This window comes from Paraburkholderia fungorum (assembly GCF_046027605.1).
Lineage (GTDB): Bacteria > Pseudomonadota > Gammaproteobacteria > Burkholderiales > Burkholderiaceae > Paraburkholderia > Paraburkholderia fungorum_F.
Genome location: NZ_JAQQEF010000011.1, coordinates 1 through 113608 on the forward strand (window position 1 = coordinate 1; position 113608 = coordinate 113608).

General features: G+C 62.9%; 103 protein-coding genes (1 of these 103 cut by a window edge). 42 read left to right on the plus strand and 61 right to left on the minus strand.

What is annotated here, in order from left to right:
• Positions 1 to 196: 196 nt before the first annotated feature.
• Positions 197 to 1198: a LysR family transcriptional regulator gene (locus PQR53_RS19130; protein WP_408456950.1), complete on the minus strand. Its 1002-nt coding sequence runs from the start codon at positions 1196 to 1198 to the stop codon at positions 197 to 199.
• Positions 1199 to 1399: 201 nt separating this feature from the next.
• On the opposite strand from PQR53_RS19130, the gene PQR53_RS19135 reads away from it, so the two are divergent.
• The 3 genes from PQR53_RS19135 (at position 1400) to scpC (ending at position 5662) form a co-directional block, all read left to right on the plus strand.
• A complete protein-coding gene (locus PQR53_RS19135; RefSeq protein WP_408456953.1) occupies positions 1400 to 3571 on the plus strand; it encodes an FUSC family protein in 2172 nt (723 codons plus the stop codon).
• A 171-nt stretch (positions 3572 to 3742) separates the two neighbouring features.
• Complete coding sequence (locus PQR53_RS19140; protein ID WP_408456956.1) at positions 3743 to 3958, plus strand: hypothetical protein; 216 nt, start codon at positions 3743 to 3745, stop codon at positions 3956 to 3958.
• Between the two features lie 189 nt (positions 3959 to 4147).
• On the plus strand, positions 4148 to 5662 hold the full coding sequence (gene scpC / locus PQR53_RS19145; protein ID WP_408456959.1) for a succinyl-CoA:acetate CoA-transferase ScpC: 1515 nt from the start codon (positions 4148 to 4150) through the stop codon (positions 5660 to 5662).
• 64 nt (positions 5663 to 5726) lie between these two features.
• Here the strand turns inward: scpC and PQR53_RS19150 are convergent, their stop codons facing one another.
• Both PQR53_RS19150 and PQR53_RS19155 read right to left on the minus strand, forming a co-directional pair.
• Positions 5727 to 5981 carry a GlsB/YeaQ/YmgE family stress response membrane protein gene (locus PQR53_RS19150; RefSeq protein WP_028197420.1) on the minus strand — a complete coding sequence of 85 codons (255 nt, stop codon included), beginning with the start codon at positions 5979 to 5981 and terminating at the stop codon, positions 5727 to 5729.
• A gap of 163 nt (positions 5982 to 6144) precedes the next feature.
• Positions 6145 to 6852, minus strand: a complete 708-nt coding sequence (locus PQR53_RS19155; RefSeq protein ID WP_408456962.1) for an MgtC/SapB family protein — start codon at positions 6850 to 6852, stop codon at positions 6145 to 6147.
• 531 nt (positions 6853 to 7383) lie between these two features.
• Here PQR53_RS19155 and PQR53_RS19160 point away from each other — a divergent pair.
• Positions 7384 to 8037, plus strand: a complete 654-nt coding sequence (locus tag PQR53_RS19160) for a hypothetical protein (RefSeq protein WP_408456965.1) — start codon at positions 7384 to 7386, stop codon at positions 8035 to 8037.
• Between the two features lie 132 nt (positions 8038 to 8169).
• Here PQR53_RS19160 and PQR53_RS19165 read toward each other — a convergent pair whose 3' ends face one another.
• On the minus strand, positions 8170 to 9333 hold the full coding sequence (locus PQR53_RS19165) for a metallophosphoesterase (protein ID WP_408456968.1): 1164 nt from the start codon (positions 9331 to 9333) through the stop codon (positions 8170 to 8172).
• 378 nt (positions 9334 to 9711) lie between these two features.
• Between PQR53_RS19165 and PQR53_RS19170 the strand changes: the two genes are divergently transcribed.
• Positions 9712 to 10041, plus strand: a complete 330-nt coding sequence (locus tag PQR53_RS19170; protein WP_408456971.1) for a hypothetical protein — start codon at positions 9712 to 9714, stop codon at positions 10039 to 10041.
• A 24-nt stretch (positions 10042 to 10065) separates the two neighbouring features.
• Here the strand turns inward: PQR53_RS19170 and PQR53_RS19175 are convergent, their stop codons facing one another.
• Complete coding sequence (locus PQR53_RS19175; protein ID WP_408456974.1) at positions 10066 to 10650, minus strand: malonic semialdehyde reductase; 585 nt, start codon at positions 10648 to 10650, stop codon at positions 10066 to 10068.
• Between the two features lie 144 nt (positions 10651 to 10794).
• Between PQR53_RS19175 and PQR53_RS19180 the strand changes: the two genes are divergently transcribed.
• From PQR53_RS19180 to yjfF, 5 genes are all read left to right on the plus strand, one after another.
• Positions 10795 to 11418, plus strand: coding sequence for an alpha-ketoglutarate-dependent dioxygenase AlkB family protein (locus PQR53_RS19180; protein ID WP_408456977.1), 624 nt, complete (start codon positions 10795 to 10797; stop codon positions 11416 to 11418).
• A gap of 242 nt (positions 11419 to 11660) precedes the next feature.
• A complete protein-coding gene (locus PQR53_RS19185) occupies positions 11661 to 12647 on the plus strand; it encodes an ABC transporter substrate-binding protein (protein WP_408456980.1) in 987 nt (328 codons plus the stop codon).
• Between the two features lie 221 nt (positions 12648 to 12868).
• The gene (locus PQR53_RS19190; RefSeq protein WP_408456983.1) at positions 12869 to 14491 is read left to right on the plus strand and encodes a sugar ABC transporter ATP-binding protein; all 1623 of its coding nucleotides are present in this window, start codon (positions 12869 to 12871) and stop codon (positions 14489 to 14491) included.
• A complete protein-coding gene (locus tag PQR53_RS19195) occupies positions 14488 to 15519 on the plus strand; it encodes an ABC transporter permease (protein ID WP_408456986.1) in 1032 nt (343 codons plus the stop codon). The genes PQR53_RS19190 and PQR53_RS19195 overlap by 4 nt, the downstream gene beginning before the upstream one ends.
• Complete coding sequence (gene yjfF, locus PQR53_RS19200) at positions 15516 to 16616, plus strand: galactofuranose ABC transporter, permease protein YjfF (RefSeq protein ID WP_408456989.1); 1101 nt, start codon at positions 15516 to 15518, stop codon at positions 16614 to 16616. Before PQR53_RS19195 ends, yjfF begins: the two co-directional genes overlap by 4 nt.
• A gap of 22 nt (positions 16617 to 16638) precedes the next feature.
• Here yjfF and PQR53_RS19205 read toward each other — a convergent pair whose 3' ends face one another.
• Positions 16639 to 17940: an MFS transporter gene (locus PQR53_RS19205; RefSeq protein WP_408456992.1), complete on the minus strand. Its 1302-nt coding sequence runs from the start codon at positions 17938 to 17940 to the stop codon at positions 16639 to 16641.
• Positions 17941 to 18009: 69 nt separating this feature from the next.
• Entirely contained in the window at positions 18010 to 18789 is a 780-nt protein-coding gene (locus PQR53_RS19210) for a putative hydro-lyase (protein ID WP_408456994.1), read from the minus strand.
• Between the two features lie 174 nt (positions 18790 to 18963).
• On the opposite strand from PQR53_RS19210, the gene PQR53_RS19215 reads away from it, so the two are divergent.
• The 3 genes from PQR53_RS19215 (at position 18964) to PQR53_RS19225 (ending at position 20603) form a co-directional block, all read left to right on the plus strand.
• The gene (locus tag PQR53_RS19215; RefSeq protein ID WP_408456996.1) at positions 18964 to 19902 is read left to right on the plus strand and encodes a LysR family transcriptional regulator; all 939 of its coding nucleotides are present in this window, start codon (positions 18964 to 18966) and stop codon (positions 19900 to 19902) included.
• A gap of 138 nt (positions 19903 to 20040) precedes the next feature.
• Complete coding sequence (locus PQR53_RS19220; RefSeq protein ID WP_408456999.1) at positions 20041 to 20289, plus strand: AbrB/MazE/SpoVT family DNA-binding domain-containing protein; 249 nt, start codon at positions 20041 to 20043, stop codon at positions 20287 to 20289.
• Positions 20283 to 20603: a type II toxin-antitoxin system PemK/MazF family toxin gene (locus PQR53_RS19225; protein WP_408457002.1), complete on the plus strand. Its 321-nt coding sequence runs from the start codon at positions 20283 to 20285 to the stop codon at positions 20601 to 20603. Before PQR53_RS19220 ends, PQR53_RS19225 begins: the two co-directional genes overlap by 7 nt.
• A gap of 95 nt (positions 20604 to 20698) precedes the next feature.
• On the opposite strand, the gene mdcH is transcribed toward PQR53_RS19225, so the two are convergent.
• From mdcH to PQR53_RS19265, 8 genes are read right to left on the minus strand one after another with little or no spacing between them, the layout of a single operon-like run.
• On the minus strand, positions 20699 to 21631 hold the full coding sequence (mdcH, locus tag PQR53_RS19230) for a malonate decarboxylase subunit epsilon (protein WP_408457005.1): 933 nt from the start codon (positions 21629 to 21631) through the stop codon (positions 20699 to 20701).
• Complete coding sequence (locus tag PQR53_RS19235) at positions 21631 to 22323, minus strand: malonate decarboxylase holo-ACP synthase (RefSeq protein ID WP_408457008.1); 693 nt, start codon at positions 22321 to 22323, stop codon at positions 21631 to 21633. Before PQR53_RS19235 ends, mdcH begins: the two co-directional genes overlap by 1 nt.
• On the minus strand, positions 22323 to 23138 hold the full coding sequence (gene mdcE, locus PQR53_RS19240) for a biotin-independent malonate decarboxylase subunit gamma (RefSeq protein WP_408457011.1): 816 nt from the start codon (positions 23136 to 23138) through the stop codon (positions 22323 to 22325). The genes PQR53_RS19235 and mdcE overlap by 1 nt, the downstream gene beginning before the upstream one ends.
• On the minus strand, positions 23135 to 24034 hold the full coding sequence (locus PQR53_RS19245) for a biotin-independent malonate decarboxylase subunit beta (protein ID WP_408457014.1): 900 nt from the start codon (positions 24032 to 24034) through the stop codon (positions 23135 to 23137). The genes mdcE and PQR53_RS19245 overlap by 4 nt, the downstream gene beginning before the upstream one ends.
• On the minus strand, positions 24031 to 24345 hold the full coding sequence (locus PQR53_RS19250; RefSeq protein ID WP_408457017.1) for a malonate decarboxylase subunit delta: 315 nt from the start codon (positions 24343 to 24345) through the stop codon (positions 24031 to 24033). The genes PQR53_RS19245 and PQR53_RS19250 overlap by 4 nt, the downstream gene beginning before the upstream one ends.
• Complete coding sequence (locus PQR53_RS19255; RefSeq protein ID WP_408457020.1) at positions 24333 to 25322, minus strand: triphosphoribosyl-dephospho-CoA synthase; 990 nt, start codon at positions 25320 to 25322, stop codon at positions 24333 to 24335. Before PQR53_RS19255 ends, PQR53_RS19250 begins: the two co-directional genes overlap by 13 nt.
• Positions 25323 to 25324: 2 nt before the next feature.
• Positions 25325 to 26995 carry a malonate decarboxylase subunit alpha gene (mdcA, locus tag PQR53_RS19260; RefSeq protein ID WP_408457023.1) on the minus strand — a complete coding sequence of 557 codons (1671 nt, stop codon included), beginning with the start codon at positions 26993 to 26995 and terminating at the stop codon, positions 25325 to 25327.
• Positions 26996 to 27003: 8 nt separating this feature from the next.
• A complete protein-coding gene (locus PQR53_RS19265) occupies positions 27004 to 27777 on the minus strand; it encodes a GntR family transcriptional regulator (RefSeq protein ID WP_408457025.1) in 774 nt (257 codons plus the stop codon).
• A gap of 186 nt (positions 27778 to 27963) precedes the next feature.
• Between PQR53_RS19265 and PQR53_RS19270 the strand changes: the two genes are divergently transcribed.
• From PQR53_RS19270 to PQR53_RS19280, 3 genes are all read left to right on the plus strand, one after another.
• Entirely contained in the window at positions 27964 to 29262 is a 1299-nt protein-coding gene (locus PQR53_RS19270) for an MFS transporter (protein WP_408457508.1), read from the plus strand.
• A gap of 266 nt (positions 29263 to 29528) precedes the next feature.
• Positions 29529 to 29822 carry a type II toxin-antitoxin system Phd/YefM family antitoxin gene (locus tag PQR53_RS19275; protein ID WP_408457028.1) on the plus strand — a complete coding sequence of 98 codons (294 nt, stop codon included), beginning with the start codon at positions 29529 to 29531 and terminating at the stop codon, positions 29820 to 29822.
• A 10-nt stretch (positions 29823 to 29832) separates the two neighbouring features.
• Complete coding sequence (locus tag PQR53_RS19280) at positions 29833 to 30084, plus strand: Txe/YoeB family addiction module toxin (protein ID WP_408457031.1); 252 nt, start codon at positions 29833 to 29835, stop codon at positions 30082 to 30084.
• 66 nt (positions 30085 to 30150) lie between these two features.
• Here the strand turns inward: PQR53_RS19280 and PQR53_RS19285 are convergent, their stop codons facing one another.
• Positions 30151 to 31071 (minus strand): DMT family transporter, encoded by a 921-nt coding sequence (locus PQR53_RS19285; protein WP_408457034.1) that lies wholly within the window; start codon positions 31069 to 31071, stop codon positions 30151 to 30153.
• 113 nt (positions 31072 to 31184) lie between these two features.
• Here PQR53_RS19285 and PQR53_RS19290 point away from each other — a divergent pair, with 113 nt between their 5' ends.
• A complete protein-coding gene (locus tag PQR53_RS19290; protein WP_408457037.1) occupies positions 31185 to 32072 on the plus strand; it encodes a LysR substrate-binding domain-containing protein in 888 nt (295 codons plus the stop codon).
• A gap of 114 nt (positions 32073 to 32186) precedes the next feature.
• Here PQR53_RS19290 and PQR53_RS19295 read toward each other — a convergent pair whose 3' ends face one another.
• The 6 genes from PQR53_RS19295 to PQR53_RS19320 all read right to left on the minus strand — a co-directional run bounded on the left by PQR53_RS19295 (position 32187) and on the right by PQR53_RS19320 (position 40278).
• On the minus strand, positions 32187 to 33245 hold the full coding sequence (locus PQR53_RS19295; RefSeq protein WP_408457040.1) for an ABC transporter ATP-binding protein: 1059 nt from the start codon (positions 33243 to 33245) through the stop codon (positions 32187 to 32189).
• A gap of 41 nt (positions 33246 to 33286) precedes the next feature.
• The gene (locus PQR53_RS19300) at positions 33287 to 34891 is read right to left on the minus strand and encodes an ABC transporter permease (protein WP_408457043.1); all 1605 of its coding nucleotides are present in this window, start codon (positions 34889 to 34891) and stop codon (positions 33287 to 33289) included.
• A complete protein-coding gene (locus PQR53_RS19305) occupies positions 34892 to 35920 on the minus strand; it encodes an iron ABC transporter substrate-binding protein (RefSeq protein WP_408457045.1) in 1029 nt (342 codons plus the stop codon). It lies immediately after the preceding gene.
• Positions 35921 to 36026: 106 nt separating this feature from the next.
• A complete protein-coding gene (gene efeB, locus PQR53_RS19310) occupies positions 36027 to 37331 on the minus strand; it encodes an iron uptake transporter deferrochelatase/peroxidase subunit (RefSeq protein WP_408457048.1) in 1305 nt (434 codons plus the stop codon).
• A gap of 150 nt (positions 37332 to 37481) precedes the next feature.
• Entirely contained in the window at positions 37482 to 38633 is a 1152-nt protein-coding gene (locus PQR53_RS19315; RefSeq protein WP_408457050.1) for an NHL repeat-containing protein, read from the minus strand.
• A gap of 121 nt (positions 38634 to 38754) precedes the next feature.
• Positions 38755 to 40278 carry a carbohydrate porin gene (locus tag PQR53_RS19320; RefSeq protein ID WP_408457051.1) on the minus strand — a complete coding sequence of 508 codons (1524 nt, stop codon included), beginning with the start codon at positions 40276 to 40278 and terminating at the stop codon, positions 38755 to 38757.
• Between the two features lie 340 nt (positions 40279 to 40618).
• Between PQR53_RS19320 and PQR53_RS19325 the strand changes: the two genes are divergently transcribed.
• From PQR53_RS19325 to hutC (PQR53_RS19365), 9 genes are all read left to right on the plus strand, one after another.
• Positions 40619 to 41299 carry a hypothetical protein gene (locus PQR53_RS19325; RefSeq protein WP_408457053.1) on the plus strand — a complete coding sequence of 227 codons (681 nt, stop codon included), beginning with the start codon at positions 40619 to 40621 and terminating at the stop codon, positions 41297 to 41299.
• A gap of 192 nt (positions 41300 to 41491) precedes the next feature.
• Entirely contained in the window at positions 41492 to 42331 is an 840-nt protein-coding gene (locus PQR53_RS19330) for an arylamine N-acetyltransferase family protein (RefSeq protein ID WP_408457055.1), read from the plus strand.
• 76 nt (positions 42332 to 42407) lie between these two features.
• A complete protein-coding gene (locus PQR53_RS19335; protein ID WP_408457058.1) occupies positions 42408 to 43088 on the plus strand; it encodes a methyltransferase family protein in 681 nt (226 codons plus the stop codon).
• 319 nt (positions 43089 to 43407) lie between these two features.
• On the plus strand, positions 43408 to 44262 hold the full coding sequence (locus tag PQR53_RS19340) for a transporter substrate-binding domain-containing protein (RefSeq protein ID WP_408431702.1): 855 nt from the start codon (positions 43408 to 43410) through the stop codon (positions 44260 to 44262).
• A 93-nt stretch (positions 44263 to 44355) separates the two neighbouring features.
• On the plus strand, positions 44356 to 45078 hold the full coding sequence (locus PQR53_RS19345; protein WP_408457060.1) for an ABC transporter permease: 723 nt from the start codon (positions 44356 to 44358) through the stop codon (positions 45076 to 45078).
• A 15-nt stretch (positions 45079 to 45093) separates the two neighbouring features.
• Entirely contained in the window at positions 45094 to 45849 is a 756-nt protein-coding gene (locus PQR53_RS19350; protein WP_408457062.1) for an ABC transporter permease, read from the plus strand.
• 34 nt (positions 45850 to 45883) lie between these two features.
• Positions 45884 to 46675: an ABC transporter ATP-binding protein gene (locus PQR53_RS19355; protein ID WP_028197383.1), complete on the plus strand. Its 792-nt coding sequence runs from the start codon at positions 45884 to 45886 to the stop codon at positions 46673 to 46675.
• Positions 46676 to 46729: 54 nt separating this feature from the next.
• Complete coding sequence (locus PQR53_RS19360; RefSeq protein WP_408457064.1) at positions 46730 to 48373, plus strand: HAL/PAL/TAL family ammonia-lyase; 1644 nt, start codon at positions 46730 to 46732, stop codon at positions 48371 to 48373.
• 105 nt (positions 48374 to 48478) lie between these two features.
• On the plus strand, positions 48479 to 49162 hold the full coding sequence (gene hutC / locus PQR53_RS19365) for a histidine utilization transcriptional repressor HutC (protein ID WP_408457511.1): 684 nt from the start codon (positions 48479 to 48481) through the stop codon (positions 49160 to 49162).
• Between the two features lie 49 nt (positions 49163 to 49211).
• Here hutC (PQR53_RS19365) and hutC (PQR53_RS19370) read toward each other — a convergent pair whose 3' ends face one another.
• The 5 genes from hutC (PQR53_RS19370) to PQR53_RS19390 are packed head-to-tail and all read right to left on the minus strand — an operon-like array spanning position 49212 to position 53037.
• Entirely contained in the window at positions 49212 to 49982 is a 771-nt protein-coding gene (gene hutC / locus PQR53_RS19370) for a histidine utilization transcriptional repressor HutC (protein ID WP_408457067.1), read from the minus strand.
• The gene (locus PQR53_RS19375) at positions 49979 to 50848 is read right to left on the minus strand and encodes an amino acid ABC transporter ATP-binding protein (protein ID WP_408457069.1); all 870 of its coding nucleotides are present in this window, start codon (positions 50846 to 50848) and stop codon (positions 49979 to 49981) included. Before PQR53_RS19375 ends, hutC (PQR53_RS19370) begins: the two co-directional genes overlap by 4 nt.
• Positions 50849 to 50867: 19 nt before the next feature.
• A complete protein-coding gene (locus PQR53_RS19380) occupies positions 50868 to 51530 on the minus strand; it encodes an amino acid ABC transporter permease (protein WP_408457072.1) in 663 nt (220 codons plus the stop codon).
• Positions 51531 to 51559: 29 nt separating this feature from the next.
• Positions 51560 to 52210, minus strand: coding sequence for an amino acid ABC transporter permease (locus PQR53_RS19385; RefSeq protein WP_408457075.1), 651 nt, complete (start codon positions 52208 to 52210; stop codon positions 51560 to 51562).
• Positions 52210 to 53037: a transporter substrate-binding domain-containing protein gene (locus PQR53_RS19390; protein WP_408429037.1), complete on the minus strand. Its 828-nt coding sequence runs from the start codon at positions 53035 to 53037 to the stop codon at positions 52210 to 52212. Before PQR53_RS19390 ends, PQR53_RS19385 begins: the two co-directional genes overlap by 1 nt.
• 303 nt (positions 53038 to 53340) lie before the next feature.
• Here PQR53_RS19390 and PQR53_RS19395 point away from each other — a divergent pair, with 303 nt between their 5' ends.
• Both PQR53_RS19395 and PQR53_RS19400 read left to right on the plus strand, forming a co-directional pair.
• Positions 53341 to 54330, plus strand: a complete 990-nt coding sequence (locus tag PQR53_RS19395; protein ID WP_408457078.1) for an isopenicillin N synthase family dioxygenase — start codon at positions 53341 to 53343, stop codon at positions 54328 to 54330.
• On the plus strand, positions 54327 to 55835 hold the full coding sequence (locus PQR53_RS19400; protein WP_408457081.1) for an FAD-binding oxidoreductase: 1509 nt from the start codon (positions 54327 to 54329) through the stop codon (positions 55833 to 55835). The genes PQR53_RS19395 and PQR53_RS19400 overlap by 4 nt, the downstream gene beginning before the upstream one ends.
• Positions 55836 to 55863: 28 nt before the next feature.
• Here the strand turns inward: PQR53_RS19400 and PQR53_RS19405 are convergent, their stop codons facing one another.
• From PQR53_RS19405 to PQR53_RS19415, 3 genes are all read right to left on the minus strand, one after another.
• Positions 55864 to 56649 carry a hypothetical protein gene (locus PQR53_RS19405; protein ID WP_408457083.1) on the minus strand — a complete coding sequence of 262 codons (786 nt, stop codon included), beginning with the start codon at positions 56647 to 56649 and terminating at the stop codon, positions 55864 to 55866.
• A 244-nt stretch (positions 56650 to 56893) separates the two neighbouring features.
• Positions 56894 to 60304 (minus strand): alpha/beta fold hydrolase, encoded by a 3411-nt coding sequence (locus tag PQR53_RS19410; RefSeq protein WP_408457085.1) that lies wholly within the window; start codon positions 60302 to 60304, stop codon positions 56894 to 56896.
• Positions 60305 to 60554: 250 nt separating this feature from the next.
• Positions 60555 to 61346, minus strand: coding sequence for a hypothetical protein (locus PQR53_RS19415; RefSeq protein ID WP_408457088.1), 792 nt, complete (start codon positions 61344 to 61346; stop codon positions 60555 to 60557).
• A gap of 389 nt (positions 61347 to 61735) precedes the next feature.
• Here PQR53_RS19415 and PQR53_RS19420 point away from each other — a divergent pair, with 389 nt between their 5' ends.
• On the plus strand, positions 61736 to 63607 hold the full coding sequence (locus PQR53_RS19420) for an ATP-binding response regulator (protein ID WP_408457513.1): 1872 nt from the start codon (positions 61736 to 61738) through the stop codon (positions 63605 to 63607).
• A 127-nt stretch (positions 63608 to 63734) separates the two neighbouring features.
• Here PQR53_RS19420 and PQR53_RS19425 read toward each other — a convergent pair whose 3' ends face one another.
• From PQR53_RS19425 to PQR53_RS19440, 4 genes are all read right to left on the minus strand, one after another.
• Positions 63735 to 64493, minus strand: coding sequence for a response regulator (locus PQR53_RS19425; RefSeq protein WP_408457090.1), 759 nt, complete (start codon positions 64491 to 64493; stop codon positions 63735 to 63737).
• A 381-nt stretch (positions 64494 to 64874) separates the two neighbouring features.
• Positions 64875 to 65081 (minus strand): hypothetical protein, encoded by a 207-nt coding sequence (locus PQR53_RS19430; RefSeq protein ID WP_408457093.1) that lies wholly within the window; start codon positions 65079 to 65081, stop codon positions 64875 to 64877.
• Positions 65056 to 66060, minus strand: a complete 1005-nt coding sequence (gene cydB, locus PQR53_RS19435; protein WP_408457096.1) for a cytochrome d ubiquinol oxidase subunit II — start codon at positions 66058 to 66060, stop codon at positions 65056 to 65058. Before cydB ends, PQR53_RS19430 begins: the two co-directional genes overlap by 26 nt.
• A 23-nt stretch (positions 66061 to 66083) precedes the next feature.
• Positions 66084 to 67496 (minus strand): cytochrome ubiquinol oxidase subunit I, encoded by a 1413-nt coding sequence (locus PQR53_RS19440; RefSeq protein WP_408457098.1) that lies wholly within the window; start codon positions 67494 to 67496, stop codon positions 66084 to 66086.
• 801 nt (positions 67497 to 68297) lie between these two features.
• On the opposite strand from PQR53_RS19440, the gene PQR53_RS19445 reads away from it, so the two are divergent.
• From PQR53_RS19445 to PQR53_RS19455, 3 genes are all read left to right on the plus strand, one after another.
• Entirely contained in the window at positions 68298 to 69119 is an 822-nt protein-coding gene (locus tag PQR53_RS19445; RefSeq protein WP_408457101.1) for an alpha/beta fold hydrolase, read from the plus strand.
• A gap of 480 nt (positions 69120 to 69599) precedes the next feature.
• Positions 69600 to 70427: an NAD-dependent epimerase/dehydratase family protein gene (locus PQR53_RS19450; RefSeq protein ID WP_408457104.1), complete on the plus strand. Its 828-nt coding sequence runs from the start codon at positions 69600 to 69602 to the stop codon at positions 70425 to 70427.
• Between the two features lie 29 nt (positions 70428 to 70456).
• Positions 70457 to 71749, plus strand: coding sequence for an MFS transporter (locus PQR53_RS19455; protein WP_408457107.1), 1293 nt, complete (start codon positions 70457 to 70459; stop codon positions 71747 to 71749).
• Between the two features lie 124 nt (positions 71750 to 71873).
• On the opposite strand, the gene PQR53_RS19460 is transcribed toward PQR53_RS19455, so the two are convergent.
• The 3 genes from PQR53_RS19460 to garL all read right to left on the minus strand — a co-directional run bounded on the left by PQR53_RS19460 (position 71874) and on the right by garL (position 76133).
• Positions 71874 to 74066 (minus strand): glycoside hydrolase family 28 protein, encoded by a 2193-nt coding sequence (locus PQR53_RS19460; RefSeq protein WP_408457110.1) that lies wholly within the window; start codon positions 74064 to 74066, stop codon positions 71874 to 71876.
• Positions 74067 to 74406: 340 nt separating this feature from the next.
• The gene (locus PQR53_RS19465; protein WP_408457113.1) at positions 74407 to 75321 is read right to left on the minus strand and encodes a 2-hydroxy-3-oxopropionate reductase; all 915 of its coding nucleotides are present in this window, start codon (positions 75319 to 75321) and stop codon (positions 74407 to 74409) included.
• 11 nt (positions 75322 to 75332) lie between these two features.
• Positions 75333 to 76133, minus strand: a complete 801-nt coding sequence (garL, locus tag PQR53_RS19470) for a 2-dehydro-3-deoxyglucarate aldolase (protein ID WP_408457116.1) — start codon at positions 76131 to 76133, stop codon at positions 75333 to 75335.
• Between the two features lie 220 nt (positions 76134 to 76353).
• Between garL and PQR53_RS19475 the strand changes: the two genes are divergently transcribed.
• Positions 76354 to 77937: an aldehyde dehydrogenase (NADP(+)) gene (locus PQR53_RS19475; protein ID WP_408457119.1), complete on the plus strand. Its 1584-nt coding sequence runs from the start codon at positions 76354 to 76356 to the stop codon at positions 77935 to 77937.
• A 157-nt stretch (positions 77938 to 78094) separates the two neighbouring features.
• On the opposite strand, the gene PQR53_RS19480 is transcribed toward PQR53_RS19475, so the two are convergent.
• The 3 genes from PQR53_RS19480 to kdgD form a co-directional block, all read right to left on the minus strand.
• A complete protein-coding gene (locus PQR53_RS19480) occupies positions 78095 to 78838 on the minus strand; it encodes a FadR/GntR family transcriptional regulator (RefSeq protein ID WP_408457122.1) in 744 nt (247 codons plus the stop codon).
• Between the two features lie 223 nt (positions 78839 to 79061).
• Complete coding sequence (locus tag PQR53_RS19485) at positions 79062 to 80414, minus strand: MFS transporter (protein ID WP_408457125.1); 1353 nt, start codon at positions 80412 to 80414, stop codon at positions 79062 to 79064.
• Positions 80415 to 80558: 144 nt separating this feature from the next.
• A complete protein-coding gene (kdgD, locus tag PQR53_RS19490) occupies positions 80559 to 81476 on the minus strand; it encodes a 5-dehydro-4-deoxyglucarate dehydratase (protein ID WP_408457127.1) in 918 nt (305 codons plus the stop codon).
• A gap of 216 nt (positions 81477 to 81692) precedes the next feature.
• On the opposite strand from kdgD, the gene garD reads away from it, so the two are divergent.
• The 7 genes from garD (at position 81693) to PQR53_RS19525 (ending at position 89990) form a co-directional block, all read left to right on the plus strand.
• Positions 81693 to 83282 carry a galactarate dehydratase gene (garD, locus tag PQR53_RS19495; protein ID WP_408457130.1) on the plus strand — a complete coding sequence of 530 codons (1590 nt, stop codon included), beginning with the start codon at positions 81693 to 81695 and terminating at the stop codon, positions 83280 to 83282.
• An 85-nt stretch (positions 83283 to 83367) separates the two neighbouring features.
• Complete coding sequence (locus PQR53_RS19500) at positions 83368 to 84207, plus strand: NAD-dependent epimerase/dehydratase family protein (RefSeq protein ID WP_408457133.1); 840 nt, start codon at positions 83368 to 83370, stop codon at positions 84205 to 84207.
• Entirely contained in the window at positions 84204 to 85145 is a 942-nt protein-coding gene (locus tag PQR53_RS19505; protein ID WP_408457136.1) for an SMP-30/gluconolactonase/LRE family protein, read from the plus strand. Before PQR53_RS19500 ends, PQR53_RS19505 begins: the two co-directional genes overlap by 4 nt.
• Positions 85146 to 85744: 599 nt before the next feature.
• Complete coding sequence (locus tag PQR53_RS19510) at positions 85745 to 86737, plus strand: TRAP transporter substrate-binding protein (protein WP_408457139.1); 993 nt, start codon at positions 85745 to 85747, stop codon at positions 86735 to 86737.
• Between the two features lie 140 nt (positions 86738 to 86877).
• Positions 86878 to 87357, plus strand: a complete 480-nt coding sequence (locus PQR53_RS19515) for a TRAP transporter small permease (RefSeq protein ID WP_408457142.1) — start codon at positions 86878 to 86880, stop codon at positions 87355 to 87357.
• A gap of 7 nt (positions 87358 to 87364) precedes the next feature.
• Complete coding sequence (locus PQR53_RS19520; protein WP_408457145.1) at positions 87365 to 88717, plus strand: TRAP transporter large permease; 1353 nt, start codon at positions 87365 to 87367, stop codon at positions 88715 to 88717.
• Between the two features lie 73 nt (positions 88718 to 88790).
• Positions 88791 to 89990, plus strand: coding sequence for a porin (locus PQR53_RS19525; RefSeq protein WP_408457148.1), 1200 nt, complete (start codon positions 88791 to 88793; stop codon positions 89988 to 89990).
• A 212-nt stretch (positions 89991 to 90202) separates the two neighbouring features.
• Here the strand turns inward: PQR53_RS19525 and PQR53_RS19530 are convergent, their stop codons facing one another.
• The 3 genes from PQR53_RS19530 to PQR53_RS19540 form a co-directional block, all read right to left on the minus strand.
• A complete protein-coding gene (locus tag PQR53_RS19530; RefSeq protein WP_408457151.1) occupies positions 90203 to 90505 on the minus strand; it encodes a 4-oxalocrotonate tautomerase in 303 nt (100 codons plus the stop codon).
• Entirely contained in the window at positions 90451 to 91227 is a 777-nt protein-coding gene (locus PQR53_RS19535; RefSeq protein ID WP_408457154.1) for a class II aldolase/adducin family protein, read from the minus strand. Before PQR53_RS19535 ends, PQR53_RS19530 begins: the two co-directional genes overlap by 55 nt.
• 118 nt (positions 91228 to 91345) lie before the next feature.
• On the minus strand, positions 91346 to 92293 hold the full coding sequence (locus PQR53_RS19540; protein WP_408457157.1) for an urea transporter: 948 nt from the start codon (positions 92291 to 92293) through the stop codon (positions 91346 to 91348).
• Between the two features lie 253 nt (positions 92294 to 92546).
• Here PQR53_RS19540 and PQR53_RS19545 point away from each other — a divergent pair, with 253 nt between their 5' ends.
• Positions 92547 to 93101: a putative glycolipid-binding domain-containing protein gene (locus tag PQR53_RS19545; protein ID WP_408457159.1), complete on the plus strand. Its 555-nt coding sequence runs from the start codon at positions 92547 to 92549 to the stop codon at positions 93099 to 93101.
• Here PQR53_RS19545 and PQR53_RS19550 read toward each other — a convergent pair.
• From PQR53_RS19550 to PQR53_RS19620, 15 genes are all read right to left on the minus strand, one after another.
• The gene (locus PQR53_RS19550) at positions 93076 to 94095 is read right to left on the minus strand and encodes an alpha/beta fold hydrolase (protein WP_408457161.1); all 1020 of its coding nucleotides are present in this window, start codon (positions 94093 to 94095) and stop codon (positions 93076 to 93078) included. The genes PQR53_RS19545 and PQR53_RS19550 overlap by 26 nt on opposite strands.
• Positions 94092 to 94973: a metal-dependent hydrolase gene (locus PQR53_RS19555; RefSeq protein ID WP_408457164.1), complete on the minus strand. Its 882-nt coding sequence runs from the start codon at positions 94971 to 94973 to the stop codon at positions 94092 to 94094. The genes PQR53_RS19550 and PQR53_RS19555 overlap by 4 nt, the downstream gene beginning before the upstream one ends.
• A 94-nt stretch (positions 94974 to 95067) precedes the next feature.
• Entirely contained in the window at positions 95068 to 95976 is a 909-nt protein-coding gene (locus PQR53_RS19560) for an SDR family NAD(P)-dependent oxidoreductase (protein ID WP_408457167.1), read from the minus strand.
• Positions 95977 to 96025: 49 nt separating this feature from the next.
• Complete coding sequence (locus tag PQR53_RS19565) at positions 96026 to 97624, minus strand: flavin-containing monooxygenase (protein WP_408457170.1); 1599 nt, start codon at positions 97622 to 97624, stop codon at positions 96026 to 96028.
• Positions 97625 to 97881: 257 nt separating this feature from the next.
• A complete protein-coding gene (locus PQR53_RS19570; RefSeq protein WP_408457173.1) occupies positions 97882 to 98781 on the minus strand; it encodes a mechanosensitive ion channel family protein in 900 nt (299 codons plus the stop codon).
• A 317-nt stretch (positions 98782 to 99098) separates the two neighbouring features.
• The gene (locus PQR53_RS19575) at positions 99099 to 99965 is read right to left on the minus strand and encodes a MerR family transcriptional regulator (RefSeq protein WP_408457175.1); all 867 of its coding nucleotides are present in this window, start codon (positions 99963 to 99965) and stop codon (positions 99099 to 99101) included.
• Between the two features lie 113 nt (positions 99966 to 100078).
• Complete coding sequence (locus PQR53_RS19580) at positions 100079 to 100678, minus strand: GNAT family N-acetyltransferase (protein WP_408457178.1); 600 nt, start codon at positions 100676 to 100678, stop codon at positions 100079 to 100081.
• A 156-nt stretch (positions 100679 to 100834) separates the two neighbouring features.
• Positions 100835 to 101617: an ABC transporter ATP-binding protein gene (locus PQR53_RS19585; RefSeq protein ID WP_408457181.1), complete on the minus strand. Its 783-nt coding sequence runs from the start codon at positions 101615 to 101617 to the stop codon at positions 100835 to 100837.
• A complete protein-coding gene (locus tag PQR53_RS19590) occupies positions 101614 to 102492 on the minus strand; it encodes an ABC transporter ATP-binding protein (RefSeq protein WP_408457184.1) in 879 nt (292 codons plus the stop codon). The genes PQR53_RS19585 and PQR53_RS19590 overlap by 4 nt, the downstream gene beginning before the upstream one ends.
• 4 nt (positions 102493 to 102496) lie before the next feature.
• Positions 102497 to 103411 (minus strand): nickel transporter permease, encoded by a 915-nt coding sequence (nikC, locus tag PQR53_RS19595; RefSeq protein WP_408457187.1) that lies wholly within the window; start codon positions 103409 to 103411, stop codon positions 102497 to 102499.
• A 58-nt stretch (positions 103412 to 103469) separates the two neighbouring features.
• Complete coding sequence (locus PQR53_RS19600; protein ID WP_408457190.1) at positions 103470 to 104549, minus strand: ABC transporter permease; 1080 nt, start codon at positions 104547 to 104549, stop codon at positions 103470 to 103472.
• A 79-nt stretch (positions 104550 to 104628) separates the two neighbouring features.
• A complete protein-coding gene (locus tag PQR53_RS19605; RefSeq protein ID WP_408457192.1) occupies positions 104629 to 106233 on the minus strand; it encodes an ABC transporter substrate-binding protein in 1605 nt (534 codons plus the stop codon).
• 59 nt (positions 106234 to 106292) lie between these two features.
• A complete protein-coding gene (gene ddpX, locus PQR53_RS19610; RefSeq protein ID WP_408457195.1) occupies positions 106293 to 106856 on the minus strand; it encodes a D-alanyl-D-alanine dipeptidase in 564 nt (187 codons plus the stop codon).
• 16 nt (positions 106857 to 106872) lie between these two features.
• A complete protein-coding gene (sapR, locus tag PQR53_RS19615; protein WP_408457197.1) occupies positions 106873 to 107760 on the minus strand; it encodes a sap1 transcriptional regulator SapR in 888 nt (295 codons plus the stop codon).
• Positions 107761 to 107896: 136 nt separating this feature from the next.
• A complete protein-coding gene (locus PQR53_RS19620; RefSeq protein WP_408457200.1) occupies positions 107897 to 108796 on the minus strand; it encodes a DMT family transporter in 900 nt (299 codons plus the stop codon).
• Between the two features lie 115 nt (positions 108797 to 108911).
• On the opposite strand from PQR53_RS19620, the gene PQR53_RS19625 reads away from it, so the two are divergent.
• A complete protein-coding gene (locus PQR53_RS19625) occupies positions 108912 to 110348 on the plus strand; it encodes an aminotransferase-like domain-containing protein (RefSeq protein WP_408457203.1) in 1437 nt (478 codons plus the stop codon).
• Positions 110349 to 110395: 47 nt separating this feature from the next.
• Here the strand turns inward: PQR53_RS19625 and PQR53_RS19630 are convergent, their stop codons facing one another.
• From PQR53_RS19630 to PQR53_RS19640, 3 genes are all read right to left on the minus strand, one after another.
• Complete coding sequence (locus PQR53_RS19630; protein ID WP_408457206.1) at positions 110396 to 111469, minus strand: TAXI family TRAP transporter solute-binding subunit; 1074 nt, start codon at positions 111467 to 111469, stop codon at positions 110396 to 110398.
• 200 nt (positions 111470 to 111669) lie between these two features.
• Entirely contained in the window at positions 111670 to 112782 is a 1113-nt protein-coding gene (locus PQR53_RS19635) for a hypothetical protein (RefSeq protein ID WP_408457208.1), read from the minus strand.
• A gap of 468 nt (positions 112783 to 113250) precedes the next feature.
• Positions 113251 to 113608, minus strand: the end of a protein-coding gene (locus tag PQR53_RS19640) for an MDR family MFS transporter (RefSeq protein WP_408457211.1). Its footprint extends 1154 nt past the window's final position; 358 of the gene's 1512 nt are visible here — the last part of the coding sequence; its start codon lies off the right edge, out of view; its stop codon occupies positions 113251 to 113253.

A 113608-nucleotide genomic window follows, 5' to 3' on the forward strand; every position in this document is an offset into this window, starting at 1 on the left:
AAACATCGAATGACAGGATCAGGAAACATCGCCCGACGTTGCCCATACACCCCAGTCTTCCAGCGCTCACTCCTTTCCGACCAAAAAATTCCCACTCTCTGGCAGACCCTTGGCGCCACCACAGTGGCCTGCCACTCGCTAATCGCGTCGCTGCCTTACGCAGGCGCGGTCTCTGCACTTCGTCTTCAAATCTGCGTCAGTCCGCAGCGACGTCCCCGTCCTGAATGCCGCCGGCCTGTGTAGGCGCCAAGCCATCGGCTGCATACATCTGACCGACCTCGGCAAGCAACGCCTCGTCGCGCGCAATCATCTTCGGCACATGCGTGCGTAAGAACTCGACCCACGTCCGCGTCTTCGCATCGATAAACTTGCGTGACGGATATAGCGCGTAAACATTCGTCTTCTGCAGCGTATATTCGGGCAACACGCGGATTAACGTCCCCTCACGTAACCCGGCAATCGCCGCGTAGAGAGGCACCATACCAATGCCCATTCCTTCGTGAATTGCGACGATCAGCGATTCCGCGATATTCACGTGCACGGGGCCGTTCACTTCCATCACCTCGCTGCCGTGCGGACCGTCGAGCACCCATTCGTGAGGTGGAAATGCAGGCGTGTGCAGAATCAAACACTCGTGATGCGCCAGATCGCAGGGCTGTTGCGGTGTGCCATGAGCGTGCACGTACGTAGGCGATGCACACAAGATGCTGAACGTTGTACCGAGCGGGAGCGACACGAGATCCGAATTGGGCAAAGTCGAGGCGCTGATCACGGCGACGTCGGCACTCCCTTCGAATAGGTCAGGCATCCGCTGCGATAACGTCAGCTCGACGGTCACTTCAGGATAAAGCGCGCGATACCGGGAAATAGCCGGCAGCACGTAATGCTGGCCGATGCTGGCGAAGCTGTGCATGCGCAACGCGCCGCTGGGACGTTCGTGGGCACAGCTTGCTTCTTCTTCCGCGGTGTCGACATCTGCAAGGATTTGCTGAGATCGCTTCAGGTAACGCTCGCCCGCTGTGGTCAGCGCGAGTCGCCGCGTCGACCGGTTCAGCAGGCGCGTACGCAGATGAGCTTCGAGTTCTGAGACGGCGCGAGACATCGCGCCTGTCGTCGAGTTGAGCGACTGCGCGGCGGCGGTAAAACTACCAGCCTCGACCACGCGCACGAACACTCGCATATTTTGTAACGTATCCATCGATCCTTCTATTTCACGGCCGAAGCCGTATTGTCCGCCTGTCCCGCAAGCTCATTGTTGCTCGTTCTGGAAGGGACGTTCCGCGGCCGTCCTATTAATACACGCCGCACATGCTCCTACAATCGGCGCCTTGCCTGCCGGTGTGCGCAGCAGCGTTCACTGGTGCTTCTATCAGCGACAAACGGGGCGCGCAGCTTTCTGATGAAACGCCAACATGCGATCAAACCGACGGCGGATGCCCGCCGACAGTGGAGCGTCACGTTGCTGCCCCTCAATCCGGCCATTCGCGACTGGGCGAACAGCGACGGCCTGATCTGGCTGCATCTGCTGAAAACGGTTAGCGCGGGTCTGTTGGCGTTGGGTATTGCGATGTTGCTGGATCTCCAGCAGCCGCGCATCGCGATGACTACGGTGTTCGTGCTGATGCAGCCATTCAGCGGCATGGTGCTCGCCAAGAGTTTCTATCGGATTCTGGGCACCGCCGTTGGCACGGTCGCGGCCTTGGCCATTGGCGCGTTGTTTGTCCAGCAACCCGAGTTGTACATGCTCGGCATGATCGGCTGGGTAAGCGCCTGTATCGCAGCAGCGGTCCGATATCGGCATTTCAGATGGTACGGTTTTGTGCTGGCAGGTTATACGGCTGCCCTGATCGGCATTCCAAATGTCACGACGCCTCACGACCTGTTTCTGGCGGCGCTCACACGCGCGGCGGAAGTAGCGGTCGGCATCGTGTGCTCGAGCGCGGTGAGTGCGCTGGTTGTGCCGCAGCGTTCCAGCCTTGCATTGCGGCGCGCGCTCCACATTCGATATATCAATTTTACTGCGTTCGCTGCCGAGGTGCTGGGTCGTGGCATCGAGCGCGGCCAGTTTGAACGGCGCTTTGCGGATCTCGTCGACGAGATCGTCGGCTTTGAAGCGACGCGGACATTTGCTGCTTTCGAAGATCCGGCCATGCGTTCCCGCAGCCAGCATCTCGGCCGTCTGAACGGCGAATTCATGGACGCGTGCGCGCGGCTGCATGCGCTGCATCAGTTGCTCAAACGTCTGCGCGTGAACGGCCCGAGCCGAATAGTCGATGCCATTGCGCCGTACTTCCATGAGCTGTCGGTGTTGCTGGCATCAACGCAGGAAGCAAACGCAAACGCGGACGCTGCGCGCGTGGCCGCCGGTCTACGGCTCTTCCAGGCGAGCTTGCCACGGCGCGTGCGCGAAACGAGATGGCCGCTGGAAGCCGCACCCGCTGAATCGCTGGCGGATTTCGATACGGCTGCGGAGCTGCTATATCGTTTTGTCGACGAATGGATCCGTTACTCCGAGACTTACGCATCGTTGGCGCGGCGCAAGCCAGGCGCCGGGCAGCGCACGCCCGGCGGCTATGTGAGCAGGACGAACGGCTTTGTGGTCGCATTTACCTTTGCCAGGTCGGCAGTGGTCATGGCGATCGCCGGCTGGTTCTGGATCGCCACCGACTGGCCCAGCGGCGGTCTGGCGGTGATCGGCGCGGCGCTTGCCTGCGCGTTGACGTCGACCGCACCGAACGCATCGAAAATGGCCGTGCAGATGGCAGTCGGAGCGGTGCTGGCGACCATGACCGGCTACCTTTTCACGTGCTACGTCTATCCGAACATCGACGGTTTTCCGCTGCTTTGCGCCACGCTTACCCCGGTGCTTGCATTCGGCGCTTTCGTCGCATCGCGCAAGCTCACAGCAGGATATGGCATCGGCTTTTCGGTGTTCTTCTGCCTGCTCGCCGGCCCAGACAACGTCGTCACGTATGCGCCCGATCTGTTGATCAACAACGGCATAGCGATCACGGCCTCGCTCCTGCTCGCGGCGATCGCGTTTGCGGTGGTTTTTCCAGCGGATATGCCGTGGCTCACCGAGAGAATCAAGGGCGATTTACGCGCGCAAGTTGTGTCCGCATGCAAGGACGAACTGCCAGGCCTTAATCAGCGCTTTCAGTCGAGCACCCACGATCTGACGTCGCAGTTGCGCATGCTGCTGACGCGGCGCTCTCGCCGCCGCCGCGATGCCTTGCGCTGGATGCTCGTCACGCTCGAAGTAGGACACGCCGTGATCGACCTGCGCAATGAAGCGGCGCGTGCCAGCTACGCGCAAGCGCTTCATGCATGCTGGGCCAGCAGCCTCGCCCAGATCGAAGGCGACCTCGCGCGGCTCTTCACGCGTCCCAATTCGCATGCTCTCGAGCGGGCCCTCATTTCGGTGCGCTCGGCCACCTGGGTCGCTCAGGACGTCCTGAAAACCGTTCATGCCGACCGCGACAGGCGGCATGACCTGCAGCGCATCCTCAGTTGTCTGCACTTCATCCGCACGGCGTTGCTGGATAAAGACGCGCCTTTCAACGCGCGCTGACCCATGCGCGCTAGATCGGCCGCTCGCCCCGATCCTTCTGCCAGATGGAAAGATCACTTCCGTCCAGCCCGGTTTATCGATGTAGGTGGCAGTCATATAGTTTCACCACTGCCACGCAATTCCCTCAAAGGGAGTTCCTGCGGGACGGAATCGTAAGTATTGGAGAACGAAATGAATGTGTTGAAGATTGCCTTGATTGCCTGCTCTTTGTCCGTTGTTGTCGCTCATGCACAGACCGCACCGGCTGCCCCGGAACAACAGGTCGCGCAAGCGAATGCGCCGCGCGCCAACCATGTTGTCGAGCAAAATCGCGTCACTGTACCGAAGGCCAAGGCCGAAGAATGCGTCGGGCCCGTGAGCTTCTGCAATATCTACTTCGGCAGCTAAACAGCGCCACGAGCAACATCAGCAGTACCGCAAGATCTGTCGCGAGAATTTTTCACGCGACGAACCACCTGGCCGCGACGCCGTCCCATCGAGACGCCGCGGCTGGTGCGACAATCTGGCTACTGAGCGAAGCACACCGTAGACGTGCGCACCGGTAGACTGGACTGGTGACTATGGAGAGACTCAGTCATGTATCAAGACCGGATTCGTTGCTCCGCGCTATGCGGGAAAATCACGTCAGCCGCCGAGGCTGCGCTTCTGATTCAGGACGGCATGCACGTCGGCGCCAGCGGATTTACGCGCGCGGGCGACGCCAAGGCCGTCCCTGTCGCACTCGCCGAGCGGGTTCGTCAGGAAGGCAAGCCGCTGCAAATTACGTTGATGACCGGCGCATCGCTTGGCCATGACGTGGATCGCATGCTCACCGAGGCGCATGTGTTAGCGCGCCGCTTGCCGTTTCAGGTCGACAAGACTTTGCGCGATGCGATCAATCGCGGCGAAGTCATGTTCGTCGACCAGCATTTGTCCGAGACCGTCGAGATGCTGCGTGCAAATCAACTCGGCAAACTCGACATCGCCATTATCGAAGCCACCGCGATCACCGAAACCGGTGGCATCGTGCCGACAACCTCAGTCGGTAACTCGGCCAGTTTCGCGATCCTCGCCGACAAGGTCATCGTCGAAATCAATCTCGCACAGCCGCTCGCTCTCGAAGGGCTGCACGACATCTGGATTCCGGGCCGCAGGCCGAATCGCGAACCGCTGCCGATCGTGCGTCCGCAAGACCGTGTCGGCGCGCAGGCCATCGAGATTCCGCTCGACAAAATCGCGGCGATCGTGATTACCGACAAGGCGGATAGTCCGTCCACGGTGCTGCCCGCGGATCCGGAAACGGAACTGATCGCCGGCCATCTGATCGAGTTTTTCGAGCACGAAGTGTCGCGCGGGCGCATGCCCCGACACTTGCCGCCGTTGCAGGCGGGCATCGGCACGATTGCCAATGCGGTGCTGGCCGGCTTCGTCGATTCGCCCTTCGGCGCGTTCGAGATTTACTCAGAAGTACTGCAGGATTCGACCTTCGATCTGATGGACGCCGGCAAGGTGACGTTCGCCTCGGGTGCGTCGATCACGTTGTCGGCCGCGCGTCAGGCGCAGGTGTTCGGCGAACTCGAGCGCTATCGCGATCGTCTGGTGCTGCGTCCGCAGGAGGTCAGCAACCATCCTGAAGTGATTCGCCGGCTTGGTTTGATCGCGTTGAATACTGCATTGGAGTTCGACATCTACGGCAATGTGAATTCCACCCACGTGGGCGGCACGCACATGATGAACGGCATCGGCGGTTCGGGCGATTTTGCGCGCAATGCATCATGCGCGATCTTCGCGACAAAGTCGATGGCGAAGGGCGGCCGCATTTCAAGTGTCGTGCCGATGGTCCCGCACTGCGATCACAACGAACACGACGTGGACGTGGTCGTCACGGAGCAGGGTCTGGCCGACCTGCGCGGTCTCGCGCCACGAGAGCGCGCCATGTTGATCATCGAGAACTGCGCGCACCCGCTCTATCGCGATCTGCTTCGCGACTACTATCGGGACGCTTTGCAATGGGGTGGGCAAACGCCGCATCAGTTGGACCAGGCTTTCGCCTGGCATATGCGACTGCGTGACACCGGCTCGATGTTGCCGGCAGTGCAAGCGCTTTTCTAACTTCAGGTGAAACCGGCGTCAGGTGGTATTGACCCCCGACGCCGTAAGACATCAGGTGCTGCGCTCAGGTACCGCGCCGGACAAGCCGGATAAGAAACAGCAGAATGACGGCGCCGATCACAGCAGTGATGATCGAACCGATCCAGCCGCCGCCGAGCGAAATGTGCAGCACGCCGGCAAGCCAGCCGCCGATGAACGCACCGACAATCCCGACAATGATGTCGACGATCAGACCGAAGCCGCCGCCCTTGACAAGCACGCCAGCCAGCCAGCCGGCGATCGCGCCGATGATGAGCCATGCAATGATGCCGTGTTCCATAATCGAGACTCCATGGTTGAGTGTGAAAAATTCACGGTGACAGAGCTTAGTCGAAGGTTATGGGACAGTCCATATTCAGGACGCGGAATTAACATTGTCTAAATCTATTGCAAGCTAAGTGTAGACGATGCGCGCGAAGATGGGGGAGCTTGAGCGCGATGACTCACTCCGGCGTCGGCTCCGCTTCTCTTGCGGTCCAGCTGACGCTCGATACGCTCTTTTCCATGCTGATGCGGCTTGCCATCTGTTCCAGCTTCGGCTGATCTTTCGGATGCAGCTTCAAGGTTGCCGTAACGCGGATGCGTCCCGTATCACCTTCCACGTCTTCGCTCGTCAGGCTTTGGAACGACAGCGGTGTCGAATACATCGAGTTGGATACCGCGGTACGAATGTGGATCTCGTCAGCCTCGCGGCATACGATCGTCAGCACGTATTCACGCACGAGATCGGCGTTTGAAACGGGGGTCGCGTTGATCATCCGGCTCACTTCACGCAGCACCGTATTGGTCAACAGCACGACGGCGGTGCCGGCGAGTGCCGGTCCGTAATGGCCTGCACCGCACAGTACGCCGACCGCCGCCGAGCACCACAAGGTCGCGGCGGTGTTGATCCCCTGGATGGAGCCCTTGTCGCGCATGATCACGCCGCCGCCGAGAAAGCCGACGCCGGATACGACATACGCGGCAATCTGCGTGATGCCAGATGTGCCATTTCCGGTGAGCACGCCGAGCGTGACGAACAGACACGCGCCGCTCGCGACCAGCGTGATGGTGCGCAGGCCTGCGTTGCGCTGGCGCATCTGCCGTTCGAGGCCGATCGCGACGCCGCAGCTGAAGGCGGCAAAGAGCCGCCAGACGAATTCAATTGTCATCGATAAGAAAGGTTAAGGCGTGTGTTCGCACAGTGTGAACCCTGCGCGTGACAGCGCCACGTGTCCGAAGGTGGAGCGCGGGCGCGGTCGGGCGTGACGAGGCAAGCGAGCCGGGGCTCGCGCGCTGGAAGTCACTCAGCATCCGCAAGGCATCGAGCCATGCGGCACTTCACGGGTAGTACGAGGATATAAACGAGGTGCACCGTCGGGCCTGAAGGCAAGACGGCGACAGGCAAAGGCTGGCGCGGAAATCTTGCCGATCAGGCGATCGGGCGAATCGAAACTCGACGGGTGCGACTGCTACTGTCCAAGATCGTGATTCCGGTTAAATGAATTGGGCGAATTTTAGGCGGCTCTGCAAAGTTAAGTCAAGGCGGGGATGAAGCAGGGCGGCGGAAACCACAGGCCGATGCTTGCGGAATTTCCCACGGCAGGCTCAGTATTTTCCTCGCATAAATACGGACTCCGAATATTGACGATGTTCATCCCGGAAAACACACTGTTCGCACACTTTGAAACATGTTGTCCGGTTTGGCGCTCGATTCGCGTTTCACTTCTCACGGTTTCGTCTGGAAATCGTTCGGTTGTCCTGGCGCTCTTCCAGGCGCATCCGATCCGCACAACATCGTCTCTTTTCCGCTGTTCACCCCAATTGAGGAATGTATGAAAAATAAAGCCCTTGGCATCATTGCCGGTGCATTGATTGCTGCTGCTCCGCTCGCGTCGTTTGCCGCCGGTCTGCCCGCCCCGTTTGAAGGCAGCAGCACGCTGCAGGCAGAGGGTGTGGTGAAGTTTGTCGATCAGGCTAAACATTCGGTGACCGTGCTCGACGCACAGGGCGGCGAAGCTTCATTCAACATCACTGAGACGGGCAACCTGGCGCAGATCAAGCAGGGTGGCAAGGTCCACATCCGGATGATGCGCAACGCCATGGTCAGCGTTACGCGCGGTGCCGACGGCCACACGGGTGCTCAAGCGGTACAGCAGAACACCGTGCAGAACGTGAGCGCCGAAGTTCAGGCGATCGACCACGCTTCCGGAATCATGGCCCTGAAGAGCCCGAATGGCGCGGTGTTTCATATTCAGGGACGCGAGCCGGCAAAGGTCGCCGGTGTGACGCCGGGTATGCAAGTGTCGGTGGCGTACGCACCGCAAGTCAGCGTGGCCGTGGCGCCCGCGCAGTAATCACAGTAACGCTCATCAACTGAAGCGGCGCGTCAGCGCCGTAGCGCGAAGGTCCTTTATGAACCTTCGCCCTTTTTATTGCGCAATCCAATCTGACATCGGCGCGGCGCGATTGGGATCCGGTTCGACGCTTCAGTCGGGCTCGCCGGGCACGAGACGCAATCGCGTGATTTCCGAAGGAGCGCCCAGGCGCTTCGGCGGCCCCCAATAGCCCGTGCCGCGACTCGTGTAGACCCATAAGCCATTCAATCGCGCGAGACCTGCCGTGAACGGTTGCTGAAGGCGCACAAAGAAATTCCACGGGAAGAACTGGCCGCCATGCGTGTGGCCGGACAGTTGCAGCGTGAATCCCGCTGCGGCTGCTGCTTCCGCTGAGCGCGGCTGGTGCGCGAGCAGGACTTTGATCAGCACGTCGCCAGGCGCGCCGGCGAGGGCCGCGACGGGGTCGCTGCGATGCAACGGGTCATGATGGCCTGCCGAAAAATCGGTTACGCCGGCGATCACCGCGCGCGCGCCGTCATGTTCCACCACCACATGCTCGTTGAGCAGAACGGTCAACCCTAGGCGCCGGAACTCATCGATCCACGCGTTCGCGCCGGCGTAATACTCGTGGTTGCCGGTCACGAGAAATGCGCCGTGACGCGCGCTGAGCCGCGACAGCGGCTGCGTGTGCTTCGTCAGTTGCGGCACGCTGCCGTCCACCACATCGCCGGTGACAGCAATCAGATCCGGCTTCAGCCGATTCACCGCGTCGACGATTGCGTCCACATAACGGCCTTTGATAGTTGGGCCGACGTGGATATCGCTGATCTGGACGATGGTGAAGCCGTCGAGCGCCGCCGGCAAATCGTCGATTGGTATGTCGATCGTCACGACCTTGGCGCGGCGCCGTGCGTTGAACAGGCCGACGAGTGTCGAGAGCAGCGCAAGCAACGGTACCGCTGCCGCTGAGCCGGTGCGCCAGTGCGCGATGGCAATCGTGTTCGGCCAGATTGCATCGACGGTGAGCAGCGAAGCGAGCGCCAGATCGCGCGCGAAAGTCAGGACCAGCAGCGACGAGAAGAAACCCATCGCCAGCAGGCCGACCCACGCGAGCCTGTCGCTGAGCGGTTGCTGCTTGATGGTGCGCGCCAGCATGCCGAGCGGAATCAGAAAGATCGACAGCACCAGCCACAACGCACACGCCCATCGGGCGGCGTCACTAATCGGCATGTCGGGAAGCAGACGAAAGCCGACGTAGATATGCAGCAGGATGCCAATCAGGATGAAGCGAACAAGAAACGATGTGCGGCGCATAGAGAGGATAGAGGCGGGAAGGGGCCGGCTCGAGTGAAAAGACGGCGGCGGCTCGCCAACAGCAACCCTGAAATAGCCGACGAGCCGGACCATTCTACCGAGATGTGCAACCCCGTGCCGACGGCACCAAATTGGCTCACACCGGCTTGCCGAACACGTGCAGGTTTGGCGCGGCAGGCGGGTGTCGCATCGCAGCAATTCGCCCGTCGCCCGCAGCCCGGCGGAATTGCCGTGGCAGGCTAATTAAATGGGCTTTGAATTGTGTTCCGCGTGGACTATTCTCAAATAGAACCCGCTTGGCTGAAGGTCGTTGCGGCCTTGCGATGGTTCGCGAAGGTTCGTTTTGTCGCCGGTAAAGGGCGAGGCAGGAGACGCATCATGAAACTGCTTGGATCGGGCAATCACGTACGCCACCAACATCACGCGCATCACGTCGGACGAGAGGGCAGCCACGTGATGCTGCCGCTGGTGGGCATATCGCTGATGGCGCTCGCCTTGTACTTCGGCGTGCGCGACATCGACTTCTCCGAGCTGGGCAAAAACACGTTATTCGACGTGGTGATGGTATGCGTTGCGCTTGGCATCGCAGGGCTGTTCGGCGTCGTCGGCGCGTGGTTGCGTTCCAATGGCGATGACGCCGACGAAGGCTTCTGTTTTATCGGTGCGCTGATCGGCGCGGTGGTGTTCTACGTGGCGCTCTTCAGATAAACGCACCGGCGGCCGTTGGGCCTGTCAGACGATCTGGGCCGCTTCGTCGAAGGAGAAGCGCGGGCTGCGCGGGAATAGCTTCGACGGGTCACCGTAGCCCAGATTGATCAGGAAGTTGGACCTCACGCTCGTGCCGGCGAAGAAGGCCTCGTCGACCTTGGCGGCGTCGAAGCCCGACATCGCGCCAGTGTCCAGACCGAGCGCGCGGGCTGCGAGAATCAGATAGCCGCCTTGCAGCGTCGAGTTGCGAAAAGCCGTATCCGCGATCGCCTTGTCGTTACCGGCGAACCAGCTACGCGCGTCGGCATGCGGGAACAGTTTCGGCAGATGCTCGTAAAACGCCATGTCCATCCCCACGATCACGGTGACGGGCGCCGCCATCGTTTTCTCAAGATTACCCGCCGACAGGGCCGGACGCAGCTTCTCCTTGCCTTCGGGCGTTTTCACGTAAACGAAGCGGCCGGGGCTCGAATTGGCCGAGGTCGGCCCGAGCAGCACGAGCTGGGTGAGTTGCCTGAGTACAGCGTCGTCGACCGGTTTGGCCTGCCAGCCGTTATGTGTGCGCGCTTCGCGAAACAGCTGATCGAGCGCCTGATCGGAAAGAATCATGGTGGGGGTCCTTTGCAGTAGCAGAGAAAAAAAGCAGGATGAAAGCGCAAACCATTGGCGTGAGCGACATCGTCGTTGCCGCCATAATAGCCAGGGTTCTCAATCGCGCATGTATCGCGCGCGCAATCGCATTCAGGCAATCTCATGGCGGACCTTTTCGATGACCTTCCGGCGCCCGACGTGGACTGGTATCCCGAGTGGCTCGCGCCCGGGGCCGCAGCGCGTGCTTTAACGCAACTCATCGACGAAGTCGAATGGCGTCAGGACATGATGGGTACGCCTGCCGGCCGCGTGCCGCTGCCGCGGCTGACTGCCTGGCAGGGCGAGCCGGACGCGGTCTACGTCTACTCCGGAATTCGCAATCTGCCGCAATCGTGGACCCCGACTGTCGCCGAACTGCGTGCCGCTGCCGAGGCAGCTTGCCACGCGCGCTTCAATAGCGTGCTGATCAACCGCTATCGCAGTGGCACCGACAGCATGGGGTGGCATGCCGACCGCGAGCCCGAACTCGGCGCTCGGCCAGTGATTGCGTCGATCAGTCTGGGCGTGGCGCGCACCTTCGATTTGCGGCACAACAAGACCGGCGTCGTGCAGTCGTTTTCGCTGAAGGGCGGCAGCTTGCTGGTGATGAAGGGGGACACGCAGGCCGACTGGCGGCATCGCGTGCCGAAGGAGCCGCGGGTGGCCGGAGAGCGAATCAATCTGACGTTCCGGTGGGTGACGCCGCGAAGCCCCATCGAGCAAGCACATAAGCACGTAAGCACCTAAGAAGCGCGCCCAACGTCGCGCTCCAACGCCGTTCGTGCCCCGGCGAACCCCACCGCATTGCCCACGCCCACTGCACAGTCGATACCGCCCGCGATACCGAAATTGGTATCGCCGACGCGAATCATATGATTGGACGGTTAACGCCCCAGACACTACGCTACATCACGATCCACGCACCGTGAGGGCTGCAACGCTGGGCGGCTTCGATGGATCGCCTACACAACAACGATCAGGAGACAGTCATGGCGAATACACGACGCGCCGCATGTCGTGCGTTGGGCGCGCTCGCGCTTTGCTCGAGCATCGGCGCTCTGGCGCTGACAACGCCGGGTGCCTACGCGCAGGACAAACAGATCACGCTCGGCTTCGCCCAGGTCGGCGCCGAAAGTGCATGGCGAACCGCCAACACCGAGTCGGTGAAATCAGCGGCGGCGGACGCGAAGATCAAGCTCAAATTCTCCGACGCCCAGCAAAAGCAGGAAAACCAGATCAAGGCGATCCGCTCCTACATCGCGCAGAAAGTCGATGTGATCGCATTCTCTCCGGTCGTCGAATCCGGCTGGGAGCCGGTACTGCGCGAAGCTAAAGCCGCAAAGATTCCCGTGATCCTGACCGACCGTAACATCGACGTGAAAGACACGTCGTTGTACGTGACGATGATCGGCTCGGACTTCATGGAAGAGGGCCGGCGCGGAGGTCATTGGCTGGCAGATCACTACAAGAGCGATCCAGGTCCCATCAACATCGCGGAACTTCAGGGAACGGTCGGCTCGGCGCCTGCCAACGACCGGCATTCCGGCCTGATCGAAGTGATCAAAAACGATCCGAAATTCAAGATCATTGCGTCGCAAAGCGGCGACTTCACGCTTGCCGGCGGCAAGCAGGTGATGGAAGCGTTTATAAAAACTTATGGAAATAAAATAAATGTAGTTTATGCGCATAACGACGATATGGCGCTCGGCGCCATCCAGGCGATGGAAGAGGCCGGCATGCATCCGGGCAAGGACATCACCGTCGTTTCGTTCGACGCGACCAAGGGCGGCTTCCAGGCGATGGCCGCGGGCAAGATGAACGTCGACGTGGAATGCAGCCCGTTGCTGGGACCGCAACTGATGTCGGCGGTCAAGGACGTCGTGGCCGGCAAGCCGTTGCCCAAGCGCATCCTGACGGAAGAGACCGTCTTCCCGATGAGCGTCGCGGCGCAGACTCTGCCGACGCGCAAGTATTAAAGCGGACGGTATTGACGCCCAGTCTGGTGGCTAACTGATTAGCTATCCATACAATGGTCGCAGGATAAAAGCAGGACGGACAGATCGCAGGGTTTCTCCAGTGGTGCCTGACCGCCCGGCTGCTTCGGCAGCGGGCGGTCTCTTTTCCGCTGACTCAGGTCGCGCCCAACCTGGCCCGCCTGTGCCCACCCGACCAACGCACCGCCGATTGAGCGAGGTCTATGACGCATCCCGCTTCTGAACCGAATCCACCGGCCGCCGGCGCTCAGTCCAACGGCGCCATCACAGGCGACGCTCGCGCCGGCGCCTCGAGTGCCCTCGAGCCCATTCTGGCCACTGCCGGTGTCAGCAAGACGTTCCCGGGCGTGAAGGCGCTGCAGCGAGTCGACTTCCGCCTGTTTCCCGGTGAAATCCACACGCTGATGGGGCAGAACGGCGCAGGCAAATCCACCCTGATCAACGTGCTGACCGGCGTGGTCGCGCCCGACGCCGGCACGATCCGCCTGGCCGGCGAGATCGTGGCGTTCGCTTCGCCGCAGGAGGCGGAAGCGGCCGGCGTGCGCACGCTGTATCAGGAAGTGAACCTATGCCCGAACCTCTCGGTGGCGGAGAACATCTTCGCGGGGCGGCAGCCAAAGCGGTTTGGCGCGATCGATTGGCCCGACATCAAGCGCCGCGCGCAGGCCGCGCTTCTTCGTCTCGACGTGACACTCGACGTCACCCGTTCGCTCGACGCCTATCCGATCGCCGTGCAGCAGATGGTGGCGATCGCCAGAGCGTTGTCGGTGGACGCACGCGTACTGATCCTCGACGAGCCGACCTCGAGCCTCGACGACGGAGAGGTTGCCCAGCTTTTCAAAATACTTCGCCATCTTAAGCAATCGGGTATCGCCATTCTGTTTGTCACGCATTTTATCGAGCAGACGTATGCGATTTCCGATCGCATCACGGTGATGCGCAACGGCGAACGTGAGGGCGAATACCTCGCGCGCGATCTGCCGGCCGATCAACTGGTCGCGAAGATGGTCGGTCACGAGCGCATGAGCGCGCGCTTGCGCGAAGCGGCGCATGACGGGCACACCACGCACGAAGGACCGCAGAGCAAGCAGTCCGTTCAACCGTTCGTCGAACTGCGCGGCGTCGGACGGCGCGGCACGCTGCAGCCGATTGACCTCGACGTGCAGCCGGGCCAGATCCTGGGCCTTGCTGGCCTGCTGGGCTCGGGCCGCACGGAGACCGCGCGGTTGCTGTTCGGCGCGGACCGCGCCGACAGCGGCACCATCCTGGTCGAAGGCCGGCCTGTGCGGCTGCGTTCACCGCGGGATGCCGTGCGCCACGGCATCGGCTACTGCGCGGAGGACCGCAAGAAAGAGGGCATCGTCGCCGAACTGTCGATTCGCGAGAACATTCTGCTGGCGTTGCAGGCGCGGCGCGGCTGGTGGCGCAAGATCAAACGGCATCGCGCGCATGAAATCGCGGACATGTGGATCGAGCGCCTCGGCATCAAGGCGACGGACGCCGAACAGCCGATCGGGCTGCTCTCCGGCGGCAATCAGCAAAAGGCGTTGCTGGCGCGCTGGCTCGCCACCGATCCCAAACTGCTGATTCTCGACGAACCCACCCGCGGCATCGACGTCGCCGCCAAGTTCGACATCATGGACCGCCTGCTGGCGCTGTGTGCGAACGGTTTGAGCATCCTGTTCATTTCGTCCGAGATCAGTGAGGTGCTGCGCGTCAGTCATCGCGTGGCGGTGCTGCGCGACCGCCGCAAGATCGCTGAAGTGGCCGGCAAGGCTTCGAACGAAGACAACATCTATCGACTCATCGCGGGGAGCGGCGAATGAAGCTATCGAACTGGTTCGCGCGCGATGGCGCGGAGCGTCCGCTGATCTGGCCGTGCGTCACGCTGGTGCTGTTGTGCGTCCTGAACCTGTGGGTGAATCCGCATTTTCTTTCTTTAAGGATGCTCGATGGCCATCTGTTCGGCGCGCCGATCGACGTCCTGAATCGCGCGGCGCCGCTGGTACTGGTCGCCACCGGCATGACACTGGTGATCGCGACACGCGGCATCGATATTTCGGTTGGCGCGGTCGTGGCGATTGCCGGAGCCGCGGCAGCCACGATACTCGCGACGCAACCCGTGCCGAGCGCCGGATTGATCGCACAGGCGCTGATTGCGGCGCTGATCGTCGGCGTGTTGAGCGGCATGTGGAATGGGCTGCTGGTGTCGTTCGTCGGCATGCAGCCGATCATCGCGACGTTGATCCTGATGGTCGCCGGCCGGGGCATCGCGCAATTGTTGACGGCGGGGCAGATCATTCCAATCGGCGCAGCGGGCTATCTGTTCGTCGGCGGCGGCTATTGGCTTGGCGTGCCGTGCTCTGTGTGGATCGCGAGCGTGGCCGTGCTGGCCACCGCGGTGCTCGTCGAAGGCACGGCGCTCGGTCTCTTCATTCGCGCGATCGGTGTCAATCCGGTGGCGACGCGCCTCGTCGGCCTGCGCTCGAAAGCGCTGGTATTCGCGGTGTACGGCTTCTCGGGATTGACTGCCGCGATGGCGGGCATCCTTATCAGCTCGAACGTGCGCAGCGCGGATGGCAATAACGCGGGCCTGCTGCTCGAACTCGATGCGATTCTGGCGGTGACGCTCGGCGGCACGTCGCTGCTCGGCGGCCGTTTCAGTCTGACCGGCACCGTGCTGGGCGCGCTGATCATCCAGACGCTCACCTACACGACCTATTCGATCGGCGTACCGCCGGAAGCGACGCTGCTCGTCAAGGCGGCCGTGGTGCTTGCGGTGAGCGTGATCCAGTCGCCCTCGGCGCGCGCGCTCGCCATGTCGCTCTTCACGCAGCGCGGGGTGGCGCGATGAGACGACTCCTCGAAGCCTGGGCCCATATCGTCGATCCGCGCACGCTGCCGATCGCCGTCACCGTCCTGTTGTTTTGCGCGCTGTTCGGTTTCGGCTCGGTGATGTACACCGGTTTTTTCTCGTGGCAAGTGCTGCTCGATCTGCTGGTGGACAACGCCTTCCTGCTGATCGTCGCGATCGGTATGACGTTCGTGATCGTGTCCGGCGGGATCGATCTGTCGGTGGGCTCGGTGGTGGCGCTGACCACCATTGTCGAAGCGGTGCTGTCCGAACATCTGCATTGGCCGGTCTGGCTGATCCTGCCGATCGTGTTGCTGATGGGCACGGTGTTCGGCGCGGTACAGGGCGCGCTGATTCATTTCTTCCGTTTGCAGGCGTTCATCGTCACGCTGGCCGGCATGTTCTTCGCGCGTGGCTTGTGCTTTCTGATCACGACGCAGTCGATCACCATCAACGATCCGACGTTCCAGAAGATTTCCGCGTTCCGCCTCAACATTGGCGTCGGTTCGGTGACGGCCAATGTGTTGATCGCCCTCGTCACGCTTGTCGCGGCCATCTACGTGGCGCACTTCACCCGCTTTGGCCGCAATGTCTATGCGGTCGGCGGCAATCCGCGCTCGGCGTTGCTGATGGGCTTGCCGGTCGCGCGTACACGGATCGGCGTGTATGCGCTGAGCGGGTTCTGTTCGGCGCTCGGTGGCGCAGTGTTCACGTTCTATGTGCTATCGGGATATGGCTTGCAAGGGCAGGGCATGGAACTCGATGCGATCGCGGCGACCGTGATCGGCGGTACCTTGCTGACGGGCGGTGTCGGCTATGTGATCGGCTCGCTGTTCGGCGTCGGCATTCTCGGCACGATCCAGGCGTTGATTACTTTCGACGGCACGCTCAGTTCGTGGTGGACCCGCATCGTGATCGGCGCGTTGCTGTGCGCGTTCTGTCTGCTGCAACGGCTGATCGAGCGGCATGCGAAATCGGTGCGGCGTCCCGGTGGCCCAGGTGCTGTCGTGACGCCGGGCCGCGAGCGCGGGCGGGGCGACACGGCAGCGGCGCCCGATTCACATGTCATCGGACGCGCGCCGGAGCAGGCGCTGTAGCGCTTAGGAACGGTGACGCGGCTTAGGCGTCGAGTTCGCGTCCCTTGGTCTCCGGCAACGTCAGCGCGGCAAGGATCACGACACCATATGCCGCGGCGGCGAATACACCGATCGCGTGGCCGAGCGTCATGGTCTGCGAGACGTAGCCGATCAGGAACGGAAACGTCGCGCCGACTGCCCGCCCGATGTTGTAGCAGAAGCCCTGGCCGGAGCCGCGAATGCGGGTTGGAAACAGCTCGGTGAGGAACGCGCCCATCCCCGAGAAAATGCCGGACGCGCAGAAGCCGAGCGGGAAACCGAGCACGAGCATCGAGAAGTTATCCAGCGGCAGTTGCGTATAGATCAACGCGATCGCACACGAAGCCAGCGCGAACGCGATGAAGGCGCGCTTGCGGCCGATTTTGTCGCTGACATAAGCGCCCGTTAGATACCCGCAGTACGAGCCGACGATCACCACGCCCAGATAGCTGCCGGTGCCGATCACGCTCAGATGCCGCTCGGTTTTCAGATAGGTCGGCAGCCACGTGGTCACCGCGTAGTAGCCGCCTTGCACGCCGGTCGCGAGAATCGACGCGCGCAGCGTCGTCCAGAGGATATCGCCACGGAAGATGTCGAGCAGCGACGGGCGCGTGTGTGCGGCGGCCTGCGCTTGTTTCTGCTGCCGATGGACCGCCGGCTCGTCGACGAAGCGGCGGATCCAGATCACGAACGGCGCCGGCGCAATCCCGATGGCGAACAGCACGCGCCACGCGTAATCGGCCGGTACCCATGAAAACACGGCCATGAACAGCAGCGTCGAGACGCCCCAGCCGATCGCCCAGCCTGCCTGCACCAGACCGACCGCCTTGCCGCGGTCACGCGCACGGATGACTTCGCCGATCAGCACCGCGCCGGCCGTCCACTCGCCGCCGAAGCCGAGCCCCATCAGTCCGCGCGCCCACAGCAACTGCGAAAAGTTCTGCGCCAGCGCGCAAGCCAGCGTGAACACCGCGAACCAGAGGATCGTGATCTGCAAGGTCTTCACCCGGCCGATGCGATCGGACAGCACCCCGGCCGCCCAGCCACCGAGCGCCGAACTCAGCAGCGTGACCGTGCCGATCAGACCGGCGTCGCCGCGCGTGATGCCCCATGTCGCAATCAGCGTTGGAATCACGAAGCTCAGAAATTGCGTGTCCATTGCGTCGAGCACGTAGCCGATCTTGCAGCTCCAGAACGCACGCTTCTCGCCGGCGGAACTCTGCCGATACCACGCGAACGGTCCTTTCCCTGTGGCGGGCGCGTCGTAGCAGTCGGCGTCCGCGGTCAATTGCGCTTCGGTTTTCATGGTTGGCTCCGGTCGTAGTCGGCGGCCGCGTCTTGCCGCGCGGCTCGCTGGTTGGGAAAAATAACGCGGCTAGAGAACCGCCAGCGTGGTGTTGGGAATGTCGGTGACGAGCATGTGTCCGGGTTTGTGCGCGATCGCAAACGGCAAGCGCGCGCTTTCTATAGCGGCCTGCGGTGTGACGCCACAGGCCCAGAACACCGGCAACTCGTCGCTGCGCACTTCGACTGCGTCGCCGAAATCGGGCCGCGTGATGTCGCGAATGCCGATCAGCGAGGGGTCGCCGATATGAACCGGAGCGCCGTGTACCGCGGGAAAACGGCTGGTGATCTGGATGGCGCGGATTGCGTCGGCGGCTTTCATCGGCCGCATCGAGACCACACGGTTGCCGCCGAACACGCCGGCGCTCACGTTGCGTTCGCGCGTGCGATACATCGGCACATTGACCTGCTGTTCGATATGGCGCAGTGGAATGCCTTCGCGCCGTAACATCTCCTCGAATGAAAACGAGCAACCGATCGCGAACACCACGAGGTCGTCGCGCCACAGCTCGTCCAGACTGCGCACCTCCTCGGCGCGTTCGCCGTGGCGATAGACGTAAAAGGCGGGGACGTCATTGCGTATGTCGAGATCGGCACCGAGCGACGGCACGCGCCATGCGCCGGGTTCGCCGATGCCGAGCAACGGGCAAGCCTTCGGATTGAGCGTGCAGAAGCGCAGGAAGTCGTCGGCGTATTGCCTGGGCAGGATGGCGAGATTGGCTTGCGCATAGTCGCCGCAGTAGCCCGCCGTCGGCCCGGACAGGCGGCGGCTGCGAATCTGCTGACGAAACTCGGATGGCGTGTAGGACATGAAGGGCTTGACTCCAGCTAGGTCCGGATGACTGATGGAAGCCAGATTAGTAACGCCAAAAATATCCAGCCAGCGAGTTATTCTTGCGTTTCGTTAAATTAAACTTAACAGCGTCGTGATGATTTTCCGGTGATGATCGAATGCTTCGGGAATGCTGTTGGGAGAGTTGATGCAATGAATACCCGCTTTGTCGAAACGTTTCTGACGCTCGCTCGTCTCGGCAGTTTTCGAGCGACGGCTGCTGCCATGCACGCGACGCCCGCGGCGATTTCGCTGCGCATCAAAACGCTTGAAGCAGAGTTGGGCGTCGAGTTGATCGAGCGCGACGCCGCGGCGTTTCAACTTACCGCGCATGGCGAACGGCTGCTCGCGCATGCGCGATCGGTGGTGCAGGCCACGCGCTCGCTGCAACTGGCCGCGCAGGACGAAACCCAGGTGACCAAGCGGCTGCGGCTCGGTGTGATCGAAACAGTGGTGCATAGCTGGCTGCCCGACTACATCCGTATGCTGAACGCCGGGTACAACCGTATCGTCGTAGATCTGAGCGTCGACTCGAGCGCCGTGCTTGGGCCGCGGCTGCGCGCGGGGGATCTGGATCTCGTCATTCAGGTGGAGGAAACCGGCGAGCAGGAAGCGTCGATTGTTTCGACCTTGCTGGCGAGTTATCCGGTGCGCTGGATCGCGCGCGACGACCTGATTCCGGCGAGCCGCGCGAAACATGTGCAGACGGTATTGCAGAAACCGGTGCTGACGTTCGGCCGTGGCACCGCGCCACAACTCGCCGTGGAGGCGATCGTGGAGACGCTCGCGAAGCGCGCCGGTGTGCCGCTTGCGGATACTCAGGTGACCTGCATGCCGTCGGTGGCGGTGATCGTGAAACTGCTGCGCGATGGCTATGGGATCGCGGCAGTGCCGGCGCTGTTCGTCGAGCCGTTCCTGAGCAGCGGCGAGCTCGGGCAATTGCAGGTGCGTCCGCTGCCGCCGCCGATCGACGTTGCGATGTATTACCGCGACGACGCCGACGTCGGCGTGCTGGCGGCTTCACGCGTCGCGCGCAGCGCGTGCGATCAGTATGCGAAGGCGATGGGGCGGCAGTTGATTGAGAGGCGGTGAGGCGAGCGATCGAGAAAGCATGCAACTCCTCACGCAACCACACGTCATTCGTCTTATGCCATTTGCCGTGCTACACTGTAATAACATTGTGTTTACTTTTAAATGCCTACCCTTTAGCATTCCAGTCCAGGTGCTGCCATGAAAACGACCATCCGCAGAATGGGTAACTCCCATGGTGTACTGATTCCGAAACCTATCTTGACCCAACTTGGGCTGGAGGACGAAGTGGATATGCAAGTGGAAGGGAACGCCCTCGTGATACGGCGTCCCCAGAAAAAAGCGCGTACGGGGTGGGCTGACGCGAGCCGTTCGTTGGCGGCGTCCAAAGACGACGCGCTGGTGATGGGCGAGTTTTCCAATGCCGATGACGCGGGGCTCGAGTGGTAGCGCGCGGCGAAGTCTGGCTTGTCGCGATGGATCCAACCGTCGGCAGCGAGATTCAGAAAACGCGGCCATGCGTCGTTGTTTCGCCGGGTGAATTGCATGATCACCTGCGCACGGTGATCGTCGCGCCAATGACCACGGCCGGCCGGGCGGCGCCTTTTCGCATCCCGCTCACTTTCTTGCGCAAGAAAGGTTTGATCCTGCTCGATCAGATTCGCACGGTAGACAAGACGCGGCTTGTAAAGCGTGCGGGCTCCGTATCGGATACGGCGCTATCGAATGCGTTGTCGACGTTGCAGGAAATCTTCGTCGAGTGAAGGACGGCAGGGAGCGTAGGCCGAAGTGGTGGCGTAGTGGTGCTCAATCGCGGTGCTGAATCCGGACGCTCAATCTGCGCATTCAATCCGCGTACTCAAGCAGCGCCGAGGCGCCGCCGGGCAGTCGCCACGAGTTGGTCGAACGAGAAGGTACTCGCAGCAAGCGCGATCGTGTCCGGAAAATTATCACGCGTGAGGTCCGTCAACACCTGGCCCGGCGGCGCTTCGATCAGCACGTGGGCGCCCATTTCCTGCATGACGGTGAGCGCGTCGAACCAGCGCACGGTGTAGCGCATATTGGTCGTGAGATCGTCGCGAATCGCCTGAGCCGTGTACAAAGGCCGACCGCCGCGGTTGCCGATATAGGTGCTTTGAGGCACATGAAAAGGCACATCCTGTGCGTACACAACCAGCTCGTCTGTGGCATGTGAGAGCAGTTCGCAATGCGACGGCACGCTTACGGCGAGACGGGTGGCCCTGCGAGCGCCCGCTGCGAGCGCGCGCTCCATGAATGCGTCCAGCGCGGTGTTCGCACCCGCCATGACGACCTGACGTGGCGCATTCACATTGCCGATATACACACGTTGATTGTTCGCCTCCGCGTGCTTCCCGGCGAGTGTTTCCAGTTGGTGTTCGGTCAAACCCGATATGGCCGCAAGACCGTAGCCGGACGGATACGCTGTCTCCATCAACTCGGCGCGCTTACGAACCATCTTCAGCGCGTCGTCAAAGCGAACCGCGCCGCAACTGACCGCCGCCGCATACGCGCCTACGGACAAACCCGCGCTGACGCCCGGCGTGAGCTGTTCTTCTGCGAGTGCGCGCGCGATCGCCACGCCCGCGACCGTCAAGCCGATCTGAACGGCGACGGTCGAGCTCAGCGAATCTGGCGTGTCGAGTGTGAGTACGTCGGTGCCGAGAACCTGAGACGCTTCGTCGAGCGTTTCGCGCACAGCCTGGTGCTGCGGCAGACGGTGCAGGAATCCGTCCGACTGGGCGCCCTGGCCGGGAAACAGGAGGGCCAGCATCAGGTATTGCCGTGAAGAGGTGCCCACGGATCGACCATGAGCTGCGGGCCGCGAGCGTGGCGTACCATCACGCGTGCTTTGTCCGCGGCCCACTCGGCCAGCGCAACGCCGCCCGCGGGTGTTTCCAGTTGCGCATCCACGCGAATGCCGGCGCGTTGCGCGATTGTTTGCAGATAATCCAGCAATTGAACGGCGCTCGCGTGCGAGAGCTTTTCCGGCGTGCGGATCAGCAGATCGAGGTCACTCGCGCGCGTGACCGTGGGCGCCCGAGTGGCCAGTTCAAAGCCTGTGCTGCCGGTCGGTCCCCAGACGAATTCAACCAACGCGCCGGCCGTGTCGCTTTGCAATGTGGCGAGGGCCGTGAAAGCCGGCAACGCCTCGCGTTCCGCAAGCGGGTTGCGGAGCACCAACGCTTCCGGCGGCACGGCGGTTTCAATATCGTCCCGATGCGCCCACGTGCCGTAACGCTGCGAGCGCTCCACACCACGCAAGCCAATCGCCATGAAGCCGTCGGCGGCCAGCGCGCGTCTGACCACGGCATATGGCGCGCGCTCGAAAGACGCGCGAGCCCACGCCGGTTCGCCCTCAAATTGCCGCAGACAGCGCAGGCGCAACAGGTCATGCGGCTGCCAGCGCGTATCGCACGACAACGCGTGATCGGCTGCAAACGGCGGCGCTGCGCAGACCTGCATTACACGGCATCCCATTGTTCAGCGAGACGGCGTCGCACTTCGATCGACGCTGCGCGATTCTTTTGAGCCGCAGCCGATTCCAGACGATGCGACAGACCGGGTTTGCCATCGCGTGCGCTCTGAATCTGCTTGCTCAACACCTGACGCACGTGCTCGATTTGCGCGGCATCCGGCGCATCGGCGTCGACGCCTGTGATCAGTTGATCGAGCAGGCCGAGTTTGGCGAACGATGTCATCGAGTACGACATCGGCACAATGGTTTCGCCGAGCGCGTCGAGTGCTTCGACGGTGCGGCGCGTGACCCGTGCGGCCGCTTCCTTGCCCATGGCGTGGACCATCGTGCCGGGCGCGTCGAGCGCGACGATGCGGTTGGCCTGATAGCCGTGCGCGAGGAATGCGCCCGACATGGCGGGTCCGACGATCAGCGCGATGACCGGGTGGCCGGCGTCACGCGCCGACGCATAGGCGTCGACCGCGGCGGCGCAGGCGAGGTGAATGCCGAGCATTTCCTCGCGATAGCCGTACGCCTGACTTTTGACATCGACGATCGCGAGGATCGGGCGGCGCGTCTCGCTCTTCGCGTCCTGCGCAATGGTCTCGCGTACGGCGCGTGCGAGCTGCCAGCCCTGTTCGAGACCGACCACATTATCGGTCGCGCGCGGAAAGCGGTTGTCGGGATCGGGGACGACCGCAATGAAGCGCGCGGTCTCGCCGCCGAGCGTCGCATCGCCGCTCCATACGGGCGCGTTGCCGGATGGCTCGCCGGCGAGCGCGTGGAACCAGCGCGCGCCGCGGCTGAGAGTGATGTCGTTCATGCCTGCTCCTTGCCGGAGATTTGCGGGTTTTGCGCCGGGTTGTAAGCCGGGTTGAACACGTCACGCATTGTTTCCGGCGTGACGCTGGCCGGGTCGATTCGCGCGAGCCGGTCGAGGAACGTGTCGACCTGTTCGCTGCGATGCGCAGCCGGCACGCCTTGCGTGAATGCCGAGCGCACGGCGGCGCGCACCGCGTTGGCATCGTCGTCGACCAGTTGATCGGCGAGCGCGGTTGCCGCCCGTTGTTCGCCGCCGATCAATTGCCACACGCGGCGGCGATCGCTCGCGTCGAGTTCTTCGATACCGGCTTCCTGTTCGATCACCTCGGGGCCGTTCATGCCGAGCCGCCCTTGCTTCGTCACGACGAGATACGAGCACAGGGCCGCCGCCAGCGACATGCCGCCGAAGCAGCCGACCATCCCCGCAATCACGCCGACCACCGGCACATACCTGCGCAGCGCGACGATCGCGGCCTGCATCTCGGCGATTACCGCAAGGCCCAGATTGGCTTCCTGAAGCCTGACGCCGCCGGTTTCGAACAGCACGACCGGGCGGACGATCTTGCCGCGCTCGCAGTCCCGCAGCGCCATTTCGAGCGCGGCGGCGATCTTGCTGCCCGACACTTCGCCGATGCTGCCGCCCTGGAACGCGGACTCGATCGCGGCGACCACGGCCGGCTCGCCGTCAATGGTGCCGCGCGCGATCACGCAGCCGTCATCCGCCTGGCAGACGACACCTTGCAGCGGCAGCCACGGCGACTCGATCTTGTCGAACGGTCCGAGCAGTTCGCGGAACGTGCCCGCGTCGAGCAGCGAGCGGGCGCGTTCGCGCGCCGGCAGTTCGATGAAACTTTCGCGCAGCATTGGCGCGGGACGTGCGGCGTCGATGGTGTTCATGCGTCGTCTCCCTGTTCTGCCGCTTCGATGGCCTCCGCGAGCCGCAGCGCCACGACGCCGGGGGTCGCGCCGAAGTCGTTGATTTCGATTTGCGCCGCGCCGTCATAGCGCGTGAAGAAGCGGTCGAGCACGCTCTTCCAGATGTGGCTGTAGCCGTCGACGCTGGTGCGCACGACCACATGCGCGTTCAGCGCGCCGGCGTTAGCCGAAGGCGACAGCAGCACTTCCAGATCGCCCGAACCGACCACGCCGACATGCGCGCGGGTCGTGACAGCGCGTTGCGCCGGATAGTCGAAGGTCAGATGTTCCATGAGGCTGAACTCCCGCCGGCGTCGTGATGCGCCAGCATGTCGAGAAAGAGGGTGGCGGCGAGCAGATCGGCTGCGCCGCCGGGGGATGCGTTGAGCGACAGCAATTCGTGCTCGAGTGCGGCGAGTGCGGCGTGCCCGTCCCGCGTCGAGCTCCCGCCGTTTTCCAGCACGCGGCGCGCGCCATGTTGCGCAGCGTGCAAGCCAGGCAAACCCGCGCGATGCAGCAGGCAGGTATCGTCCAGCGAGGCCATGATCGACAGCAAGGCGTCGAGGCGCGCAGCGTTTTCGTCGACGCCGCTGGCTCGCGCCGCGAGCAACGCGGGCAAACCGATATCGATGACGTGCGGGAAACCATCTTGTGCCTCGCGGCGCGCTCCGCCTACCTGATAGCGCTGCCGCGCGCGCTCGCCGTGACTGTCGGCGGGCGCGGCGAAGCGATCCGGGAAGCAGGCAATTTGCGCGGCGAGCATGCACACGTGCGACGCGTTCGCATGCGCGGTAGCGCCTGGCATGGAGACGTCTCGCATCGAGGCACCGGCTAACAGCGAGGGGCCGCCTTGCACGGAGGCACCGCCTGGCATCGAGGCCCCCGCCACCAGCAGGCCGACGATCCAGATCGCGCCGCGATGTGCGTTGCTGCCGCCCGTGGCATGCAGCATGGCCTGCTCGCCGGCGCGGCCGATCTGCGCGAGTTCAGCGCGCAACAGCGCGGATGGCTCGCCACGGCGGCGCGCTGTGTGCGCGAGCGCCGCGAAGGTCGGTTCGAGCGCATGTGCCGAGCGCAGCATGATGGCGAGATCGAGGTCGCGATGCGCACCGCTGCCGCGCCGGTCGACCAGCGCGGGTTTCGGCGTGAGTTGCGCTTCTTCGATCAGCGCGGTGACCGCGTAACGGGCGGACTGGACATCGGACAGGGCTGGCTGTGCCGTGACCGCGGCGCCGACGGCACGCTCGAGCAAAGCTTCGCGCGAGCCCATCGTTACCAGCTCCTGAAGCGTGCCGGCGGCTCGTACAGTCCGCCCGACCACGTCACCAGGTCATCGATGCTGCGTGCCGCCAGCAGCGAGCGCTTGGCTTCGCCACGTCGAATGCCGAGATCTTCCGGATACGCGACAATGCCGCGCCGGCGCAACTCGGCCGTCTTCTCCGGCTTGGCGCGCAGCCCGATCGGCGTCACGCCGGCCACCGCGGCCACCGCCGCGCGGCGCTCGTCGATGCCTTCTGCTTTATGCAGATATGCAATGCCTTCCTCGGTGACGACATGGCTCACGTCGTCGCCGTAGATCATCACGGGCGCGATCGGCATGCCGCTCTTCGCACCGACGGCGACTGCATCGAGTTCATCGACGAAGGTCGGCTCGCCGCCTTTCTTGTAGGTCTCGGCCATCTGCACGACCAGCTTCTGCCCACGTGAGACCGGACCCTGATCCTTCAGCAGCTTGAGCCAGGCTTCGCTCGAATGACGCCGGCCGCGCGGATCGTGACCCATGTTCGGCGCACCGCCGAAACCGGCGAGGCGGCCGCGTGTAACCGTCGACGAATTCGCGTCCGCGTCGATCTGCAAGGTCGAGCCAATAAACAGGTCGACGCCGTATTGACCCGCTAGCTGGCACAGCACGCGGTTCGAGCGCAGGCTGCCGTCATTGCCCGTGAAAAATACGTCGGGGCGCGCCTCGATGTACGCCTCCATGCCGACTTCGCTGCCGAAGCAATGAATGCTGTCGACCCAGCCCGATTCGATCGCGGGGATCATGGTGGGGTGCGGATTGAGCGTCCAGTTGCGGCAGATTTTGCCCTTCAGGCCGAGCGATTCGCCGTACGTGGGCAGCAGCAATTCGATCGCCGCGGTATCGAAGCCGATTCCGTGATTCAGCGACGTGACACCATACGGCTCGTAGATGCCGCGAATCACCATCATCGCGGTGAGCACCTGCAAGTCGCCGATATGCCGTGGGTCGCGCGTGAACAAAGGCTCGACGGCAAAGGGCGTGTCCGCCTGCACGACGACGTCCACCCACGAGCCCGGGATATCGACGCGCGGCAGTTCATCGACGATCTCATTGACCTGCACGATCACGATGCCATGCCGGAACGCGGCGGCTTCGGCGATAGTGGGGGTGTCTTCGGTGTTCGCGCCGGTGTACAGATTGCCGTGACGGTCGGCTTTTTCCGCGCACAGCAGCGCGACGTGCGGCGTCAGATCGACGAACATCCGTGCGTACAACTCGACGTAGGTATAGATCGAGCCAATTTCCAGCTGGCCGTCTTCGAGCAGCTGCGCGACCCGCAAGCTCTGCGGCCCGGCAAACGAGAAATCGACCTTGTGCGCGATGCCGCGCTCGAACAGCGTCAAATGTTCAGGACGGCCGATGCTCGAAATCAGCAGATGGACGTCGTGAATCTTTTGCGGATCGACCTTGGCGAGGGAACGGGACAGAAAGTCGGCCTGTTTCTGATTGTCGCCTTCGAGTGCGACGCGGTCGCCCGGCTGGATCAGCGTTTCGAGCGCATCGACGATACGGTTTGTCGGCAGGATGCCGTCTTCCAGCCACGGGGCGATGGCCGCGAGGCGACGGTTCTTCTCGTCGCGACGCGTGGTCCAGGAGCGGGCGGTGGTGGAAGCCTGGGCGGCTTCGGCGGGTCGGTTCATCGGCGGATTCAGCTCCCAGTGGTGGTGCGCGTGCGTCTGGCGCGCGGCTTGGGTTGATTCGCAAGCGCGGCTTCCGCCTGCGCGCGTTCGGTCAGGAAACGATGGAGCAGGTCGCCGGTGCCGAGCAGATGCGTGACGACCAGCGACTGCGCAGCGGGGATATCACGGCGTTGTACGGCGTCGAGCAAGGCGGCGTGTTCATTGTCCGACTCACCCTTGTACGACGGCAAGCCGAACTTCAGGCGCAGATACCGTTCGCCGCGCCGATGCAGCGTGCCGATCATGTCCTCGAGCTGCGGGCGGGCGGCGGGTGCATACAGGCTCATATGAAATGCCACATTGCGCGCGACGTACAACGACGGATCCGACTCGCGCTCGGCGGCGCGGCAGAGGCTGGTGCATTCGCGCAGCGTGGCGGCGGTGTGATCCGGAATCGCGAGGCCGATGGCGAGACTCTCCAGCGCGGAGCGAATCTCGTAGATTTCGCGCGCTTCGTCCGCCGACAGCGGTGCGACAGTCGCACCTTTATGCACGGCGGCTCTCGCCCAGCCCTCGCTTTCGAGCTGGCGCAAGGCTTCGCGCACAGGAATTGCGCTGACCGAGAAATGCCGCGCGATTGCGTCCTGCCGCAGCGGCGCACCGGGCGCCAGCGTACCGTCGACAATCGCCGTGCGCAGCGCCTCTGCGATCACGCGGGACGTGCTCTCACGCGGCGCCGCAGCCGGTAAAAGCGGGCTGCGCGCCGGGGCGTCCAGGGGAAAACCATCTATTGCGTCGCTCATGATATCAAATATTATATATGAAAATGCGCGAGTTACAGCAAGGGTAAAGCGCGGAAAATTTTCAGCACTCGCGGCCTGCGGTGTCTTTCCAACCTCGTACGAGGCACATCGGTTCACCCAGAGGCGCGCTATCTCGTCGTCAGGCAAGTAAGCCAGATACATCAACCGTAGGGCCGGAGGAGCATGATGAATTCACTAACCGACCGCACGCCGGTCGCGCGGCGCCGCACGCCGCTCAATCGTTCGCAGATCGCAGGGTTTTGGGGAGCGTGGGCCGGCTGGACGCTCGACGGGATGGACTCGTTCATCTACGCACTCGTGTTGACGCCGGCGTTGACCGAGCTATTGCCGCGTTCGGGCTATGCGGCAACGCCCGCGAATGTCGGCCTCGCCGGTTCGATTCTGTTCGCGCTGTTTCTGGTCGGCTGGGGTCTGTCGTTCATCTGGGGGCCGCTGGCGGACCGCTTCGGCCGCACCAAGGTGTTGGCGGGCACCATTTTCACGTTCGCCATTTTCACGGGGCTTGCCGCGACCTCGCACAACGTGTGGGAGCTCGCCATCTATCGCTTCATTGCCGGTGTCGGCATTGGCGGCGAGTGGGCGCTGGCGGGGACGTACGTTGCGGAAGCGTGGCCGGAAGATCGCCGCAAAATGGGCGCCGGTTATCTGCAAACGGGCTACTACGCCGGCTTCTTTCTGGCTGCGGCGCTCAACTATACGATCGGCGTGCATTACGGCTGGCGCGCGATGTTCCTGACCGGCGCGGTGCCGGTGGTGGTCGCGATTCTGGTGCTGTTGCGGGTGAAGGAATCGGAAAAGTGGGAGAAGGCGGAAGCGAGCGCCGTGCGCGCCAAACCGCTGCGCGAAATCCTCGGGCCGATGTATCGGCGTCGTACCTGGGTCGCCTGCATTCTGCTGACGATCGCGATCATCGGTTTGTGGGCTGGCGCGGTGTACGAGCCATCGGCGGTGATCCAGCTGGCGACGAAGGCCGGCATGGCGAAGAACGACGCGATCAGGACGGCGTCGCTGGCCACCGGTTTGTTGTCGATTGCGACGATTCTTGGTTGTCTTGCGCTGCCGCCGCTGGCCGAACGCATCGGCCGCAAAAAGACGCTGGCGATTTATTTTATCGGCATGGCGGTGTCGATCGTGGGCAGTTTCGGCTGGGCGTTTTATTTACCGAACGGGCTCGCGCCGTTTATTGCGTGGCTCTTTGTGCTGGGCTTCTTCGGCGGCAATTTCGCGCTGTTCAGTTTGTGGCTGCCGGAGCAGTTCGAAACCCGCGTACGGGCGACGGCGTTTGCGTTCTGCACGTCGTTCGGGCGGTTTGTCGGCGCCGGTGTCAACTTTCTGCTGGGCGCGGCCGTGCTGCACATGCATACGCTCGGGCTGCCGGTGGCGTTGACGGCGCTCGCATTTATCGTCGGGTTGTTCGTGATTCCGTTTGCGCCGGAGACCAAGGGGGAGGTGTTGCCGCAGTGAGATTGGCCGTTTGGCTGAGTGGCGGGCGAGGGCGGCGGCAGGCATGCTTTCTATCGGTTAGACGACGTGTTCCTCCCTCGTTTTGGGCTTGGTTGATTTGTACGGTAACCTGTACAATGATCGCCGTGGTGCAGATGGGCTTTTTCGTCTGGACCACGGCCTTACCCTGACAGTCCCCGCAGTGCAGGAAGTCAATTCGGCGGTGGCATCGTCTCTAACTTTTGACAGGAGCGACTGGAGGGAAACCTCTCAGATCGATAAAACGAATGAACGTCCTTACTTACAGCGAGGCGCGTGCCGGCTTTAAGCAAGCGATGGACGACGTCTGCCGCGATCACGCGCCCATGCTGATAACCCGGCAGGGTGGCGAAAATGTGGTCATGGTTTCGCTCGAGGATTTCAATGCGATGCAGGAGACCTTGTATCTGTTGAGCTCGTCGAAGAATGCCCAGCGGCTCGCCAGATCTATCGCTCAATTGAACGCCGGCGGTGCGACTGCGCGCGAACTGCTGACCGATGAACAAAGAGAGAAGCCGCAACGAGGAGGCCGCAAAGGCTGATAGTGTTTTTATGTTCACCGACGACGCGTGGCGTGACTACTTGTATTGGCAGGAAACTGACAAAAAAGTCTTTCGCAAGATCAACACGTTGCTAGAGGAGTGTCGGCGCGATCCTTATCGCGGGACTGGAAAACCGGAGCCGTTGGTGGGGAGCTTGAGCGGGTTCTGGTCGCGACGTATCACGCTTGCTGATCGCCTGGTCTACTTGCCGAGAGACGGAAAGATCTACGTGATTACTTGCCGTTTCCACTACGACGACTGAAACAGAAAACCGGGTGGAGTCAGTTCCAGCCGCCGCTCCGCTCCGCGCGACCGGTACGCCGGATTCTCAATCAGCGTGATGCCGCGCGCGTCCGCCCGGACGCAGCATTGAAAGCAGCGGCCAGCCGAGATTGACCCCGAGGCTCGCGATCACGATCAATGCCATGCCCGCGAGCTGCGGCACCGACAGCGCCCGCCCATACACCACGGCATCGGCCACGATCGCCGTCAGCGGATAGACGAACAGCAAAACGGCGATGATCGGCGTGGTCAGTTTCGGCAGCGCGCCGTAGATCAGCACATACGACAGCCCCGTGTGCAGCACGCCCATGCCGACCAGCCAGAACCACTGCATCGGCCCGATATGCACGGCGGTGAGCGGCGCGATGAACGGCAGACACACCACGCCGACCGCGCATTGCGCGAGCGTCAGCAGATGCGGGCGCAAAGTGCCGAGTCCTTTGGCGATCAGGGTGACGCTCGCGTACAGCACCGAACCCGCCAATGCCTCGCCGATCCCGATCAGGTAGCTCGTATGCCCCTGCAGATTCTCGCTAGCCGCGACACCCGAGGCCAGAACGAGTCCGACAAATGCGGTTGCGATCCAACCGAGCCGGTCGATACCAAGGCGCTCATTGAACAGCGCCGCGCCCATCAGCACGACCCAGAACGGCTGCACGTGAAACACCACGGTCGCCACCGCAATGCTGGTGCGATGAATCGCATCGAAGAAGCCGACCCACTGCGTGACCATCAGCACGCCGGAGATCAGTGCCAGCGTCACCGTGCGCCGCGTGAAATGCGCGCGCGTGAAGAAGCCCTTCCACGCACAGTAGGCGGCGAGCGAGAGGAAGCCGAACAGGCAGCGAAAGAACACCAGCGTCAGCGCGCCAAGCCGCGCTTCCTCGACGAAGATGCCGAGCGTGCCCATCAGAAGCCCGCCGCTGGCCAGCGTGATGGCGCCTTGTTGACGTTGGGTGAGGGACATGCAAAGCGGCTCCGAAAATAGGTTGCATAAGGTGAGTCACGAGTATTGCGCGGCTTGCACGGCATCGACAAACGAATTAAATTGAGCAATTGCATAAGCTGGATTGATAAATCATGCACCCCGAATTCGACGTCGATTTGTTGCGCACTTTCGTCGCGGTGGTGGAAACGGGCAGCTTCACGAAGGCGTCGATCACCGTGCATCGTTCGCAGGCCGCGGTCAGCATGCAGATCAAGCGGCTCGAAACCATGCTCGGCACCACGCTGTTCGCCCGCAACACGCGCAATCTCTCGCTGACGCGGCCAGGCAATACCCTGCTCGAATACGCGCGGCGCGTGCTGGCGTTGCATGAGGAGGCCTGGTCGGCGATCGTGCGTCCCGAGGTGACCGGGCGGGTGGTGCTGGGCGCACCGGATGATTACGTGTCGTCGCTGCTGTCGCCGGTGTTGCGGCGTTTTTCGAACCTGTATCCGCACGTCGAAATCGAGATCGTCTGCGCGCAGAGCACCTCGCTCGCGCCCATGCTGGCCGATAACAAGATCGATCTCGCCTTCGTCACGCGGGACCGCAAATTGCGCGGTGAATTCGTGCGCAGCGAACCGATGGTGTGGGTTGGGGCGTCGGTGGATACGCCGGTGCTGGCGGCGTCGCCTTTACCGGTTGGACTTTACGAGCCGGGCTGTGTCGCGCGCCAGCATACGCTGGCGGCCCTCGACGGTGCGCGGTTGCGCTATCGGGCGGCCTTTAGCAGCGCCAGTCTGATGGGCCTGGTGGCGACGGTGGATGCAGGGCTTTCGGTGATCGCGCTCACGCGTTGCAGCGTGCCGCCGCGGCTCGCGATTCTGGGCGAAGCGCAAGGCTTGCCGAAGATCGCGCCGCTGGAAATCGTGGTGGCGCGCAGCGCCAAATCGGACCGTCCTACGTGCGATTATCTGGCCGCGCAGATGATGCAGGATTTGTCGCTGCGCACACCGGGGCGCGGGGCTGGGGCGGCGGCGTGATGATGCTGCGATGGGCATGCCCCAGAAGGGCGTTGCTCAGCCGCGCTGATTGGCTGCGTGGTTTAAACGCGCGGCATGAACGTGAAGCGCAATCTTGCAGCCTGACTACGCCGCTCAACCTCGCGGATAAGCCGTTACCTCGCCATCCACGGCAAGCCGCACATTTTCACCCGGCCGCGGCGACCGATACCCTGGCACGCGAGCGCGCACGACAGTCCGCGCGCCGGATTGCAATTGCAGCGCCACACCCGCGTCCTGCCCCTGAAAGATCACGTCCTGCACGACGGCATCATAAGACGCCACGCCGTTCGGCATGGTTTCTTCGGCACGCAACAGGCGGATCTGCTCAGGCCGCACCATCACATCGACCGCGCCGTTGCCCATCGGCTCGCACAGCGGCAAATCGCCGAGCTCGCAGTTCACGCGATCCTGCCTGACCACGCCCGGCAACAACACCGCTTCACCGACGAACGACGCAAGTTCGCGCGTCACCGGCCGGCGGTACAGCGTCTCCGGCGTCGCGGTCTGGATCAGCCGGCCGTTCCACAGCACCGCGACCTCGTGTCCGAGCGACAGCGCTTCCGATTGATCGTGCGTGACGAGGACGGCAGTCGCCCCCGTCGCGGCCAAAGCGCTTGCCACCGCTTGTCGCGTTTCGAGCCGCAAGGCGGCGTCAAGCGAGGAGAAGGGTTCATCGAGCATGACCAGAGTAGGCGACGGCGCGAGCGCACGCGCCAGTGCGACACGCTGCTGCTGACCACCCGATAACTGCTGCGGCGCGCGCTCGCCGAAGTTCGCCGGCAAGCCGACCAGCTCCAGCAATTCGGCCACCCGATGCCGCGCGCGGCGTTGCGTACGCGGCAAGCCGAACACGATGTTGTCCGCCACGGACAAGTGCGGAAACAGCGCGCCTTCCTGCGGCACGTAGCCGATGCGGCGCTGCTCGGACGGCATGTGCAGGTTGTCGCCGGCCACGCGGCGGCCGTCGATGTCGACGCTGCCGCTATCCGCGCGTTCGAAACCGCACAACAGCCGCAGCAAGGTGGTCTTGCCGCTGCCGGACGGGCCGAGCAGCGCGAGCAGCGTCCCGCGCTCGACGGAGAGATCGATGCCGTGCAGCACCGGATGGCCGTCGAACGATTTTTGCAGTCCGCGGATACGAAGTTCGCTCATGAAAATCCAAGGTCCAGGAACAGGGCGATAGGACGCAACGCTCAGCTGCGTTCGCCGAGTAAGGCCGATTTGCCGAGCAACGCGAACAGGAGGCCGGAGGCGAACAGCGAAATGCCGGTGAGCAGCGCCGCATAGGGCGCCGCGGCGGCGAACGCCATCGTCGAGGTGTCGGCCCAGACTTGTGTCGCGAGCGTTTGCGTGTCGATGGGGGAGAGCAGCAGCGTCGCATTCAGTTCGGTGACGACCGAGATGAACACCATCGCCGCCGCCGCGCCGAGTCCGGGGCCAGCCAGCGGCAACACCACCCGGAACAGCGTCTGCGACCAGCTCAGGCCGAGCGCGCGTGCTGTCTCTTCGAGACGCGGCTGCGCCTGCATGAAGGCGGCGCGCACGCTCACCAGCGCCACCGGCATGAACAGCATCGCGTAGGCGATCACCAGCAGTGTCGCGCTTTGATAAAGCGCTTGCAGCGCATGCACCGCAAGCGACACGATGGCCAGCGCGATCACCAGCCCCGGAATGCCTTGCGCCAGAAACACGGTGCGCTCGAACACGGTTGCGAAACGCGTCGGATAGCGCACCAGCAGGAACGCGAGCGGCACGACCAGCAGCGTGGTCAGCAGCGCGGCGGCGAGCCCGAAACCGAGCGACGAGAGCGTCGCGCTGAACAGCAGTTCGGGCGACACGTCGGCCGGTGTGACGGCAGCCGCGCCCGGTTGGGTGAGCCAGTAGCCGATCATGCCGAGTGGCACGCCGAGCGTCGCGATCGCCAGCGCCGCGAAGCCGGCGACGACGACCCAGCGCCATGCGCCGAGGTCGTAGCGCAACACCGCGCGACGTGTGCCACGATCCACGCGTTCATAGCGCGCCGCACCGCGTACGCGGAATTCGAACGCCAGCACGATCAGGCAAATCACGATCAACAGGCACGCAAGCAGCGAAGCGCCGCCGCCATCGAAACTGGTTCGGTATTCCGCGTAGATTTGCGTGGTGAAGGTGCGAAAACGCAGCAGCGTAAACGCGCCGAATTCGGACAGCACGCCGAGCGCGACCAGCAGCATGCCGCCGAGCAGCGCCGGGCGCAGTTGCGGCAGCACCACGCGAATAAACGTGGTCCAGCGATTGCAGCCGAGCGCGCGCGCACTTTCTTCGAGCGCCGGGTCCATGCTGCGCAACGCGGCGGCCACGGGCAGATAAACGAGCGGGAAATACGCGGAACTCAGCACCAGCAGCGCGCCGTTGAAGTCCTGCAGCTCCAGGCTCAGCGACACCCATGCATAGCTCGAGATGAAGGCCGGCATGGCAAGCGGCGCGGCAGCGAGGACGGCCCAGAGGCGACGTGCCGGCAAATGCGTGCGTTCGACAAACCATGCGGCCGCCGTGCCGACGACAGCGCAGACGAGCGTGGTCGATACGGTGATCAGCAGCGTGTTGACCAGCAGTTCGCCGACCAGCGGCCGGAAGATCAGATCGACCGCCTCGCTGATTCCGAAGCTCGCCGCACGCCAGAAGGTGAACGCAATCGGCAGCAACACCAGCAAAGCGCTGAGTGCGGCCGCCGCAAACAAACCGCGCGGCGCGCGCGCACGGGCGCGCGCCGTGGCGGGGATTACAGCCGGAGGCCCGGCTGACACGGCCTCGCTCATTTACAGCAAGCCAGCCTGGCGCAGCAGCTTGCCGGCCTGGCTGTCGTCGCCGAGTTGCTGGATCGTCAGTGCCGGCGGGGTCAGTTCGGTGAACGGCTTGAGGATCGGGTCCGGCGCAACGCCCGCATGCAGCGGATATTCGAACATGACGTGACTGTTCGCCATCAGCTTCTGCGCGCGTTCGCTCACCAGATACCCGAGAAACTTCTGCGCGCCGTCCGTGTTGTGCGCGGACTTCAGCACCGCTGCGCCCGACACGTTCACCAGCGCGCCGGCGTCGCCGTTGCCGAAGTGATAGATCGCGCTGCGGGTTTTCGCATCGCCGAGTTCGGCGTGCAGACGCGCCCAGTAGTAGTTGTTGATCAGACCCGTCGCGACGCCGCCGCGATTCACGGCGGCCACCACGCCTTCGTCGTCGTCGAAAATCTGCGCGTTGGCTTTCAGGCCCTTCAGCCATGCGACGGTTTGCGCTTCGCCCTTCAGCCCGAGCACGGCGCTTACGAGCGGCAGGAAGTCGCCGTCGCTCGGTGCAATGCCGACCTTGCCTTTCCATTCCGGCTTGGCCAGATCGAATAGCGACTGCGGCAATTGCGACGCCTGCACCTTGGTCGTGTTGTAAGCCAGCACGTTTTCACGCGCGGTCACGCCGACCCACACGCCGGTCGGCGAATTGAAGCGCGCCGGCACGGTGGCGAGGGTCGAGTCGTTCACTTTGCTCAGCAGGCCTTTCTCTTCGAGCAGTACCAGTTCGGGCGAGTTTTCCGTGAAGTAGACGTCGGCGGGCGTGGCGGCGCCTTCCGCGACGAGTTGCGCGGCCATGGCGGGGCCTTCGCCGCTGCGGATCTTCACCGAAATGCCCGATTCTTTTTCGAAGTCTTTTGCCAGCAGATTGACGACCTGCTCGTGTTGCGCGCTGTAGAGCGTGATCGACGCAGCGTGGGCCGCCGACGGCACCGTTGCTAATGCCGCCAGTGTGAGCGCTGCGCAGCTGAGCAGGCGCAGGCGAGTGCCAAACCAGGAATGAGCCATGATTCTAAAATCCGTTAGTGATGTGTTGTTGTCGATCTTTGATGAGTCGCATGCCGCTTCTGCTTGCCGCGCGCCTTGCGGCCCGCGGCTGACTTCCCGGCCTGCATTACGTCTCGAACAGCCCCGCGCCGATATACGAACCTGGCCTCGCGCCCGGCGGCACGGCGAACACCGCGCTGCCGACGTGCGTCGTGAACTGGTTCATCATGTCGAACTTCGCGAGCCTGTCGTTGATCGGAATGAAGCCGGTACGCGGGTCGCTCTGGTGAGCCACGAAAATCAGCCCCGCGTCGTATTCGGTTTCCTGGCGCCATGGCGGCCAGCGCTCGATGTAGAAGTTCGTGCCGTCGTTGTACGAATACGAGCGGCGCAGAATCTGCGCACCGTTGTTGCTCGCCTGATTCGACAGACGCACGTGCGAGTTTTCCGGAATCACCGGATTGCCGTCCTTGTCCTCTTCCTTCAGGTCCACGGCGTCGAATTCGTTCTTCTTGCCGATCGGCGCGCCGCTGTACTTGTGGCGCCCGAATACCTGCTCCTGGAAATCGAGTTCGGTGTTGTCCCAGTGTTCGAGCGTGATGCGGATGCGGCGCACCACCGTGTAGGTGCCGCCGTCCATCCACGGCGCGTCGGCGGTGGCCCCAGCCCAGACGAATTCATTCATCAACTGCGGCTTCGCGATCGACGGATTGTTGGTGCCGTCCTTGAAGCCCATCAGATTGCGCGGCGTCTGACCGCGCGGACCGGACAGGAAACCGGACTGGCCCCAGCGCATCGTCGCGACGCCGTACGCGAGGCGCGACAGCTGGCGCACCGCGTGAAACGCGACTTGCTGGTCGTTTGCGCAGGCCTGAATGAACAGGTCGCCGCCGGTTTTCTCAGCGATTAGCTGGTCGCCGTTGAAGCGCGGCAGATCGACGAGCGCGGCGGGGCGGCGCGAGGCCAGCCCGTAGCGGTCCTTGCCTTCATGCGTGAAGAGACCGGGGCCGAAACCGAAGGTGATGGTCAGGCCGCAGGGGCCGAGGCCGAGCACGTCGCCGGAATCGGGCGCGGCTTTGTTGTCGCCCGCCTCGCCGGTCGGCAGCGGCGCGGCCGTGGCGCCTTGCGTGAGGCGTGCGGCGGTGTCCGTCCAGGTGCGCAGCAGGGCGATGACGTCGTCGCGTTTGTCGGTCGTCAGATCGAGCGCGGCAACGTACGTGTGACTCTGCTGCGGCGTGATAATGCCGCCTTGATGCAAGCCGTAGAACGGCTCGAGCGCCATCTGCGGATCGGCGGTGTGCGCCGGCGTTCTGGCCTGGGCGGTCTGCGACGTCGCAAGGCCTGCACCGAGGCTCGCGCCGGCCGCTACCGCTGCGCCGCCCGCCTTGAGAAAGCCGCGCCGTGATGGCCGCGGGGGTTGATCGTTTGCCATGGTTACTTCACCTTCATTTGGCCGTGGGATATGCCGGGTTTGCGTCCGGCTCCGGGGCCGGTTTCGGTTCGCTGGTTCGCGTCACGCATTTGCGTCGCTGGTTTGCGGCGCGAATTCGCGTCACGGGTCTGCGTCACGGGCTTGCGTCGCTTACTTGGCCAGAACCAGCGTGTTCACGTCGTCTTGCACATAATAAAAACCGTCGCCTTCGGGGGTCATCGCGAGACCGAACAGGTCGCCGTTGCCGGGCGGCGATTGCGCCTTGTCGGTGTCGATCCAGCGTGCGTAGATCTGCTTGCCGCTGGCGGGATCGATTTCGACGATCTGGCCGTTTAGCGCGTTCGTGACGAGCAGGTGGCCGTTCGGCGCGGTGATCATGGCGAGCGGGCGATGCAGCAGGCCATCGGCGGTCAGTTGGCGGCCCACGCCTGCGCTGGTGTCGCGTGTCATCGGATCGTCGATTTCGGTGATGCGGTTGCCGATCGCGTCGGACACGTACAGCAGTTTCTGATCGTTCGAGAGCGCCAGTCCAGTCGGGCCGACGAGGAACACGCCCTTGTCGGCCTGCGCGCCAAAGCCGCTGCCCACCACGGTTTCCTTCTTCACGACAGGCGGTTTGCCGGCCGGCACGTCGAGGTCCAGACGCAGCACGGTGGCCTGCTTGAACACCGGCGGATTGCCTTGCGCACCACCCACGCCGAAGCCCGCGTTGCTGACGAACAGCGTCGCGCTGGTGCCGTTGTCGACGACCGCCATGTTGCCCCACGGGTCGTTGATATTCGGGCTGCTGATGGTCGACGCGACCTTGCCGTTCGGATCGAGCACGATCAGGCAGCCGGCGCCCTTGGTGCCGGTGGTGCCGTCGTTGCTCGGCGTGCTGCCGACGATCACGTAGCCCGACTTCAGCATCGTCATCGCGGTGGAAAGTCCGATGCCGCCCGGACATTCTTTCAGATCGCGCGGCACCGTGGCGAACACCGTCATCTCTTTGGTGTCCGGATGATAGTTGATGATCGTGCTGCCGGTGCCCTGCAGGTTAGTCGAGTTATTGAAGTTGCCGACCAGCACGTCGCCTTGCTTGACGGTGCCCACGCTGACCGGTGCGACCACCACCGCGTACGGATTCTGGTCGCCGTTGCCCGGCACTGTGTTGATCAGCGTGGTGTGATGCTTGACGGTTTCGAGGAAACCTTGCGGCTCGGCGTGCGCGACGCCGGCTGTCGCGAATGCAGCGGCGCTGACGGTTGCGGCGATCAAGGCGCGCGCGGCGCGCGGCGAAAACTTGCGCGTGGGATTGTTCATGAATGAGCCTCGGTGCCGGCGCACAAAGCGGTGGTTGCGGTCATGATCGAAAGCATGGGATTCGATTTATCGTGAGCAAAGGATGAGCGTAGGTAAGCGTAGGTAATGGGCGCGAACGGCATCAGAACGTGATGTTGGTCCGCACGCCGATGACGAACGTGTTGCGCAGCGGCTGCGTCGGATCATTCGGATTCTGGCCGGCACCGGCATTGAACGTGTATTGCGCATCGGCTTGCAACTGCCACCACGGATTGACCTGGTACTGGTAGGTCGCTTCGAGCGTGGTTTCGCTGGTGCGCACGCCGTAGGGGCCGCCGCTGAATGCCAGGTTATCCTGATCGAGACCATGCGCGTGGTTGCCGATCTTGATGTAGGTGAGCGCGATGCCGGCGCTGTCGTTGTCGCGGCCGGCGAACGGCGCCTTCATCACGATGCCCAGGTTAGCGGCGACGCTCACCAGGTTGCGGTCGCCCGGCGCGCCCATCACGCGCGCGAAGACGTTGAGGCTGCGCGGCTCGTCCGGATCCGGACGCCAGATCATCTGGTCGGCGACTGCGTAGAAGCTGTAGTCTCCGTGATGATTCTGCGCCACGCCGGTGCTCGCCGGATTCGCCAGCGAGAGGCCGGTGTTGTCGAAGCGCTGATCGGCGAAGCTGCCGTTGTTGTACCAGACGCCGAGCTTGTAGGTGCCCGGCAGGCCGCCGCCGCTCATGCCGACCATTTCGCCGTCAGCCGGCTGGTTGATCGCGTACTGCAACTCGCCGATGAACAGCGTGCCGTTGTGCAGGTTGAAGTTGGTGCCGCTCTTGTTGTCCGGATTGTTGCCGAGCGGATCGCCGTCGAAGATACCGGCGAGCGCCGTCAACGAAGGCGTGATCTGACCGCGCACGCGCACGCCGAGATCGGACAGCGGATAGGCGGGACCGCCGGACGGCATGTCGTAGGACGGCAGGGCGGGCCAGCCGAACATCGTATTGACGAATAGTGCCGAATTCGAGCTTGTGATGAATTCCTGGTCGATACTTTGCTGACCGATCTTGACGTCGATGCGCCTGTTCAGAAACGACTGCTGGTACCACAATTCCCACAGGCGGGTCGTGTCATCGGCTTCGATACCGCTTGCCGTATTCAGCGTGCCGAGCTTGTTGGCGCTGAGATTGGCGCCGTGGATCTGCAAGGCGCTGACGTTGAACAGCCCGCCTGGCAAACCGAACGCCTTTTGCGTATCCATTTGCACGGTCGCGGTCGTCAGGCCGTCGTAGTCCGCGCCGCGCGCGAGACCGCCGCGGACGTTGGCGAGCACTTCGCTGGTCTCGGTGAGTGAGAACGTCACGCCGTATTTGCCGAGCCAGGGGCGCAGGCCGCCGATGTCGCCGAGCATCGTCTGTCGGTTCCAGAAGCCGGTCCATTGATTCGTTTGAGTCGCCTGAATGTTCAGGTCGGCTTCGGGCGCTTCCGGGGCGGCATCGGGATTGGCTTCGGCCATGGCGGCGCCGGCGCTCAATGAGGCCCAGGCGAAAGCCGTGCAGAGCGCGGCGTGCCGCATGGCGGGCAAACGCGAGCGGCGCGTGGCGCCAGCGCGCGGCGCGGAGTCGCGCAGCAAACGCGCCCGGCCGGCGGGTTCAATGGATTGGGCGAACTTCATCGAAATCCTTATTGGTGTTGTATCGACTGATCTAACCATCGCACTTCCACATAGCGATATGCCTGCGACGGCGCTGCATTGGTTCGCGGGGCCAAATGCAGCAGATGGCGCGATCGTACGCATGCGAATTAGGTGCGTCAACACAAATGAGAACGATTCGCATCAATATTACTAGGATGTAATTCCCGGCTTTACGTACTGCTACTAAAGGTTGTTTGTGCGTAAATTAAATGGAATGAAAACGTAATGTTCCAGTATGTCTGTGGTCGTACCGAACCGGGGCAGGCGAGCAGTGTCGAACCGCACGAGTATCCCGAAAGGCCAATGTCAGGAGATAGATATGAATAAACGCATCCTTGTGCTTACGTTGCTGGCGAGCGGCGGTTTGCTCGTGAGTGGCGTTTCGAGCGCGCAGCTGAATCTGAAGCAGTTCGGCATAGGCGGCAATACTTCGGCGGATGCAGGCGCAACTGCTTCGTCGGGTGGCGTATCGCAGTTGTTGCAGACTTACGTCGGCGCGAACCAGCAGGTGCTGAGCGGCCAATCGAGTCTTGCATCGGCGATGGGTATGAGCAGCGCCGCAGGGCAGGCGCAACAGGCGGCCGGATTGCTGAGTGGCGGAACGCCCTCGGTGAATCAGTTGACGCAGGTGGGCAGCACGCAGCAGTCGTTATCGCAGTCGTTGACCCAGGCGTTCGCGAGCCGCGCGAGCGGGGGCGCATCGGCCACACCGGTGAACAAGCAGGCGTTCACGGACGGCTTGTCGTCGTTGGGCAAAGGTGTAAGCCAGTATTCCAGTTTGCAGTCGGGGCTGGGGAGTATCGGCCAGATGAATCCATCGTCGCTCCTGCAGTCGGGAATGAACCCGCAGACGGCGCAAAGCGCGTCGTATATCGCGCAGTCAGCGCCGGGGCAATTGCAGTCGCTGATGTCGACACTGAGCTCGGCGGTGCAGTTCGCGTCGAGCCATGGGATTAGTGTGCCGTCTATCGCGACGTCGGCGTTGAAGGGCGGGCAGTAGTGAGCGCTTTATGAAGCAGGCGCCGCCTCGCATTGGGGCGGCGCCAATCGATCACCCCGCACCACTACGAAAACAGGCAACGACCGGCGCCTTGGGCCGGCAGCAAAAGACGCTATGATCATCTCCCGACGCCATGCTGGAGCGCGAACCCTTGCATGCCCAGCGCCCAAATCCATACCGGGGACGACACCGATGTCACACGCCGTGAATCTGGAAAACTATTTCACCCGCATAGGCTACACAGGGCCTCGCGCGGCAACGTTGGAAGTGCTCCAGGAGATCCACCAGTTGCACCCCCGAGCGATTCCCTTCGAAAACCTGAATCCGCTCACGCGCCGCGCGGTAAAACTCGATCACGAATCGGTCGAACAAAAACTGATTGCGCAACAGCGCGGCGGCTATTGCTTCGAGCAGAACGCACTCTTTGCGAACGTGCTGATGCAGTTAGGCTTCGAAGTCACGCCTCTGCTAGGGCGAGTTCTTTGGGGCCGCGAATCCGCCGAGGTCCCCCCGCGCACGCACATGATCCTGCGTGTCGACATCAACAACGAAGCATGGATCGCCGATGTCGGTTTCGGCAGCGTGACGTTGACAGCGCCGCTGCGCCTGATCGCAGGCACCGCGCAGTCCACGCCCCTCGGCACATTTCGCCTCGCCGATGCATCGCACGGCGCGCTCTACCTCGAAGTGCAATCCCGCGATGAAAGCTGGGCGCGCGTCTACCGTTTCGATCTGCACCCGGTCGAATGGATCGACTATGAGACGTCGAACTGGTACACCTCGAGCGCACCGGATTCTATCTTCCTGAACAATCTGATCGTTTGCCGGGTCCTGGCGGAATCGCGCCTGACCCTGCTCAACGATCAACTGAACGAACGCGCGGCGGACGGCCACGTTATCAGCGAACGGCAACTGAAAAGCGCGGACGAACTCGCAATCTGTCTACACGATCAATTCGGTCTGAACACGGGAGACATCGACATCGCGGAAGTATTCGGGCGCGTGCGCTCGCCGGCGGTGGCTTCCGCCTGAGACAGGAGCGTAACGGGCAGCCGCAACCACCCGATCACGCATCGCCACCACCATCAACGAGCGCCACGCACTCACCATGATCACGCGCCTCATTCTGCAAACGGTGGTCTGGCTGGCATGCATGGGTGCGCTGCTGTTTGGCGCCGCCGGCACCTTCGCGTGGCCGGCCGGTTGGTGGTATCTGATCGAAACCGGCGGGCTGAGTCTATGGATCGGTTTCTGGCTGGCGCGCCACGATCCCGGTCTGCTTGCCGAGCGTCTCGCGCCGATCGTTCAGGCGCAACAAAGCCGCTGGGACCGCATCTTCATGGTGGCCGTGGCGGTAACGTGGTGCGCGTGGCTCGTCCTGATGGGGCTCGACGCGATGCGCTATCGCTGGTCGGCGCCGTTGCCGGTTTGGCTGGTGAGCCTCGGCTCGCTCTGCATCTTCCTCTGCCTGTTCATGTGTCTGATCGTCTTCCGGGCCAATAGCTATGCCGCGCCCGTCGTGAAGATCCAGGCAAGCCGTGGTCACAAAGTCATCGACACGGGTCCTTACGCCCATGTCCGTCATCCGATGTATTCCGCCGCGCTCCTGCTGTTCGTCGGCACGCCGTTGTTGCTCGGCTCGTGGTGGGGGCTTGCTTGCGTACCGTTGTTGGTAATGGGTATCGGCTGGCGCGCGGTGCGCGAGGAGCGCGTACTGGCGGAGCAACTCGACGGTTATACCGACTACACATCACGCGTGCGTTACCGCTTCGTGCCGTTCATCTGGTAGGGCGCGCTCCGCGGCCACTCGAAGTGCTGCAACAAGGAGTGCCTCAGCACTCCAGCACTTCCAGCACCAACCTGTCTAGACAAAGCGCACCACGCTGACGCAGACGCTACCATCCGGTGCATTGTCTCCCTGCTTTCAAAACTCCCTTAAAAGCCTTGTCGTGCCGCAGAGAGTAGGGGCTTACCCGGTGATCCATGCGATTTTGAACAAATCCGCTTGCGAGGGCTTTTTGACTCATGCAGACTTGTCTATACAAATTAAGCGCGAGTTAAAAATCCAGCTCGACGGTTTCCTCAATCCCAGGAGTTTCGACGTGAAAATGAAACGCACGACGTTAGCAAAAGCATTGATGGGCGCCGTCGTCGGCGCCGCGACGATCTTCGCGGCACCGGTGCAGGCCAAAGACTGGAAGACCGTGACGATCGCGCTGGAAGGCGGTTACGCACCGTGGAACCTGACCTTGCCGGGCGGCAAGCTGGGCGGTTTCGAACCTGAGCTGGTCGCCAATCTGTGCGAGCGCATCAAGCTGCAATGCAACCTCGTCGCGCAAGACTGGGACGGCATGATCCCCGGTCTGCAAGCCGGCAAGTTCGACGTCCTGATGGATGCGATTTCGATCACGCCGGAGCGCGAAAAGATCATCGCGTTCTCGAAGCCCTACGCCGCCACGCCAGCCACGTTCGCCGTGACCGACGCGAAAGTGCTGCCGAAAGCCGTGCCGACCGCGGGCGTCGTCAAGCTGTCGGGCGATCCGAAAACCGACCAGCCCACCGTCGACGCCTTGCGCAAACAGCTGAAGGGCAAGACCATCGGCATTCAGTCGGGCACGGTCTACACCAAATTCATCAACGACGGCTTCAAGGACGTCGCCACGATCCGCGTCTACAAGACCTCGCCTGAGCGTGACCTCGATCTGGCCAACGGCCGCATCGACGCCTCGTTCGACGACGTAACCTACTACGCCGCCAACATCGACAAGAAGGAAACCTCGTCGATCGTGATGGCCGGCCCGAAGATCGGCGGCCCGATCTGGGGTCCGGGCGAAGGCCTCGCATTCCGCAAGCAGGACGCCGACCTGAAAGCGAAGTTCGACACCGCGATCAGCGCCGCGCTTGCCGACGGCACCGTCAAGAAGCTCTCCGCCAAGTGGTTCAAGACCGACGTCACGCCTTGATGCGCCTGAGCGTTCAGCTGTAGCGGCATGCGCGCTGCGAAGAAACGTGCCTGCCGGCTGGTTCGATCCGCCGTAATGGATGAGGGGTAGGGAATGGCTCTGATACAGATGCTCGGCTTCGGGCCGGAAGGCTGGGGCGGCGTGTTGCTGCTCGCGGCATTGATGACGGTCGCGCTCACCCTGGCCGCACTCGCGGTCGGCGCCGTGTTCGGCGCGCTGATCGCGACGGCCAAGCTGTCACGGTTTCGCACGCTGCGTGTGATCGGCGATGTGTACACCACGGTGTTTCGCGGCGTGCCTGAGTTGCTCGTCATCTATCTGTTCTATTTCGGCGGCTCGACGCTCGTGACCACGATCGGCCAGTGGTTCGGCGCCGACGGCTTTGTCGGCGTGCCGCCGTTCGTGATCGGGGCGCTCGCGGTGGGCATGATTTCCGGTGCGTATCAGGCCGAGGTGTATCGCTCGGCGGTGCTCGCGGTCTCGCGCGGCGAGCTCGAAGCCGCGCGCTCGATCGGCATGCCCACCCTGACCATGGCGCGCCGCATTCTGATTCCGCAAGTGTTGCGATTCGCGTTGCCCGGCATCGGCAATGTCTGGCAATTGAGCCTGAAGGATTCGGCGCTGATTTCCGTCACCGGTCTTGCTGAACTGCTGCGCGCCAGTCAGGTGGCGGCGGGTTCGACGCATCAGTACTTCACGTTCTTCGTGGTCGGCGGCGCGCTGTATCTGCTGATGACCAGCATCTCGAACCGGGTCTTCAACCGCGCCGAAGCGCGCGTGGGCCGGTCCTTCAAACGCAACTTCGCGCGCAACTGACGGGGGCCGGACATCATGCATTTCGACTTCGATTTCCTGCTCGACACGCTGCGGCAACTGATTGCGGCCGTGCCGACCACCCTTGGCCTGTTCTTCTGCTCGCTGATACTCGGCGGTTTGCTCTCGCTCGTCATCGTGACGATGCGCGTCTCGCCGCATTGGCTGCCGAATCGTTTTGCACGCGCTTACATCCTCGTGTTCCGCGGCTCGCCCTTGCTGATCCAGATGTTCCTCGTGTATTACGGCATGGGGCAGTTCGGCGTGATTCGCGAGAGCTTCCTGTGGCCGGTGCTGCGCGAGCCCTACATGTGCGCGGTTTTATCGCTAGCGCTGTGCACCGCCGGATATACCGCCGAGATTATCCGCGGTGGCTTGATGGCCGTGCCGGTCGGTCAGATCGAAGCGGGCTATTCGATCGGCCTGTCGGGTTTCGCGCTGTTGCGCCGTGTGATTGGTCCAATCGCATTGCGCCAATGTCTGCCCGCGTATTCGACCGAGGCCGTGCTGCTCGTCAAATCGACCGCGCTCGCGAGTCTTGTCACCGTGTGGGAAGTGACCGGCGTGGCGCAGCAGATCATTCAGCAAACATATCGCACCACCGAAGTATTCATCTGCGCCGCGTTGATCTATCTGTTTCTGAATTTCGTCATCGTGCGTTTGCTCGGCTTCCTCGAGACGCGTTTGTCGCGCCATCTGCGTGCGGCGCCCGCGTCGAGCTCGCCGAGCCGGCCGGTTTCCACCACGACCGAAACACGCCGCGCCGCGCCCTGAACGAACGCACATCCTGCAGAATCTGGAGAATCTCATGAACGCTACGGCACCTGTCGCACTGTCGGTCAAGAACATCCATAAGTCGTTCGGTGACCACCACGTGCTCAAAGGTATTTCGCTCGACGCCCATCAAGGCGACGTGATTTCGATTCTCGGCGCGAGCGGCTCGGGCAAGAGCACGTTTCTGCGCTGCCTGAATCTGCTCGAAACGCCGGATGACGGCTCGGTGGCGCTCGGTGGCGAAGAACTCAAAATGAAGCGCCGTGGCGATGGCAAGCTGCAACCGAGCGACCGTCGCCAGGTGGACCGGGTGCGCTCGCAACTCGGCATGGTGTTTCAGAACTTCAACCTCTGGTCGCATATGACCGTGCTGGAAAATCTGATCGAAGGACCGATGCGCGTACAGAAGCGCAGCCGCGCCGAATCGGTCGAAGAAGCGGAAGCGCTGCTCGCGAAAGTCGGTCTCGCGGAAAAGCGCGGTCACTATCCCGCACATTTGTCCGGCGGTCAGCAGCAGCGTGTGGCGATCGCGCGAGCTCTCGCGATGCATCCCAAGGTGATGCTGTTCGATGAACCCACTTCGGCGCTCGACCCCGAACTGGTTGGCGAAGTGCTGCGCGTGATGCGCTCGCTCGCCGAAGAAGGCCGCACGATGCTGGTCGTCACGCACGAGATGGGGTTCGCGCGCCATGTGTCGAATCGCGTGATGTTCCTGCATCAAGGGCAGGTGGAGGCCGACGGTACACCAGACGAAGTATTCGTCGAATGCAAGTCGGACCGCTTCCGCCAATTCGTGTCGAGCCACCAGGATCGCACGACTAACTAACGGATCAGCATTCGCTGCTTACCACTTCGTCACTTCACCAGGCAAAGCACTATCATGGCCGTGATCCGTTCCGATCGTCCTCTCGACTGGGTTCAGGTGGCGGCCATTGCCGCCGGCGAACCGCTCGAGCTTTCCGCCGACGCCCGCTCGCGTATCGCGGCGGCGCGTGTGCTCGTCGAGCAGATCGTCGCGCGCGGGATTCGCGCGTATGGCGTGAATACCGGCGTCGGCGCGCTGTGCGATGTGATCGTGTCGCCGACCGAACAGCGCACGCTGTCGCGCAACATACTGATGAGCCATGCGGTCGGCGTGGGCATGCCGCTCGGTGTCGCCGAGACGCGCGCAATCATGGCGGCCGCCGTCAACAATTTTGCGCACGGGCATTCGGGGATTCGCCTCGAAGTCGCGGATCAGCTGGTCGCGTTGCTCAATGCCGATTGCCTGCCTGAAGTGCCGGCGTTCGGGTCGGTCGGTTATCTGAGCCATATGGCGCATATTGCTTTGGTCTGCATCGGCGAGGGACATGTGCGCTATCGCGGCGAACGCCTCAAAGGGCGCGACGCTTTGCAACTGCTCGGCCTCGAACCGCTCGTGCTTGAAGCGAAAGAGGGCTTGAGCCTCATCAACGGCACGCCGTGCGTGACGGGTCTTGCCGCGTTGGCGCTCGCGCGCGCCGCACGTCTGCTCGACTGGACCGACGTGGTCGCCGCGATGAGCTTCGAGAATCTGCGCGGGCAACTCGCGGCTTTCGATGAAGACTCGCTGGCGCTGCGCATTTCGCCGGGCCTGAACCTGGTCGGCGAACGGATGCGTACCGCGCTTGCCGATAGCGGTATTCTCGCCGCGGTGGTCGGCCAGCGCACGCAAGATCCGCTGAGCATGCGGACTATTCCACACGTTCATGGCGCCGCGCGCGACGTGCTCACCGCGACCGCCGACGTAGTCAATCGCGAACTCGCGTCGATTACCGACAACCCCATTGTTGCCGGCACGCCGGAAGAGCCGCGCGTTTATTCACAGGCGCATGCGGTAGGGGCGTCGATTGCACTGGCGATGGATAGCCTCGCCACCGCGATCGCGCAAGTTGCGGCGATGGTCGAGCGGCGCCTCGACCGCCTCGTCAATCCACTCGTGAGCGGCTTGCCGGCGTTTCTCGCGGAGCCGGGCGGCACCTGTTCCGGCTTCATGATCGCGCAGTACACGGCGGCCTCGCTGGTCGCGCAGAACCGGCGTCTGGCGATGCCCGCGTCGCTCGATGGCGGGATCACGTCCGGCCTGCAGGAAGACCATTTATGCCATGCCACGCCCGCCGCGCTGAAAGCGCTGGAGATTGTCGACAACGCCGGGCGAATCGTCGCGATTGAATTACTGGCGGCGGCGCAGGCCTACGATCTGCAGAGCGTCGATGCACCGCGCGCACCGCACACGGACGCACTCTGGCAGCGCGTGCGCCGCGTCGTGCCGACCTATCGCGACGACCGCCCGCTCGCGGACGACATGGCGATCGCGTTTCGCATGATCGCCGATGGAATGCCGCCGCCGCTGCCAAACCCGGGTAAGATTCGGCCGGGGCCGGATGCTTCAATCGACGGCGCGGGTCCAGCCGCATGGGCGCGTGTAACGAGCCTTGCTGCCGCGGGGATGCTCGGCGCCGATCCGGCGGCCAACGATGGCCGGGCGGCTGCCCACGCAGGCTGAAGAACCACCCACGAGGTCGACGTGAACACTATTACAAACACAAACGCGCAAACCGCAGACACGCAGGACCGCCCGGGTCGCACCCAGGAGACACCCGCCAAGGCGATGCCCGCCTATGAGCAGATCAAGCGCTACGTGATCCGGCGCATCAGCGAGGGGGACTGGAAGCCGGGCGGCCTGATCCCGTCAGAAACGGAACTGGTCAAGGAGTTCGGCGTCGCGCGCATGACGGTATCGCGCGCCCTGCGTGAGCTCACCACCGAACGCGTCCTGACACGCGTGCAGGGTTCCGGCACCTTCGTCGCGCCGCAGCGCTACGAATCGACCGTGCTGGAAATCCGCAATATCGCCGACGAAATCGCCGCGCGCGGCCATCGTCATTCAGCGCGCGTGCTCACGCTCGAACCGAGCGACGATCCGCATGCGCTGGAAGCGCTCGGCCTCGCCGGCGGCCCCGCGTTTCATTCGTGCATCGTGCACAGCGAAGAGGGCGAGCCGATCCAGTACGAAGATCGCTACGTCAATCCGAAGGTGTTCCCCGACTACCTGCAGCAGGACTTTAGCCTCGAGACGCCGAATCACTACATGGTGCGGCTCGCGCCGATCCAGCGCGCGGAGTTTCGTATCTACGCGCAAAAGCCCGACGCGTATGTGCGGCGGCATCTGATGATGGATATCGGCGAGCCCTGCTTGCAGCTATGGCGCCGCACATGGGTTGGTGACGATGTCGCGACGTCAGTGCAGTTGTGGCATCCGGCATCGCGTTTTCATCTGGCCGGAAACGTGTGAGCGGCAAGACGCGGACGAGGGTGCGGCGTTCGGGCTTCTAACCTGACCACTAGCCCTGACGCTGCGCCAGATCCGGCGTGAAACGGCAACCCAGCCGATACCGCGAGCCCGGATGCACGAAACGCGCGAACGTGACCGCAACGCCGCTCGTCCACGTGCGGCGCATCAGCGTCAGGCACGGCTCATCGGCGCGAATTTCCAGCCACTCGGCTTCGGCGCGCGTCGGCAAACCGGCGTCGACGACATGCTCGACGTCGTGCGCCGGCACGGTCTCGAACAGATACTCGGATGGCCTCGTGGTGGAGAAATCCTGTTTGAGGAAGTCCGGCGCCGTGACCGGATTGACGTAGCGGTCTTCGAGCTGCACCGGCAAGCCGTTCTCGCGATGCACGCAAATCACATGGAATACGGACGCGCCGGGCGCTAGCCCTAACGCGTTCGACACCGTCACCGGCGCGGTTTCGCGTTGCGAGAGCACGGTGTCGTAGCGGTATTCGTGACCGCGCGAGCGGATCTCGTCGCCGATATGGGCGATCATCAGCAGCGTGGATTGCGGCTTGGTTTGCGCGACAAAGGTGCCGACGCCGGACACGCGGGTGACGAGACCTTCATCGGCGAGTTCGCGCAGCGCGCGATTCACCGTCATGCGTGACACGCCCAAGGTCGCCACCAGGTCGAGCTCGGACGGCAGGCGATCGCCCGCTTGCCGCGCGCCCGATTCGATGATCTGGCGGATGTGGTGCTTGACCTGTTCGTAGCGGGCGGCCGGTGCGTCGGTCGCCACGCGCGCGGTTTTCATCGCCGCCGCGGGCGCGTTCATACCGGCTCCGCATCCTCAGGGCCCCGTGCCCAGAAAGCATTGCGGTCGAAGTAGTTCTGCAGAAACTGCCGCAAGCGCGGCTGCCCGGCATCGTGAAACACTTCGCGCGGCTTGCCTTGCACGGCGATGCGCCCCTGGTCGATGAACATCACCTTGTCGGCGACCTGCGCGGCGAAGCCCATTTCGTGCGTGACGACGGCCATCGTCATGCCGTCGCGCGCGAGCTGCTTCATCACCTGCAGCACTTCGCCGACCAGTTCGGGGTCAAGCGCCGAAGTCGGCTCGTCGAACAGCATGAGGTGCGGCTCCATCGCCAGTGCACGTGCAATCGCAACGCGCTGCTGCTGGCCGCCCGAGAGTTTCGACGGGTAGGCGTCGCCTTTGTGCGCAAGGCCGACTGTGTCCAGCATCGCATTGGCGCGGCGGCGCGCTTCGTCACGCGACATCTGGCGCACGCGCAGCAAGGCTTCCATTACATTGCCGAGCGCCGTCATATGCGGCCACAGATTGAACTGCTGAAACACCATGCCGACATTGCGCCGCACGCGATTGATTTCGCTTTGCGACGCGCGCACGCGCTTTCCATTGCGCTCGCTATAACCGAGCAGCTCGCCTTCGATGCGCACGTCGCCCTGATCGTAGGTTTCGAGCGCGGCGAGGCAGCGCAGCAATGTGCTCTTGCCCGAGCCCGACGGGCCGATGATGCAGACCACTTCGGAGCGGGCGATCTCGAGATCGACGCCGCGCAGCACTTCAACATCGCCGAAGCGTTTGCGCAGGTCGCGCACTTCGATCAGCGGCGCGCCGGGCGGCGTATCGAAAGCGGCAGGGGACGTGGAGGACGGCATGGCGGCGATAGCGTTCATAAATTGGTCCTGATTCCGTTCATGCCATGAAGCGCGCGATGCGGGTTTCGGCCCACATCCCCACGCGCGAAGTCAGTTCGACCAGCGCGAGGTAGCACACGCACAGCACCAGCAGCGTCTCGACGAAAGCGAAGGTGGCCGAGCCGATGCCGGTCAGCACGAACGTGAGTTCGGGCACGGTGACGATCGACAGCACCGCGGTTTCCTTGCTCAGCACGATGATCAGATTGGTCAGCGCGGGCACGATCAGCACCAGCATCTGCGGCACCTGAATGCGCAGGACCGCCTGCCAGCGAGTGAGTCCGAGACAGGACGCCGCTTCGAGATGGCCCGGTGGCACCGATTGAAAACCCGAGCGGAATGCTTCGGCGAAATACGCGCTGCCGTAGAGGCCTAAGCCGAGCACGCCGGCTGTCATCGGTTCGAGCGTGAGACCGAAGGAAGGGCCGCCGTAGTACAGCAAAAACAGTTGCACGAGAAACGGCGTGCCGCGAAACAGTTCGATGTAAAAGCGCAATATGCCGCGCACCCAGCGTCCGCAAAAAAGTTGCAGCACGGCGATCAGAAAGCCGATCAGCATGCCGATCGCCACGCCGGCGGCCCAGGTGCCGAGCGTGGTCGCCAGACCGGCGGCAATGGGCTGCAGGTTGTGGGTGATGACGGCGGGGTCGAGCTTTTGCATGGCTTGGTCGATCTCGAGCTCAGGGTCGCTCAGGCGTGCTGCAAACGGTATTCGGCCGCATGCGCGGCGAGCGCCAGCGTGCCGCAGATCACAAAGTAAATCAGCCCGGCAGCGACGTAGGCTTCGAGCGGCCGATAGGTGCTGGCGGCAATGTTCTGCGCAGTACGCGTCAACTCGGCGACCCCCACTACCGAGATCAGCGACGAAGCCTTGATCAGCAGCACCATTTCATTGACGAGCGAGGGCAGCGTCAAGCGGAACGCCTGCGGCACCAGAATGCGCCGCAGCATATCGAACGGTGAAAGTCCGAGCATGCGCGCGGCTTCGATCTGACCCGGTGGAATACTGAGGAAGCCGCCGCGCAGAATCTCGGCGATATACGAAGCGGAACACAGCGACACGGCGCTCAATGCCGCGACGATCGGCGACACGTTGATTCCGGCGAACGGCAGCAGGTAGTACACCAGCAGCAGTTGCACCAGCATCGGCACGCCACGAAAGAAGAACACGTAGGCGCCGCCGAACATCCGCGCCGCGCGCCTCGGGGAGAGCCGTGCCGCACACACGCCGATCGCGACGAAGAAGCCGATGACCAGGCCCGTCAGCGAAATGCCGATGGTGGCGAGCGCCGCATGCAGCAGCAGTGGCAAGCCCTGGAGAAAGACGGTGGTGCTGAACATCAATAATTCGGCGCGGGCATCGTGGTCGGCGCGTCCATCGCGACGCCGAACCACTTTTTCTGCAAGGCCGCGAGGCGACCGTCGTTGTGCATTTTCACGAGCGCGGCGTTGAAGGCATCGGCGAGCGGCTTGCTGTCCGCGTCCTTGCGCAGACAGTAAGCAAAGTACACTTTCGCGCCGAACGGCGGCTGCACCACGGCGAAGGTTTCGGGGCGTTGCTTGGCCACATAGGCGATATTGGTCATCGAGTTCGCGACTGCGGCGATGCGGCCGGCGGCGAGATCGGCGTAAGCCTGATTGTTGTCGACGTATTCGCGGATTTCAGGCGGTTTCGGCAAGGTGGCGACGTAGGCCTTCAACTGGTCGAGCTGAGCCGAGCCTTTGCCCGCACCGACCGTTTTGCCGACGATATCCGACGATTGCTTGACGGAGGTGTCGTTGGCGCGCTTGAGCAGCGCGTCGGTGGCGTCCGCGACCGGCAGGGTGTACGTGTAGCGCTCCATGCGCGCCTTGGTGACCGTCAGCGGGCCGCCCACCATGTCGAACTTGCCGGCTTCGAGACCCGGCAGCACGCTTGGCCACGGCAAGTCGATAAAGCGCACCTTCACGCCCATTTCCTTGCCGACCTCGGCGAACAGGTCCTTATTGAAGCCCGCTTGCTGGCCGTTTTCAAGGAAGTCGAAAGGCGCGAACTGCATCTCGGTGCCGACCACCAGTTCGCCAGCTTTTTTCACTTTGGCGAGCTGGTCTTCCGCATGGGCGGTGACGCTTGCGGCGCACAACGCCAGCATGACCAAACGACACTTCCAGCCTGCAAGGATGCTCATGGGATTCTCCGGTTGGCAAAGCGGTGTCGCGCGCAAGCGGTTCGGCGGCGGGCCCGGCGCGAGTCATGCGAGGCAGTATATACCGCAGTTTTCGCGCGAAATAAATAATCACGCGAGTAGAGAAAAGCCCTTACGTGAAGCACCGGGAAGCTACTTGCGAGTGCGCTTTTGGCGGTATATACAACTGGGACGAAGGAGGCACGCGAGCTTGTCGCGCGTGGTTTGAAAGCCCCGTTTTGCAAGCCAGGATTGGCGAGCCTCATTCATCAGTTGAACCGGCAAACCCTTCCAGGGAGTAACGCAATGGCCGTGACCCGCATTCCGATCATCGATCTCGCCGGCGTCCGCGCGGGCGATCCCCAGGCTGTGACGCGCGTGGCGCACGAAATCCGCGAAGCATGCACGACGATCGGCTTCTTCTACATCGTCAATCATGGCGTGCCGCAAGCAGCGATCGACGCAGCCGAACAGGCGGCACGCCGGTTCTTTGCGTTTCCGGTGGAGACGAAGCGGCGCGCGGCGGTCAATCAAAGGCATCGAGGTTTCAATGCGCTTGGCGACGCCACCATGTATCAGGCCACACGCCCCGACTACAAGGAGTTCTTCAGCATCGGCCTCGAATTGCCGGACGACGATCCCGATGTGCTCGCCGGGCAGGCGCTGCGCGGGCCGAACAACTGGCCGGATTTCATGCCGGAGCTGCGACCCGCGCTTTATGGCTACTACGAAGCGCTCGCCGCGTGCGGCGCCGATCTGCTGCGGGCTGTGGCGCTAAGTCTTGGCGTCGACGAGCAATTCTTCGCGCCGCGTTATACGAAGCGGATGCAGCGCACGCAGATGGTCTACTATCCGCCGCAACCGCCCCAGTCGGACGCGGATCAGTTCGGTGTCGCGCCCCATACCGACTACGGTTGCATTACCTTGCTGTGGCAGGACCAGGTGGGCGGCTTGCAGGTGCGTGAGATCGCCAACGATACGTGGGTCGATGCGCCGCCTGTCGAAGGCAGCTTCGTGGTGAATGTCGGCGATTTGCTGGCGCGCTGGACCAATGATCGCTTTCGCTCCACCTTGCATCGCGTGATCAATGCGTCGGGCCGCGAGCGCTATTCGATCGCGACGTTCTATGATCCCACTTACGGTGCGATGGTCGATCCGCGTGAGCTTGGGACGAGCGAAGCGGACCTCAAGTACCAACCGGTCGCCGCGGGTGACTATATCCTCGGGCGAATCAACGATTCGATGGGTTATCGGAAGAAAGCGGCCGTTGCAGGCACGCAAGGAACCACTGCATGACAGATAACAGTTTGGCAAACGGCGCGGCGGGCAATGCAGGCGGTAATGCAAGCAGCACTGCAATCGGTAGCGCGGGCACAGCCGCAGGCAATAGCGCACGCAGTAGCGCGACCCCCAGCGCTGCGCCGCTTTCCGCAACACTCGCAGCGCTGCGTGCCGCGCTCGGCGACGACGCGGTGCGGGTCGGCGAGCAGATCGGCGAACGCGCGATGACCGATTGGACACGTCACGATCCGACGCGTCCCGCTGCGTTGCTCCTGCCGCGCAGCACGGCCGAAGTCTCGCGCGCGCTGGCCATCTGCCACGGCGCGCATCAACCGGTGGTGCCGCAGGGCGGCATGACCGGTCTCGCCGGCGGCGCGATTGCGCGCGCCACCGATATCGCGCTGTCGCTCGAACGGCTCACCGGCGTCGAGGAAGTCGATAGCGCCTCGGCCACCCTGACCGTACGCGCCGGCACCACGTTGCAAACCGCGCAGGAAGCCGCAGCCGAAGCGGGCTTCGAACTCGCGCTCGATCTCGGGGCCCGCGGCTCGTGCCAGATCGGCGGCAATCTGGCGACCAACGCAGGCGGTAATCGTGTGATCCAGTCGGGCACCGCGCGCGATCAGGTGCTCGGCCTTGAAGTGGTGCTCGCCAATGGCGACGTGCTGACTTCGCTCGGCAAGATGGTCAAGAACAATACGGGCTATGACCCGAAGCACTGGTTCATCGGCTCGGAAGGCACGCTCGGCGTGATCACGCGCGCGGTGCTGCGGCTCCATCCGCAACGCGCGGCGCGTCACACGGCGCTCGTCGCACTCGACGGTTACGACGCCGCCGTGAGCCTGCTGCGCCGCCTGTCGACGCGCTTTGGCAACGACATCGGCGCGTTTGAAATCATGTGGCCGGACTTCTACGATTTCGGCGTGAAGCTGACGGGCACGCGCTCGCCGTTCGCGGAGTCGCACCCGCTCTATGCACTGATCGAACACGCGAGTTTCGACGCCGGTGATAACGGCGAACGTTTCTCCGCCGCCCTGACCGACGCGCTCGACTCGGCCGCGATTCGCGACGCGGTGATCGCGCAATCGGTGGCCGACGTACGGGCGTTATGGGCGATTCGCGAATGCACCGCTGAATTTCCGGTGCGGCTCGACGCGATCAACTTCGACGTGAGCTTGCCGATCAGCGAGATCGGCGCTTTCGTCGACCGTTGCCGCACGGCGCTCGAGCAACGCTGGCCGGGCAATGCGTCGTATTTCTTCGGCCATATCGGCGATTCGAATCTGCATGTCACCGTTGACGGCCATTCGATCCCCGGCGTCGACCATCACGCGGTCTATGCGTTCGTCTATGAGATGCTGGGGCCGTTGCACGGGTCGGTGTCGGCGGAACACGGGATCGGCTTGCTCAAGCGCGAGTTCTTGCCGATCTCGCGCTCGCCTGCTGAATTGGCCGCAATGGCCGCGATCAAACAGGCATTGGACCCGCACGGCATTCTGAATCCGGGCAAGCTGTTCTGAGCAACGCGTACCGCGCGTACCGCGCGTTTTAGCGTGGTGCGTCTTCGGCGTGCGTCAGCAGTTCGCTGGCGTAACGCCGGTACAGCCATGACAGCGAGGCCGCGGCGAACACGATGAAGATGGCATTGAGCAGCGCCTGCACGATCGCGATGACAGCCGCGTCCTGGGTCGCGTGCCCGGCCTGCATTCTGGGGCCCGCGACGAAGAGAAAAATGGCGCTCAGCACGAAGACCGGCAGATACGTGACGAAGCCCACGGCGATCATGCTCCATACATGCCCGCGGCTGTCTTTCCAGGCGGCGCGCAGCGCGAGCCTGCTGCCGAGCGCAATGGCCGGATAGAGCAGGATCAGCCGCATGGTGACGAACAGGTAGATCACCAGCATGGGCAGGTAGATCAGGACGCCCAGCCGCACCATGCGCATGGCGACGAAACCCAGGCCGGCAAACACCAGCATCGTCAGCACGACGACAAGCGAGACCAGCGCGTAGCGGCCGAGCGGCTTGCCGTTGAGCGGTACGAGCGGCTGCACGCCTTCGCCGAGCAGCACGAAACGATGGACCTTGATGGTCAACGTGCCCCCCACGGCCAATTGCAGCGCGGTCCAGACTAGCGGAAGCAGCCTCTGGCCGAGATGTGCCGTCGCGTCGACGCCGTCGGTGGTCGTGACAGCGGCAGGGTGCGGGCCGGCCAGCAGCGACGTGCAGGCCAGTACCGCGCAAACGCCCAGGAACAACCAGGGCATTTGCGTGACGGCTTGCCACGAACTGATCCAGCCTTTTTTTACGCAGGCCCCGAAGGTCAACTGTTCCATAGTTTTTAGTGAAATCGTCTTGATGGGTGATGCCCTTTAACTTTGCAGCTATCGAAAGAGGGGCTCGGTTTTGTTCTGCCAGGCAAGATGGACGGATCGCACGCGTTCCGTGTACGCGAGAATGTCAAAGCGGGAGTTCGCGTGCCGACCGCCCCTCGCCGGGCACATTGTGTCTCGAACTATGCTTCCGAGTCCATACGGAATATGAGTCGAGCCATGTAGGTATATACCGACTCAAGCTTCGTCAATGCGCATTCAGATACCGCGCAATCAAGGGATATACATCCACGGCCGCGTTCTTGCCGAAGATGCAGTCAATGTGCCCGTAGCCTGGAATGATGTGCCGCTCGTAAGGCTGCTCGGGGAACTGCTTGACCAGCATGTCGTACGTCAGTTGCGTACTCTTCGGCAGATAGGTTTCGTTTTTTTCGCCGTGGATAAAGCCGATCGGCAAACGCATACCCTCCAGGCCTTTCATGCCGTCGGCACCGCTCAGGTAGACGTCCCGGCCCCCGGCGTCGACGACCTTGCCCGCTCGCACCATTGCGGCGAGATGCTTGAAGACCGAGACATCATGCACGCCTAGAATTTCCTGCAGATTGGCATGCAGCGTCTCGTTCAGTTTTTCATGTTCGTAGAGCAAGCCGTAAAGGAAGGTGGCGCGATGGCAAATCGGGCTGCCGCAGCCCTGTTTGTGATTGAGCGGATAGAGCCGCAACGCTTCATCGAGCAGATTCTGAGGCCACGACCGGTGCTCCGTGAAGGCGGTCAGGTCGAGCACGCCGAGATGTTCCATGATGTCCGGCACGTGCAGGCCGCACTTGATCTTTTCCAGCGTGCCCGGCACCGGATGCGCGGACACCTGGGAGATGAGCGCCGAGCGCACGCCATCGAGGCCGTACAGCAGCGACATGGTCAACGCCAACCCGCCCATGCAGTGGCCCAGCACCTGAATGTCTGGCGCGCCGGTTACTTCCCGCACTTTGGCGACCGCCGCGGGAATGTCCTCGCGAGCGACCTTGTCGACGTTGGTCGGCACCAGCACGCTCGGCATTTCGATGCTGACGCGCAGATCGACCAGCCACACGTCGTAGCCGGCCGTGCTGAGAAACTCCACGAGGTTGGTCGCGATCAGATCGGTGGAATAGATGCGACTCGACACGCCTGAGCCGTGGATCAGCAGCACGGGACGCAGCGGTTTGTCGGGCGAGCCGGCGTAGCGCGTGAGCCGCAGGCGGGTCCCATCGGGCGTATCGAAGAAGACCACTTGCGGCGCCGGAGCGCGCAGCACGCGCTTCAGCCGCGGCGGCGCCTTCGGATCGTAAAACTGCAACGGCGCGGCGACGCCGCCGTATTCGGTGAACAATACGCCGGCAAAAAACTTGCCGAACTTCAGGGTCCATTCAAGACGCGTTTTCAGATCAGGCGTGTTGGTCACTTCAAGCGTGCGTTGCTGCTTGAGGAAATTTTCGGGTGTGATGATCAGCGTTGCGTGGCCAAGCGGCAGCGCATCCGCTTGCGCCGAGCCGCGGATGTCGGCGTAGAGCGTGTTGGTCTGTTCCCACAGATTGATCGGCGACGTGCGCGTGATGATCTTTTGCCCGGTCAGGGTGTAGGTCTTGCCTTCAGTGGAATTGAGCGTCATGCGGTAATTCATGTTGCGTTCGTCCACGTCCGATTCGTCGACCACGAACAGGTTGAAGGTCCCGTCCGTGATCGTCATCGGTTGCGCGGAGAGCGCGGGGCAGGTCAGCGTGCCGGTGGTGTGGGCCAGATGTTGCGGATTGCTCAGCATCGCGGCCAGATCGTCCGATTCGACAGTCAGCGTGAATTCAATCGGACTGGTGGCGGCTTCACCCTGCACGGCCGGCGTGTAAGTGCCGATCATCGTTTCGGTGAAGCGCAGGCCGATTTTTTGGGGTGTCGGTGTGCCGGCCGTACCCTTCGCCAGGTAGTCGATCTTCCAGCCCCGCGCGTTGGCGAGCAGCGCGCAATTGCGTTCCGCGAGCGCAGAAATCGTCAACAGCGGATTGACGCCGAGCGACATGGGCATGACGGCGCCATCCATCACATACAGGCCTTCGTGCACGGCATTGCCCGCCGTGCCGCTGAAGACGCGGCCTTGATGGTCGACGACACCGCGCCCGGCATCCTCGCCCATTCCGCAGCCGCCGAGCGGATGCACGGTGACGGTGCGGTTCTTGAGCAATCTGGTCGAAATGGGGTTGCGCACGTATTTGCCGCCGAGCGGCGTTTGCGCCTTCTCGAGCGTTGCTTCGACGGTCTGGAAGATCGGCTGTTGGCCGGCGTTTGGCCAGTCTATGCGCGGCCTGCCGGTGTCATTCACGCTGATCTGGCCGCTTTCGTCGTCATGCGCCATGACCAGGTAAGTTTGCGTGTGGTTGAGTGCGCCGTGATAGGGGCCGCGCAGGAAACTTTCGATCACGCGTGCGTCGTAGCCGGGATGTTCCCCGGCCGCGCGCGGCGCGGGAATCTCGACGCCTTCGAACGGCGCGGCGCCGCCGAGCAGGGCGACCAGCGCGGCGCCGACCGGTCCGGCGAGCGAACCCTCTTCGATCACGAAACCGTCTTTTACGTCAGCGGTGTTGCGGTGGTCGATGATGCCGGTGATGGTCGGCCCGACCGGCGCAATCTCGCCCTTCTTGTGCGTGCCCCAGCCGACCCCATTAATTACCTGATCGGTGTTGTACGCAAAGGCCAGTACGTCGCCGTTCCCGGTGAAGTGTTTGCCGAGCATGTCCGATACGGTCAGCCCCTCCTTGCGCGAACGCAACAGCAGCGCGGTGGAACCGATCGTGCCGGCCGACACGATCACGAGATCGGCGCTCACGAACAGATCAGGCGCGTCGTAGCTCTCGCGGCCCAGCTTCACCTCCTGAAAACGCACGATCCATTTTTGCGTGGCTGCGTCGCGCAACACCGAATGCACCGGCGTGCCCGTGAAAATATGGGCGCCGTGCGCGACCGCATCGGGCAGATAGTTCATGTGCGTCGAATTTTTTGCGTCGTAATTGCAACCCGAGTTGCAATCGCCACATCCGACGCAGGCCTGCTGCTCGACGCCCGCGGCGTTGACACGGTCCTCGAAGGTGACGGTGATCTCTGGCGGGTAAAAGCGATCTTCCATGCCGAGCGCCTGCGCGGATTTTTTGAGCGCCTGCAGTTTCGGCAACTGCAGGAAATCGCCGGATACCGCCGATGGCTGCAGCATGGCGCGGGCCAGTTCGTAGCCCTTGTCGCGGCCCGTTTGGTCCTCGCGCAGCGCGGCGGGCCAGCGCTCGTCGTTCCATAAGCGCGGTTCGGCTTCCAGCGCGACGTTTGCGTTGATCAGCGACGTGCCGCCCAGCCCGCAGCCCACCACTGCGTTCACCTGCTCATTCACGTGCACTTCGAGCAGCGCGAGCGGTGAGCCGATTTGCGCGAGTGCCGTGTTGTACTGCATCTGCGCGGCGCCTTCGAGCGGCGTGCGCGGATATTCGCCGGCCATGAATTCCCGTCCGCGTTCGAGCACGCACACACTTTTGCCCGCGCGCGCCATCCGGCTCGCGGCAATCGCACCGCCGTAGCCCGAACCCACCACCACCACGTCGTAATGCGCTTGCATCGCCGTCAGGGCGCTCGATAAGCGGTTCATGGAGACCACCTCATCAGGAAGGAGATGCCGGGTAGGGGAACCCGGACTTCGGAAGGAAGACGGTGTGTGGCTAAGGCTTTTTTATCGTAGGCGGTGCGCGATGACAAAAAAAGGCGCATCGTACGTGGCGCGTGGCGCGTGCGGCATGAAGCATGGGGCGTGAAGCATGGCGAGCGGCGACCGGCGCGTGCGCGATTTGTAAAAGGGAAGCAGCGCCGCCCTCGGCCCGCGCGAGTTTGACAGTGCGCTATTAGGCGGCTACTTCATTCAATTCGCTGTCGCTCGATTCGGCGGCGAGCAGGTTCAGTACGAGCAGAATCGCCGCGCGATTGTCGATGTCGATCTCGATGCCGAGCACGTCGGTCAGCCAGCGGCCGATCTTGGTATTGGAAAAATCGTCGGCGCCGGCCGTCTTTTTCATGGTGACGCCGAGTTTGACGGCACGATAGTGATACGAGGGCACACGATGCTGAGCAGCGACTGCCGACAGACCGCCTTTTCCTTCCGAGCACCAGCCGAGGCTGCCGGCCAGTACGATGCGCTCCGGCTCGTCGAGGCTGTCGATAAAAGCGCGCGCCGCGAACCGCACGCGTTGTTCATCAAGCCCGTATTGCAGCAGCACGCTTTCGACCGGGTCTTCCAGCGCGTGCGCGTGCAGATCGATTTCCTGCGCCATGCCTTCGTTTTCCATCGACACATTGCGCTGGTGGCCGGCGCTGCGCAGGCAGTCGATCAGGTAGCGGCGAAAATACGCGCACAGTGCGTAGCCATTGGACGGCGCGCTTTCGGCGCAGGCATTGGTTTCCGTATGGCCCGGCGCGAGGCGCAGCACTTTCGAATAGATGAACTGCGCGACCAGTTCTTCCTTGTCCTCGCCGAGCGCCTGCAACTCGAGCGGGTGATAGGTCCGCAGCGCCCGCTTGACCAGCTCGACCATCGACACCATTTCGTCGGCGGACAACTGGGTACGTCGACGCCACAGGTCGGGCAGGATCGCATCGTCGAGATTGCGGACGAACGCGTGGCTCGGAACTGCGCCCATGAAAACCTCCATAAGGGGTAGGACAAGGAGCGCGGGGAGCCTCGACTGCAGGCAAGCAACGGAGTGTCTGAAACGGTGAGCCGCGCTGGAACGTGAAGCCAGTATGGTTTCCGGCGGCGCCTTCGCCTATATGGATTAAGTGGTAGCTGATGGGTAAACTGCCGGGTAAACCGTCCCCGCGTCGGCCCGGTTGTTTGTCTGTTTGCCGTTTGAAACAACCGCAGAATGCATGGGACCGCAGTAAGCGCTGAAGCGCTAACTGCGGTCGACCGCAAAGATGCATGGGACCAGAGTAAGTGCTGAAGCACTAACTCTGGTCGACCGCAAAGATGCATGGGACCGCAGTAAGCGCTGAAGCGCTAACTGCGGTCGACAAAGGAGACCGCATGATGCGGGCCGACCCCATCCAGCGTGCAATCGACGAAGACCTGGTGCGCGTGCTGTATGCGCAAGATCCGATCGCCTTCTTTTCGCACTGGTTCTCGATCGCGGTGCTGGTGGCGATCTACTGGCCGAATGTGCCGTCGCCGCCGCTGTTCATCACGTGCTTCGGGTTTTATGCGGTGGCCAATTGCAGCAGCCTCGCGCTGTGGATCTGCAATCGCCGCTACCCGCATCTCACTACGCCGCGCGGCTGGATCAACCTGCACGCAGTGCGTGGCGTGCTGCTGTACAGTGCGCCTGGCCTCGCGGTGTGGTTCGCGTTCCAGAGTCCGCAAACCAATTTGCCGCTGCTGCATACGGTGATGCTCGTCACGCTCGCGGCCGGCGTGTTCATGTCGAACGGCTTCGACCTGCTGAACTTTTCGACCGCGATCCCGTTTCTGCTGTTTCCGACTATCGTGCTGCATTTCGGCGCGCATACGTTCGATCGCACGATTCTCGCGATCGTCCTCGCGTTCTTCTTCTGCGCGATCAACGTCTATGCGCTGAGCTACCGCAAGCTGTTCCAGCAGGTCGTGCAGGCGCGCGTCGATCAGCAGTACCTGGCGGAGTCGCTGGCGGCGCAAAAGCGTGTCGCCGAAGAGGCCAGTCTCGCTAAAACGCGTTTTTTTGCGGCCGCGAGCCACGATTTGCGCCAGCCGCTGCATGCGATCGGCCTGCTGGCGGCTTCGCTCAACGACCCGGCGGCGACGCCCGTGCAGCATGCGAAGACGGCGCAGCACATCGTCTATAACGTCGAGGCGTTGAATCAGTTGTTCAACCAGGTGCTCGATCTCGCCAGACTCGAAAGCGGCGTGACCCAGGTGATCCGCTTGCATTTCCGGGTTTCGGAACTGTTCGAGCGGGTCGGTAGCCAGTACCGCCCGCAAGCCGCAGCCAAGGGCCTGGCGCTGCGGATCGCGCCGGCCTCGGCGGTCGTGCACGACGATCCGGTGCTGCTCGAGCGCGTGCTGAGCAACCTGCTCTCGAACGCGGTGCGCTATACCGAAGAAGGCGCGATCTGGGTCGGCTATCGCCGCGCCGGGCGTCGTTCGGGTGGTTATATCGAAGTACGCGACTCCGGCATCGGGATTCCGGCTGAGGAACATGAGCACATCTTCGAAGAGTTCTATCAGGTCGCCAATCCGCAGCGCGACGCACGCCAGGGCCACGGTTTGGGCTTGCCGACGGTGAAGCGCCTCGTCGAGATGCTCGGCGGTGAATTGCAGATGCGCTCGGCGCCCGGCCGCGGCTCGGTGTTCCGCTTTCCGGTGCAGGCCGGCGACGCCGGCGGGATTGTCGCCAGCCTGAACGAGGCTGTGGCGGGCGGACCGTCAGCGCAAGGGCGGCGCGTCCTGTGCATCGACGACGAACCGTCGATTCTCGAAGGCCTCACCAGTCTGCTGGGACGCTGGGGTTGCATCGTGCATGGCGCACGCGACGAGGCCGACGCGCTCGCGGCGCTGGAACAGGGCTTCGTGCCGGACGCCGTGTTATGCGACTACCAGTTGGCGAATCACCGAACCGGTGCGCAGGCGCTCACCGCCGTGCGCAATGTGCTGGCAAGGGCGGGGTATGAAGGTGTGGTGACGTTGCTGATTACGGGCGATATGGCATCGGCGGAACTGGCGGCGCTGGCCTTGCAGGGAATTCCGGTGCTACATAAGCCCGTCACGCCGGCGCGTTTGCGGCGCACCCTGGAAATGCTGTGGCAACAAGCGGAACTGGACAAAGGGCGCCCGGCGCCCACGCTGGAAATGCGTGCGGGCGAAGCGCAGAGCGTCCACTACGAAGCGGGAACGGGGCTGGGGAAGGGAGCGCTGAAGGACACGACGTGAGGATCCGGGCTCGCCGCTCGCCGCTCGCCCGAGCGCGGGCTCAATCGCAAATCAATCCCAATACGAGCTGTAAATAGAGAGGCAGCCTCCCGCAGGCCGCCTGCAGACCCGCGCCGCCAACCCGGTATCACAGGGTTTTCCCGGCCTCGAGCCAGCCATTGATCACGGCGATCGCAGTGGACCGGTTGTGCACGCCGAGCGCCCGGAAGATCACCGACAGATGCACCTTGACCGTTCCTTCAGCGACACCCAGCTCGCGCGCGATCATCTTGTTGGTCCAGCCGCGATGCACCAGCCGCATGATGTCCTGCTGTCTTGGCGACAGGTTCTCCAGCAAATGTTGCTGGTGCGGCTGCAGCGCCTGGATTTGCGTGATCGGTTCGGTAAGCGCGGCGCCGGCCTGAGGGGTGGCGTGCGCGGTGCCCTGAGCGGCAACTTCGTCGGGCGCGCCGGTGTGCGCCGGTGCACTCTGCGTCTCGCGCGAACCCAGCAGGCTGAGCGCTTCCATCGGCACGTAGGCGCCCCCTGACAACACCAGTTCGATTGCCTTGAGCATCACGCTGGCGGGTTGCCGCTTGGGCACGAAGCCGAGCGCGCCGGCGGCCAGCACCGCGCGCATTTCGTCGGGCGATTCTTCGGCGGAAAGCACGACGACCGGTAACGCGGGGTTCGCCTTCAACAGCACTTCAAGCGACGACGCGCCGCTCATGCCCGGCATATGCAGATCGACGATGGCAAGGTCGTGATTGGCGTCGGGCCGCGCGGCGGCGGCGAGTGTTTCCCAGCTATCGGCCTCGTCGAATTGCGCATCGGGATCGAGGCCGCGCAGTAGCCCTTTGACGCCTTGCCGGATCAGTTCATGGTCGTCGGCCACAAGAAACTTCATGATGTCTCCGCGAGTCGGGCCTGCGCGTGGTGGACTGCCGCCGCTGTGCTGCTGCCTTCAAAGCGTGAGGCTCTGCGGCTTCTGGCTTTACTTGCCGTTTTACTTCTATTGTCGAATCGCGTCATTGCCGGCTACCCCGCGTTTCATATGCCGATCGATGGCGCGGCGCGCCTTCCGGTTTGCCGCCCATTTAACACTCTATTTGTGTGATCGCCGGCTGGTTCGCTGCACCAGCATGGTGTATAGGCAGGTCTCCCGCGCATAGGTTCCGGCTTGCTACGAAGACGAGCCGCATGCCTCAATTTTTAAGCCGTCCACGCGGGAATCCGAAGGTTATGCGCGCCGGATGAAATCACGCAAAAACAGGTTTCATTGACAGCTTCATTTGACCGCGAACAACGTCGCATTCATCAGAAGCTTGAACGCGAAACCGAGCGACACCGCGGAGGCTACGCCGAAGCACCAAAGCGCGATGAACCACAGCCAGCCGGGCAGTTTGCGGCCCGGTGTTTGCGAAGTGCTGCCCGCGGCGTGACGGCCCGTGGCGTGACTGCCCGTGTCCTTAGTGATAGTGATGTTGGTCGTCATGACGCACCTTGCCACGAAATACCCAGTAACCCATCGTCGTATAGGCGATGATAATCGGCAGAATCACCGCTGCGCCAACCAGCGTGAACATCTGGCTCGAGCGCGGCGCGGCGGCTTCCCACAGCGTCATGCTCGACGGAATCGCATACGGCCACAGACTCACCAGCAGCCCGGCATAGCCGAGCAGCACCAGCAGCAGCGCCAGCACGAACGGCGTGTTGTGATGCCGCTCACGCACCGCGCGGCGCATGAAAAACGCGCAGATCGCCACGAGGAACGGCACCGGCAGCAGACGGTAGAACAGGCTGTCGTGGAACCAGCGTTGCGCGATATTCGGATCTTGCAGCGGTGTCCACAGGCTGACCATCGCGATGAACCCGAGTAGTACCAGCGTCAGCGGCCACACCACGCGATGCAGGCGGCGTTGCAGATCGCCTTCGGTTTTCGCGACCAGCCAGCAGCAGCCGAGCAGCGCGTAGGTGATGACCAGACCGAGACCCGTCAGCAGACTGAACGGCGTGAGCCAGCCGAAGGCGTCGCCCGCATAGCCGCCGTCGATCACGGGAATGCCTTGCAGGAACGCGCCCAGCACGATGCCCTGGAAGAACGTCGCGCCCGCCGAGCCGCCGATGAACGCCAGATCCCACAGATGTTTCGTGCGCTTGGCCTTGGCGCGAATTTCAAACGATACGCCGCGAAAGATCAGGCATACCAGCATGAAGATCAGCGGCAGATAGAGCGCCGACAGCACGGTCGAATAGACCACCGGAAACACCGCGAACAACGCGGCACCCCCGAGCACCAGCCAGGTTTCGTTGCCGTCCCATACGGGCGCGACGGTGTTCATCATCAGGTCGCGTTCCTTCTCGTCGGGGAAGAACGGGAAGACGATGCCGATGCCCAGATCGAAGCCGTCCAGCACCACGTACATGAATAGGCCCAGCGCGATGATCGCGGCCCACGCTACGGTTACGTCCATTTTCTTTCTCTTCGGCGGTGAAGTTAGGCGGCGTCGATCATCTGATCGGCGGCGGACAGCGGTCGGCGCGCGGTCTGGTTCGGCGTGGGTTCAGGCATGCCGTGCGGCGTCTGTCCCGGCAGTGCTGGACCCGAGCGCATCAGCTTGAGCATGTAGTAGATGCCGGTGCCGAACACGAGGAAGTAGACGCCCACGAACGCCATCAGCGAGATGCCGACCTGCTGCGTGGTGAGCGGCGACACCGCCTGCGAGGTGCGCATCACGCCGTACACCACCCACGGCTGACGGCCGGCTTCCGTGGTGACCCAACCTGCCAGCAGCGTAATGAAGCCGGTCGGGCCCATTGCCACGGCGACCCGCTGAAACCACTTCGCTTCGAACAGCCGTTCGCGGCGGCGCAGTGTCCATGCGGCGAGAGACATCAGGATCATCAGCACGCCGAGCCCGGCCATGATGCGAAAGCTCCAGAACACCACCGTCGAGTTCGGCCGGTCTTGCGGCGGGAATTCCTTCAGGCCACGAATCTCGCCGTCCCAGCTATGCGTGAGGATCAGGCTGCCAAGGTGCGGAATCGACACGGCATAACGCGTGGTCTCCGCTTGCATATCAGGAATGCCGAACAGATTCAGCGCCGTGCCGCCTTTCTCGGTTTCCCACAGTCCTTCGATCGCGGCGATCTTGGCGGGCTGATACTTGCGCGTGTTCAGACCGTGCTGATCGCCGACGAATGCCTGGATCGGCGTAAGGATCAGCAGCAGCCAGAGCGCCATCGAGAACATCTTCTTGACGGCCGGATCGCGCCGGCCGCGCAGCAGATGCCACGCGCCCACCGCCGACACCACCAGCCCCGCGACGATGAAGGCCGCCAGCGCCATATGCGCGAGCCGGTACGGGAACGACGGATTGAAAATGATCTTGAACCAGTCGAGCGGCACGACGTGGCCGTTCACGACTTCAAAGCCTTGCGGCGTTTGCATCCAGCTATTGGACGCGAGAATCCAGAAGGTCGAGATCAGCGTGCCGATCGCCACCATCAGCGTGGCGCCGAAGTGGGCGCGCGCACTCACGCGCTGCCAGCCGAACAGCATGATGCCGAGGAAGCCCGCTTCGAGGAAGAACGCGGTCATGACCTCGTACATCAGCAGCGGTCCGGTAATCGGCCCGGCGAAACTGGAGAAGCCCGACCAGTTAGTGCCGAACTGATAACTCATCACGACGCCGGAAACCACGCCCATCCCGAAGGCGACTGCGAAGATCTTCGACCAGAACAGGCAAAGATCTTTGTAGTATGTCTTGCCGGTTTTCAGCCAGCGCCATTCGAGGACGGCGATGAAGCTGGCGAGGCCGATGCTGAGCGCCGGAAAAACAATGTGAAACGAGACGGTGAACGCAAACTGAATGCGGGCGAGATCGAATGCCGATAGAGCGGAGGTCATGAGCGTGAAGTGCTTTTTATGTGCGTCGTGCCCGAAGGTGGACTACGCGCGTCGACCGCTGTCGGTGCGCACTGCGATGGGCAGATGGCGCAAGAGTAGAGGAACGAGGATTTTTTTGCTGCGGTGCGAGGTGCGTCAAAAAACCGCGTTGTTGTGCGGCTGTTTTCGATTTTGAGACGGCAACGCCTTGATAGGTATCAAGTTTTCCTGAGTATGCCTTTGAGTGTTTTTTCCCGGCCGGCCGCGCAGCTGCGGCAATAGACCGCGCTGCCGCATCGCGGTCTCGACTTCTGTGCCGACGCGTGGCGGGTCAAGTCCCCGCCACGCCAGCTACGCAATCGAGATAAACAGTTGCTTGCCACACGCCGCCGCATATCAGCGCAGCGTATCGACAGAAGGTGAGCCGGTTAGCTAGCCAACCAGCTAGTTTGCTTCTACCATGCAAGCAGCTAATGAGCGGTTCATATTGGCTTGCCGCAGGCCCGAAACGGGCGAGCTTCGCGTCGTCATCTGGGTCTTCATCCCTGATAGTTATTTCGAATAGCACGTGAACTGATTCGGTTCTTCGTGAGTCCGTCATCAAAGTGTGTTGCAGACCGTGCCATGCTTGAATAAGCGCTTCATCGCGCATCGACCGGTCACTTTTCTCCAATGTTCTGCCTGAATGCGCGTCGAGTTCGTCATGGCATTCGCTGTTAGCGGTTTTCGTCGGGCGGCACTGTTTGTGTCGCCCGAATGGTTTGAGAGGCACGCTTCATCCACCTGCCGGCAACGGCAGACTTCATCCAAAGGAGTCAGCAGATGAGCACGATCACCACGAAAGACGGTACGGAAATTTTCTACAAAGACTGGGGCAAGGGCCGCCCGGTTGTGTTCTCACACGGCTGGCCATTGTCCGCGGATGCGTGGGATGCGCAGATGCTGTTCCTCGGCAACAAAGGGTTTCGCGTGATCGCGCACGACCGGCGCGGTCATGGCCGTTCGGCGCAGACCTGGGACGGCAACGACATGGATACCTACGCCGACGATCTCGCGGCGCTGATCGAGCACCTCGACCTGCAGGACGCGACCCTGGTCGGGCATTCGACCGGCGGTGGCGAAGTCGCGCATTACATCGGCCGCCACGGTACGAAACGCGTGGCGAAGGCTGTGCTGATCGGCGCGGTGCCGCCGCTGATGCTCAAGACAGAGAGCAATCCCGAAGGCACGCCGATCGACGTGTTCGACGGTATTCGCAAGGGTGTCGAGGCGGATCGTTCGCAGTTTTTCAAGGACCTGGCGCTGCCGTTTTACGGTTACAACCGTCCGAACGCGAAGGTGTCGCAAGGCGTGATCGATTCGTTCTGGGCGCAAGGCATGGTCGGCTCGATCAAGGGCTTGTACGACTGCATCAAGCAGTTCTCCGAAGTCGACTACACGGAAGACCTGAAGAAGATCGACGTGCCGACGCTGGTCCTGCATGGCGACGACGACCAGATCGTGCCAATCGACGCCGCCGGCCGCAAGACGGCGAAGATCGTGAAGAACGCCACGCTCAAGGTCTACCCGGGCGGCGCGCATGGCATGTGCACGGTCGAGGCGGACAAGGTGAATGGCGATCTGCTGGAATTCATCGGCTCGTAAGCGCGTTGACGTAACGCGCGCGGCTTGCGTGTGGCGATTGCCATGCGCAGGCCGTGCTGCTTGCCATGCAGCATGGCTGAATCAGTCAGACGGTTGACGCAGCCGATGCGTGCCCCGCTCGACGCAATGCCGGGCGAACCACCAGCCGGTGGAATGGCGCGATGGCGAAAACATCGATCGATGTCTAAGCACCGTTGAGCAACCGGATAGATCCGGTGAGGTCTCGGGTTTGCCTTCAATTTGCGCAATTACGTTGTATGACATCACATAATAATAGATGACATATACGTCTGTTTATTAAAGACAATTTCCCCGTAGGTGAGAGTGAATACGGGTAATTGCCTAGTTGAAATCGCCCTCGCGTTGATGGATAGTACGTTATCGTACAACTAGACGACCCATCTTGGTCCATTGCCGCTACGGCTTAACTGCGAGTCGTCCTCCGGCTCTCATCGCGCGCGGCGCTGTAAAGGAACCCCTATGAAGAAGATTGCCCTGAGTGGAGCCGGCGGCCAGCTCGGCTCGGTAGTACGTGCGGCGTTGATCGCACGCGGGACCCCCTTGCGTTCCGCCGCGGGATCCAGGGCCCTGGTGCCGCTGGTGGAAGGCGAGGACGTGATGCACGGTGACCTGCGCGATCCCGCCGTCGTCGATCGTCTGCTGGAGGGCGTCGACGTGCTGATTCATTTCGCGGGTACGAGCGTCGAGCGGCCTCTGCCTGAAATCATCGACAACAATCTGCGCGCACTGGTTGAGGTGTACGAAGGCGCGCGCCGGCAAGGCGTTCGGCGCGTGGTGTTCGCGAGCTCCAACCATGCGATCGGCATGTATCCGGTCACCGAGCATCTCGATCTCGACTGTGCGCTGCGCCCGGACGGTTTCTACGGCCTGAGCAAGGTATGGGGCGAAGCACTCGCGCGCATGTATTGGGATAAGCATGGCATCGAGAGTATTTGCGTGCGGATCGGCAGTTGCCTTGAACGGCCCACCGAGCAGCGGCACCTGAGCACCTGGTTCGGTCATCGCGACCTGCTGCATTTCCTCGACCGCTGTGTCGAAGCAGAGGACGTCGGCTTCATCACCGTGTGGGGTGTGTCGGCCAATAAGCGTAGCTGGTGGGACAACAGCGGTGCCGAGCGTCTGGGTTATCAGCCAACGCAGGACGCCGAAGTCTACGCCGAGGACATTCTGACGCGGCCGAATCCGCTCGATGCCTTGGGTCAGCGTTACCAGGGCGGCAGCTTCGTCGGCATCGACTACTCGCGCGACGATGCCGCGGGCAGCGACACCCCGGGCCGGCCCGTCTGAGCGGTCAAGGAATACGAGGAGACGTAGTCATGAAAATCAAGGGCATCCGCTGGTGGATGGTCAGTCTGGTCGCGGCCGGGCTCATCATCAATTATCTCGCGCGCAATACGTTGTCGGTGGCGGCGCCGACGCTGATGAAGGACCTCGACATCACGACCGTGCAGTATTCGCACGTCGTGGTGGCCTGGCAGCTTTGCTATGCGTTTATGCAGCCGGTCGCGGGCTACGTGCTCGACACCGTCGGCACCAAGATCGGCTTTGCGGCGTTCGCGCTGGCCTGGTCGCTGGCGTGTGCCGCGGCGGCATGGTCGACGGGCTGGCGCAGCCTCGCGTTCTTTCGCGGCGTGCTCGGTATCGCCGAAGCGGCGGGCATCCCGGCCGGCGTCAAGGCGACGAGCGAGTGGTTCCCGGCCAAAGAGCGTTCCGTCGCGATCGGCTGGTTCAATATCGGTTCGTCCATCGGCGCGCTGCTGGCGCCGCCGCTGGTCGTTTGGGCGTTGCTGCACGGTCAATGGCAATGGGCTTTCCTGATCGTCGGCGTGGCGGGGATTGTCTGGAGCGCGCTGTGGATGCTGTTGTACAAGCATCCGCAGAAACAGAAGCTGTTGAGCGACGCCGAGCGCGATTACATCCTCAGCGGGCAGGAGGCAAAGCACAGCGAAGCCGGCGCGGTCAAACGCAGTTGGGCCGCCATGCTCGGCAGCCGCGACTTCTGGGCCATCGGCATTCCGCGGATTCTTTCCGAGCCGGCCTGGCAGACCTTCAACGCGTGGATCCCGCTGTACATGATGACCGAGCGTCACATGAACCTGAAGGAAGTCGCGCTGTACGCGTGGATGCCTTTTCTGGCGGCGGATATCGGCTGTGTGCTCGGTGGCTACCTCAGCCCGCTGTTTCATAAGTACGCGAAGGTCTCGCTGTTCACGTCGCGCAAGATGGTCTTTGTGGTCGGCGCGCTCTGCATGATCGGGCCCGCCTGCGTCGGGCTGGTGGCGAGTCCTTACGCGGCCGTCGCGCTGCTGTGCGTCGGCGGCTTTGCTCACCAGACCTTGTCGGGTGCGCTGTACGCGATCACTTCCGACATGTTCGGCAAGAACGAAGTCGCCACCGCCACCGGCATGGGCGGCATGGCGGGTTATCTCGGCGCGGCGGCGTTCACGGCGCTATTCGGCGTGCTGGTCACGCAGATCGGCTACAGCCCGTTGTTTGTGGTGCTGGCGGTGTTCGACATCATCGCGGCCGCCGTGGTGTGTCTGCTCGCGCGAAGCACTGACAAAGCGCCGGATCCGCGCTGGGCGGCGCCGGGTGCGGTCGCAAAATAAGCTGTGGTCTGATCCGGCAGCGAAGCGCGTCGGGTAGTGAAAATGGCGGTGTCCACTCGGGCACCGCCATTTTTTTGACTCGCAATCACGGACGCAGGTTGCCCCGCGCCCGTGCGCACCAACGTCAGCCCGTCAGCTTCGCGGTGTACGTGGTGCCGGCGATCACGACGTTGTTCAGCGTGATGCCGTTCACGTTGTTCACGAAGAACGGCCCAGGCGTGCTCGTCGTCGCTGGTCCCGTGCAGATCGGCGTGCCCAGGTTGCAGTCCGAGATCGTCACGCCGGTAATCGGCTGCACCGTAGGCACGGGTAGCGGACCGTTGTAGTCCACCGCCACCGGACCCTGCGCGACGATTGCCTGGAAGCACGAACCCGACGTCGCTGGGAAACCCGAAGTCAGCGCGTAGCTCACCGCCCCCGACGTGTTGGTCGCATTCACGTTCGAGATGTTGACGTTGTTGATCGTCGCAGGGTTCCAGCGCACGGCGTCGCCCGAGGGGCTGTAATCGCAGTCGAACGTGATCAGCCCGCCCTGGCCGGTAGACGGATTGGCCGTGAGACCGACGGTGCCCGTACCGGGGACCGAACCCGGTACGCTCGAGCCCAGCGCGCCGCCACCGTATTTGCCCGTCAGGTTCACGCCATTGGGCAGCGTCACGCCAGTGATCCACACGTTGTTGATGAACCCGCCACGATTCATGTTGGTCTTGAAGCGGAGCGCGATGTTCAGCGGATTGGTTGCCCAATTCGCGTTTTCCATTGTCAGATTGCGCGCGTAGACGTTTTGCACGCCCGCACTCATTTCGCTGCCGATCGTGAGCCCGCCGTGACCGCTCTGCATCGTGCAGTTCTGCACTACGATGTTCTGCATCGGGCCGTATTCCGTGTCGAGGCACTTGCCGGACTTGATCGCGATGCAGTCGTCGCCGGTATTGAACTGGACGTTCTGCACCAGCACGTAATTACACGCATCCGGGTCGAAGCCGTCGTTGTTCGGGCCGATGCTGTCCGCAAACACGCCGTCGATCACCACGTTCGTACAATCGGTCGGGTGATGCTGCCAGAACGGTGTGTTCTGGGTGTGGTAATTCTGCAGCAGCACGTTGGTGCAGCCGATGAGTTCGACCATGCACGGACGCAGAAAGTGACCGAGGCCAAACACGCGATCCGCGACCGGCACTCCGAGTTCCGAGAGTGCCGGTAGATAGTTCTGGTCCTGATTCCAGCCCGAAACGGTGAGGAGATTCATCAGCGTCGTCGTCGTGCCGTCCTGATTCTTGAACGACACGTTGGCTTGCGGATTCGTGACCTGGGCCGCGGGCAGACTCGTCAAGGCGGTGTTGGCCAGGTAGGAGCCGGAATTGGCCGGGTAGGCGAGGGTGCCTGTGTTCGGGTCGGCTTGCGAAACCGGCGCCGCCCCCGAAGCCGGTTTCACGTAACCGTACGCGTTACTCGTGCCTTTGAAGGTCCACCAGCATGACGTTGGCGGCTTGGTGCTCAACTGCATCGGCGTCATCGCCTGGCCGTTCAGAACGCACGTGTTGTCGTCGGCGGTGAGCGCGATGTTGGTCTGCTGGTACGCGTAGATCGGCGAGCCGAAGTTCAGACAGTCGTTCGCCTGCCAGCGCGTCCAGTACAGATTGCCGTTCGCCGTCGGGTACGTGCCATTCTTCGCGTAGTCGGCCGGGTTCGGGCTGAAATAGATCGTGCAACCGGAACTCAAATGGAAATTTACGTTGCTCAGGAGCACGATCGGGCCGCCGCAATACCAATTGCCGGCAGGCACCACGACGCGGCCGCCGCCCGCCGAGTGCGCGGCCTGAATCGCGGCATTGAACGCGGAGCACGAGTCGTACGCCGTGTCCGTCATATCCCACGGCACCATGATGTTCGAGCCCGGGCTTTGCGGCGACGTCGCGGCCTGCGAGCCTGTCACCCATGGAATCGTGCCACCGGGCCACGCGCTTGCCTGGATCAGGGCGGACGCCGGCAGTGTCCGTGCGCCGTAGCTCGTCGTCTGAAAATCAGCTGCCGGAAACGTCGAAGGGGTAATGCCTGCGAGCTTGTTGATGATGGCCGTCGCCTGGCCGGCCGGTCCCCAGATCGGGTCAGCGGCTGTGACCGGTTTAGTCGGCGCTGGCGGCGTGGAGCCTAAAGAGCCGCTGCTACCGCCGCAACCTGGCAAGGTCCCCAACAGGGTAGCGCCGGCGGACGTTCCCGCGAACACGATAAACGCTCTGCGGTGAGGTGAATTCGGTTCGCCCCGGCTGCGGATTCGCGATGCCTGCTCGCCGTTGTTTTTATCTTTGATTGCCACGGATGTCTCCTTGCCCTTTGCGGGCGTTGTGATTGATCGTTAGTGCTCTTGAGCGTTAGATGGGCCATGGATTCCGTAATCCGTCGCTCGAACAGGCGGCGAATTGAATCAGTCGCCATAGCCATCAGTCATCCTTAATATTTGTAATAAAACTTTATTCGCGAGTGTGATCCTTTATCGTAGTGATTCGTGCGAACGCCGAACGCGAACGCGAACGCGAACGCGAACGCGAACGCCGAACGCCGAACGCCGAACGCCGAACGCCGAACGCGCACGCGCACCGCTCCGCCTTCTCTATCTGCATAGAGCAAGCGGAACGGCGCCGCGGATCAGACTGCGCTTAAGTGGTCGACTGGCCGATTTCGTGATTGGCGAGTATTTCGAGCGCACGCACCATGGCAGAGTGATCCCATGCCTTGCCGCCATGCGCCACGCAGGCGTTGAAGAGCGCCTGGCAAGTGGCCGTATTCGGCAAGGAAACGCCGAGCGCCTGCGCCGTCGAAAGCGCGAGATTCAGATCCTTCTGGTGAAGCTCGATCCGGAAGCCTGGATCGAAACTGCGTTTCGTCATCCGTTCACCGTGCACTTCGAGAATGCGCGATGACGCAAAACCGCCCATCAGCGCTTCGCGCACGCGCGCTGGATCGACGCCGGCTTTGGAGGCGAGCAGCAACGCTTCGCCGACCGCCTCGATCGTCGCCGCGACGATCACCTGGTTGGCGACCTTGCACACCTGGCCGGCGCCGACCGCGCCGATCAGCGTGACGTTCTTGCCCATCATGTCGAACAGCGGCTTGACGCGCTCGAAGGTCGCGGTTTCGCCGCCCACCATGATGGTCAGCGAGCCGGCCTTGGCGCCGACCTCGCCACCCGAAACCGGTGCATCCAGATAGTCCGCGCCGTGCTCACGCACGCGGGCCGCGAACTCGCGCGTGGCCATCGGCGAAATCGAGCTCATGTCGACCACGGTTTGTCCCGGACGCAACGCGTCGGCGAGGCCTTGTTCGCCAAACAGCACGCGTTCGACGTCCGGCGTATCCGGCACCATGATGAAGATCACGTCGGCATGCGCGGCCACCGCGGCCGGGCTGTCGCACGCGATCGCGCCGGCCTGGGTGAGGTCGTCGGGCACGCCGCTGCGCGTAAACGCCGCGAGCGCGACGCCGTTCTTGAGAAGGTTGGCGGCCATGGGCTTGCCCATGATGCCGAGTCCGATAAAGCCTGCTTTTTGCATGGAATCCTCCGAAGATGTCATGGCGGCCGTGTTTACTTCCGGTCCGCCTGTTTCTGCATGAAGTGTTTCTGAACCGCCTGCGCGCCGGCTTTCAACAGCCCCATGTCCGCACAGACCGCGATGACGCGGCAGCCCATGGAGAGATAGCGCTCCGCGTCGGCCTGCACGGTGGCGAGAATGCCGCTCGGCTTGCCGGCGGCCTCGGCGCGCTCGAACACGCGCGCAATCGCCTGTTGTACGTCGGGATGACCGAGGTTGCCGAGGTGGCCGTAGGAAGCCGCGAGATCGGACGGACCGACGAACACGGCGTCGATGCCGTCCACGGCAAGAATCTCGTCGATATTGTCGACGGCCTTGCGGCTTTCGATCTGAACGATGACGCAGACGTTGTCGTTGGCGATGTCGAAGTAGTCGGAGACCGTGGCATATCGATTGCCCCGGTGGCTCACCGACACGCCGCGGATGCCCTGCGGCGGGTAGCGCGTCGCGGCGACGGCGCGGGCCGCGTCGTCGGCGCTCTCGATGAACGGCACCAGAAAATTCGAGAAGCCACTATCGAGGAGCCGCTTGATGAACACGCTGTCGTTGGCGGGCGGGCGCACCACCGGCGCGCTCGGGCTGTCCTTGAGCGCTATCAATTGGGGGATCAGCGTCAGAACGTCGTTCGGGGCGTGTTCGGCATCCAGCAGCATCCAGTCGAAGCCGACCACGCCGAGCAGTTCGGTAGCAATCGGACTGGCGAGCGAAACCCAGCAGCCGATCAGGGTTTCGCCGCCGCAGACGGCACGGCGAAAGCTATTGGGTAAAGACTGATAAGGCGTGGCGGCTGTCATGGGGATGTCTCCTGGAACTGGGTTATCCGGGCAAGCTGCGGTTGCTAAACTGGTTGTTATAGGTCGTCGTACATCTAGACTCCAGCGTAGCATCGGCTCCGTGGGTTGTAACGGCCACGTAAACCCGAATTCCTCTTGGAGTATGGGTTTCAGGTTGCACGAGGACCTCGCGATGTTGTAGGATGACCTATATCTGAGACGTCCATTCAAGGAAAGCGAAATGTCTATTACCGGCGAAATGCTGATCGGTCGCAAAGCGGTGCGCGGCGAGGAAAAACCATTGCGTGCGTTCAATCCCGCCACGGGATCCGACATCGCCGAGCCGGTGTTCGGCAGTGGCTCGGTGGCGCACGTCGAGCTCGCGTGCGACCTCGCCCGGAAAGCGTTCGACCCGTATCGCGCGCTGCCGCTCACGGTGCGCGCCGAGTTTCTCGAGCGTATCGCGGACGGCATCACGGCGCTCGGCGACGCGCTGATCCAACGCGCGCACGAAGAGTCCGGCCTGCCGAAGGCGCGCCTCGAAGGCGAGCGCGGCCGTACGACAGGGCAGCTCAAACTGTTCGCGCAAGTCGTACGCGCGGGCCAATGGCTCACGGCAACGCTCGATTCGCCGTTGCCCGAGCGCAAGCCGCTGCCGCGTTCCGACCTGCGGATGCAGAAGATTCCGCTGGGGCCGGTCGCGGTGTTCGGCGCCAGCAATTTCCCGCTCGCGTTTTCGGTGGCCGGCGGCGACACCGCTGCGGCGCTCGCGGCGGGCTGCCCGGTGGTGGTGAAGGCGCATCGCGCGCATCTGGGCACCTCGGAAATGGTCGGCCGTGCAATTCAGCAGGCCGCGCAGGAAATGGACCTGCCGGAAGGCGTGTTCTCGATGATCGTCGGCGCCGGCAATTCGGTCGGTGAAGCACTGGTCGCGCATCCGGCGATCAAGGCGGTCGGTTTCACGGGTTCGCGCGCAGGCGGCACGTCGCTGATGCGCGTGGCGGCCGCCCGTGCCGAACCGATTCCAGTGTATGCGGAAATGAGCAGCATCAACCCGGTGTTCCTCCTGTCGAATGCGCTGTCGCAACGCGGCGAGAGCATCGCGCGCGGCTTCGTCGATTCGCTGGTGCTCGGCGCGGGACAGTTCTGTACCAACCCGGGGCTCGCGATCGCGGTCGACAGCGACGCACTCAACGGCTTCGTTGCAACGGCGTCCGAAGCGCTGAGCGGCAAGCCGGCCCAGACCATGCTGACCGCCGGCATCCACGCCGCCTATGAAGACGGCGAGGGCAAACTGGCGGCGACGAGAGGCGTCGAAACCGTGGCGCAAGGCGTTGGCGCGACGGGCCCCACGCAAGCGCGCGCGGCGTTGTTCGTGACCGATGCGCAGACCTTCCTGACCACGCCGGCGCTGGAGGACGAAGTGTTCGGGCCTGCCTCGACCATCGTGCGTTGCAAGGACGAGCAGGAAATGCTCGCGGTTGCCGAGCACTTTGACGGTCAGCTGACCGCGACGGTGCAGATGGACAGCGCGGATCTGGCGGCGGCGAGGAAGCTGGTGCCGATCCTCGAGCGCAAGGCCGGGCGAATTCTGGTCAATGGTTTTCCGACCGGCGTCGAGGTTTCGCACGCGATGGTGCACGGCGGCCCGTTCCCGGCCACCTCCGATAGCCGGGCGACGTCCGTGGGCACGACCTCGATCGAGCGGTTCCTGCGTCCGGTGTGCTATCAGGATTTCCCGGCCGATCTGCTGCCGCAGGCGCTGGCGGACAGCAATCCGCTGGACCTGTGGCGTCGTCGTGATGGTGAGATCACGCGCAGCTAAGGGACGCATGAGTGGTGCTTGAGCGGCGCGCAAGTGGGCGCCGCGTGAAATAAAAAATGGCCGGGATATCCCGGCCATTTTTGCGTCCAGCGTGATGAATCAGTGGCTACCCAGCGCCAGGAATCAGCGATTCACTTCAGGCGCCAGCTATTCGCCGCTAGCCATTCACTTCAGCAGCTTCGTTCGCGCGCCGCAGCCGCTCGCGGCTATTGGACAGGTGCATGCGCATCGCCGCGCGCGCGCCTTCCGCGTCGTGCCGCGTGATCGCCTCGAGAATGCTTTCGTGCTCCAGATTGACGAGCGACAGATACGCGTCGGGCTCCGCATGCGCGATCCCCGCCGAATCGAGCCGGTTGCGCGGAATCAGTGCGCTGCCCATTTGCGTGAGGATGTCGACGAAATAGCGGTTGCCCGTTGCTCGCGCGACGGAGATATGGAACTGCAGGTCGGCATCGACGCTATCGAGGCCGTTGTGGCGAGTGGCTTCGATCGCGTCGAGCGCGGTGCGCATGCGCGCGAGGTCGTCCGGTTTGGCCCGTTGAGCCGCGAGACCCGCGCATTCCGTTTCGAGGCTGATGCGCAGCTCGAGGATCGACAGCACGTCGCGCAAGGTGGTGGCGGGCACCATGTCGATACCGAGCTTTTCACGCTGCGGTTCCAGCACGAAACTGCCGATGCCGTGGCGCGTCTCGATGATCTTGCCCGCCTGCAGGCGCGAAATCGCCTCGCGGATGACGGTGCGGCTCACGCTCAGCGTGACCATCAGCTGCGATTCGGTCGGCAGTTTGTCGCCTGGTTTCAAGGCGTTAGTCGCAATCTGATCGGTAACGTAGCTGACGACAAACTCGGCAAGATTGCGCGCGCGTCGTGGCGGTACCGCGGATGCTAGTGGTGTGGCCATCGAAAACGCCCCTTAAATCAGATAGTTGCAGATACTTCCTGCGATTCATTATACCGTCGTCTGACGACTGATTATATAAACGCCAAATCATTTTCGGCATCGGCGCGAGCCCTGGCTTCGATGCCCGGTTGCAAGCGCCTGACAGACCGGCAGCGTGGTTTCACCGGTGGGCCGGGGAAGTACGATAACTGCCCGTTAAACAACCTCTTTAACTGCCCTTTGGTTAGCTTTGGCGCAGTTCGACCCGCTTGATGTCTTTCACGATCACGAGGTAGCTGAACACCGTCAACAGCGCATTCAGGCCGACGAAAACCAGCGCGCCGTTGAACGAGCCGGTCTTCGCGACGAGGTAGCCGATCACGATAGGCGTCACGATGCCGGCGACATTGCCGAACATATTGAAGATGGCGCCCGACAAACCGAGCGCCTCCTTCGGCGACGTATCCGCCACGACGGCCCAGCCGAGCGCCCCGATGCCTTTGCCGAAGAACGCGAGCGACATCAGCGCGACCACGATCCAGTCGGTCGACACGTAATTGCAGCCGATGATGCACACCGACAGCAACATGCCGCCGACAATCGGCACCTTGCGCGCAAGGGTGAGCGAGTGGCCGCGCCGGATCATCCCATCGGACAAAACGCCGCCGAGCACGCCGCCGGAGAATCCGCAAATCGCCGGCAGCGAGGCCACCAGGCCCGCTTGCAGAATCGTCATGCCGCGCGCCTGCACGAGGTAGATCGGAAACCAGGTCAGGAAGAAATAGGTCAGCACGTTGATGCAGTACTGCGCGAGATAGACGCCGAGCAGCATGCGGTTGCCCAGCAGTTGACGCACCAGCGACCAGCCGCCGGCGCTGGCGATGTCTTCAGCCGGTGTGGCTTGCTTGTGCCCGTTCACCACGCCGCCGCCCTGTTCGATGTAATCGAGTTCGGCGCGCGAGACACGTGGATGATCGGCGGGATTCTTCATCACCTTCAGCCAGGTGAGGGCGAGCAGCAGGCCGGCCACGCCCATCACGAGGTAAACCATGTGCCAGCCGAATGCATGCGTGAGCCATGCCATCAGCGGTGTGAAAATGACCGCCGCGAAGTATTGCGCGGCATTGAAAATAGCGGACGCGGTACCGCGTTCGTTGGTGGGAAACCAGCTGGCGACGACCTTGGCATTGGCTGGAAACGCTGGCGACTCGGCCGCGCCCATCGCGAAGCGCAGCACGAACAGCGCGGCGACGGCGGCGCCCGCGCTGCCCAGCAGACCGATCGAGCTTTGCAGCAGCGTAAACAGCGACCACAGGAAAATGCTCGCCGCGTAGACGCGGCGCGCGCCGAAACGGTCGAGCAGCCAGCCCGCCGGCAGTTGCGACAGAACGTAGGCCCAGCTGAACGCCGAGAAGATGTAGCCCATCCGGATCGCGTCGAGGCCGAATTCGGCGCGCATCGCGGAGCCGGTTACCGAGAGCGTGGCGCGGTCCGCGTAATTGAACGTCGTGATCAGAAAGATCAGCAGCAGAATCGCGTAGCGGACATTAGTGCGCTTCGCGGCGTGAGCGGGGCTCGCGGTGCGGCTCATTTCCATCGTCATCTCCTGAATTTTTATGCACGCGCCCTAAAAAAACGCCCGGCGACGTTGCCGTCCCGGGCGCTCCTTGCGGTGCCGTGTACGCGACTCAGGCGCGTCCCGGCGCGGCCAGGCTCGCACCGCTTGGCGCCGTGTGCTGCATTACTGCGGGCCGAGCGTCTTGATGAGCGCGTCGAGCTTAGCCATTTCTTCTTCGGTCAGATCGGTCAGCGGCGCGCGCACCGGACCCGCGCTGTGGCCGACCAGCTTCGCGCCGGCCTTGACGATGCTGACCGCGTAGCCCGCGCGACGGTTGCGGATCGCCAGATACGGCAGGAAGAATTCGTCGATCAGCTTGCCGACGGTGGCGTGGTCGTCCGCGGCAATCGCGCGGTAGAAGTCCATCGCGGTCTTCGGAATGAAGTTGAACACCGCCGACGAATACACCGGCACGCCCAGCGCCTTGTAGGCCGCGGCATAGACTTCTGCGGTCGGCAGGCCGCCGAGGTACGAGAAACGGTCGCCGAGGCGGCGGCGGATCGTCACCATGTTCTCGATCTCGCCCACGCCGTCCTTGAAACCGATCAGGTTCGGGCAACGTTCGGCCAGCCCTTCGAGCATGTCCGCGTTAAGCTTGGAATTCGCGCGGTTGTAGATGATCACGCCCATGTTCGGCACGGACTTGCAGACTTCTTCAGCGTGAGCCGCGATGCCTTCCTGGCAGGCTTCGGTCAGGTAGTGCGGCATCAGCAGGATGCCGTTCGCGCCGTGACGCTCGGCTTCCTGTGCATACGCGATCGCCACGCGGGTCGGGCCGCCGGCGCCGGCGAGAATCGGCACCTTGCCCTTGCAGACTTCAGTCGCCGTGCGCACGACGTTCGAGTAGTCATCATGCGTGAGCGAGAAGAATTCGCCCGTGCCGCCGGCCACGAACAGTGCCGAAGCACCATAAGGCGCGAGCCATTCGAGGCGCTCGGCATAAGTATCGGCGCGGAAGTCGCCTTGTTCGTCGAAGTCGGTAACGGGGAAGGACAGAAGGCCTTCCGAAACGATCTGCTTCAGTTCCTGCGGTGTCGTCATGATGAGTATCCAGGGGCGGCAATAGAGTGGAATTTGTAGAAATGGAGATTTCTTATACGTCATCGTACAACAACAAATTGACTAACTCAACGGTGTTTTCGCGGCATAATGCACGCTATAGGGTAAATACGGAACGTCTGGCCGCTGTCCCATGTTGTAGGATGACGTATGAATGATTGGCGAACCAGGCCTGAAACCGCCATAAGGATCGATGTAATGGAACAATCCCCCCTCTATATTCGCGTTCACCCCAATGACAATGTCGCGATCGTCGTCAACGACGGCGGTCTGGGTGAGGGCGCCGTATTTCCCGATGGCCTCGCGTTGCGCGAGCGTGTCCCGCAGGGGCACAAGGTCGCGTTGGCCGATCTTGCGCAAGGCGATGAGGTCATCCGCTATAACGTGGTGATCGGGTACGCGCTCAAGGCCTTGCCGAAGGGCAGCTGGATCAACGAGCACGTGATCCGCATGCCGAGTCCGCCTGGACTGGAAGATCTGCCGATCGCCACCATCAAGGCGCCGGAGATGCCCCCGCTGGAAGGTTTCACGTTCGAGGGCTACCGCAACGCAGACGGCTCGGTGGGTTCGCGCAACATTCTGGCCATCACGACCACGGTGCAGTGTGTGGCCGATGTGGTTCAGCATGCGGTCACGCGCATCAAGGCCGAACTGCTGCCGAACTATCCCAACGTCGACGACGTGGTGAGCCTCGGCCACACCTATGGCTGCGGCGTCGCGATCGACGCGCCCGACGCGATGGTGCCGATCCGCACGGTACGCAACATCAGCCTGAATCCGAATTTCGGCGGCGAAGTGATGATGGTCAGCCTCGGTTGCGAGAAGCTGCAGCCTGAACGTCTGATGCCGCCGGGCACGATTCCGATTGCCGCGGCTGCGAATGTCGCCGAAGTCGCCGACATCGGCGACGTCGAGGCCGATATGAACGGCGATGTGGTGGTGCTTCAGGACGACTCGCACGTCGGCTTCCAGTCGATGATCGAATCGATCATGAGAATGGCCGACGGCCATCTGAAGCGGCTGAATAACCGCCGTCGCGAAACCTGCCCGGCCTCCGATCTGGTGATCGGCGTGCAATGCGGCGGCAGCGACGCGTTTTCCGGGCTGACCGCGAATCCCGCGGTGGGCTTCGCCACCGACTTACTGGTGCGCGCCGGTGCCACGGTCATGTTCTCCGAAGTCACCGAAGTGCGCGACGGCGTCGATCAATTGACGGCGCGCGCGGCCAACGCGGAGGTGGCTGCCGCGATCATCCGCGAGATGCAGTGGTACGACGATTATCTGAAGCGCGGCGGCGCCGACCGCAGCGCCAACACCACGCCTGGCAACAAGAAGGGCGGCTTGTCCAACATCGTTGAAAAGGCGATGGGCTCGATCATCAAGTCGGGCAACTCGGCGATCTCCGGCGTGCTGTCGCCGGGCGAAAAGGTCAAGCAGAAGGGCCTGATTTACGCGGCCACGCCGGCCAGCGATTTCATCTGCGGCACCCTGCAAGTCGCCGCGGGCATCAATCTGCATGTGTTCACCACGGGCCGCGGCACGCCGTACAGCCTCGCGGAAGTGCCCGTCATCAAGGTTGCGACGCGCTCCGATCTCGCGCGCCGCTGGCACGATCTGATGGACATCAACGCCGGTACCATTGCAACCGGCGCGGCGACGATCGAAGACGTGGGTTGGGAGCTGTTCCGCCTGATGCTCGACGTCGCAAGCGGACGTAAAGAGACCTGCGCGGAGAAACTCAAACTCCACAACGCATTGACGCTGTTCAATCCGGCGCCGGTGACCTGATAGTGCGGGTGGTGCCGCTTGTGGCTGCTGCTTGTGGCTGCCTTTGGCTGCGAGTAGCTGATATTCATCACGAAAAGACAGAGACATGACTGATTCGAACCCTGACCGCGCGGCACAGAAACCCTTCCGCCGTCTTCTGCTCACCGGCGCTGCCGGCAATCTCGGCCAGCAGTTGCGCGGTGCGCTCGCCGCGTGGGCCGATGTCGTACGCATCAGCGATATCGCGCCGCTGGGCGAGCTGGCGGCGCACGAAGAAGCCGCGATCGTGAATCTCGCAGATGAAGCCGCGGTTCACGGGTTGCTCGAGGGCGTCGATGCGGTGGTCCATCTCGGCGGCATTTCCATCGAGGCGCCGTTCGAAGATCTGCTCGAGGCGAATATTCGCGGCCTGTACAACCTCTATTCGGCCGCGCAGAAGCAGGGCGTCAAGCGCATCGTCTACGCGAGCTCGAATCATGCCGTGGGTTTTCATCCGACCACCTCGGTGCTCGATATCGATGCGCCGCTGCGCCCCGACAGCCTGTACGGCGTGACAAAGTGCTTCGGCGAATCGCTGTCGCGCTATTACTTCGACCGCTTCGGTCTCGAGACGGTGTGCTTGCGGATCGGCTCGTCGTTCGAGCAACCGAAGAATCCGCGCATGCTCGTCACCTATCTGAGCTTTCGCGACTTCATCGAACTGGTGCGCTGCTCGCTGTTCACCAACCGGGTCGGCCACGCGATCGTCTATGGCGTGTCGGATAACCGGACCAAATGGGTGGATAACACCAAGGCTGCGTTCCTCGGCTTTCGTCCGCAAGACAGTTCGGTCGAGTTCGAGCATCTCTTTCCCGTCACGGCGCCTACCGCCGAGCTCGACGACCCGACGCAGCATTTCCAGGGCGGTCCCTTTGTGCTGGCCGGGCCGATGGAGCCGAAGCGATGAGCGCGGCGGCGCACCCGCCCGTGGAGCGTGTCGAGGCGGCGGGGCAGGCGCCCGCGTCGGTCGGCGAGAGCCCGGTATGGCGTGCGGCGGAACAGGCGCTCTACTGGGTGGATATTCCGGCGCAGAAGATCGTGCGCCTGCGGCTCGGTTCGGGCGAGCGGTCTGAATGGGTATTGCCGGAGAAAGTGGCCTGCTTCGCGTTCGATCGTCGCGGCATGGTGTTGGCGGGCTGTGAGACCGGACTGTTTGCGGTCTCGCTGACTGAAGATGCATCTAAGGGTGCATCCAATCGTGAGCCGCTGGCCGTGACCGGCAGGAAGCTTGCCGCGCCAGTGTTCCCGTTTGCCGACATGCGTTTTAACGACGGCCGTTGCGACCGCCAGGGACGCTTCTGGTCCGGCACGATGGTGCAGGACATGGCGGCGGCGAATCCCGCCGGCGCGCTTTATCGCTTCGATGAGCACGGCGTCTTGTCGCAGCCGGTCGTCGATGCGTTGATCACGCAAAACGGTCTGGCGTGGTCGCCCGATGGGACCACGATGTATCTGTCGGACTCGCATCCGCTGCGCCGGCAAATCTGGGCATTCGACTACGACATCGAAACGGGCGAGCCGAGCAATCGGCGCGTGTTCGCTGATCTGCATGATTACATCGGGCGTCCCGACGGTGCCGCGGTGGACGCGGACGGCTGCTACTGGATCTGCGCGAACGACGCGGGCCGGCTGCTTCGCTTTACGCCGCAAGGCAAGCTCGACCGGCAGATTGCCGTGCCGGCCGTGAAGCCGGCGATGTGCGCGTTCGGCGGCGACAATCTGGATACGCTATTCGTGACGTCGATTCGTCCCGCGACTGGCGCCACCGAACATGACGGTCATCTGTTTGCGGTTCGCCCGGGCGTGAGTGGTCTGCCCGAGCCGGAATACGCTGGCAAACTCTGATAAGCGAAGTGCATGAGACCGGCGTCGGCGTATTAGTGCGTCGGCGCCGAACAGTTGTTGTCATTTATTCATCACTCGTCGTACAACATAGTGGCAAAAATGCCACTTTCCGGTCATGCCCCTCTCCACGAAAAATATAATCCCGGGAGGGGGTGACTGCGCTCAAGTGCCCATCTGGCATGGCTTTTACGCCTGATTTCAATCCGGAAACTCTTACGTCAAACGCACTCTCGTGCGGGTAAATACCGGCTGTACAACTCAAACCGTGTTTTATAGACTTCATATGTCGTCGTACAACATATGAGCCCAAACAAATTGCTTTCGAGATAGCTTGGGTGGTTGGATATAGAGGGCAGTGTGCTCTGCGCGCATGACTCACGCGCGCGGAGGTCCTGCCGATGCAGTCGAAGTAAAGAAGTCGAGTTGTCTGACAGGAGTGCTGAGCATCTGTGCCGGGGACGTCAAACAGGCCAGCACGGCAAGGCGCCCGCTACCCGCAAGGGCGGCGCGCGAGGAGCCGGGAGACGCACCAAAACCATGTCGCATCCGCGTGCGGCCCTCCGCAACGATTGGATGATCTAATTTCAAGGAATGTCACGATGAAAAACAAGTTTGCCTCTTCCCGTGTTTCGATGATCGTCGCAGCCTCCGTGCTGGCGTTCAGCACCGTCTCGGCCCACGCGCGCGTATTCCGCGTCTCGGACGTGCATGGCGACACCTATCCGACCAACATGGCCGTGAAGTACATGGGTGAAGAGATCAACAAGGCAACCGGTGGCAAGGATTCCGTGAAGGTCTTCGGCAACAGCGCGCTGGGTTCCGAAAACGACACCATCGACCAGGTGCGCATCGGCGCGCTGGACATGGCACGCGCAAACGGTGCTGCGTTCAACGAGATCGTTCCTGAATCGATGATTCCGTCGCTGCCGTTCCTGTTTCGCGACATCGACCATTTCCGCAAGGTGATGTACGGCCCGGAAGGCCAGAAGATTCTCGACGCCTTCAAGGCGAAGGGCATGATCGCGTTGACGTTCTATGAGAGCGGCGCGCGTTCGATGTACGCCAAACGGGCCATTCATTCGCCCGCTGATATGAAGGGCCTGAAGGTGCGTGTGCAGCCTTCGGATCTGATGGTCGATGAAATCAAGGCAATGGGCGGTACGCCGACGCCGATGCCGTTCGCCGAGGTCTATACGGGCCTGAAGACCGGCCTCGTGGACGGCGCGGAAAACAATCTGCCGTCGTACGAAGAAACCAAGCACTTCGAAGTCGCGCAGGTCTATTCCGAAACCCAGCATTCGATGACGCCGGAAGTTCTGGTGTTCTCCAAGAAGGTGTGGGACACGCTGACGCCGCAAGAGCAGGAAATCATCAAGAAGGCGGCAGCTGATTCGGTGCCTTACTACCAGAAGCTGTGGACCGCACGCGAGAACGACGCGGCGAAAACGGTCACCAAGGGCGGCGCGACTATCGTCGCCGCGTCGCAGATCGATCGTCCGGCTTTCGTGAAGGCGATGCAGCCGGTCTGGGCGAAGTACGAGAAGACCCCGCAAATGAAGCAGCTCGTCGACGAAATCCAGGCAGTCAAATAAGTTCAGCGGTAACGCGGTGGAGAAAGGCCTTACAGCTAGCTGCTGCAGGTTTTTCCCGCCGCGCGGTTTCCTGAACCGGAAACGGTTAGCAGGATTCCTGAAGATCAAATATAAGTTCGCTGTATGCAAGGATGGGGTCAATGAGATTCATGAAGCGCCCAAATGATGTTCTCTTCCGCTTGCTCGTTGTCGTGGCGTCGGTGAGTCTCGCCACGCTGTGCCTGTTGGTGATTTATGGCGTCGTGATGCGCTATGTCTTCAGCGACGCACCGGATTTCGTCGAGCCCATTGCTCTTTTGCTGGTGATTGTGATTGCCATGTTCGGCGCCGCGCTCAAGGTTCGCGAGGGCGGCCATATCGGGCTTGACTCGCTAGTCAAAAAATTGCCGCCGAAAGGGCAAATGATCGCCCACGCCTTCCAGCATCTGTGCCTGATCGTGCTGGCGGTGGCGATTTTCTTCGGCTGCTGGCAGATGGCGGAGACGACGATGGAGGACAAGATCCCGATCCTGGGCCTTCCGGAAGCGCTTCGTTATTTGATTCCGATTATTGCCAGTGCCTGTATCGCGCTGTTCTCGTTCGAGAACCTGCTGGGGCTTTTCGCACAGAAACAAAAATAGAAGAATCATGGAACTTGCCATCCTCTCCGTTAGTTTTCTCGTTTTCCTCGTATTCGGGGTTCCTGTTTCGTTCGCGTTGGGACTCTCGTGTGTCCTGACCTATCTGTATGAAGGCTTGCCGGCGGCTACCGCCATGCAGTCGATGATTTCGGGCATGAACGCGTTTTCGTTCCTCGCGGTGCCGTTCTTCATCTTCTCCGGCGAACTGATGCTGCACGGTGGCATTGCCGACCGCATCCTGCGTTTCGCCCAGGCCACGGTGGGCCATTTCCGCGGTGGGCTCGGCATGGCCAACGTGGTTGCGTGCACGCTGTTCGGCGGTGTGTCCGGTTCGCCGACAGCAGATACGTCCGCCATGGGTGGCGTCGTCATTCCGCTGATGAAGCGCGAAGGCTACAGCGCGGCCTATGCGGTCAACGTGACGACCCATTCGTCGCTGGCGGGCGCGCTGATGCCCACGTCGACGAACATGATCATCTACGCGTTCGCGGCCCAAGGCATCACCGGCACGTTGAACGGTCATCAGATGAGCGGCGTGTCGATCGGCGATCTGTTGTTTTCCGGTCTCTTGCCGGTTCTGTGGGTGATGGGTTTCGTACTCATTGCTGCGTACTGGCAAGCCGTCAAGAATGGCTATCCGCGTCGTGCCGACGGCTCGAGCGAATTGCAGCGCTTCCCCGGCTGGATGGCAGTGGCTCGCACGTTCCTCGGCGCATTGCCCGGCTTGATGGTGATCGCGATCATTCTGGTTTGCGTGGCCAAAGGCATTGCCACCGCGACGGAAGCGGCGGCCATTGCCGTGGCTTACTCGCTGGTGTTGACCATCGTCGTCTATCGCACGATGACGCTGAAGAAGCTCTCGCATGCGTTGTCCAAGGCGGCTAAGACCACCGGCGTGGTGCTGCTGCTGATCGGCGTGTCGAACATGCTGCGTTTCCAGATGGCTTATCTGGAGATCCCCGACGCCATCGAACACATGCTGGACGGTGCAACAAGCCTGCCGTGGCTGATGTTGCTTTACATCAACATCATCCAGATCTTCCTCGGTACGTTTGTCGACATGGCGGCGCACATTCTGATCACCACGCCGTTGTTCCTGCCCATGGCGATGCATGCCGGCGTCGGTCCGGTGCAGTTCGGCATCATGATTTTGTTGAACTGCGCATTGGGTCTCGTGCATCCGCCGATCGGTTCGGTGCAGTTCATCGGTTGTGCGATCGGCAATGTGTCGATAGGTGAAACCACCAAGGTGGCGTGGCCGTATTACCTGGCTATCTTCAGCGCCATCAATATCGTGACGTACGTACCCATGTTTTCGACGTGGTTGCCGAGCCTGATCAATGGCCACCCAGTGTTTTGAACACCTTATTAATAGTCCACGCCGGTGAGACACTGCCTGGCATGAAGAATAAATTTTTTACAGAGGAGCAAAAATGAAAAAGGCAATCGCAACCTCGGCCCTTGGGTTGGTCGCCCTCGGCGCGCACGCGCAAACCAGCGTGACGTTGTACGGTATCGTCGATACGGGGATCGGCTATCAAAGCAGCTCGACGTCGCTCGGTTCGACCACGGGCGGCCGTTCGGCCGTCAAGATGGTCAACGGCATCTGGGCGGGCAGCCGCTTCGGCCTGAAGGGCAGCGAGGACCTGGGCGGCGGCACAAAGGCGATCTTCCAGTTGGAAGAAGGCTTTAACAGTGCAACCGGCGCGCAGGGCGTGAACGGTCTGGCGTTCAACCGTCAGGCTTATGTCGGTGTGGCCAATTCCACCTACGGTACGTTGACGGCCGGCCGTCAGTACACCTCGTACTACACGCTGCTGTCGCCCTATAGCCCGACCACGTGGCTGACCGGCGCCTACGGCGCACACCCGGGCGATCTCGATTCGATGGATACGCTCTACCGCGCCAATAACTCGCTGGTGTACACGTCGCCGAACATGTACGGCCTGACGGTGAGCGGTTCGTACTCGCTGGGTGGCGTAGCGGGCAGCACCAATGCGGGTTCGACGTGGAGCGCCGCGGTTCAGTATCTGAATGGTCCGTTCGGCATTGCAGCAGGCTTCCAGCGTATCAACAACTCGACGCCTGGCGGCGGTGCATGGGGCGCTGACTCCACGACGTCGAATGCGGGTGCGCAGGCAGGTGTGTCGGGCATCAATAACGGCTATCAGACGGCGCAGGCGCAGCAGCGTGTTGCGGTGACGGGCGGCTACGCGTTCAGCTCGCAATGGGATGTCTCGTTCTCGTACTCGAACGTGCAATACATTCCGGGTGTGAACTCGAAGTTCTTGAGCCAGGCGACCTTCAACACGGGCGGTGCGGTTCTGCACTTCAAGCCGCTGACGGCGCTGGATCTGGCTGCGGGTTATAGCTACACGCGCGCCACGGAATCGAACGGTATTTCGAGCGCGGCGACCTATCAGCAGTTCAACCTCTCGCAGTACTACAGCCTGTCCAAGCGCACGGGTCTGTACGCGCTGGAAGCGTATCAGCGTGCGGGCGGCCAGACGATCGGAACGAACGGCCGGAGCATCATCGACGCAACGGCCGATATCGGCGACGGCCAGAATGGCGCGCCGTCCTCGTCACGCAGCCAGGTTGCGGTGGGTGTGGGCATCATCCACAAGTTCTAATTGTGTAGCGAAGCGGCGGTGTCACGAGACACCGCCGCGGCGACGCGTTTCAGATACGCGTCGCTTTGCCTGGAAGTACTCGCTGCGCGCGCAACGCGCGCAGCATTTCGGCGATGTGCGAGCTTCGAGCATCGCACGCAGCATTCTCCGCGGCGCGTGTTATTGAGCGTCGCACGCGTTGGCCTGACCAACGCGCTCAGCCGCATCAGCACTCACGCATCCGCTTCGGACCACAAGCGCCCCCCTGTTGCCCAATTTTCGCGTTTGACGTCGGTGAGAATAATGTCTACCGAGTTCGGCTCGACGCCGAGCGATTCGCAGGTCGCCTTGGTGATGGCTTCGACGAACTGGCGTTTCTGTTCCAGCGAGCGGCCTTCGAAGAGTTCGATATGAAACGTAGGCATTGCGTAACTCCGTGATGAATGGCGTTGAAGAAAGACGTGACAAAGCGAATTGAATTTTAATCGCGGTAGGTGCGATCGAGCCGGTCGAGCTTGCGCAGCAAAGCGGGCCATTCGAGCGCGCCTTCGATGGCGCCGCCGTCGACCAGTTGGTCGGCGGTGCGTGCGGCTACCACATCGTTGGGCACGACGAGCGCGTTGCCGCATGCTTGCGCCTGCAACTGGATTTCGCAGGCCTTGATCAGCGTCGCCATCAATACATAGGCTTCCGCGACGGTGCGGCCTGCGGTGAGCGTGCCGTGATTGCGCAACAGCATGGCCGGTTTGTCGCCGAGATGCGCGACGAGGCGTTCGCCCTCGGTCGGCGTGAACGCGAGACCTTCGTATTCGTGATACGCGAGGTGCCCGTAAAAGCGCAGCGCGTGTTGCGACGCCGGCAGCAAGCCCGCCGGTTGAGCGGAAACCGCCACACCCGCCGTATTGTGCAAGTGCATCACGCAGACGGCGTCGGCGCGGGCCGCATGCACGGCGGCGTGCAGCGCGAAACCGGTGGCGTTGACCGGATGCTCGCTCGTGCCGACGATGTTGCCTGCGATATCGATCTTCACCAGGTTCGACGCGCACACTTCGTCGAATGCGAGGCCGAACGGATTGATCAGAAAGTGGCCGGGTTCGCCAGGAACACTGGCCGAAATATGCGTGTAGATCAGATCGTCCCAGCCGTTGAGCGCCGCGAGGCGATAGGCGGCGGCCAGATCGACGCGGGTGTGCTGTTCGGCTTCGGATCTCGGCCCCGCCTCGGCGACGCGGCCGGCGGGCGCGTGGGTGAATGACATGTCCGTCTCCTGAGATTGCTGGGTGGGCTGACGCTGCGGCCTGAATGTGTGGGCATCAAACCGATGCCGGGTCTGCGAGCAGGACGCACGCCCGAATCTATTGCCTGAATCCGGGGCGCTAACGTGCTCGGCCGAGCGGCGCCGGCGACGTGACGGGCCGTTCGGCTTCGTCGGCGCGCTCCGTCGGTTCGACGACTGCCGCGCCGTGCATCAAGCGGCCGGTGAGCCACTGCATGCTCCAGGTCGCGAGTACGAACGGCGCAGTCATGGCCGGCCACGCATAATAAGTCGCGATCACTTGCAACACGACCGAAAGCGCAACACCGCCGAGCGTCGCCGCGATGCCGCGATCGGCCAGCGCGATCGCGGTCAGCGCGCCGTTGAATCCTAACAGGCCCGCGTCGAACGAGCTTGCACTCGCGCCGAGCAGCAGGTGCGCGGCGCTCGCCAGGCCCCCGCCGACGAACGCCCAGAGGGCCTGCCGCCGCGATGCTGCCGCAATCCCAATCAACACGAGCAAACCCGGTAGCGCGCCGGACGCAAAGCCGGTTTGCGCGAAACCGGCGAGTAAGCCCTCGCTCAGTTGCGCCACGCTGAGCGTGTGCAGGGCAGGCAAACTCGCTGCGTGAGTTCCGCTGGTCACGAGTGGAAGCCAAAGCCACGTGACGATCAGACAAGGGCTCGACAAACAGCCGAGCCCGTGCGCGCGCAGCCGGCGTGACCATGGCTCAAGCAACCACGCCGTGCCGGTCGCGGCCAGAATCGCCACGGCAGCGGCTGTCGCATTGTCGGCGATGAAGCTGAACGCGGCGAGACCGGCGAGCGCGCCGTTAAAGCCGTGCAGTCCATCGCGTGTGTCGTCGTCGCGATAGCCGGCCAATACCGCGCTCACGTTGGCCGCAACCGCGCCCATCAGCGCCGCGCAGGCGAGGCGCGGATCGCATAGCAGCCATGCGGCGAGCAGGCACGCGCCGGTCAACGCATTCGGCTGCAGCACGATCTGGCCCAGACTGCGCAGCAAGGTGCGCAAGGCAGCGGATGGTGCGTCGGTTGCGGCGGCGTGCATGGCTAAAGGCGGTGAATTCGATGTGACGCGACTTTGCCGCGTGCGAATCAGACGCTCGCGGCGGGTCAGGTTTCAGGTTGAGTGTGAATCGCGAGCATAGGCCACTCGCATCGCGCCGGGCATCGCGAGGCGTTGATAGTGGCTATTTGCGACACCGGCGCGTCATGGCCGATCCGTCGGCGAACCGAAAGTTTTCGCGCTACGATACGAATCCGGCGCGCGTGCCGTGCCGTTCAAACAAGGAGACAGGCTGATGCGTGAACTAAGATGGGCATCGGAAGAGGGTGACGGCTTCGAACATCTGGCGTTCGAGGCGCGCGAGGACGGCTTCGCGGTTGAGAGCGTCCTCGTCGGGCAGCGCTACGGCAAAGCCTATGGCCTGCACTACAAGGTACATTGCGATGCGCAATGGCGCACCACGTACGCATGGCTGAAGATCGTCGGCGGAGCGGAACTGGAGTTGCATGGCGACGGCGCCGGTCATTGGCACGATGGCCACGGCCTCGTGCTGAGCGCGATCGAAGGATGCCTCGATATCGATATCGCCGCCACGCCGTACACGAACACGTTGCCGATCCGCCGTTTGCAACTGGCCGAAGGCGAGCGTCAGCCGATTTCCGTGGCCTATATTTCGACGCCTGATTTGCAGGTTACGCGCGCCGAGCAGGCGTATTCGTGCATCGAATTGAATCGCGTGTATCGCTACGAGGGCATCTTCCGCAATTTCACCGCGAACCTCACGGTGGATGAAGACGGCCTCGTGATCGACTATCCGACGCTATTCACGCGCCTGCCGCGCGAGCGTTGAACGTCGAGGTGCCGGCACCGCCGCTGTCTGCCGGCGGCTGTGCACGGTGCCGCTCGACAAAGCGTTCGATGCCTGCCGCGATACGCTCGGGTTCGCGCAACACGACCCAATGCCCAGCGTCGATTTCAGTGCGGCTATACGCGCCGAGCCAGTCTTCGAGTCCAATGGAGAGCTCGGGCCCAACGTAGCGATCGCGCAGCGGCACGATGAACTGCACCGGCGCATGCGCATGGCGGGGGCGCGGGTGCAGCAATTTGTCGATGAAATTGGCGCGGTAGAGATTCAGGCCGTTGATCGCGTTGCGCGTTTGCGCCGGATCGCGTTCAGGGCGTACGCGTTCGGTCAGACGCAGCCATAGTGGCCACATGCGTGCGCCGCCCGCGCGCCATACCAGCTCGGGCAGCAGCGGCAGGTGAAAGAAGAAGATGTACCAGGATTTGAGCGTTTGCCGCAGGCCACTGCCGAACGGGCGCTTTGCTGCCTGAGGTGATGGATGTGCTTTGGGCTGTTCCGCACGATCAGCGCCGGAGCCGGAGCCGGAGCCGGAGTCAGAGTCAGGCCCAGCTCTACCGCCGCGTAACCCAAACGATACGTGATCGAGACACGCCCCGGAAATCGACGTGTACGACGCAATGCGGCCCTTGAACGCCGGATCGGTGACCGCTTCCCAGCTTTGAATCGACCCCCAGTCGTGGCCGACCAGATGAAACGGCCGCGCACCGCAGATTGCATCGGCGACGGCGGCGAGATCGGCCGCCAGACATTCGAGCCGGTATGCCGCGCGCGACGCAGGCGCGTCGGACGCACCCGCGCCACGCACGTCATAACTGATCACGCGGTAACGCGCGTCGAGCTGCGCGCGCACCGGTTCCCACACGGCAGCCGAATCAGGATAACCGTGCACCAGCACGATCGGCGGCGCGTCGCGCGGCCCGCTCACGTAGACCGCGAGCCGCACGTCGCCGGCCTCGACCGACAGCGTGTCGCGTATCACGCGGCCGCCTGCACGCCGCGCCGCGCCGCTTTACGTGCGCTCGGCGTGGCCGCGTTGGCGGCGTCGACCGCGGCGACGAGACCGTCGATGCGGGCCAACTGCGCGCGATTGTCGTGATCCCACGGATGGAAACCCGGCCGGAAGAAGCTCAGCCATTCACCGGCGATACGTGGAAACACACCGTGACGCGGGCCATACAGATACTTCACGACGCGCCACATGCCGCGGATGTGACCGCCGCGCTTGCGATCGGCGATGATCAAACGCAGGTGGTAGTCGAACACGATCAGCCAGAACGTCAGCGTGGTGGCGAGCATCGTGCCGGTGCGCAGCAGGTAGCGTCCGGGACCCGGTTTGAGCACCGCATTCCACACGTCGTACGAAACCGATTTGTGCTCGGTTTCTTCGAGCGCATGCCAGGTCCACATCTGCGTATAGCCTTCGACCGAGCCGCCAATCCGGGTGGCGTCTTCGAGCAGCAGGCCCGCGAGCATCGCCGTGTAATGTTCGAGGCAGACGGTGAGCGCGAGTTGATACGAGTGCGGCAGGATCTTGCGGCCGAAGTTGAGAATCGCCCATAGGCGCTTGTCGAGTTTATGCGCGGGCAAGCCGGCTTCCTGTAGCAGATCGTTGTATTCGACGTGCTCGCGCGTATGCATCGCTTCCTGGCCGATGAAGCCGAGCACCTGCTTTTTCAGCACGGGGTCGTCGATCTGGTCGCGGTAGTGGCGCACGCTGTCCATGAAGAAACGCTCGCCGGCTGGAAAGAGCAGCGAAAGCGCGTTGAAGAAGTGTGTCACATGTGAGCCCTGCACGTGCCAATCGGCGGCACGTTCGGGCGGCAAGTTGAAACGGAGGTCGCGGCGAACCGGCATCATGGCCTTTCTCCTTGTGATCCTTTATGTGCTGCGGGTTGTGCTGAGCGATTGGATTAGATGGCGAGCCATCTCGCGTTCCATGTCGGGCGGCGCATCACGCACGTCGGCCGTCCACTTGCGCGGCGCGGCGCGCGCGCTTTTCCGCAATGCGTTTCATGCGGCGCGTTTGCATCACCACCAGCGCCTGATAGGCCGCCGGCAAGGTCCGCGCTAACCAGTCGGCGGCGCGTGCGTCGCGGCCGATCAACACGCGCCGCCTGTTCTTGCGCACACCGTGCAGAATCACGCGTGCGGCTTCGTCGGCGGTGGTGATAAAAAACTTCTCGAAGTCGTCCTTGCCTTGCTGTTCGTTTTCCAGCATGAAGCCGACCATGTTCGACGAGATCCGGCTCGACTGCGCGATACCAGTGCGGATGCCGCCAGGATGCACACAGGTTGCCGACACGCCGCACTTCATCAGATCGAGTTCCTGGCGCAACGCTTCGGTAAAACCGCGCACGGCGAATTTGGTCGCGTTGTAGCCGCTCATGCCGGGCTGCGAGAAGAGGCCGAACACGCTCGACGTATTGACGATGTGGCCTTCACCCGAGCTCTTGAGATACGGCAGAAACGCCTTCGTACCGTGCACCACGCCCCAGAAATTGATGCCGACGATCCACTCCAGATCGGCGTACTCCATGCCTTCGATGGTGCTCGACAGCGCCACGCCCGCGTTGTTGAACACGAGGTTCACGCGCTGATGCTGTGCGGCCGTTTCGGCGGCCCAGTCGAACATCGCGGTGCGCTCTGACACGTCAAGCACGCGCGTAGTGATACGCAGCGGCGAGCCGACGATATGCGGCGACGCGGCCTCTGCGAGTTGCGCGGTTTCCGCGAGGCTCGTGGCATTGCGGTCGGCGAGCGCGAGGTGGCAGCCTTCGCGCGCCAGCTGAATGGCGAGCGAACGGCCCATGCCTGAGCCTGCGCCGGTGATCGCGGCTACCCGGTCGGTGAAGTTCTTCATTGGCTTATCTCCTGTCCTCTCTGAACGGTGCCTTGTCGTTATGCTTTTTTCAGGTTGCTTCGGCGGATGTCGCCGTCGTGGCATGTGCATCTGCAGGCTGCTGCGTGCCTCCGTGCCCGCTCAACGGCTGCGCAGCCGGCGCATACGCGAGGTAGTCACCCATGCTGAAGCTGCGGGTCGCCTGGCGGAATTTGTAGGCGAATCCCGGCCACAGCGTCGTGTTCCTGCCGGTCTTCGGATCGAGATACCAGCTCTTGCAGCCGCCCGTCGACCAGATCGCGCGGCCGAGTTTCTGCTGGATCTGTTCGTTGTAGGCGCGCTCGACTTGCGGGCGGACTTCGATCGCAGCGGCGCGTTCCGCGCTCATCGTCTTCAGCGCGCGCAGAATGTATTCGACCTGCGACTCGATCATGAACACCATCGAGTTATGACCGAGGCCGGTGTTCGGACCGACGATCATGAAGAAGTTCGGATAACCAGGCAGTGTCGTACCCAGATACGCATGCGCGCCGTCGCGCCATGTGTCGACGATATCGATGCCGCCACGGCCCCGTACCACGCCCGCCGGAAATGGATCGGCCACCTGAAAACCGGTGCCGAAGATCAGGCAATCGGCCGGATGACGGACGCCATCGGTTGTGATCACCGCGTCTGCTTCGACCCGGGCGATGCCGGTGGTGGTCACCGATACGTTCCGGCGCGACAGCGCCGGGAAGTAGTCGTTCGAGATCAGAATCCGCTTGCAGCCCATCGTGTAGTTCGGCGTGAGCGTGGCGCGCAATTGCGGATCGGGCACCTGGCGGCGCAGATGCCGCTGCGCGATTTTCTGCGCGGTCTTCATGAGCGAAGGGTGAACCGCGAAACCGAAGGCGCGTGATTCGAGCATGCAGTACAGCGCCGAACGCATGACCTTCTGCGTGAACGGCAGATGCCTGAAGAGCCATTGTTCGAGCGGCTTCACCGCGCGGTCGGCCTTCGGCATGATCCACGGCGGCGTGCGCTGGAACAGGTTCAGATGCGAGACGCGCGGCGCGATCTGCGGCACGAACTGAATCGCGCTCGCACCTGTGCCGATCACCGCAACGCGTTTGCCTTCGAGCGAATAGCTGTGGTCCCAGTGCTGCGAGTGGAACGCTTTACCCTTGAATGTCTCGATGCCGGGAATGTTCGGCATGGCGGCGCGCGACAGTCCGCCCATTGCCGAGATCAGCACGCGCGCCGACCATTGCTGGCCGTTCGCGAACGTCAGTTGCCAGCGGTGGCGGCTTTCGTCATAGATCGCGCTCGCCAGTTCATGGCCGAACCGCAGATGACGCTGAATGCCGAAGCGCTGCGTGCAGTCTTCCAGATAAGCGCGAATTTCCGGCTGACGCGCGAACATGCGGGTCCAGCGCGGATTCGGGGCAAACGAGAACGAGTAGACGTGCGATTGGACGTCGCAGGCGCAGCCGGGGTAGTGGTTGTCGCGCCAGGTACCGCCGACCGACGCGGCCTTCTCGGCGACGATGAAATCGGTCATGCCGGCTTGCCGCAGCCGGATCGCCATGCCGAGGCCCGCAAAGCCGGAGCCGATGATGGCGATATCGGTAACGATCGGCGCGCAGGCATCGGGCGCCGCGTCGTCGGGGGGCATCATGCGTGCGTTCATCCGATCCGTCTCCTTGTTGTTCGCTCTTAACTGTTACAGTGTTTGATGTAACAATAAAGACTGTCAACGGATGACGCAAGCGGTGGGTTAGACGGGAGACTCTATGGCGTGAAGACGCGGGTAGCCCAAGGCCCACGCGGCTACGGGCCCGCCGGGCAAGGCTTCCAGACTGATGGGGACGCGTGGATCTTTCCACAATGTGAAAAGTGCCGGGCGGATTCGCTTCGGAATCCGCCCGGCCTACAAGCTTTAAAGCGTTATTGCACCGAAGCCTGTCGCGCCGCGATCACGCGAGCGGGAGCGGATTCGTCCGCCTCGTTGCTTTGCACGATATGCAGTTCACGTGTCCGAACCGGCAAGCCGCATTGCGCATTGTTGAGCGTTTGACGAACCTGCCGGGCGAGGTCCCAGCGCATGTCCCAGAACGTGTCGATATTGGCCCACACGCGGATGTTCAGGATCACGGTGCTGTCGTCGAAACGGGCCACCATCACCTGCGGCGCGGGCGTTTGCAGCGCGCGCGGGTCGGCAACGGCCAGATCGCGCAGTGCGGCCAGCGCCTGGTCGACGTCGTCACGCACGGAGATTTCCACTTCCAGATCGAGGCGGCGGGTCGGATTGCGGTTGTAATTGCGGATTGAATTGCTCCACAGCGCACTGTTCGGCACGTATTCGCAAATGCCGTCGGATTTCGTGAGACGCGTGGTGAACAGGCTGATTTCCTCGACGGTGCCTGAGACGTTGCCTGTGCCGGCGTCGATCGAATCGCCCACCTTGAACGGCCGCAACAGCAAAAGCATGATGCCGGCCGCAATGTTTTGCATCGTGCCCTGCAACGCGAGGCCGATAGCGAGGCCGGCGGCGCCGAGCACGGCGACGATGCTCGCCGTCTGGATACCCAGTTGCGACAGCGCGCCGATGATGGAGACGATGCGAATGCTCCACAAGCAGGTGTCGCAAATGACCGGCCGCAGCGTGGCGTCCATGCGCGACTGGCTTGCGAGCAGCCGGTTGAGTGAGCGGGCGGCGCGGCGGGCGACCCACCAGCCCACCACCACGATCAATGCGGCCGCGCACAGGTGCATCGAAATCGTGGTGAGTGCGTCCCAAAGGAAGGTCCACCGGTTGGGGTGGATCTCAGCGAGTAGATTCTGCATGGCCTTGACGGTCCTGATTCTTGAGCGGCGCGAGTTTTTCGCCGCATGGTTGGTAGGAAGCCTGAATTCCGCGCGCCCGCGTAATGCGGGTGACGAGCAGGTATTCGGGACATGACGCAATTGAAGCGTGCGGAGAAGGGACCGCTTCGCAAAAGGAAAGTTCTACCGGTACACGTTTTTTGACAGATTGAATGTCCGGATGCGAAGGGCGGCGATAACGCTACGCCATGATTTGCTACGGATGGCGAACTAATCGGCCGTGCCGTGTGATTCAAACCGCCGACGTTTACTTTTCCGCAAGCCGGCCACCTGTATGTCTATTTTTCAGGTTTATGTTTCTTTGGCGCAGCGCGCTGCGCGGCTGTGCCTTCGGCCGGATGGCCCAGTTTCTTTTCCATGATCGCCGCGACCCGGTCGCCGAGATAATCGCCGGAGGCTTCTTCAAGCGCGCGGTTCATTTCGCTTTCGACCAGCACCATGGCGAGCGGCCGCACACGCCAGATCGCGTCAACCAAAGCGGGCACGTCGGCAGGCGGCGGCAACGCGTCGGCGTCGTAGCGGTCCAGTTGGCGAACCACCAGATCGACCAGCGCCTTGGCGACCGCATTGAAATGGGGTCTGGCGATGCCCACGGCGTCGAGCAGGTCGGCGAGGGGAATACCTTCCTTCGCGAGAGTGGCGCCGGCGGCCAACGCCGTGGGATTGCCCGATACGAACGAAAGGCCGTCGCGCTCCAGCAAACCGAGATCGACCGCTTTGCCGAGGGCGCTCGGCGAGGCTTTGTCGCCGAACATCTGCAGCAGTTCGATCAGCGAGAATTTTTTCGGCCGCTCGCGCGACCAGCGCCCGCCGATTGCGGTTTCAAGGCCGAGGATGGAACGCAGATCGTGGCCTTCGTCGACAGCCATGATCAGGTCCTGGATGTTCGCGAGCGTGTAGCCGCGCGTCAGCAGGTGGTTGATCAGCTTGAGGCGCGACACGTGCGTGTCGTCATACACGCCGACGCGGCCGCGCTTTTCCGGCGGCGCGAGCAGGCCGCGGTCCTGATAGGCGCGCACGTTGCGCACGGTGGTATCGGTGACGCGCGCGAGTTCGTCGACGGTGTATTCGTTGCGCGGCGTGTCGCTTGCCGCGGCGTTCGAGGCGCCGGGCGCGGGCGGAAAGGGGGGCGGCGTATTGGGCATGACCGGATTTTAACGCGCCGGTGAGAGCTGGGGCTTGCTTGACTGTTGGCAGGGCGGTGAGAGGCCGCTTCGCGGGAAGCCGCCTTCCTGACGCCTTCGAGACACGCGTCCCTTCAGTCGCGTCCTCGCGCCACATCGTCCGGTACGGATGAAGCGCCTGCGCCCAGGCTCCGCTGCATCAACGTGGTGTCGAGCCATCGGCCATGCTTGAAGCCGACCGCCTTCAACGTGCCGGTCAATTCGAAGCCCAACTGCGTATGCAGCGACAGCGAACCGCCGCTGCCGCCGTCGGCGATCACGGCGACCATCTGGCGCCACGGTCCGCTCTCGCAGCGTTCGATCAGGGCCTGCAATAGCACGCGCCCCAGGCCCCGCCCGCGATACGCGTCGCCGATGTAGATTGAATCTTCGATCGTGTTGCGATAGGCGGCGCGTGGCCGGTACGGCGTGGCGTAGCAATAGCCGGCGACTTCGCCGTCGATCTCGGCCACCATGTACGGCAGTCCGTGACCGCGCACCGAAGCGAGGCGCGTGCGCAGGTCGTCAACGGTAGGCGGGATTTCTTCGAACGAGGCGACGCCGGTCAGCACGTGGTGCGCATAGATCGCCTGGATCGCGGGCAGATCGGCTTCGGTGGCGTCGCGAACCAAGGGCGCGGACGGCGGGGTAATCGCTGAATCGGCCGAATGGGGAGCGGGGCGAGTGGTACTCATACGTGTTCCTGGCGTGGGCTGCGGATCTGATGACAGGTTTTACTATGCCCGCCGCGCGCGTGAATTTGAAGCGAGTCAAAAATCGCCGCGGTCCATAGGCAGGATCAGCGCAGCCATCGATGCCAGGCGCGCGCCACGCCTGGCATGGAACACATGCTACAACGCCGCATCCACGCCGATCGCTTCGACCGCCTTGCGCTGATAGCCTTCAGTCGCGAGCAACAAGCTGCGTGTGTACTCGTGCTCGACCTGTTGCGCGCGAATCTGCTCGATATCGCGTTGCTCGACGATTTCGCCGTTGCGCATCACCGCGACGCGCTGGCAAAGAAAGCCGACTACCGCGAGGTTGTGGCTGACCAGCACCATGGTCGGTTTGCGTTCGCGGTGCAGGCGCCGCAGCAGATTGAGGATTTCGGCTTGCACGGAGACGTCGAGCGCGGAAGTCGGTTCATCGAGCAACAACACGCGCGGTTCGACGATCAACGCGCGCGCAATCGCCACACGCTGGCGCTGGCCGCCGGAAAGCTGGTGCGGATAGCGAAAGCGGAACGCCGGGCCGAGCCCGACCTCGAGTAACGCTTGCGCGATCCGCTCTTCCTGCCGGTCGATCCCGTTGATGACAAGCGGCTCCCGCAGCGTCTGGTCGACGGTGAAACGCGGATGCAGCGACGCATACGGGTCCTGGAACACCATCTGGACGTCGCGTCTGAACGCGCGGTCGATCTTCGCGCCGAGCAGATGACTGCCCACCTGCATGCGTCCGCCCGCCAGCGGCACGAGGCCCGTCAATGCCCGCAGAATGGTCGACTTGCCCGAGCCCGATTCGCCGACGAGGCCGAATACCTCGCCTTCGTCCACATGAAAGCTGGCGTCCTTCACTGCGTCGAAAAAGCCGGTTTTTGTTTTGAAGCGGATCCGCGCTTCCTGTACGTCGATCATGCCGGCACTCCATGGGTGTCCGTGAGCCACGCGGGGTCGCGCCGGAGCACGGGCAATTCGTCCGGTGGGTTGACGAGCGGCGGATTGGCAGCCAGCAGGCCGCGCGTATAAGGATGTTGCGCATGGACCAGATCGCGCGCCGCACAGGTTTCGACCACACGTCCCGCATACATCACGACGACGCGGTCGCAGAACGACATGACGAGCGGCAGGTCGTGACTGATCAGGATCAGGCCGGTATCGTGCTTCGCGATCATTTCGTCGAGGATGGCGAGCACCTGTACCGAGACCAGCACGTCGAGCGCGCTCGTCGGTTCGTCGGCGACCAGCAGGCGCGGGCCTGACGACACCATCATCGCGATCATCACGCGCTGTCCCATGCCGCCGGATAGCTCGTGCGGCCAGGCGTCGGCAACCCGTTCAGGATTGCGGATATGCACCGCGGCGAGGGCGTCGACGATCTTCTCGCGCATCGCCTTGCGGCCCAGCTTCGGATCGTGCAACGCGAATGCTTCGCGCATCTGCTGCGCGACGGTCATCACCGGATTGAGCGAATACTTCGGGTCCTGCAGGATCATGCCCATTTGCTGCCCGCAAAGACGGCGACGTTTGCGAGGCGACATGGCGAGCAGATCCTGGCCCTCGAACCTGAGCGCCTTCGCCGTGCAATGCGCGGCGGGCGGCAGCAGGCCGAGCAGCGCGCGACCGGTCAGCGATTTGCCCGAACCCGATTCGCCGACAATGCCAAGCCGTTCGCCTTTGTTGACGCTCAGTGAAAGACCGCGCACGGCATCGCTCAGTTTGCCGTCGTGGCCGCGAAAAGCCACATGCAGGTCGTCGATTTCGCACAGCGGGTGGCTGGAAACGAGTGCCATTTTTTCAGCCTCCATGGCGGGGATCGAAGACGTCGCGCAGACCGTCGCCGAGCAGATTGAACGACAGGCTCACGAGCAGAATCGCAAAGCCGGGAATCGTCGCGACCCACCATGCGTCGAGCAGGACATTGCGGCCCGATGCCACCATGAAGCCCCATTCCGGACTGGGCGGTTGCGCGCCGAGGCCGAGAAAGCCGAGCCCGGCCACCGTCAGAATTATGCCGGCCATGTCGAGCGTCGCCCGCACGATCACGGACGACGAACACAGCGGCATCACATACCGCAGCAGCAAACGCAGGCGCGAAGCCCCTTGCAAACGCGCCACGTGCATGAAGTCGGCCTGCACGATGCGCAGCGTTTCGGCGCGCGCGAGCCGTGCATAAGCGGGCCACGCGGTAATCGAAATGGCGATCACCGCATTGATGACGCCCGGGCCGAGCGCGGCGGCGAAGGCCAGCGCCAGCACGATCTTGGGAAAGGCGAGCGCGATATCGGTGATGCGCATCAACACGTTATCGATCCAGCCGCCGAAGAAGCCGGCCGTGGTGCCCACCAGCAAACCGACCGGCACGACGATCACGACGACCAGGATCGCAATCGACAACGTCAGGCGCGAGCCGTAAATCAGACGCGAGAGAATATCGCGTCCGAGCTGATCGGTGCCGAGCCAATGCGATGCGGAGCCGGGCGGCAGCAAACGGTCCGCCAGCACCTGTTGTAACGGATCGTGCGGCGCGAACCACGGCCCGATCGCCGCGATGACAATCAGCAGCGCCAGAATCGCGAGGCCGAACACCGATAGCGGATTGCCGGTGAAGCGCCGCCAGCGCCGGTATGCGAGCCCGAGCGCGGCCTGTTTGCGCGAGCCCGGCGTGTCGCTCAGGAGCCAGTCTTTCCAGTGTCGGGGCGGGGCGTTCATCGGCCGATCCTGCAATGAATCGTGGGTGGAAGGGAGCACGGCTTCGATCTCCGGAGCATCAGCGGGCGCGCGGATCGAACACGCGGTACAGCGCGTCGGTCAGCAGGTTGAGGGCGATGAAGGTGATGCCGATCACGAGGGTGCTGCCGAGCACTGCGTTCATATCGGCATTGAGCAAGGCGCCGGTGAGGTAAGAACCGATGCCGGGCCACGCGAAGACGATTTCAGTGAGCACCGAGCCCTCTAGCAGATAGCTGTAGGCGAGCGCGATCACGGTAAGAAGCGGCACGGCGATATTGCCGAACGCATGCCGCCAGATCACGCGGCGCTCCGGCAAGCCTTTGGCACGCGCCGTGGTGATGTATTCCTGACTCAACTGGTCGAGCATGAAGGAGCGCGTCATACGGCTCAGATAGGCGACCGAGTAGTAACCGAGAATCGCTGCGGGCAATGCGATATGCGAGAGCGCGTTGAAAAACACGTCCCATTCGCCGGCGATCAGAGAGTCGATCAACAGGCTGCCGGTATGGGTGTCGACCATCCCGTCGAACACCGGATCGATGCGGCCCGGACCGGACACCCAATGCAGCTTCGCGTAAAACAGCAGCAAGCCCATCAGGCCGAGCCAGAAGACCGGCACCGAACTGCCGATGAGACCGACGAAGCGCGCGACATGATCGATCCAGCGGTTATGGCGGACCGCGGCGATCACGCCGAGCGGCACCCCCACCAGCACGCCGAGGATCGTGGATAGCGTGGCCAGCTCGAGCGTGGCGGGGAAGACGCGCTTGATATCGTCGACCACCGGATGCGCGGTCAACAGCGACATGCCGAGATTGCCGTGCACCACATCGCGTACATAGATCAGAAATTGCACCACGAGTGGCTTGTCGAGGCCGAGTTCGATGCGCATCGCGGCATAAGCCTGCGCGGAAGCGCGATCGCCGAGCACGGCCAGAACCGGATCGATCGGCACCTTGCGGCCGATGATGAAGGTCACCGCCAGCAGGCCGATAAATGTGATCAGCAGCGTAAGCACCCAGCGCAGCAGAAGCAGGGTTCCACGTACGCTGCCGTGACCGGCGGAGAGCGCGCGCACGCGCTCCAGCGTGGTGAGGGGTGTGATGGGAGTCGACATGGTTATCTTCCTTGCCTGAGGCGCGGCCACGACGCGACAATCGATCGCCGCAAAAACACCGCGCTTCAGGCTCTGGCGCTTACTGCTTCTTCAGATCACGATACGACACGAGGTCGTTGATCGGGCCGACCTCGAGACCGCTCACGCCCGGACGATACGCCACCTGCGCGACCTTCTCGAACATGATGACGAACGGCGACTTCGCCAGCACTTCCTTCTGCATTGCCTGATACATCTGCGCGCGTTTGGTGGTCGACGATTCGGCAAGCGCCGCGTTGGTTTCCTTCGTCAGCTCGGGAATGTCCCACGCGTTGCGCCAGGCGAGCATCTTGTAGCTCGAAGCGTCGCTATTGTCCGGATTCCACGTGAAGCCCTGCGCGTTGCTGTGTGGGTCGATATAGTCCGCGGACCATTCGCCGATATAGATATCGTGCTGACGGGCGCGATATTTGGCGAGCGTCTGTTTGTTGTCGCCCGGAATGATCTCGACCTTGATGTTGGCCTGCGCGAGATTGGCCTGTACCGCCTGCGCGATCTCGTTGTACGGATAGTCGTTACGCACGTCCATCTTCACCGTGAAGCCGTTGGCGAGTCCGGCCTTGGCGAGCAGGGCTTTGGCTTTGGCGACGTTCTGCTGATAGGGGTTCGCATTCAGCGCGCCAAGGAAGCCTTCCGGCAGGAAGGTCTCGTGCACCTTGTAGGTGGATCGAACGACGTGATCCTGAATGCCGTTGTAGTCGATCAGCCATTTCATCGCTTCCTGCACCTCGGGCCTGGCGAGGTTGGGGTTCTTCACGTTCAGGCCGAGGTACATCAGCGTGGCTTGCGGCACCGGCGTCACGCGGGCTTTGCCGCTTTTGCCGAGCGTGGCGAGGTCGTCGGGGCTCAGATCGCGCGCGACGTCGACGTCGCCATTTTCCAGCAGAAGACGCTGGCTCGACGCTTCCGGCACATGGCGCAACACGATGCGTTTCATCGCGAGCGGCAAGCGGTAGCCGTCGAAGCGTTGCAGCACGATGCTGTCGTTAGCCGTCCACTTGACGAGCTTGTAGGCGCCGGAGCCGGCCTCGTTGGTGCGCAGCCAGTCGTTGCCGAAGTCGTTGCCCTTCTGATGCGACATCAGCAGCTTCTGGTCGAGCACCGAAGCCGGCCAGGAACCCAGCACGTTGAGCACGAAGGTCGGCGCGTATTTCTGGTCCGTCGTGACGCTTACGGTCGTGTCGTCGACTTTCTTCACGCGCTGCAGCACGTTGTCTTTCGCCAGACCGATGCCCTGCAGCACCGCCGCCGGTCCTTTGTCGAGCAGCACGGTGCGCTGGATCGACCAGGCGACGTCGTCGGCCGTCAAAGGATTGCCCGAATGGAACTTGAGGCCCGGCCGGATCTTGAACGTGAAGGTGAGGCCGTCGGGGCTGACCGTCCACGATTGCGCGACGTCGCCGTTGAATTTCGACGGATCGCGCAAGTCGACACGCACGAGGCGGTCGTAGGTATTCGCCACATATTCTTCCGGCACGAGTTCGTAGACTTCGCCGGGATCGAGCGTGGTGAATTCATCGAGCAGCGTGGCCATGACGAACATGTCTTTCGGCGTAGCCGCCTGAGCGGGACCGCCCGCCACCGACAGCGCCAGGGCGGACGCGACGGCGGCCACCGCCAACGCATTGCGCAAAACCAGTTTCATACTCGCTCCGTGAGGAATGTGAACAGCCAGGGAAGAGGGACATTGCAAAGACGAATGGCTTACATCAGGCGCAGCGGACCGCTCTCGCTGTTGTCGATCAGCGGCAACACGCGCGAACCCGGCAGCTCGTAGTGCCACCATTCGCTCTTGATGTGCGTGAAGCCGGCGCCATGCATCACGCCGAGCAGCAGCGTGCGATTGCGTTGCACGTGCTCGGGCAAGCCGGGATGGAAGTGCTCGGATTCGATCGTCATGGCGTCGAAGCCCGTGCCCATGTCGAGTTCCTCGCCGTTCGCATCGACGAGTGTCAAGTCGAGCGCGGTGCCGCGGCTATGGTTCGAGCCGCGGCTGAGGTCGGCGACATAGGTTGGATCGGGCAGGAAATCCCACAGCACCTGCTGCGCTTGCGGCGGGCGGTAGGCGTCGAAAATACGCAGGCTCGTGCCGATGTTGCGCGCGAGTTGCACGGCCTGACGCAGCGCCGCTTCGGCGGGTTCCAGCAGCAGGCAGTGCGCCGCCTTGTAGATCGGCTTGCCGGTGAGATTGCGCGGCGTGGCGTACACGAGGTCGATGTCCACGCCGTGCGTGGCCGGCGTAATTTCGATGAGTCGGTGGTCGTTCATAGCGATGAGGTGAGGTTCAAAGATCGAACTGGTTGAGTTCGCCTTGCAGTTCGCGATTGCGGGCCACGCGATCGTCGAGCGTCGGTCCGAGCTGCTCGACGATCGCGCTGATCAGCAGGTTGAAGAGGCAGGTGAGCGGGGCGAGCGAGTCCCAGAACTGGCCGACGTCGGTCTTGACCTGCAGAAGGTCGCCCGCGAAGTCTCGCGCCCAGGGGCAATAGATATCGGTGACGAGCGCGAAGGGCAGGCCGCGGCGCGTGGCGGCCTCGCAATAGCGGCGCGCGATCATCGAGTAAGCGCGCGTGTCCGTGACGATCAGATACGGCGACGCGAACTCGGAGTTCAGCGAATCGACGTACGAACCCGACATGCCGTCGGAATAGAACACCCGCGGCCGGATGTATTCGAGGTAGCTATAAAACGCGTTGCTGATCCCGCGGGTCGATTGAATGCCGAGGATATAGACGGCGTCCGCGTTCGAAATGCGTTCGGCCACGTGCGCGAACATCGGCGATTGCGCGAGTTGATAGACGTGCTGGATCGCGCCGATTTCGAGTTCGAGCGAACGGGCGAGGGCGGGGCTGGGGGCGGGTGCGCCGGCCTGTGCGGCGTCGCCTTGCTCACTCGCCACGCGGCGGAACGCGTCGAGGCGATCCGTGATCATCCACGGGCGTTCCTGCGTGCCGCGCAGTTCGCGTTTAAGATCGTCGAGATTCCGATAGCCGACGCTGCGCAGGAACCGGCCTACCGAGATGCCGCTGGTGCCCGCCTGCTGCGCGATCTGGTCCGCGGTTTCGAGGCCCAGCCGATCGAGATTGGCGAGCAGATAGCTGGCAATCCGCTTGGCCGTGGGCGTCAATTCGGCGAAGCGGGCTTCGACAGTTTGGGCGAAGGCAGTCGGCATCGGGGCGCTGATCTGGTTAGTAACTTGTCATTTGTTCAAACAATGACACGTATCTAACAAAACCAATAAACTCAGCGCCAGCTTAAAAAAAATATCGGGAAGCTTGGTTCGATAGGATTTTGCTGAACAATGACTGCTATGCGGCTGGTCTTGCCGGCGCGGCCACCGGTCTCGTTCGCGAGAAGCGCCGCGCGCCAGCCACGCACCCCACTACTACGACAGTCACCAGAATCATCGCGGGCGGCACCTCCTCGTGCAACAGCAACCCGGCCAGCAGTAGGCCGAAGAACGGTTGCAGCAACTGCAACTGCCCGACCCCCGCGATGCCACCGAGCGCCAGTCCGCGATACCAGAACACGAAGCCGATCAGCATGCTGAAGAGCGACACGTACGCGAGCCCCCACAGCGCCGCGTGACTCACGCCTTCAAACGATGCGGGCCGTGTCCACCAGGCAAGCGGCAACATGACCGGCAGCGACAGCACCAGCGCCCACGAAATCACCTGCCAGCCGCCGAGGTGGCGCGACAGCCGTGCGCCCTCGGCATAACCCAGGCCGCAGACGATGATCGCCGCCAGCATCAACGCATCGCCGATCGGTGACGCATCGAGGCCATGGCGCAAGGCGAACGCGACCACCGCGCCGCTGCCGAGCGCCGAGAACAGCCAGAACGCCGGCTGCGGGCGCTCGCCGCCGCGCAGCACGCCGAAGATCGCGGTCGACAGTGGCAGGAGCCCGACGAACACCACGGCATGCGCGGCGTTCACGTGGCGCAGCGCAAGGGCGGTCAACAGCGGAAAGCCGACCACTACGCCGAGCGCGACCACGACGAGCGGGATGAGATCGCGCCGGGCGGGCCGCGCCTCGCGAAACACGAGCAGTAGCAGCAGCCCCAGCGTGCCTGCGATGGTCGCGCGGGCCACCGTCAGAAACACCGGATCGAGGCCTTGTACGGCGATGCGCGTGGCGGGCAGCGAGCCGCTGAATATCAATACGCCCACCATGCCGCTCACCCAGCCGTTCGTTGTCTTGTCCATCGAAAGAGTCCATGCACATTGAAATGGAACACATAGCATCCGCTTTCGGGATGCAAAGGGTAAGCTATGGATCAGTACAATTCACCCAAACTGTACCGAACAAGGAGCAGTACAGATGGCGGAAAGCGATAACAACCGGGCTGCCGCGGGCGCGCATACCGGCACGCGGGTCGGCACGGTGATGGACAGCCTGCGCGAGCGTATTGCGAGCCGTTCGCTGATGCCGGGCGCGCGCGTGCCGTCGATCCGCATGATGACCGAGACGCTCGGCGTGTCGAAGTCGACGGTAGTGGAAGGATACGACCGGCTGGTCGCGGAAGGCGTGATCGTGGCACGGCGCGGCTCCGGTTTTTTCGTGTCGGGCCATGCGCCGCCGCTCGCGCTCGCCGATCTGGGGCCGCGCCTCGATCGCGAGGTCGATCCGCTGTGGCTCACGCGGCAGTCGCTGGAGGCCGGTGCGAAGGTGTTCAAGCCGGGCTGCGGCTGGATGCCGCCTTCGTGGTTACCGGAAGATGGCGTGCGCCGCGCGCTGCGCGCCGTGGCGCGCGACCGCCAGGCGTCGCTGGCCGAATACGCGAGCCCGCTCGGTCTGCCCGCGCTGCGTCAGCAACTCGCGTGGCGGCTCGCACAGCACGGCGTCGAGGCGCCGCCCGAGCAGATCGTGCTGACCGACGGCGGCACGCATGCGCTCGATCTGGTCTGCCGTTTTCTGCTCGAACCCGGCGACACGGTCCTGATCGACGATCCCTGCTACTTCAACTTTCAGGCGCTGCTGCGCGCGCATCGCGCCCGCATCGTGGGGGTGCCTTATACCCCGTCCGGGCCTGATCTGGCGGCATTCGAGCGGGCGCTGATCGAGCATCGCCCGCGGCTCTACGTGACCAATTCCGCGGTTCACAATCCGACCGGCGCCACGCTCGCGCCGGCCATTGCGCATCGGCTGCTGAAACTGGCGGGCGAGCACAATCTGCTGATCGTCGAGGACGATATTTTCGCCGACTTCGAAGACGAGCCGGCGCCGCGGCTCGCGGCGTTCGACGGTCTCGCGCGAGTGGTTTCGATCGGCAGCTTTTCGAAGACCTTGTCCGCGGCCGTACGCTGCGGCTACATCGCGGCGCGCAGTGAATGGGTCGAACCGCTGGTCGATCTGAAGCTGGCCACCTCGTTCGGCAACGGGCAACTGGCCGCGAGCGTCGTGCATCGTTTGCTGGTGGACGGCACCTATCGGCGCCATCTGGAGTCGATGCGCGCGAAGCTGGCGGACGCCATGGGCGAGACGATCAGGCGGCTGGGCTATGCGGGTCTTGAAGTGTGGACGCGGCCACGCGCCGGCATTTTCGTGTGGGCGCGCCTGCCGGATGCACTCAACGCCGCCGATATCGCGCGTCACGCGTTAGCCGAAAGCGTGGTGTTCGCGCCGGGCAATGTGTTCAGCGCGTCGCGATCGGCGGCCGGCTTCCTGCGCTTTAACGTGTCGCAATGCAACCGGCCGAAGGTGTATGAAGCCTTGCAACGGGCGATGGAGGTGTCGGCCGCAGCGAGCGCGCGCTGAGCGTGTTTGAGCGCGCACTCGTGGTCAGACGCCATCACCTGACCTGATTACTTGCATAGCAACAGCAGACGTTCCTGATCCGTGCAGGATGAACGCGGTTTCTGCACGGCCTGCGCCGCCGTCGCGCTGAGCGCCGCGCTCTTGTTCGCCAGACACGCGCGCAAATGTTTCTCCACCGGGCCGTAGTATTTCCACCCGCGCACGAGCGTCGGCAGTTCCAGTTTCACCTGCTTCCATTTCGGATGCCCGTGCTCCTGCAGATTATCGAAGTTGGCGCACAGCGAGTCGGCAAAATGATTCAGATTGCCGACGGTATCGCGCAGACCGTAATCGTAAGTGACGAGAAAGGCCTTCACGGTTAGCGTGGGGACGTCTTCCTTGAGCCACGTCGGATAGCTGGTCGTGCGCAGCGTCGCGGGAAAATACGTCTGTTTGGCACGGACGGTTTCGGGCGCGTTGGGCTCCGCCCTCAGCGGGCGGATCTGTTGCAGCAGTTCGGGATTCATGTCGTTGAACAGTTTGGCCGGCTGCCCAACCACGATGATCGCCACATCCACCTTCTTGACGATCAACGCGGCCAGCGCGTCTTCGTTACTCAGGTGCTGGACGTTCTGCTCGGGAATCGACGTGCCAAACATCAGGTGATAGAGGGTCGTGGCCGATTGAGCCGTGCCGCTGCCGAGCAGGCCGACGCTAATGCTTTTGTCCTTGATGTCGGCGAAGGTTTTCATCGGCGAATCGGCGCGCACCACGACGTTAATTTCCTCGTCGTAGAGCGGCATGATGAGCCGTAGCGGCCGGATCGCCGTACCCGCATCGGCATTACCGGCGTTGGCCATGTCGATGTAGGCCTGATACACGTCGGACTGCACCAGCGCGAGTTTCACGCCCGGCTCGAAGCGCATGCGCTGCACGTTTTCAGCCGAGCCCTTCGAGGCCATCACTTCCAGGTCGATGCCCACGGGTTGCGCCACCCATTTCGACAGATCCTGCCCGAACTGGATATACGTGCCCCGTTCCGGACCGGTGACGATCTTGTAGTGCGCAGGCTCCGCGCCGGCCAACGAAGCCACGACCATCAGCAACAGCCCCAGCCATCCCGCCAGAAGTCTCTTCAGCATGGTCGATCCACCTATCGGTCAGAGTTGAACAGCCTGTCGCGGGCGGTGCGCTATGCACCGATGAGGCGGCTTGCCATCTCATGTTCAATGTGCCGCGCGTGGCATGTCCGTCTGTTGCCGCTCAGAGGGCACGCGAAACGTGAGGCATCGCGCGTGCCGTGATGCATGCAGTCAGTCAGGCAAAGCGATCGTGCGAACGGCTATGAAATTCGGTATCCAAACGATTTGTCGCCGGCCGGACTGTCGGTCGCGGCATGCGAGTTAAGTGGCGCCCAACCTGTTTCGCGAATCACGCGCGCGAGGATCGTCTTCGCCGTCTCGTTGCCGGTGTCGATCGTGAGCGCCTCACTGGCGTGCTGGCGTGCGCAACTCCACGACTGCTGCGCAACACACGTTTGCGCAGCCTGCAACGCGGCGTCGCGGCGCGCGGTGAGCGGCTTCAATTCCGTCAACAGGCTTTGCGCGTCGGCACTGCCGGGTTGCAGCGCTTGCGCCGCGCCCAGCGCCGCTTGTGCCGCGGACAGGTCGTTCGCGCGGAAGGCGAGGCGCGCCGCTTGCAGCGCTTGCGCGGCATCGCGGAACTGCGGCGCCGGTTTGACTACAGGCGCCGCGGCTAAGGGCAGTGCGATCGGGGAGGCTGGAATCGCGGGTGCGGCCTTGACGGGATTGGCGGCATTAACAGGATTGGCAGGATTGGCAGGACTGACGGGATTGACGGGATTCATGGAATTGGCCGGCACGACAACGGGCTTACCCACTGCAGCCTGCTTCGTCGATTGAGCCGGGGCGTATGGCGCAATTGTGCCGGTCGCCGTTCTCGCATCCTGGACGTTGCCGGGGCTCTGCTCGGTGTTGCCGCTCTGCGATTCCTGGTTGTCGCTGAATAGTGCATAGGCGACGTAGGCTAGCCCGATTGCGCCAATGGCCGCGATCGCGATCAGCACCCGGCGCAGCGTGAGCACGCCGCGCCTGCTGGAATCCGGTGGATCGGCGAGCGGGGGAATGGGCGCATCCGGTGACGCGAGCATCGGCGCTTGTATTGGAAGGTCGGGAGGAACAGCTTCGCCAGTGAACGCAGCTTGCGCGGCGAACTCGCTTTCTTCCGGCTGTGGCGGATCGAAGCTATTTTTCTGCGCCGTTTTGCTCGTGGCACTCGCGCGGCTGCCGGGAATCACCACGCGCTTGTGTGGACCGGTGTCGAGCGGATGCACCGCGCCACAATACGGGCAATAGTCGACTTGCCGGTATAGAGCACCGCCACAGCGTTTGCAGGGCGTCGGAAAACTATGGCCGATTAGTGTCTGGGTGGACATACAGTGGACCCACCTGTGGAAAACAATGCCGTTACGACATGTTCGAGATCGTGTTGAGGCAGGAGCAACGTCCGCGGAAATCACGATCCACATGCACTGGAGAGCCTTGGGACGCAAGTCCTCGCTTGCGGTGCCGCTGGTGTCAATATGTGGCGTTTCGGCAAGAACGTCAATCGACGTTCGTACCTACTTTATGTGCGCTAACGCACATAAAGTAGGTACGACGAAACACTGCATATGCCGGCAGAACGAACACGCGGGTAGTTTTTTTCATTCGGCCTGGGTTGCGATGGCGCGAACGGGAGAGCGGGCGCAGGAGTCTGCGTAACGACATAGCGGCGCTGAAAACAGAACGAGGCCGAAGCGCGTGGCGTTCGACCTCGTCAGCAGGCGCTTGCAGACAACGCGGATGGAAACGCTTGCAGACAACGTTTGCAGAAAACCGCTGGGGGAAAACATGATACGAAATCAGTGCTTGCGTAGCGGATGATCTTTAAGAAGCCACGCGAGTACGAAGGCCAGCACCACCACGCAAGCGGCCGACAGATACACCGTGTGCAACGCACCGGCGAATGCCTGAAGATAATCGTCGCGCAATGCTTGAGGCAACTGGTGGATTGCCGCCGGTCCGAGCGCGTGCGGCAATTCGGTGTCGGGTGGAATCAGTTTTTCGAGGCGCCCGGCGAGACCGTTGGAAAACACCGCACCAAAACCGGCTACGCCGATCGAGCCGCCGATCGAACGGAACAGCGTCGCGCCTGAAGTGGCCACGCCCATATGCTTGAACTCGACCGTATTCTGCACGGCGAGAATCAGCACCTGCATC

What these genes read in the sequence shown, in the direction of transcription:
- PQR53_RS19130 (WP_408456950.1), bottom strand. Translation starts at nt 1,198, where the DNA reads ATGGATACGTTACAAAATATGCGAGTGTTCGTGCGCGTGGTCGAGGCT.
- PQR53_RS19135 (WP_408456953.1), top strand. Translation starts at nt 1,400, where the DNA reads ATGAAACGCCAACATGCGATCAAACCGACGGCGGATGCCCGCCGACAG.
- PQR53_RS19140 (WP_408456956.1), top strand. Translation starts at nt 3,743, where the DNA reads ATGAATGTGTTGAAGATTGCCTTGATTGCCTGCTCTTTGTCCGTTGTT.
- scpC (WP_408456959.1), top strand. Translation starts at nt 4,148, where the DNA reads ATGTATCAAGACCGGATTCGTTGCTCCGCGCTATGCGGGAAAATCACG.
- PQR53_RS19150 (WP_028197420.1), bottom strand. Translation starts at nt 5,981, where the DNA reads ATGGAACACGGCATCATTGCATGGCTCATCATCGGCGCGATCGCCGGC.
- PQR53_RS19155 (WP_408456962.1), bottom strand. Translation starts at nt 6,852, where the DNA reads ATGACAATTGAATTCGTCTGGCGGCTCTTTGCCGCCTTCAGCTGCGGC.
- PQR53_RS19165 (WP_408456968.1), bottom strand. Translation starts at nt 9,333, where the DNA reads ATGCGCCGCACATCGTTTCTTGTTCGCTTCATCCTGATTGGCATCCTG.
- PQR53_RS19170 (WP_408456971.1), top strand. Translation starts at nt 9,712, where the DNA reads ATGAAACTGCTTGGATCGGGCAATCACGTACGCCACCAACATCACGCG.
- PQR53_RS19175 (WP_408456974.1), bottom strand. Translation starts at nt 10,650, where the DNA reads ATGATTCTTTCCGATCAGGCGCTCGATCAGCTGTTTCGCGAAGCGCGC.
- PQR53_RS19180 (WP_408456977.1), top strand. Translation starts at nt 10,795, where the DNA reads ATGGCGGACCTTTTCGATGACCTTCCGGCGCCCGACGTGGACTGGTAT.
- PQR53_RS19185 (WP_408456980.1), top strand. Translation starts at nt 11,661, where the DNA reads ATGGCGAATACACGACGCGCCGCATGTCGTGCGTTGGGCGCGCTCGCG.
- PQR53_RS19190 (WP_408456983.1), top strand. Translation starts at nt 12,869, where the DNA reads ATGACGCATCCCGCTTCTGAACCGAATCCACCGGCCGCCGGCGCTCAG.
- PQR53_RS19195 (WP_408456986.1), top strand. Translation starts at nt 14,488, where the DNA reads ATGAAGCTATCGAACTGGTTCGCGCGCGATGGCGCGGAGCGTCCGCTG.
- yjfF (WP_408456989.1), top strand. Translation starts at nt 15,516, where the DNA reads ATGAGACGACTCCTCGAAGCCTGGGCCCATATCGTCGATCCGCGCACG.
- PQR53_RS19205 (WP_408456992.1), bottom strand. Translation starts at nt 17,940, where the DNA reads ATGAAAACCGAAGCGCAATTGACCGCGGACGCCGACTGCTACGACGCG.
- PQR53_RS19210 (WP_408456994.1), bottom strand. Translation starts at nt 18,789, where the DNA reads ATGTCCTACACGCCATCCGAGTTTCGTCAGCAGATTCGCAGCCGCCGC.
- PQR53_RS19215 (WP_408456996.1), top strand. Translation starts at nt 18,964, where the DNA reads ATGAATACCCGCTTTGTCGAAACGTTTCTGACGCTCGCTCGTCTCGGC.
- PQR53_RS19220 (WP_408456999.1), top strand. Translation starts at nt 20,041, where the DNA reads ATGAAAACGACCATCCGCAGAATGGGTAACTCCCATGGTGTACTGATT.
- mdcH (WP_408457005.1), bottom strand. Translation starts at nt 21,631, where the DNA reads ATGCTGGCCCTCCTGTTTCCCGGCCAGGGCGCCCAGTCGGACGGATTC.
- PQR53_RS19235 (WP_408457008.1), bottom strand. Translation starts at nt 22,323, where the DNA reads ATGCAGGTCTGCGCAGCGCCGCCGTTTGCAGCCGATCACGCGTTGTCG.
- mdcE (WP_408457011.1), bottom strand. Translation starts at nt 23,138, where the DNA reads ATGAACGACATCACTCTCAGCCGCGGCGCGCGCTGGTTCCACGCGCTC.
- PQR53_RS19245 (WP_408457014.1), bottom strand. Translation starts at nt 24,034, where the DNA reads ATGAACACCATCGACGCCGCACGTCCCGCGCCAATGCTGCGCGAAAGT.
- PQR53_RS19250 (WP_408457017.1), bottom strand. Translation starts at nt 24,345, where the DNA reads ATGGAACATCTGACCTTCGACTATCCGGCGCAACGCGCTGTCACGACC.
- PQR53_RS19255 (WP_408457020.1), bottom strand. Translation starts at nt 25,322, where the DNA reads ATGGGCTCGCGCGAAGCTTTGCTCGAGCGTGCCGTCGGCGCCGCGGTC.
- mdcA (WP_408457023.1), bottom strand. Translation starts at nt 26,995, where the DNA reads ATGAACCGACCCGCCGAAGCCGCCCAGGCTTCCACCACCGCCCGCTCC.
- PQR53_RS19265 (WP_408457025.1), bottom strand. Translation starts at nt 27,777, where the DNA reads ATGAGCGACGCAATAGATGGTTTTCCCCTGGACGCCCCGGCGCGCAGC.
- PQR53_RS19270 (WP_408457508.1), top strand. Translation starts at nt 27,964, where the DNA reads ATGAATTCACTAACCGACCGCACGCCGGTCGCGCGGCGCCGCACGCCG.
- PQR53_RS19275 (WP_408457028.1), top strand. Translation starts at nt 29,529, where the DNA reads ATGAACGTCCTTACTTACAGCGAGGCGCGTGCCGGCTTTAAGCAAGCG.
- PQR53_RS19280 (WP_408457031.1), top strand. Translation starts at nt 29,833, where the DNA reads ATGTTCACCGACGACGCGTGGCGTGACTACTTGTATTGGCAGGAAACT.
- PQR53_RS19285 (WP_408457034.1), bottom strand. Translation starts at nt 31,071, where the DNA reads ATGTCCCTCACCCAACGTCAACAAGGCGCCATCACGCTGGCCAGCGGC.
- PQR53_RS19290 (WP_408457037.1), top strand. Translation starts at nt 31,185, where the DNA reads ATGCACCCCGAATTCGACGTCGATTTGTTGCGCACTTTCGTCGCGGTG.
- PQR53_RS19295 (WP_408457040.1), bottom strand. Translation starts at nt 33,245, where the DNA reads ATGAGCGAACTTCGTATCCGCGGACTGCAAAAATCGTTCGACGGCCAT.
- PQR53_RS19300 (WP_408457043.1), bottom strand. Translation starts at nt 34,891, where the DNA reads ATGAGCGAGGCCGTGTCAGCCGGGCCTCCGGCTGTAATCCCCGCCACG.
- PQR53_RS19305 (WP_408457045.1), bottom strand. Translation starts at nt 35,920, where the DNA reads ATGGCTCATTCCTGGTTTGGCACTCGCCTGCGCCTGCTCAGCTGCGCA.
- efeB (WP_408457048.1), bottom strand. Translation starts at nt 37,331, where the DNA reads ATGGCAAACGATCAACCCCCGCGGCCATCACGGCGCGGCTTTCTCAAG.
- PQR53_RS19315 (WP_408457050.1), bottom strand. Translation starts at nt 38,633, where the DNA reads ATGAACAATCCCACGCGCAAGTTTTCGCCGCGCGCCGCGCGCGCCTTG.
- PQR53_RS19320 (WP_408457051.1), bottom strand. Translation starts at nt 40,278, where the DNA reads ATGAAGTTCGCCCAATCCATTGAACCCGCCGGCCGGGCGCGTTTGCTG.
- PQR53_RS19325 (WP_408457053.1), top strand. Translation starts at nt 40,619, where the DNA reads ATGAATAAACGCATCCTTGTGCTTACGTTGCTGGCGAGCGGCGGTTTG.
- PQR53_RS19330 (WP_408457055.1), top strand. Translation starts at nt 41,492, where the DNA reads ATGTCACACGCCGTGAATCTGGAAAACTATTTCACCCGCATAGGCTAC.
- PQR53_RS19335 (WP_408457058.1), top strand. Translation starts at nt 42,408, where the DNA reads ATGATCACGCGCCTCATTCTGCAAACGGTGGTCTGGCTGGCATGCATG.
- PQR53_RS19340 (WP_408431702.1), top strand. Translation starts at nt 43,408, where the DNA reads ATGAAACGCACGACGTTAGCAAAAGCATTGATGGGCGCCGTCGTCGGC.
- PQR53_RS19345 (WP_408457060.1), top strand. Translation starts at nt 44,356, where the DNA reads ATGGCTCTGATACAGATGCTCGGCTTCGGGCCGGAAGGCTGGGGCGGC.
- PQR53_RS19350 (WP_408457062.1), top strand. Translation starts at nt 45,094, where the DNA reads ATGCATTTCGACTTCGATTTCCTGCTCGACACGCTGCGGCAACTGATT.
- PQR53_RS19355 (WP_028197383.1), top strand. Translation starts at nt 45,884, where the DNA reads ATGAACGCTACGGCACCTGTCGCACTGTCGGTCAAGAACATCCATAAG.
- PQR53_RS19360 (WP_408457064.1), top strand. Translation starts at nt 46,730, where the DNA reads ATGGCCGTGATCCGTTCCGATCGTCCTCTCGACTGGGTTCAGGTGGCG.
- hutC (WP_408457511.1), top strand. Translation starts at nt 48,479, where the DNA reads ATGCCCGCCTATGAGCAGATCAAGCGCTACGTGATCCGGCGCATCAGC.
- hutC (WP_408457067.1), bottom strand. Translation starts at nt 49,982, where the DNA reads ATGAACGCGCCCGCGGCGGCGATGAAAACCGCGCGCGTGGCGACCGAC.
- PQR53_RS19375 (WP_408457069.1), bottom strand. Translation starts at nt 50,848, where the DNA reads ATGAACGCTATCGCCGCCATGCCGTCCTCCACGTCCCCTGCCGCTTTC.
- PQR53_RS19380 (WP_408457072.1), bottom strand. Translation starts at nt 51,530, where the DNA reads ATGCAAAAGCTCGACCCCGCCGTCATCACCCACAACCTGCAGCCCATT.
- PQR53_RS19385 (WP_408457075.1), bottom strand. Translation starts at nt 52,210, where the DNA reads ATGTTCAGCACCACCGTCTTTCTCCAGGGCTTGCCACTGCTGCTGCAT.
- PQR53_RS19390 (WP_408429037.1), bottom strand. Translation starts at nt 53,037, where the DNA reads ATGAGCATCCTTGCAGGCTGGAAGTGTCGTTTGGTCATGCTGGCGTTG.
- PQR53_RS19395 (WP_408457078.1), top strand. Translation starts at nt 53,341, where the DNA reads ATGGCCGTGACCCGCATTCCGATCATCGATCTCGCCGGCGTCCGCGCG.
- PQR53_RS19400 (WP_408457081.1), top strand. Translation starts at nt 54,327, where the DNA reads ATGACAGATAACAGTTTGGCAAACGGCGCGGCGGGCAATGCAGGCGGT.
- PQR53_RS19405 (WP_408457083.1), bottom strand. Translation starts at nt 56,649, where the DNA reads ATGGAACAGTTGACCTTCGGGGCCTGCGTAAAAAAAGGCTGGATCAGT.
- PQR53_RS19410 (WP_408457085.1), bottom strand. Translation starts at nt 60,304, where the DNA reads ATGAACCGCTTATCGAGCGCCCTGACGGCGATGCAAGCGCATTACGAC.
- PQR53_RS19415 (WP_408457088.1), bottom strand. Translation starts at nt 61,346, where the DNA reads ATGGGCGCAGTTCCGAGCCACGCGTTCGTCCGCAATCTCGACGATGCG.
- PQR53_RS19420 (WP_408457513.1), top strand. Translation starts at nt 61,736, where the DNA reads ATGCGGGCCGACCCCATCCAGCGTGCAATCGACGAAGACCTGGTGCGC.
- PQR53_RS19425 (WP_408457090.1), bottom strand. Translation starts at nt 64,493, where the DNA reads ATGAAGTTTCTTGTGGCCGACGACCATGAACTGATCCGGCAAGGCGTC.
- PQR53_RS19430 (WP_408457093.1), bottom strand. Translation starts at nt 65,081, where the DNA reads ATGACGACCAACATCACTATCACTAAGGACACGGGCAGTCACGCCACG.
- cydB (WP_408457096.1), bottom strand. Translation starts at nt 66,060, where the DNA reads ATGGACGTAACCGTAGCGTGGGCCGCGATCATCGCGCTGGGCCTATTC.
- PQR53_RS19440 (WP_408457098.1), bottom strand. Translation starts at nt 67,496, where the DNA reads ATGACCTCCGCTCTATCGGCATTCGATCTCGCCCGCATTCAGTTTGCG.
- PQR53_RS19445 (WP_408457101.1), top strand. Translation starts at nt 68,298, where the DNA reads ATGAGCACGATCACCACGAAAGACGGTACGGAAATTTTCTACAAAGAC.
- PQR53_RS19450 (WP_408457104.1), top strand. Translation starts at nt 69,600, where the DNA reads ATGAAGAAGATTGCCCTGAGTGGAGCCGGCGGCCAGCTCGGCTCGGTA.
- PQR53_RS19455 (WP_408457107.1), top strand. Translation starts at nt 70,457, where the DNA reads ATGAAAATCAAGGGCATCCGCTGGTGGATGGTCAGTCTGGTCGCGGCC.
- PQR53_RS19465 (WP_408457113.1), bottom strand. Translation starts at nt 75,321, where the DNA reads ATGACATCTTCGGAGGATTCCATGCAAAAAGCAGGCTTTATCGGACTC.
- garL (WP_408457116.1), bottom strand. Translation starts at nt 76,133, where the DNA reads ATGACAGCCGCCACGCCTTATCAGTCTTTACCCAATAGCTTTCGCCGT.
- PQR53_RS19475 (WP_408457119.1), top strand. Translation starts at nt 76,354, where the DNA reads ATGTCTATTACCGGCGAAATGCTGATCGGTCGCAAAGCGGTGCGCGGC.
- PQR53_RS19480 (WP_408457122.1), bottom strand. Translation starts at nt 78,838, where the DNA reads ATGGCCACACCACTAGCATCCGCGGTACCGCCACGACGCGCGCGCAAT.
- PQR53_RS19485 (WP_408457125.1), bottom strand. Translation starts at nt 80,414, where the DNA reads ATGGAAATGAGCCGCACCGCGAGCCCCGCTCACGCCGCGAAGCGCACT.
- kdgD (WP_408457127.1), bottom strand. Translation starts at nt 81,476, where the DNA reads ATGACGACACCGCAGGAACTGAAGCAGATCGTTTCGGAAGGCCTTCTG.
- garD (WP_408457130.1), top strand. Translation starts at nt 81,693, where the DNA reads ATGGAACAATCCCCCCTCTATATTCGCGTTCACCCCAATGACAATGTC.
- PQR53_RS19500 (WP_408457133.1), top strand. Translation starts at nt 83,368, where the DNA reads ATGACTGATTCGAACCCTGACCGCGCGGCACAGAAACCCTTCCGCCGT.
- PQR53_RS19505 (WP_408457136.1), top strand. Translation starts at nt 84,204, where the DNA reads ATGAGCGCGGCGGCGCACCCGCCCGTGGAGCGTGTCGAGGCGGCGGGG.
- PQR53_RS19510 (WP_408457139.1), top strand. Translation starts at nt 85,745, where the DNA reads ATGAAAAACAAGTTTGCCTCTTCCCGTGTTTCGATGATCGTCGCAGCC.
- PQR53_RS19515 (WP_408457142.1), top strand. Translation starts at nt 86,878, where the DNA reads ATGAGATTCATGAAGCGCCCAAATGATGTTCTCTTCCGCTTGCTCGTT.
- PQR53_RS19520 (WP_408457145.1), top strand. Translation starts at nt 87,365, where the DNA reads ATGGAACTTGCCATCCTCTCCGTTAGTTTTCTCGTTTTCCTCGTATTC.
- PQR53_RS19525 (WP_408457148.1), top strand. Translation starts at nt 88,791, where the DNA reads ATGAAAAAGGCAATCGCAACCTCGGCCCTTGGGTTGGTCGCCCTCGGC.
- PQR53_RS19530 (WP_408457151.1), bottom strand. Translation starts at nt 90,505, where the DNA reads ATGGCCCGCTTTGCTGCGCAAGCTCGACCGGCTCGATCGCACCTACCG.
- PQR53_RS19535 (WP_408457154.1), bottom strand. Translation starts at nt 91,227, where the DNA reads ATGTCATTCACCCACGCGCCCGCCGGCCGCGTCGCCGAGGCGGGGCCG.
- PQR53_RS19540 (WP_408457157.1), bottom strand. Translation starts at nt 92,293, where the DNA reads ATGCACGCCGCCGCAACCGACGCACCATCCGCTGCCTTGCGCACCTTG.
- PQR53_RS19545 (WP_408457159.1), top strand. Translation starts at nt 92,547, where the DNA reads ATGCGTGAACTAAGATGGGCATCGGAAGAGGGTGACGGCTTCGAACAT.
- PQR53_RS19555 (WP_408457164.1), bottom strand. Translation starts at nt 94,973, where the DNA reads ATGATGCCGGTTCGCCGCGACCTCCGTTTCAACTTGCCGCCCGAACGT.
- PQR53_RS19560 (WP_408457167.1), bottom strand. Translation starts at nt 95,976, where the DNA reads ATGAAGAACTTCACCGACCGGGTAGCCGCGATCACCGGCGCAGGCTCA.
- PQR53_RS19565 (WP_408457170.1), bottom strand. Translation starts at nt 97,624, where the DNA reads ATGAACGCACGCATGATGCCCCCCGACGACGCGGCGCCCGATGCCTGC.
- PQR53_RS19570 (WP_408457173.1), bottom strand. Translation starts at nt 98,781, where the DNA reads ATGCAGAATCTACTCGCTGAGATCCACCCCAACCGGTGGACCTTCCTT.
- PQR53_RS19575 (WP_408457175.1), bottom strand. Translation starts at nt 99,965, where the DNA reads ATGCCCAATACGCCGCCCCCCTTTCCGCCCGCGCCCGGCGCCTCGAAC.
- PQR53_RS19580 (WP_408457178.1), bottom strand. Translation starts at nt 100,678, where the DNA reads ATGAGTACCACTCGCCCCGCTCCCCATTCGGCCGATTCAGCGATTACC.
- PQR53_RS19585 (WP_408457181.1), bottom strand. Translation starts at nt 101,617, where the DNA reads ATGATCGACGTACAGGAAGCGCGGATCCGCTTCAAAACAAAAACCGGC.
- PQR53_RS19590 (WP_408457184.1), bottom strand. Translation starts at nt 102,492, where the DNA reads ATGGCACTCGTTTCCAGCCACCCGCTGTGCGAAATCGACGACCTGCAT.
- nikC (WP_408457187.1), bottom strand. Translation starts at nt 103,411, where the DNA reads ATGAACGCCCCGCCCCGACACTGGAAAGACTGGCTCCTGAGCGACACG.
- PQR53_RS19600 (WP_408457190.1), bottom strand. Translation starts at nt 104,549, where the DNA reads ATGTCGACTCCCATCACACCCCTCACCACGCTGGAGCGCGTGCGCGCG.
- PQR53_RS19605 (WP_408457192.1), bottom strand. Translation starts at nt 106,233, where the DNA reads ATGAAACTGGTTTTGCGCAATGCGTTGGCGGTGGCCGCCGTCGCGTCC.
- ddpX (WP_408457195.1), bottom strand. Translation starts at nt 106,856, where the DNA reads ATGAACGACCACCGACTCATCGAAATTACGCCGGCCACGCACGGCGTG.
- sapR (WP_408457197.1), bottom strand. Translation starts at nt 107,760, where the DNA reads ATGCCGACTGCCTTCGCCCAAACTGTCGAAGCCCGCTTCGCCGAATTG.
- PQR53_RS19620 (WP_408457200.1), bottom strand. Translation starts at nt 108,796, where the DNA reads ATGGACAAGACAACGAACGGCTGGGTGAGCGGCATGGTGGGCGTATTG.
- PQR53_RS19625 (WP_408457203.1), top strand. Translation starts at nt 108,912, where the DNA reads ATGGCGGAAAGCGATAACAACCGGGCTGCCGCGGGCGCGCATACCGGC.
- PQR53_RS19630 (WP_408457206.1), bottom strand. Translation starts at nt 111,469, where the DNA reads ATGCTGAAGAGACTTCTGGCGGGATGGCTGGGGCTGTTGCTGATGGTC.
- PQR53_RS19635 (WP_408457208.1), bottom strand. Translation starts at nt 112,782, where the DNA reads ATGTCCACCCAGACACTAATCGGCCATAGTTTTCCGACGCCCTGCAAA.